This is a genomic window from Polaromonas sp. P3_B4, assembly GCF_056402835.1.
The window spans coordinates 2,988,344-3,102,299 of record NZ_JBFUGQ010000001.1 but is presented as its reverse complement, the minus strand read 5'-3'; the positions used below and the strand labels follow the sequence as shown (position 1 = coordinate 3,102,299).

General features: G+C 60.9%; 104 protein-coding genes and 1 pseudogene (2 of these 105 cut by a window edge). 43 read left to right on the top strand and 62 right to left on the bottom strand.

All coding sequences use genetic code 11. The features are described from left to right. Positions 1-905: the 3' portion of an ABC transporter substrate-binding protein gene (locus tag AC1DVV_RS14740; RefSeq protein ID WP_477701664.1), read on the top strand. 226 nt of this gene lie to the left of the window's left edge; only the last 905 of its 1,131 coding nucleotides appear in the window; its start codon lies beyond the left edge, outside the window; the stop codon is at positions 903-905. Between the two features lie 126 nt (positions 906-1,031). Here the strand turns inward: AC1DVV_RS14740 and argE are convergent, their stop codons facing one another. Continuing rightward, complete coding sequence (argE, locus tag AC1DVV_RS14735; protein ID WP_477701663.1) at positions 1,032-2,186, bottom strand: acetylornithine deacetylase; 1,155 nt, start codon at positions 2,184-2,186, stop codon at positions 1,032-1,034. A 162-nt stretch (positions 2,187-2,348) separates the two neighbouring features. Between argE and AC1DVV_RS14730 the strand changes: the two genes are divergently transcribed. The 4 genes from AC1DVV_RS14730 (at position 2,349) to AC1DVV_RS14715 (ending at position 6,461) form a co-directional block, all read left to right on the top strand. Then, the gene (locus tag AC1DVV_RS14730; RefSeq protein WP_477701662.1) at positions 2,349-3,227 is read left to right on the top strand and encodes a decaprenyl-phosphate phosphoribosyltransferase; all 879 of its coding nucleotides are present in this window, start codon (positions 2,349-2,351) and stop codon (positions 3,225-3,227) included. Further along, positions 3,224-4,174 carry a lysylphosphatidylglycerol synthase transmembrane domain-containing protein gene (locus AC1DVV_RS14725; RefSeq protein ID WP_457281252.1) on the top strand — a complete coding sequence of 317 codons (951 nt, stop codon included), beginning with the start codon at positions 3,224-3,226 and terminating at the stop codon, positions 4,172-4,174. Before AC1DVV_RS14730 ends, AC1DVV_RS14725 begins: the two co-directional genes overlap by 4 nt. Before the next feature lie 74 nt (positions 4,175-4,248). Continuing rightward, a complete protein-coding gene (locus AC1DVV_RS14720; RefSeq protein WP_477701661.1) occupies positions 4,249-5,787 on the top strand; it encodes an ArnT family glycosyltransferase in 1,539 nt (512 codons plus the stop codon). Then, entirely contained in the window at positions 5,721-6,461 is a 741-nt protein-coding gene (locus AC1DVV_RS14715) for an HAD-IB family hydrolase (RefSeq protein WP_477701660.1), read from the top strand. Before AC1DVV_RS14720 ends, AC1DVV_RS14715 begins: the two co-directional genes overlap by 67 nt. A 359-nt stretch (positions 6,462-6,820) precedes the next feature. On the opposite strand, the gene AC1DVV_RS14710 is transcribed toward AC1DVV_RS14715, so the two are convergent. From AC1DVV_RS14710 to AC1DVV_RS14695, 4 genes are all read right to left on the bottom strand, one after another. Further along, positions 6,821-7,594 carry a tetratricopeptide repeat protein gene (locus AC1DVV_RS14710; RefSeq protein WP_477701659.1) on the bottom strand — a complete coding sequence of 258 codons (774 nt, stop codon included), beginning with the start codon at positions 7,592-7,594 and terminating at the stop codon, positions 6,821-6,823. A 59-nt stretch (positions 7,595-7,653) separates the two neighbouring features. Then, complete coding sequence (locus AC1DVV_RS14705; RefSeq protein ID WP_477666536.1) at positions 7,654-8,313, bottom strand: TetR/AcrR family transcriptional regulator; 660 nt, start codon at positions 8,311-8,313, stop codon at positions 7,654-7,656. A 133-nt stretch (positions 8,314-8,446) separates the two neighbouring features. Then, positions 8,447-9,718, bottom strand: coding sequence for a patatin-like phospholipase family protein (locus AC1DVV_RS14700; RefSeq protein ID WP_477701658.1), 1,272 nt, complete (start codon positions 9,716-9,718; stop codon positions 8,447-8,449). A gap of 238 nt (positions 9,719-9,956) precedes the next feature. Continuing rightward, on the bottom strand, positions 9,957-10,460 hold the full coding sequence (locus AC1DVV_RS14695) for a phasin family protein (RefSeq protein ID WP_431098472.1): 504 nt from the start codon (positions 10,458-10,460) through the stop codon (positions 9,957-9,959). A gap of 249 nt (positions 10,461-10,709) precedes the next feature. Here AC1DVV_RS14695 and AC1DVV_RS14690 point away from each other — a divergent pair, with 249 nt between their 5' ends. The 4 genes from AC1DVV_RS14690 to rfbC all read left to right on the top strand — a co-directional run bounded on the left by AC1DVV_RS14690 (position 10,710) and on the right by rfbC (position 15,295). Further along, positions 10,710-12,695, top strand: a complete 1,986-nt coding sequence (locus AC1DVV_RS14690; protein ID WP_477701657.1) for an SDR family oxidoreductase — start codon at positions 10,710-10,712, stop codon at positions 12,693-12,695. A 131-nt stretch (positions 12,696-12,826) separates the two neighbouring features. After that, on the top strand, positions 12,827-13,855 hold the full coding sequence (gene rfbB / locus AC1DVV_RS14685; RefSeq protein ID WP_477701656.1) for a dTDP-glucose 4,6-dehydratase: 1,029 nt from the start codon (positions 12,827-12,829) through the stop codon (positions 13,853-13,855). A gap of 4 nt (positions 13,856-13,859) precedes the next feature. Continuing rightward, complete coding sequence (gene rfbD, locus AC1DVV_RS14680) at positions 13,860-14,750, top strand: dTDP-4-dehydrorhamnose reductase (protein ID WP_477668535.1); 891 nt, start codon at positions 13,860-13,862, stop codon at positions 14,748-14,750. Next, the gene (rfbC, locus tag AC1DVV_RS14675; protein WP_477701655.1) at positions 14,747-15,295 is read left to right on the top strand and encodes a dTDP-4-dehydrorhamnose 3,5-epimerase; all 549 of its coding nucleotides are present in this window, start codon (positions 14,747-14,749) and stop codon (positions 15,293-15,295) included. The genes rfbD and rfbC overlap by 4 nt, the downstream gene beginning before the upstream one ends. Positions 15,296-15,307: 12 nt before the next feature. Here rfbC and wecB read toward each other — a convergent pair whose 3' ends face one another. The 40 genes and pseudogenes from wecB to AC1DVV_RS14475 all read right to left on the bottom strand — a co-directional run bounded on the left by wecB (position 15,308) and on the right by AC1DVV_RS14475 (position 57,765). Then, on the bottom strand, positions 15,308-16,435 hold the full coding sequence (wecB, locus tag AC1DVV_RS14670; RefSeq protein WP_477668533.1) for a non-hydrolyzing UDP-N-acetylglucosamine 2-epimerase: 1,128 nt from the start codon (positions 16,433-16,435) through the stop codon (positions 15,308-15,310). Beyond that, positions 16,428-17,441 (bottom strand): polysaccharide biosynthesis protein, encoded by a 1,014-nt coding sequence (locus tag AC1DVV_RS14665; protein ID WP_477701654.1) that lies wholly within the window; start codon positions 17,439-17,441, stop codon positions 16,428-16,430. The genes wecB and AC1DVV_RS14665 overlap by 8 nt, the downstream gene beginning before the upstream one ends. 9 nt (positions 17,442-17,450) lie before the next feature. Continuing rightward, a complete protein-coding gene (locus AC1DVV_RS14660; protein ID WP_477701653.1) occupies positions 17,451-18,308 on the bottom strand; it encodes a dTDP-4-dehydrorhamnose reductase family protein in 858 nt (285 codons plus the stop codon). Between the two features lie 9 nt (positions 18,309-18,317). Continuing rightward, on the bottom strand, positions 18,318-19,541 hold the full coding sequence (locus AC1DVV_RS14655; protein WP_477707209.1) for a glycosyltransferase family 4 protein: 1,224 nt from the start codon (positions 19,539-19,541) through the stop codon (positions 18,318-18,320). Beyond that, positions 19,529-20,605, bottom strand: coding sequence for a glycosyltransferase (locus AC1DVV_RS14650; protein ID WP_477701651.1), 1,077 nt, complete (start codon positions 20,603-20,605; stop codon positions 19,529-19,531). Before AC1DVV_RS14650 ends, AC1DVV_RS14655 begins: the two co-directional genes overlap by 13 nt. Beyond that, a complete protein-coding gene (locus AC1DVV_RS14645) occupies positions 20,595-22,301 on the bottom strand; it encodes a hypothetical protein (RefSeq protein ID WP_477701650.1) in 1,707 nt (568 codons plus the stop codon). The genes AC1DVV_RS14650 and AC1DVV_RS14645 overlap by 11 nt, the downstream gene beginning before the upstream one ends. A gap of 69 nt (positions 22,302-22,370) precedes the next feature. Next, entirely contained in the window at positions 22,371-23,765 is a 1,395-nt protein-coding gene (locus AC1DVV_RS14640; RefSeq protein ID WP_477707208.1) for a hypothetical protein, read from the bottom strand. A 48-nt stretch (positions 23,766-23,813) separates the two neighbouring features. Continuing rightward, positions 23,814-24,851, bottom strand: a complete 1,038-nt coding sequence (locus tag AC1DVV_RS14635; RefSeq protein WP_477666546.1) for a glycosyltransferase family 10 domain-containing protein — start codon at positions 24,849-24,851, stop codon at positions 23,814-23,816. After that, positions 24,848-25,879, bottom strand: coding sequence for a glycosyltransferase family 2 protein (locus AC1DVV_RS14630; RefSeq protein ID WP_477707207.1), 1,032 nt, complete (start codon positions 25,877-25,879; stop codon positions 24,848-24,850). The genes AC1DVV_RS14635 and AC1DVV_RS14630 overlap by 4 nt, the downstream gene beginning before the upstream one ends. Further along, positions 25,872-26,870 carry a CgeB family protein gene (locus AC1DVV_RS14625; protein ID WP_477702848.1) on the bottom strand — a complete coding sequence of 333 codons (999 nt, stop codon included), beginning with the start codon at positions 26,868-26,870 and terminating at the stop codon, positions 25,872-25,874. The genes AC1DVV_RS14630 and AC1DVV_RS14625 overlap by 8 nt, the downstream gene beginning before the upstream one ends. Beyond that, on the bottom strand, positions 26,867-28,294 hold the full coding sequence (locus AC1DVV_RS14620; protein WP_477666549.1) for a lipopolysaccharide biosynthesis protein: 1,428 nt from the start codon (positions 28,292-28,294) through the stop codon (positions 26,867-26,869). Before AC1DVV_RS14620 ends, AC1DVV_RS14625 begins: the two co-directional genes overlap by 4 nt. Before the next feature lie 83 nt (positions 28,295-28,377). Then, entirely contained in the window at positions 28,378-29,532 is a 1,155-nt protein-coding gene (locus AC1DVV_RS14615) for a polysialyltransferase family glycosyltransferase (protein WP_477707206.1), read from the bottom strand. A 364-nt stretch (positions 29,533-29,896) separates the two neighbouring features. Then, complete coding sequence (locus tag AC1DVV_RS14610) at positions 29,897-31,846, bottom strand: B12-binding domain-containing radical SAM protein (RefSeq protein WP_477666551.1); 1,950 nt, start codon at positions 31,844-31,846, stop codon at positions 29,897-29,899. 117 nt (positions 31,847-31,963) lie between these two features. Then, the gene (locus AC1DVV_RS14605) at positions 31,964-33,046 is read right to left on the bottom strand and encodes a hypothetical protein (RefSeq protein ID WP_477666552.1); all 1,083 of its coding nucleotides are present in this window, start codon (positions 33,044-33,046) and stop codon (positions 31,964-31,966) included. A 75-nt stretch (positions 33,047-33,121) separates the two neighbouring features. Further along, the gene (locus AC1DVV_RS14600; protein WP_477666553.1) at positions 33,122-33,961 is read right to left on the bottom strand and encodes an SDR family oxidoreductase; all 840 of its coding nucleotides are present in this window, start codon (positions 33,959-33,961) and stop codon (positions 33,122-33,124) included. Positions 33,962-33,982: 21 nt separating this feature from the next. After that, entirely contained in the window at positions 33,983-34,738 is a 756-nt protein-coding gene (locus tag AC1DVV_RS14595) for an SDR family NAD(P)-dependent oxidoreductase (RefSeq protein ID WP_477666554.1), read from the bottom strand. Further along, positions 34,728-35,573 (bottom strand): sugar phosphate isomerase/epimerase family protein, encoded by an 846-nt coding sequence (locus tag AC1DVV_RS14590; RefSeq protein ID WP_477702158.1) that lies wholly within the window; start codon positions 35,571-35,573, stop codon positions 34,728-34,730. The genes AC1DVV_RS14595 and AC1DVV_RS14590 overlap by 11 nt, the downstream gene beginning before the upstream one ends. Position 35,574: 1 nt before the next feature. Beyond that, entirely contained in the window at positions 35,575-36,276 is a 702-nt protein-coding gene (locus AC1DVV_RS14585) for a class I SAM-dependent methyltransferase (RefSeq protein ID WP_477666556.1), read from the bottom strand. After that, positions 36,273-36,710 carry a VOC family protein gene (locus AC1DVV_RS14580; protein ID WP_477666557.1) on the bottom strand — a complete coding sequence of 146 codons (438 nt, stop codon included), beginning with the start codon at positions 36,708-36,710 and terminating at the stop codon, positions 36,273-36,275. Before AC1DVV_RS14580 ends, AC1DVV_RS14585 begins: the two co-directional genes overlap by 4 nt. Next, complete coding sequence (locus tag AC1DVV_RS14575; RefSeq protein WP_477702156.1) at positions 36,707-38,083, bottom strand: aspartate aminotransferase family protein; 1,377 nt, start codon at positions 38,081-38,083, stop codon at positions 36,707-36,709. Before AC1DVV_RS14575 ends, AC1DVV_RS14580 begins: the two co-directional genes overlap by 4 nt. A gap of 8 nt (positions 38,084-38,091) precedes the next feature. Then, positions 38,092-38,817, bottom strand: coding sequence for an acylneuraminate cytidylyltransferase family protein (locus tag AC1DVV_RS14570; protein WP_477702155.1), 726 nt, complete (start codon positions 38,815-38,817; stop codon positions 38,092-38,094). Continuing rightward, entirely contained in the window at positions 38,814-39,407 is a 594-nt protein-coding gene (locus tag AC1DVV_RS14565; protein ID WP_477666560.1) for a D-sedoheptulose-7-phosphate isomerase, read from the bottom strand. The genes AC1DVV_RS14570 and AC1DVV_RS14565 overlap by 4 nt, the downstream gene beginning before the upstream one ends. Continuing rightward, on the bottom strand, positions 39,404-41,296 hold the full coding sequence (locus tag AC1DVV_RS14560) for an N-acetylneuraminate synthase family protein (RefSeq protein ID WP_477666561.1): 1,893 nt from the start codon (positions 41,294-41,296) through the stop codon (positions 39,404-39,406). Before AC1DVV_RS14560 ends, AC1DVV_RS14565 begins: the two co-directional genes overlap by 4 nt. Continuing rightward, complete coding sequence (locus tag AC1DVV_RS14555) at positions 41,293-42,681, bottom strand: GHMP family kinase ATP-binding protein (protein WP_477666562.1); 1,389 nt, start codon at positions 42,679-42,681, stop codon at positions 41,293-41,295. The genes AC1DVV_RS14560 and AC1DVV_RS14555 overlap by 4 nt, the downstream gene beginning before the upstream one ends. Then, positions 42,678-43,394, bottom strand: coding sequence for a sugar phosphate nucleotidyltransferase (locus AC1DVV_RS14550; RefSeq protein ID WP_477666563.1), 717 nt, complete (start codon positions 43,392-43,394; stop codon positions 42,678-42,680). The genes AC1DVV_RS14555 and AC1DVV_RS14550 overlap by 4 nt, the downstream gene beginning before the upstream one ends. After that, positions 43,391-43,966, bottom strand: coding sequence for a D-glycero-alpha-D-manno-heptose-1,7-bisphosphate 7-phosphatase (locus AC1DVV_RS14545; RefSeq protein ID WP_477666564.1), 576 nt, complete (start codon positions 43,964-43,966; stop codon positions 43,391-43,393). Before AC1DVV_RS14545 ends, AC1DVV_RS14550 begins: the two co-directional genes overlap by 4 nt. Positions 43,967-43,997: 31 nt before the next feature. After that, positions 43,998-44,930, bottom strand: coding sequence for a class I SAM-dependent methyltransferase (locus tag AC1DVV_RS14540; protein ID WP_477666565.1), 933 nt, complete (start codon positions 44,928-44,930; stop codon positions 43,998-44,000). Positions 44,931-44,932: 2 nt separating this feature from the next. Beyond that, a complete protein-coding gene (locus AC1DVV_RS14535; RefSeq protein ID WP_477702161.1) occupies positions 44,933-45,844 on the bottom strand; it encodes an ATP-binding cassette domain-containing protein in 912 nt (303 codons plus the stop codon). Positions 45,845-45,934: 90 nt separating this feature from the next. Beyond that, positions 45,935-46,684: pseudogene (locus AC1DVV_RS14530) on the bottom strand (ABC transporter transmembrane domain-containing protein); the annotation flags it as partial. A gap of 106 nt (positions 46,685-46,790) precedes the next feature. Next, positions 46,791-47,744 (bottom strand): transketolase family protein, encoded by a 954-nt coding sequence (locus tag AC1DVV_RS14525; protein WP_477666566.1) that lies wholly within the window; start codon positions 47,742-47,744, stop codon positions 46,791-46,793. Then, positions 47,741-48,547, bottom strand: a complete 807-nt coding sequence (locus AC1DVV_RS14520) for a transketolase (protein WP_477666567.1) — start codon at positions 48,545-48,547, stop codon at positions 47,741-47,743. The genes AC1DVV_RS14525 and AC1DVV_RS14520 overlap by 4 nt, the downstream gene beginning before the upstream one ends. Then, entirely contained in the window at positions 48,544-49,590 is a 1,047-nt protein-coding gene (locus AC1DVV_RS14515; protein ID WP_477702152.1) for an NAD-dependent epimerase/dehydratase family protein, read from the bottom strand. The genes AC1DVV_RS14520 and AC1DVV_RS14515 overlap by 4 nt, the downstream gene beginning before the upstream one ends. 8 nt (positions 49,591-49,598) lie before the next feature. Then, positions 49,599-50,921 (bottom strand): lipopolysaccharide biosynthesis protein RfbH, encoded by a 1,323-nt coding sequence (rfbH, locus tag AC1DVV_RS14510; RefSeq protein WP_477702151.1) that lies wholly within the window; start codon positions 50,919-50,921, stop codon positions 49,599-49,601. Positions 50,922-50,936: 15 nt separating this feature from the next. Further along, positions 50,937-52,025, bottom strand: coding sequence for a CDP-glucose 4,6-dehydratase (rfbG, locus tag AC1DVV_RS14505; RefSeq protein WP_477702150.1), 1,089 nt, complete (start codon positions 52,023-52,025; stop codon positions 50,937-50,939). Beyond that, a complete protein-coding gene (gene rfbF / locus AC1DVV_RS14500; protein WP_477702149.1) occupies positions 52,022-52,795 on the bottom strand; it encodes a glucose-1-phosphate cytidylyltransferase in 774 nt (257 codons plus the stop codon). The genes rfbG and rfbF overlap by 4 nt, the downstream gene beginning before the upstream one ends. Before the next feature lie 3 nt (positions 52,796-52,798). Beyond that, positions 52,799-53,965: a DegT/DnrJ/EryC1/StrS family aminotransferase gene (locus AC1DVV_RS14495; RefSeq protein WP_477666572.1), complete on the bottom strand. Its 1,167-nt coding sequence runs from the start codon at positions 53,963-53,965 to the stop codon at positions 52,799-52,801. Then, on the bottom strand, positions 53,962-54,894 hold the full coding sequence (locus AC1DVV_RS14490; RefSeq protein ID WP_477702148.1) for a GDP-L-fucose synthase family protein: 933 nt from the start codon (positions 54,892-54,894) through the stop codon (positions 53,962-53,964). The genes AC1DVV_RS14495 and AC1DVV_RS14490 overlap by 4 nt, the downstream gene beginning before the upstream one ends. Before the next feature lie 2 nt (positions 54,895-54,896). Further along, positions 54,897-55,982 carry a GDP-mannose 4,6-dehydratase gene (gmd, locus tag AC1DVV_RS14485; RefSeq protein WP_457281199.1) on the bottom strand — a complete coding sequence of 362 codons (1,086 nt, stop codon included), beginning with the start codon at positions 55,980-55,982 and terminating at the stop codon, positions 54,897-54,899. A gap of 3 nt (positions 55,983-55,985) precedes the next feature. Then, positions 55,986-57,410 (bottom strand): mannose-1-phosphate guanylyltransferase/mannose-6-phosphate isomerase, encoded by a 1,425-nt coding sequence (locus AC1DVV_RS14480; protein ID WP_477707205.1) that lies wholly within the window; start codon positions 57,408-57,410, stop codon positions 55,986-55,988. Then, the gene (locus AC1DVV_RS14475; protein ID WP_457281197.1) at positions 57,403-57,765 is read right to left on the bottom strand and encodes a MarR family EPS-associated transcriptional regulator; all 363 of its coding nucleotides are present in this window, start codon (positions 57,763-57,765) and stop codon (positions 57,403-57,405) included. Before AC1DVV_RS14475 ends, AC1DVV_RS14480 begins: the two co-directional genes overlap by 8 nt. A 180-nt stretch (positions 57,766-57,945) precedes the next feature. Between AC1DVV_RS14475 and AC1DVV_RS14470 the strand changes: the two genes are divergently transcribed. From AC1DVV_RS14470 to slmA, 5 genes are all read left to right on the top strand, one after another. After that, positions 57,946-59,049, top strand: coding sequence for an MraY family glycosyltransferase (locus tag AC1DVV_RS14470; RefSeq protein ID WP_477668488.1), 1,104 nt, complete (start codon positions 57,946-57,948; stop codon positions 59,047-59,049). A gap of 107 nt (positions 59,050-59,156) precedes the next feature. Then, on the top strand, positions 59,157-60,068 hold the full coding sequence (argB, locus tag AC1DVV_RS14465) for an acetylglutamate kinase (protein ID WP_477689627.1): 912 nt from the start codon (positions 59,157-59,159) through the stop codon (positions 60,066-60,068). 290 nt (positions 60,069-60,358) lie between these two features. Beyond that, positions 60,359-61,063 (top strand): response regulator, encoded by a 705-nt coding sequence (locus AC1DVV_RS14460; RefSeq protein WP_457281194.1) that lies wholly within the window; start codon positions 60,359-60,361, stop codon positions 61,061-61,063. Positions 61,064-61,170: 107 nt separating this feature from the next. Further along, complete coding sequence (locus AC1DVV_RS14455; protein WP_457281646.1) at positions 61,171-62,628, top strand: sensor histidine kinase; 1,458 nt, start codon at positions 61,171-61,173, stop codon at positions 62,626-62,628. Between the two features lie 162 nt (positions 62,629-62,790). Beyond that, positions 62,791-63,435: a nucleoid occlusion factor SlmA gene (gene slmA, locus AC1DVV_RS14450; RefSeq protein WP_477666576.1), complete on the top strand. Its 645-nt coding sequence runs from the start codon at positions 62,791-62,793 to the stop codon at positions 63,433-63,435. A 231-nt stretch (positions 63,436-63,666) separates the two neighbouring features. Here slmA and manD read toward each other — a convergent pair whose 3' ends face one another. From manD to AC1DVV_RS14400, 10 genes are all read right to left on the bottom strand, one after another. Further along, positions 63,667-64,878 carry a D-mannonate dehydratase ManD gene (manD, locus tag AC1DVV_RS14445; protein WP_457281192.1) on the bottom strand — a complete coding sequence of 404 codons (1,212 nt, stop codon included), beginning with the start codon at positions 64,876-64,878 and terminating at the stop codon, positions 63,667-63,669. A gap of 5 nt (positions 64,879-64,883) precedes the next feature. After that, positions 64,884-66,284, bottom strand: a complete 1,401-nt coding sequence (locus AC1DVV_RS14440) for a mannitol dehydrogenase family protein (protein WP_457281191.1) — start codon at positions 66,282-66,284, stop codon at positions 64,884-64,886. 7 nt (positions 66,285-66,291) lie between these two features. Next, positions 66,292-67,038, bottom strand: coding sequence for an SDR family NAD(P)-dependent oxidoreductase (locus tag AC1DVV_RS14435; RefSeq protein WP_457281190.1), 747 nt, complete (start codon positions 67,036-67,038; stop codon positions 66,292-66,294). An 88-nt stretch (positions 67,039-67,126) separates the two neighbouring features. After that, positions 67,127-68,188 (bottom strand): malate/lactate/ureidoglycolate dehydrogenase, encoded by a 1,062-nt coding sequence (locus AC1DVV_RS14430; protein ID WP_457281189.1) that lies wholly within the window; start codon positions 68,186-68,188, stop codon positions 67,127-67,129. Positions 68,189-68,199: 11 nt separating this feature from the next. After that, on the bottom strand, positions 68,200-69,726 hold the full coding sequence (locus tag AC1DVV_RS14425; RefSeq protein ID WP_477666579.1) for a UxaA family hydrolase: 1,527 nt from the start codon (positions 69,724-69,726) through the stop codon (positions 68,200-68,202). 116 nt (positions 69,727-69,842) lie between these two features. Continuing rightward, the gene (locus AC1DVV_RS14420) at positions 69,843-71,237 is read right to left on the bottom strand and encodes a TRAP transporter large permease (RefSeq protein ID WP_457281187.1); all 1,395 of its coding nucleotides are present in this window, start codon (positions 71,235-71,237) and stop codon (positions 69,843-69,845) included. Continuing rightward, positions 71,238-71,813 carry a TRAP transporter small permease gene (locus AC1DVV_RS14415; RefSeq protein WP_477666580.1) on the bottom strand — a complete coding sequence of 192 codons (576 nt, stop codon included), beginning with the start codon at positions 71,811-71,813 and terminating at the stop codon, positions 71,238-71,240. 78 nt (positions 71,814-71,891) lie between these two features. Further along, positions 71,892-72,890, bottom strand: a complete 999-nt coding sequence (locus AC1DVV_RS14410; RefSeq protein ID WP_477666581.1) for a sialic acid TRAP transporter substrate-binding protein SiaP — start codon at positions 72,888-72,890, stop codon at positions 71,892-71,894. 139 nt (positions 72,891-73,029) lie between these two features. Then, positions 73,030-73,995 (bottom strand): Bug family tripartite tricarboxylate transporter substrate binding protein, encoded by a 966-nt coding sequence (locus tag AC1DVV_RS14405; RefSeq protein WP_477702146.1) that lies wholly within the window; start codon positions 73,993-73,995, stop codon positions 73,030-73,032. Between the two features lie 73 nt (positions 73,996-74,068). After that, positions 74,069-74,818 carry a FadR/GntR family transcriptional regulator gene (locus AC1DVV_RS14400; RefSeq protein WP_457281183.1) on the bottom strand — a complete coding sequence of 250 codons (750 nt, stop codon included), beginning with the start codon at positions 74,816-74,818 and terminating at the stop codon, positions 74,069-74,071. 122 nt (positions 74,819-74,940) lie between these two features. On the opposite strand from AC1DVV_RS14400, the gene AC1DVV_RS14395 reads away from it, so the two are divergent. The 14 genes from AC1DVV_RS14395 to AC1DVV_RS14330 all read left to right on the top strand — a co-directional run bounded on the left by AC1DVV_RS14395 (position 74,941) and on the right by AC1DVV_RS14330 (position 89,206). Beyond that, on the top strand, positions 74,941-75,675 hold the full coding sequence (locus tag AC1DVV_RS14395) for an SDR family oxidoreductase (protein ID WP_477702145.1): 735 nt from the start codon (positions 74,941-74,943) through the stop codon (positions 75,673-75,675). Then, positions 75,672-76,418: an SDR family NAD(P)-dependent oxidoreductase gene (locus tag AC1DVV_RS14390; protein WP_477689631.1), complete on the top strand. Its 747-nt coding sequence runs from the start codon at positions 75,672-75,674 to the stop codon at positions 76,416-76,418. Before AC1DVV_RS14395 ends, AC1DVV_RS14390 begins: the two co-directional genes overlap by 4 nt. Before the next feature lie 31 nt (positions 76,419-76,449). Further along, the gene (locus tag AC1DVV_RS14385; protein ID WP_457281180.1) at positions 76,450-77,298 is read left to right on the top strand and encodes a fumarylacetoacetate hydrolase family protein; all 849 of its coding nucleotides are present in this window, start codon (positions 76,450-76,452) and stop codon (positions 77,296-77,298) included. Positions 77,299-77,558: 260 nt separating this feature from the next. Next, positions 77,559-78,278: a TetR/AcrR family transcriptional regulator gene (locus tag AC1DVV_RS14380; RefSeq protein ID WP_457281179.1), complete on the top strand. Its 720-nt coding sequence runs from the start codon at positions 77,559-77,561 to the stop codon at positions 78,276-78,278. Between the two features lie 16 nt (positions 78,279-78,294). Further along, a complete protein-coding gene (locus AC1DVV_RS14375; protein ID WP_457281178.1) occupies positions 78,295-80,091 on the top strand; it encodes an acyl-CoA dehydrogenase C-terminal domain-containing protein in 1,797 nt (598 codons plus the stop codon). A 29-nt stretch (positions 80,092-80,120) separates the two neighbouring features. Beyond that, positions 80,121-80,555: a DUF2147 domain-containing protein gene (locus AC1DVV_RS14370; protein ID WP_477648940.1), complete on the top strand. Its 435-nt coding sequence runs from the start codon at positions 80,121-80,123 to the stop codon at positions 80,553-80,555. A gap of 24 nt (positions 80,556-80,579) precedes the next feature. After that, on the top strand, positions 80,580-81,464 hold the full coding sequence (locus AC1DVV_RS14365; protein WP_457281176.1) for an alpha/beta hydrolase family protein: 885 nt from the start codon (positions 80,580-80,582) through the stop codon (positions 81,462-81,464). 2 nt (positions 81,465-81,466) lie between these two features. After that, on the top strand, positions 81,467-83,881 hold the full coding sequence (locus tag AC1DVV_RS14360; RefSeq protein ID WP_477702144.1) for a 3-hydroxyacyl-CoA dehydrogenase/enoyl-CoA hydratase family protein: 2,415 nt from the start codon (positions 81,467-81,469) through the stop codon (positions 83,879-83,881). Beyond that, positions 83,881-84,405 carry a DUF4442 domain-containing protein gene (locus AC1DVV_RS14355; RefSeq protein WP_477702143.1) on the top strand — a complete coding sequence of 175 codons (525 nt, stop codon included), beginning with the start codon at positions 83,881-83,883 and terminating at the stop codon, positions 84,403-84,405. Before AC1DVV_RS14360 ends, AC1DVV_RS14355 begins: the two co-directional genes overlap by 1 nt. A gap of 23 nt (positions 84,406-84,428) precedes the next feature. Beyond that, positions 84,429-85,628 carry an acetyl-CoA C-acyltransferase gene (locus AC1DVV_RS14350; protein WP_457281174.1) on the top strand — a complete coding sequence of 400 codons (1,200 nt, stop codon included), beginning with the start codon at positions 84,429-84,431 and terminating at the stop codon, positions 85,626-85,628. A 90-nt stretch (positions 85,629-85,718) separates the two neighbouring features. Next, positions 85,719-86,576: an alpha/beta hydrolase family protein gene (locus tag AC1DVV_RS14345; protein ID WP_477702142.1), complete on the top strand. Its 858-nt coding sequence runs from the start codon at positions 85,719-85,721 to the stop codon at positions 86,574-86,576. A gap of 43 nt (positions 86,577-86,619) precedes the next feature. Further along, positions 86,620-87,498 carry an alpha/beta hydrolase family protein gene (locus tag AC1DVV_RS14340; RefSeq protein WP_477689636.1) on the top strand — a complete coding sequence of 293 codons (879 nt, stop codon included), beginning with the start codon at positions 86,620-86,622 and terminating at the stop codon, positions 87,496-87,498. A 28-nt stretch (positions 87,499-87,526) separates the two neighbouring features. Beyond that, the gene (locus tag AC1DVV_RS14335; protein WP_477702141.1) at positions 87,527-88,351 is read left to right on the top strand and encodes an acyl-CoA thioesterase; all 825 of its coding nucleotides are present in this window, start codon (positions 87,527-87,529) and stop codon (positions 88,349-88,351) included. Positions 88,352-88,408: 57 nt separating this feature from the next. Further along, a complete protein-coding gene (locus tag AC1DVV_RS14330) occupies positions 88,409-89,206 on the top strand; it encodes an enoyl-CoA hydratase (RefSeq protein WP_477666589.1) in 798 nt (265 codons plus the stop codon). Positions 89,207-89,255: 49 nt separating this feature from the next. Here AC1DVV_RS14330 and amaB read toward each other — a convergent pair whose 3' ends face one another. Genes amaB through AC1DVV_RS14315 form a run of 3 tightly spaced genes read right to left on the bottom strand, consistent with a single transcriptional unit; the run spans position 89,256 to position 93,033 of the window. Beyond that, a complete protein-coding gene (gene amaB / locus AC1DVV_RS14325; RefSeq protein WP_477702140.1) occupies positions 89,256-90,767 on the bottom strand; it encodes an L-piperidine-6-carboxylate dehydrogenase in 1,512 nt (503 codons plus the stop codon). Next, complete coding sequence (locus AC1DVV_RS14320; protein WP_477702139.1) at positions 90,764-92,008, bottom strand: aminotransferase-like domain-containing protein; 1,245 nt, start codon at positions 92,006-92,008, stop codon at positions 90,764-90,766. Before AC1DVV_RS14320 ends, amaB begins: the two co-directional genes overlap by 4 nt. After that, positions 92,005-93,033, bottom strand: coding sequence for a 2-oxoadipate dioxygenase/decarboxylase family protein (locus AC1DVV_RS14315; RefSeq protein WP_477702138.1), 1,029 nt, complete (start codon positions 93,031-93,033; stop codon positions 92,005-92,007). The genes AC1DVV_RS14320 and AC1DVV_RS14315 overlap by 4 nt, the downstream gene beginning before the upstream one ends. An 81-nt stretch (positions 93,034-93,114) precedes the next feature. Between AC1DVV_RS14315 and AC1DVV_RS14310 the strand changes: the two genes are divergently transcribed. Continuing rightward, positions 93,115-94,029, top strand: a complete 915-nt coding sequence (locus AC1DVV_RS14310) for a LysR family transcriptional regulator (RefSeq protein ID WP_457281166.1) — start codon at positions 93,115-93,117, stop codon at positions 94,027-94,029. An 11-nt stretch (positions 94,030-94,040) separates the two neighbouring features. Here the strand turns inward: AC1DVV_RS14310 and AC1DVV_RS14305 are convergent, their stop codons facing one another. After that, positions 94,041-94,319: a hypothetical protein gene (locus AC1DVV_RS14305; RefSeq protein WP_457281165.1), complete on the bottom strand. Its 279-nt coding sequence runs from the start codon at positions 94,317-94,319 to the stop codon at positions 94,041-94,043. Positions 94,320-94,369: 50 nt separating this feature from the next. Beyond that, positions 94,370-95,191 (bottom strand): IclR family transcriptional regulator, encoded by an 822-nt coding sequence (locus tag AC1DVV_RS14300; protein WP_477666592.1) that lies wholly within the window; start codon positions 95,189-95,191, stop codon positions 94,370-94,372. A 208-nt stretch (positions 95,192-95,399) separates the two neighbouring features. Here AC1DVV_RS14300 and AC1DVV_RS14295 point away from each other — a divergent pair, with 208 nt between their 5' ends. The 7 genes from AC1DVV_RS14295 (at position 95,400) to AC1DVV_RS14265 (ending at position 102,262) form a co-directional block, all read left to right on the top strand. Then, a complete protein-coding gene (locus AC1DVV_RS14295; RefSeq protein ID WP_477666593.1) occupies positions 95,400-96,470 on the top strand; it encodes an ABC transporter ATP-binding protein in 1,071 nt (356 codons plus the stop codon). A gap of 23 nt (positions 96,471-96,493) precedes the next feature. Next, entirely contained in the window at positions 96,494-97,357 is an 864-nt protein-coding gene (locus AC1DVV_RS14290; protein WP_457281644.1) for an ABC transporter permease, read from the top strand. Between the two features lie 114 nt (positions 97,358-97,471). Continuing rightward, positions 97,472-98,266 (top strand): ABC transporter permease, encoded by a 795-nt coding sequence (locus AC1DVV_RS14285; RefSeq protein ID WP_477695862.1) that lies wholly within the window; start codon positions 97,472-97,474, stop codon positions 98,264-98,266. Beyond that, positions 98,263-98,595 carry a (2Fe-2S)-binding protein gene (locus AC1DVV_RS14280; protein ID WP_477702136.1) on the top strand — a complete coding sequence of 111 codons (333 nt, stop codon included), beginning with the start codon at positions 98,263-98,265 and terminating at the stop codon, positions 98,593-98,595. Before AC1DVV_RS14285 ends, AC1DVV_RS14280 begins: the two co-directional genes overlap by 4 nt. After that, positions 98,592-99,974 carry an FAD/NAD(P)-dependent oxidoreductase gene (locus tag AC1DVV_RS14275; protein WP_477689645.1) on the top strand — a complete coding sequence of 461 codons (1,383 nt, stop codon included), beginning with the start codon at positions 98,592-98,594 and terminating at the stop codon, positions 99,972-99,974. The genes AC1DVV_RS14280 and AC1DVV_RS14275 overlap by 4 nt, the downstream gene beginning before the upstream one ends. Beyond that, positions 99,974-101,128 carry an NAD(P)/FAD-dependent oxidoreductase gene (locus AC1DVV_RS14270; RefSeq protein ID WP_477702135.1) on the top strand — a complete coding sequence of 385 codons (1,155 nt, stop codon included), beginning with the start codon at positions 99,974-99,976 and terminating at the stop codon, positions 101,126-101,128. The genes AC1DVV_RS14275 and AC1DVV_RS14270 overlap by 1 nt, the downstream gene beginning before the upstream one ends. 66 nt (positions 101,129-101,194) lie before the next feature. Continuing rightward, positions 101,195-102,262 (top strand): ABC transporter substrate-binding protein, encoded by a 1,068-nt coding sequence (locus AC1DVV_RS14265; RefSeq protein ID WP_457281158.1) that lies wholly within the window; start codon positions 101,195-101,197, stop codon positions 102,260-102,262. A 134-nt stretch (positions 102,263-102,396) separates the two neighbouring features. Here the strand turns inward: AC1DVV_RS14265 and AC1DVV_RS14260 are convergent, their stop codons facing one another. Next, positions 102,397-104,643 (bottom strand): heavy metal translocating P-type ATPase, encoded by a 2,247-nt coding sequence (locus AC1DVV_RS14260; RefSeq protein ID WP_477702134.1) that lies wholly within the window; start codon positions 104,641-104,643, stop codon positions 102,397-102,399. A gap of 92 nt (positions 104,644-104,735) precedes the next feature. Here AC1DVV_RS14260 and cadR point away from each other — a divergent pair, with 92 nt between their 5' ends. From cadR to AC1DVV_RS14225, 7 genes are all read left to right on the top strand, one after another. Continuing rightward, positions 104,736-105,269, top strand: coding sequence for a Cd(II)/Pb(II)-responsive transcriptional regulator (gene cadR / locus AC1DVV_RS14255; protein WP_477689647.1), 534 nt, complete (start codon positions 104,736-104,738; stop codon positions 105,267-105,269). A gap of 72 nt (positions 105,270-105,341) precedes the next feature. Continuing rightward, a complete protein-coding gene (locus tag AC1DVV_RS14250) occupies positions 105,342-106,070 on the top strand; it encodes a TetR/AcrR family transcriptional regulator (protein ID WP_477689648.1) in 729 nt (242 codons plus the stop codon). Next, positions 106,067-106,951 carry an SDR family oxidoreductase gene (locus AC1DVV_RS14245; RefSeq protein WP_477689649.1) on the top strand — a complete coding sequence of 295 codons (885 nt, stop codon included), beginning with the start codon at positions 106,067-106,069 and terminating at the stop codon, positions 106,949-106,951. Before AC1DVV_RS14250 ends, AC1DVV_RS14245 begins: the two co-directional genes overlap by 4 nt. After that, positions 106,948-108,606: an acyl-CoA carboxylase subunit beta gene (locus AC1DVV_RS14240; RefSeq protein WP_477689650.1), complete on the top strand. Its 1,659-nt coding sequence runs from the start codon at positions 106,948-106,950 to the stop codon at positions 108,604-108,606. Before AC1DVV_RS14245 ends, AC1DVV_RS14240 begins: the two co-directional genes overlap by 4 nt. A 31-nt stretch (positions 108,607-108,637) precedes the next feature. Then, complete coding sequence (locus AC1DVV_RS14235; RefSeq protein ID WP_477689651.1) at positions 108,638-109,816, top strand: acyl-CoA dehydrogenase family protein; 1,179 nt, start codon at positions 108,638-108,640, stop codon at positions 109,814-109,816. A 48-nt stretch (positions 109,817-109,864) separates the two neighbouring features. Then, positions 109,865-111,895 (top strand): acetyl/propionyl/methylcrotonyl-CoA carboxylase subunit alpha, encoded by a 2,031-nt coding sequence (locus AC1DVV_RS14230; RefSeq protein ID WP_477702160.1) that lies wholly within the window; start codon positions 109,865-109,867, stop codon positions 111,893-111,895. Between the two features lie 46 nt (positions 111,896-111,941). Next, positions 111,942-112,433 carry a thioesterase family protein gene (locus AC1DVV_RS14225; protein WP_477666604.1) on the top strand — a complete coding sequence of 164 codons (492 nt, stop codon included), beginning with the start codon at positions 111,942-111,944 and terminating at the stop codon, positions 112,431-112,433. 661 nt (positions 112,434-113,094) lie between these two features. On the opposite strand, the gene otsA is transcribed toward AC1DVV_RS14225, so the two are convergent. Then, a protein-coding gene (gene otsA / locus AC1DVV_RS14220; RefSeq protein WP_457281149.1) for an alpha,alpha-trehalose-phosphate synthase (UDP-forming) crosses the window boundary here: on the bottom strand, positions 113,095-113,956 show its 3' portion. It continues 521 nt past the right edge of the window; only the last 862 of its 1,383 coding nucleotides appear in the window; the start codon falls outside the window, past its right edge; it ends in the stop codon at positions 113,095-113,097.

Sequence of the window (113,956 nt, the reverse complement as noted above, 5' to 3'; positions counted from 1 at the left end):
TGGATGACGGCTATGAACCCGCCCGCTGCGCCGAAAACACCCGCAAGCTGATCGAGGATGAGGTGTTTGCGCTGTTCGGCTACATCGGCACCCCCACCAGCATCGCTGCCCTGCCGCTGGCCATCAAGGACAAGGTTCCGTTCATCGCGCCGTTCACCGGTGCCATGGCTTTGCGTGAACCTTTCAACAAAAATGTCTTCCACGTGCGCGCGTCCTACAACGACGAAACCGGCCTTATCGTCAAACAGCTGACCGCCCTGGGACTGAAGAAAATCGCCGTGTTCTACCAGAACGATGCCTACGGCAAGGCCGGGCTGGACGGCGTCACGCTGGCCCTGGGTGCACAGAACCTGAAGCCCGTGGCGCAGGCGACTGTTGAACGCAATACGGTGGACGTGGCCAAGGCCGTCACCACGCTGGTGGCCGCGGGCCCCGATGCGGTGGTGCAGATCGGTGCTTACAAGGCCTGCGCAGCTTTCATCCGCGAAGCCCGCAAGGCCGGCTATGGCGGCACGTTCTACAACGTGTCGTTTGTCGGTACGCAGGCGCTGGCCGACGAGCTGGGCAAGGAAGGCGCAGGCGTGGTGGTGTCGCAGGTCATGCCTTCGCCCTACAACGGAGCGCGGCCGATTGTGCGCGAGTTCACCGAAGCAGTGAAGGCGGCCGGCAAGGACGCCAAGGTTAATTTCTCCAGCATGGAAGGCTATGTGGCCGCCAGGATTCTGGTGGACGGTCTCAAGCGCGGCGGCCCCAAGATGAGCCGTGATTCGCTGATTTCCGGCCTGGAAGCCATCGGTACCCAGTCGCTCGGCGGGTTTTCCGTGACGTTCTCGCCGACCGACCATGTGGCGTCCCACTTCGTGGAGCTGTCGATGCTGACGGGCGACGGCCGGATCAGGACCTGAAGTACTGACTCCCCCCCGAAGCGGCCTGCGGCCGCCTCCCCCTCAAGGGGGCGCCACTAGTGGCCCGGCAAAGCCGGTTCCACGGTGGCCCGCGCGAAAACCCGCCCACTAGCGAAGTCCGTTCGATCAGGCAATTTGCCGCGTAGCGACCAACCCGCGCATGAAATCCTCGCAGCGCGCGAGCTGTTCCAGGCTCACAAACTCGTCGGGCTGGTGCGCCTGGTTGATGCTGCCGGGCCCGCACACTACCGTGGGAATGCCGGCGTTTTTGAATAGGCCTGCTTCGGTGCCGAAAGCGACCAGCGTGGTCTCTCGTGTGCCGGCCAGGCGCTGCGCCAGTTGGGTCACCGCATCGCCGGCGGAGCCGAGAAAGGCCGGTACTTCACAAATCGTCTCAAAGCTGAAACCGGCGTCGGGCGCTATCTTTTTCATAGCTGGTTGCGCAAGTTCCGCATAGGCTACAAGCTCTTTTTGCATTAAAACTGCATCCGCCGTGGGCAGGTTGCGGAATTCGTAGCGGAACTCCGCGTCGCGCGGCACCACGTTGTCGGCAATGCCGCCGTGGAACTGGCCGACGCTGGCGGTGCTGAAGGGCACATCGAAGCCTTCATAGCGCGGCTCGTTCGCTTCAAAGCCGTCGGCCATGTCGCGCAGTTTGCCGACCACGCGCGCGGCCATCTCGATGGCGTTGACGGATTGCGGCGTGAGCGAGGAGTGCGCCTCCTTGCCGCGCACGCAGCATTTGTAGCGGTACACGCCCTTGTGCGCGGTGGCCGGCACCATGCTGGTCGGTTCGCCAATGATGCAGGCCAGCGGTGCGATGCCCGCGTCTTTCATGTCGGCGATCAGCTCCCGCACGCCCAGGCAGCCGACTTCCTCGTCGTAGCTCAGCGCCAGGTGCACCGCAAACGGCGCCTGGCTGTTCAAAAAATCTCCGGCGTGGGTCAGCGCCAGGCCGATAAATCCCTTCATGTCGCAGCTGCCGCGGCCGTACAGCCTGCCATCGTTCACCGTGCCCGACAGCGGGTCCAGCGTCCAGTCCTGGCCGTCCCAAGGCACCGTGTCAGTGTGGCCCGAAAGGATGATGCCGGCCGGTTTGCCTTCGCCCAGCGTGGCAAACAGGTTGGCCTTGGTTTTGTCGGCATTGGTGGTGATGCGGCTGGCAACGCCGAGCTTTTGCAGCTCGTCGCGCACGAAATGAATCAGCGCCAGGTTGCTGTTGTCGCTGACCGTGTTCATGCGGACCAGGGTCTGGACCAGTTGCAGGGCGCGGGGGGACACGGGAGGAAGCGAAGGGGATGGGATCAAGGTGGGGCCCGGGAAGATGGAGGAGGAAGGCGCGGAATCCATCGCCTATTTTGGCCGCATTCCCGGATATCTGGCGCCGGTCCTGTCAGGTATGCTTCAACGTCGCTTTCCTCCGGGGCGTTTTCGCCCATCCTGATGTCTTCCTTGTCCCCTTCTTCGTCCTCTTCCCCGCTTGCGCTGATACGGCTCATGCGGCCGCACCAGTGGCTCAAAAACGCCTTTGTGTTTGCCGGCCTGGTGTTCAGCCAGAACTGGCAGGACACCGCGCTGGACCTGCGCGTCTTCTACGCCTTTGCCGCGTTCTGCTGCCTCTCCAGCATGGTCTACATCATCAACGACTGGCACGACCGGGCCAGCGACGCCCTGCACCCCACCAAGCGCCACCGGCCGCTGGCCAGCGGCGCGGTGGCTGTGCCGGTGGCGCTGGTGCTGGCGGTCCTGTTGCTGATGGCGGGCCTGCTGCTGGCCGCGGGCAACCGCACGCTGCTGGTGCTGCTGGGCCTGTACACGGTGCTGAACCTGGCGTATTCGTGGCGGCTCAAGCAGGTGCCGGTGGTCGATGTGTCCATCATTGCCTCGGGCTTCATGCTGCGCCTGCTTGCCGGCACCGTGGCGGTGGGGATTCCGCCTTCGCGCTGGCTGCTGCTCACCGGCATTTTTGTGGCCCTGTTCCTCGGTTTTTCCAAACGCAAGGCCGAAACTTTTCATGAAGAAGCCAGCCAGCGCGCCGTGCTGGCGCACTACCCGGCGGCCCTGCTCGACACCTTCATGGCCGCGACCATGACAGCCACGCTCACCACCTACAGCCTGTTTGCCACCAGCCCCGAGGCGCAGCTGCAGCATGGCGAGCGCCTGCTCTACACCGTGCCGGTGGTCATTTTCGGCATGCTGCGCTACACCTACCAGGTGCACCGCGGCCGCGGCGAAGACGTGGCGCGTGACATGCTGCGGGACCCGTGGATCCTGGCGGCCGGCGCGATCTGGCTGGCCATCTTCCTGAGCCGCCGCCTGTGATTCCCGAGGGCGCTCCGCCGCCCGCGCGCGGTACCTTGCCGTTCAAGCAGCTGTTGCTGGTGCTCGGCGTGGTAGCCACGGCTTATGCGGCCGTGCTGCTGATCTGGGGTGACAGCCCCAGGGCCTCGCTCGCGTTGCTGTGGTCGTGGACGGGCGCCCAGGCAGCAGGCCTTTGCCTGCTCAACTATTTGCTGCGAGGCCTCCGTTGGCGGCTCTGGATGGCCCACTTCGGGCGCCATTTCGGCTGGCTGCAGGGGCTGAGGCTCTACCTGGCCGGTTATGCCTTCACGCCCACGCCGGGCAATGTGGGTGAAGCGGTGCGCGGCCTGATGCTGGCCCAGCGCCCGCTAGGCACCGCGCAAAGCCTGGCCATCTTCGGCGCCGAGCGGCTGGCCGATTTGCTGTGCCTGTTGCTGCTGTGTTTGCCCGCCGTGTGGTGGGGCCTGAACCATGGCGCGATGCCGGCATCACCCGCCTGGCTGGCCGGGCTGCTGGCTGCCGCAGCCCTGCTGCTGGCGTTGGTGCTGGGCCTGCTGTTCAAGCACCGCGCACGGCTGTTCCTGCGCTTTGCCTGGCTGCAGGAGGCCTGGTTGTGCCTGGCGGTGCGCCCGCTGCTCTGGTTTGGCCTGACGTTCGCGGCCTGGGCCGCGCAGGGTGTCGCGGTCTGGCTGGTATGCCGCGAGATGAATGCCCCCCTCGGCCTGCTGACAGCCACCGGGTTTTACGCGACCGCCATGGTGGCCGGGGCGTTGTCTGCCCTGCCGGCGGGCCTGGGCGGCACCGAAGCCGTGCTGACCGGCCTGCTGGTGGCACAGGGCGCCACACCGGCTGCAGCCCTTTCCATCACGGTGCTGGTGCGGCTGTTGACCCTGTGGCTGGCCGTCGCCATTGGCGTGGTGGCCTTGCTTTATAGTGCGGCCATCCGCAAGGAAATCAGTTTTCGCTAGCCCCTGCGGGCCTTCTTTCCTGGCCTTCCCCGCACCATGCAAAGCCGCCAGACCTACCCGTTCCCCTAGTTTTCATGCCCCAGAACCAAGACACCGCCGCTTTCCCCGTTTCGCTGAGCCGCTGGCTGCTGGCCGCCGGCCTTCTGTCACTGCTGCTGCGGTTCTGGATCGCCGTCACCTTTCCGGTCACCGGTGACGAGGCCTTTTTCTATTGGTGGGGGGTGTACCCCGCGTGGGGGTATTCAGACCACCCGCCCATGGTGGGCTGGCTGATTGCGCTGATGCGCGCCACGCTGGGCGACAGCCTCTGGTCGATACGCCTGCCCATCGTGCTGCTGCCGCTGGCTCTGGGCGGGGCGCTTTGGTGGGCCCTCAAGCCGGCGGGCAAGGTGCGCGCTGCCTGGGCCGTGCTGTTTTTCTGGCTGGCGCCGCTGAACTGGCTTAACGTCCTGATCACCACCGACACACCGCTGATTTTCTGGTCGGCACTGTCGGTGGCCGCGCTGATGCGCGCCGAGCGACGGGCGCAGCTGGACCGCGCCGCTTACGGCCTCTACGCCCTGTCGGGCCTTTTCCTGGGCTGTGCCTTTCTGTCGAAGTATTTCTCGGTGGTGCTTGGCTTCACCTACTTCGTTTACTTCGTGTTGTACCGGCGTGAGCGGCTCGCGGGTTTTGCGCTGCTGGTGCTGTGTGCCTTGCCCGGCCCGGCGATCAACATCACCTACAACATGTCGCACGGCTGGTCGAACATCATGTTCAACGTCTACAACCGCAATGAAGATGCGGTGTTCGAATGGCGCAAGCCGCTGACTTACATCGGCATGATGGTCTACCTGATCACGCCCGTGGCGGTATGGATGGCTGTGCGCTACCGTGATGCGCTGATGGCCGCTGCCCGGAACCAGCGCCTGCTGGCCTGCCTGGTGGTGGTGCCGCTGCTGTTTTTTGCGCTGCTGTCAGGCAAGAAGGTGATTGGCCTGCATTGGGTGCTGTCGTTTTACCCTTTTGGCTTCGCCTTTTTGGCGTTTGCCTTGCCGGCTGACAGGCTCAAGGCCTGCGCCAAGGGGCTGGCCGTGTTTGCCGGCCTGCATGTGCTGGCGGTGGCCGGGCTGTACATGACGTCGCTGGATACCTGGAAAACGACCAAGCTTTATCCGCAGATCATCCGCAGCTACAAGACCGCCGAAATGCTGCAGCAGGTCACCGTGCCCGGCGTGGTGCTGATGGGCGAGGCCTATACGCCCGCGTCGATTTTCGGTTTCGAACGCCGCGAATACATGCCGGTGTTCGGCGTCGGCAAGTTCCATGCGCGCCAGGACGACATGCTGGTCGACTTTTCGCTCTACCAGGGCAAGACGGTGCGTGTCATCGTTGCCGACAAGCCGAAGCTGGAAGAGTTTGCGCCTTACTTCGAGTCGGTGCGTGTGCTCAGCTTCAAGCAGGACGGCGTGCCCTTTTACGCGGTTGAAGGCATGGGCTTTAAATACCAGGCCTACCGCGAAGGTGTGCTGGGCACGATTTTCAAGCGCTACTTCAACATCCCTTCGTGGCTGCCGATGACGGGCTGCCCGTTCTGCGTGCGCTACTGCGGGCAGGTGCGATGCACGAGGTGATCGCTGCCGGGGCCGGTCCCGTCGTCGCGGCCTTTGACTTCGACGGCACGCTGACCCGGCGCGACACCTTCATGCCTTTCCTGGCGCGCGGCCTGGGCTGGCCGCGGTTCCTGGTGGCCGTGTTGCGCTGCCTTCCCTGGTTGGCCGGCTATGCGCTGCGCCTGGTGCCCAACCACGTCGCCAAAGGCAAGCTGATGCAGGCCACGCTGGCCGGCCGCAGCCTGGCCGAGATGGAGAGCTGGACGGCCCGCTGGCTGGCCCACGATTTTCCCGGCCAGCTGCGCGAGGACGCCATGGCGCGCCTGGCCTGGCACCGCGAGGCCGGGCATTGCTGCGTCATGGTCAGCGCGTCGCCCGACATCTACCTGCCCGTGGTGGCACGGCAGCTGGGGTTTGACGCGCTGCTCTGCACGGAAATGGAAGTGGTGGACGAGGGTGAGGACGGGCATCTCACCGGCCGCCTCACTGGTCGCATGAGCACCCCCAACTGCCATGGCGAGCAGAAGGTGCTGCGACTGCAGGCCTGGGCGCTGGCGCGCTATGGGGAAACAGCGCTGGACGGCGTCACCCTGTATGCCTACGGCGATACCTCCGGCGACAAGCCCATGCTGCGGCTGGCCCGGCATGCGTGGTACCGGGGCAAGCCTTGGGTGGATGCGGCGCGGCCGGTGTGAGGGCTTGAGCCGGTCTGGCCCGGCGCATGACGCTGGGCAGGTTCAGGACTGGCCGGATGGCGCTGCTGACGCTATGATTTTGATAGCTCCTCGCGCTCGTCCTTTATGCCTTGCAGCCCTTTTTGGCACTCCAAAACAGCTCAAAATCCTGCCCCGAGAGACTGAAAATCACCAAAACGGACTCCAAAGTGCCTGCTGGAGGCCGTTTTAGCCTGTTTTTGAGCATAAATTCGGCCTTTAGACCAATACTGACGGGCGCAAGCAGCTATCAAAACAGTAGCAAAAACGGGCAGGGCCCGTGCGCCTTGGGACGCGCGGGCCCTGCCGGGAATGTTGCGGTGAGGCTTTCCGCTGCCGGCTCAGTCTTCGAGTTCGGCCTTGGCCATCTCCACGTCCAGCCGTTCGGTGGCGTCCAGCGGTTTGCTGGCCGCGGCCTGTTCGTACAGCTTGGTGGCTTCCTTCATTTTTTTGTCGCCTTCCAGCATGACCAGGCCGTTGGCGTATTCGATCATGCCAATGGCCGAGCCCGGGTGCAGCTTGAGCGCGTCCTTGTAGAGCGCCAGGCCGATGTCTTTTTTGGCGCCATAGGTCATGCCGCCGATCAGCGAGCCCACCTTGTCGATCACCTCGGCATGGAAGGCCGCCAGTGCGATGTGCGCGTCTGCGTGCTTGGGTGACAGCTTGATGGCCTGCTCCAGCGAATTCTTCACCTTGGTCCCGAGGCCTTGGGCCAGCGCCTTGGCCACGCTGATGCCCTGGCTGTAGCGGCCCAGCGCATAGGCCTGCCAGTACCAGGCGTTGGCGTTCTTTGGGTCGGATTTTTGCTGGGCTTCGGCGCGTGCGGCCACTTCCATGAACATGTCCAGCTTGGCCTTTTCCTTGGTTTCAAGGTAGGTGGCGTACATGCTGGTGGCCTTGTTGGCCACGGTGATGCCGTCGCCGCCGGCCTTGGTGCCGGCTTCAGCCGCTTTCTGGAAGTCGCCGTTATGAAACAGCACCCAGGTCTGCAATACATCGGCATCCTTGGGCAGGGGCTCACAGTCGCCCTGGTGCAGTCGGGCCCAGCTCTTCTTCAGGCTGGCAGCATCAAATGTGTAGTCGCCGGCGTGGGGAAAGGCAGTCCATTTGGCCATGTGTGTTGTCTCCTTGGTAAAAATTGTTGGTGTTATGAATGACGGCAGTTTGACGGAATTCAAGCCGGGTTGCTGTAAGCCCCGACCAGCGCCTGCAGATGCGCGCGCTGGCCTTGCTCAAGATAGGGAATCAGCAGGTTGAGCACGTGGTGCGCACCGCGCAGCAGGGCGGCCTGTGCGTTGGCAGGTTCCAGCGCGTTGCGTGGGTCGCGCACGTACTCAAAGCTCAGCCAGTAAGTGAGCACCACCACCATGCTGGTGGCCGTGGCCTCGACCTCGCGCGAATCAATCGTCACGGCGCCTGAGCGGCTCATCCCGTCCAGCAGGGCTTTCACGGCGCGGGTCTTGTTTTTGAGCACCCACTGGAAGTGGGTTTCGAGGCGGCGGTTCTTGCTCAGCAGGTCATTGAGGTCGCGGTACAAAAAGCGGTACTGCCAGATCAGCTCGAACAGCGTGTGCATGAAAAACCAGGCGTCTTCCACGTCGCGAACGCCGTCGCTGGCATTGAGCAGCTCGCTCAGGGATTTTTCGTAGCGGTCAAACAGCGAGTTGATGAGCTCGTCTTTGGCGGGGTAGTGGTAGTACAGGTTGCCTGGGCTGATGCTGAGCTCGGCGGAGATCAGCGTGGTCGACACATTGGGCTCGCCAAAGCGGTTGAACAGGTCCAGGGTGACCTCCAGGATCCGCTCTGCTGTACGGCGCGGCGCTTTTTTCGCCATAAGTTGTCTACCTCGTGTTGTTCTTTACTCTAACCCAGCGTTTCCCCGGGCGACACTAGGGAAGTCCATCAATCCGCACGGCGGTTTGCAACAGGGTGAACGGCATGGCATGCACCTTTGGCAAACCTTTGGGTTAAGCGCCGGCTGACGCGGGCAGCTTGCGTGCAGCGGGCCGCAGCGCGTGGCTCAAATCTTCCATCACATCTTCGAGCGAGGCAATGGCGCGGCCCACACGGGTGGCGGCAGGCCTTTCAGCCACCAGGTGGCGCCTGGGGTCTTCCAGAACGTCCAGGTTCAGCGACACGCCGTGCCGCGCCAGCGTGGCAGACAGCGTGGTCTTGCGTGAGCGCAGCATCTGCCGGGTGTTCTGGTAGGCGTGCTCGGCCAGCTCGCGGCGCTGCCGGTAACTGAAGGTATTGGCCAGGAACATCTCGGTGTCGCGGGTGTCGGGTTCCATCAGCACGATGTCGGTGCCGGGATAGGCATGCGCGTAGTGCTTCATGCCGAGCTCCAGCCGCGAGTGGATCATCGAGCGGAAGGTCTGGCTCATCACGGCGGGCAGGCCGCCGCTCACTATGCGCGGGATGGCCTGCTTTTCAGCCGGCAGGCCGCGGCGCATGACGCGCTGGTTCATGGCCAGTGCGGGTGCGCGGGTGGCGTTGAAGGGCACCAGCGGGTTCAGGCAGAACATCAGGTCAACGCCGTCGTCCAGTGCCACGCCGGCGTGCATGGTCTTTTTCAGCGCGCCGTCCACGTAGTAGTGGCTGTCGATCTCCACCGGCGGAAACAGGCCCGGCAGGGCCGAGCTGGCCTGCACGGCTTTGGAAATGGGCACGTGATCCCAGCCGGGGCGGCCGAAGGGCGCGGCGTCCCCGCTGTCAAGATTCGTCGCGACCAGTGTCAGCCGTGTGCGGAGCTGGCGAAAGTCGTTGGTGCGGCCGGGTTTGGAAAACAATGCGGTCAGGCGCGTGTCGATTTCGTCATTGGAGAAAACGCCGGTGGGCAAGGCCGGGCCCAGCGCCTCCAGCGCATTGACCAGTGACTTGCGCCCGAAGGTGGCGCGCCAGGCCGCCGACGCCAGCAGGCCGGGCAGCATGATGCCGCGCCGCAAAAATTCGCCATACGCCGGCACCATCAGCCAGGCCGGGTCAAACACCTCGGACGCCTGGTCGCCGTTTTCAATGAAGGCGGCACACAGTTCGCGCGGCGTCATGCCGTTGGCAAGGCCCGCCGCGATAAAACCGCCGGCTGACACGCCGACATAGTGGTCCAGTTCGGTGAATGAAAGCCCCTGCAGGGATTCGTCGAGCGCGCACAGCGCACCGATTTCGTAGATGGCGCCCAACGGGCCGCCGCCAGAGAGTGCCAAAGCAATGCGCGGCCGGGCGGCGGACCGTTTCGTCATCTTTGCCGGGTCGGCTGGCTGCGTAGCAGCTAGATGACCACCGCCCGACAACGCAAGGGCGATGCGCGGTTTTGCAGGGCGTTTATTTTTTGCGGGCTTCGCTTGGGTCATGGCTGGAAAGTGTAGACGGCGGCCCTGGAACTATTTGCTGCTTTGCAGCAAAGTCAGGGCGCTGGGTGATTGCGCGCAGGCGTAAAAAAAGGGACGGTGTGTCCCTTTTTTCCAGAGTACCCTGTGCTCAGGCTGATTTGCGTGCCGCAGGGCGTTTGGCCGCGGGACGGGCCGCCTTTTTCGCCGCGGGTTTTGCCGCTGCGGTTTTGGCTGCTGGCTTGCCGCCCATTTTTTGTACATTGCGGTTGAGCTCGTCAATGCGTGCGATCAGGGCGTCCACGTCTTTGGCCGAAGGCACGCCGAGTTTGTTCAGGGCCTTGGCCACGCGGTCTTCAAAGATATTTTCCAGCTTGTCCCACTGGTGGCCGGCCTTGGACTGGATGTCGGTGGCCATGCTGGCCATCTTGTTGGTGGCTTCAGAAATTTTGCCTTCAGCCACGGCCTGGGTCTTGCGCTGGATGGACAGGCCTTCCTTGACCAGGGTCTCAAACACTTTGCCGCCTTCTTCCTGCGCCTTCGAGAATGCGCCCAGGCCCGCCAGCCAGATTTGCTGGGCGGATTCCTTGACGGCACCGGACAGCTGTGGACCGGACTTCTTGTCAGCGCTCATTTTTTGCAGTTTCTTGACCATGGTTTACTCCAGACAGTTTGTGGTTATGGAACTTCGCGGGCAGTATGCCGCACGCATGGGGAAAATATAAGCCCTCCTCGCGGCGGCGTTTAGGTGCGGCGTTCTAGAACCGTGAACAGGTTCTAGGCATGCGGCTCTATGGAAAAGCACGTGCAGTCAGGCTGAGCGCGGGTTTCTGCTGAATAGAGAGTCCTGCCGTTTAAGCAAGAATCACTTTTTGACTTGGCCGTTCAGCGGAGGAAACACAAAATGCATTATTTCGTTACAGGGGCCACAGGCTTCATTGGCAAGCGCCTGGTAAAAAAACTTCTGGAACGAAAAGGAACGACCGTTCATTTCCTGATCCGCAAGGAAAGCGCCGGCAAAGTGGCGGCGCTGCGCGAGTACTGGGGCGTGCCTGCTGCCCGTGCGGTGGCCGTGCACGGCGACCTGACCAGCAAAAAGCTCGGTGTCAGCAGTGAAGACATCAAGAAACTCAAGGGCGAGATCGGGCATTTTTACCACCTCGCTGCGGTGTATGACCTGAGCGCCGACGAGGAAAGCCAGGTGGCCGTCAACATTGACGGCACCCGCAATACGGTGGAATTTGCCAAGGCGATTGACGCCGGCCACTTTCACCATGTGAGCTCCATCGCAGCTGCCGGCCTCTATGAAGGCGTGTTCCGCGAGGACATGTTCGAGGAAGCTGAAAACTACGAACACCCGTATTTCATGACCAAGCACGAGAGCGAAAAAATCGTGCGCAAGGAATGCAAGGTGCCCTGGACGGTGTTTCGCCCTGCCATGGTGGTCGGCGACAGCACCACCGGCGAAATGGACAAGATCGACGGGCCGTACTACTTCTTCAAGCTGATCCAGCGCATGCGGCAACTGCTGCCGCCCTGGATGCCGGCGGTGGGGCTGGAAGGCGGGCGGGTCAATATCGTTCCGGTCGATTTTGTTGTCGATGCGCTGGACCACCTCAGCCACAAAACCGGCATTGCCAAAAAATGCTTTCACCTGGTGGACCCGGTGGGTTACCGCGTCGGTGATGTGCTGGACATCTTCAGCCGCGCGGCCCATGCGCCGAAGATGAACCTGTTCGTGAATGCCGCCCTGCTGGGCTTTATCCCGCGCGGCGTCAAAAAGAGCCTGATGGCGCTTGCGCCGGTGCGCCGCGTACGCAATGCGGTGCTTGCCGACCTGGGTCTGCCGGAAGACATGCTGACGTTTGTCAACTACCCGACCCGCTTTGACTGCCGCGACACCATGGCTGCGCTCAAGGGTTCGAACATCGAATGCCCCAACCTGAAAGACTACGCCTGGCGCCTCTGGGATTACTGGGAACGCCACCTGGATCCAGACCTGCATATCGACCGGTCGCTGCGCGGCACGGTCAACGGCAAGGTGGTGCTGGTCACCGGTGGTTCGTCAGGCATCGGCCTGGCGGCGGCGCACAAGTTTGCCGATGCGGGTGCCATCACCATCATCTGCGGGCGCGACCAGGACAAGCTCGACGAAGCCTGCAAGGAAGCCAAGGCCAAGGGCTATAACTTCGTGGCTTACCCGGCCGACATCGCCGACATGGCGGATTGCGACCGTTTCATCAAGGAACTGATCGCCAACCATGGCGGCGTGGACTTCCTGATCAACAACGCGGGCCGCTCCATCCGCCGCGCCATTGAGGCCAGCTACGACCGTTTTCACGATTACGAGCGCACCATGCAGCTCAACTACTTTGGCTGCCTGCGCGTGACCATGGGGCTGTTGCCCGGCATGGCGGCCAAGCGCAAGGGCCATGTGGTCAATATCAGCTCCATCGGTGTGCTGACCAATGCGCCGCGCTTTTCGGCCTATGTAGCCTCCAAGGCCGCGCTGGACGCCTGGACGCGCTGCGCATCCAGTGAATTTGCCGACGTCGGCATCAGCTTTACCACCATCAACATGCCGCTGGTGCGCACGCCCATGATCGCGCCGACCAACCTGTACAACAACGTGCCCACGCTCTCCCCTGAAGAGGCCGCCGACATGATTGCGCAGGCCTGCATCTTCAAGCCGGTACGCGTGGCCACCCGCCTGGGCATCACCGGCCAGCTCATGCATGCGCTGGTGCCACGCATCGCCCAGATCGCCATGAACACCAGCTTCCGTATGTTCCCCGACTCATCGGCTGCCAAGGGCGACAAGAGCGCCAAACCGACGCTGTCGGCCGAAGCGGTGGCGATGCAGCAGATGATGCGCGGGATTCATTTCTGAGCATGTTTCAGGCTTGAAGCCAAACGGGCCTGGTTTTCCAGGCCCGTTTTTCGTTGGGCGGCGGCCACGGCTGGGGGATAATTCGTTTCCAGGCGCCGTTGCCGCACGTGCGCCGTCAACAAAGGCTATCCATGATTCTGGTCACTGGCGGAGCCGGTTTTATCGGAGCCAACTTCATTCTGGACTGGCTCGCGTTGCACGATGAGCCGATCCTCAATATCGACAAGCTCACCTACGCGGGCAACCGCGACAACCTTCGTGGGCTTGAGGGTGACAGCCGCCATGTCTTTGCGCACGGCGATATCGCCGACAGCCGGTGGGTGGCCAGCCTGCTTGCGTTGCACCGGCCGCGCGCCATCATCAACTTCGCGGCGGAGTCGCATGTCGACCGCTCCATCGACGCGGCCGAAGAGTTTGTGCAGACCAATATCGTAGGCACTTTCCGCCTGCTGGAGGCCGCGCGCGCCTACTGGTCGGGGCTGGAAGGATCAAGCGGCACGAACTTTCGGTTTTTGCAGGTGTCGACGGATGAAGTCTATGGCTCGCTGACGTCGGCGGCGGCGGCTTTCCGCGAAGTTGACCGCTATGAACCCAACAGCCCTTATGCCGCAAGCAAGGCGGCCGCCGACCACCTGGTGCGTGCCAGCCATCGCACCTATGGCCTGCCGGTGCTTACCACCAACTGCGCCAACAACTATGGGCCCTACCAGTTTCCGGAAAAACTGATCCCCCACATGATTGTTGCAGCGCTCGAAGGGCGGTCCTTGCCGGTCTACGGTGATGGCCTGCAGGTGCGCGACTGGCTGTATGTCAAGGACCATTGCAAGGCGATCCGCATGGTGCTGGAGGCCGGCCGGCCCGGTGAGACCTACAACATCGGTTGCCAGGGAGAAAAAACCAATCTGGATGTCGTGCGCACGATTTGCCGCCTGCTCGATGAATTGCGGCCGGTGCCGGCCGGCTATGCCGGCTTGATCACCCATGTAGCCGATCGCCGCGGCCATGATGCCCGTTACGCCATCGATTCGAGCAAGATCCGCCATGAGCTGGGCTGGCATGCTGACCAGAGCTTCGAAGCCGGCCTGCGCCACACCGTGCGCTGGTACCTGGACAACCCAGGTTGGCTGCAAGCGGTGCGTGAGCGCGGCCATACCGGGTGAGTCCATGCTGAAGATCCTGCTGTTCGGCAAGAGCGGGCAATTGGGCGCGGAGCTCTTGCGCAGCCTGGCCGCGTTGGGCGAGGTGATTGCACCTGATCGGAGCCAGCCTGGCGGCGACCTTGCCGACAGCGTTGGTATCCGGAACGCCGTACTCGGAGCCAGGCCCGATATCGTCGTCAATGCGGCGGCTTTCACTGACGTTGATGCGGCCGAGGGCCAGCCTGATATGGTCAACGCGATCAATGCCGATGCACCGGCCGTGCTGGCCCGGTCGTGTGAAGAGACCGGCGCCTGGTTTGTTCACTATTCGAGCGACTATGTCTTTGATGGCAGCGGAGGAACGCGGCCGTGGACCGAGGACGACACCGCCTTGCCGCTGAACGCCTATGGCCTTGGCAAGCTGCTCGGCGACCAGTTGGTCGCGAAAAATTGCGCACGACACCTGATCTTCCGCACAAGCTGGCTTTATGCGGCGCATGGTGAAAACTTTGCAAAGAAAATCCTGCACAAGTTGCGCAGGGACGGCCGGCTGGCGGTGGTTAACGACCAGTTCGGTGCGCCCACCGCAGCGGCCTGGCTGGCCGACCTGACTGTGTTGGCGTTGACGCGCGTTCTCGCGGATGAGCAATTGGCCGGGCTTTATCACGCGGCTGCCGCCGGTGAAACTTCCTGGCATGGCTATGCGTGTTTTGTCGTTGAGCAGGCACAAAAGACCGGCCTGTTGCCCAGTGTGCCCATAGATGCAGTCCAGCCCGTGGCGTCAACTGCCTACGTGCAGGCAGCCCGCCGTCCATTGAACTCACGACTTGATACTTCGAAGCTGCGGCGGACTTTCGGGGTCGACATTCCCGATTGGCAAACCGGTGTCGCCAAAATGGTTGAGGAGCTCTCATGAAAGTCACCCCGACGGCCCTGCCCGAAGTGCTGCTGATTCAGCCTGAAGTTCATGCCGACGCGCGGGGCCTGTTTCTCGAAAGCTTCAACAGGCGCGATTTTGAGCGGGCAACCGGGCTTGACGGCGGTTTTGTACAGGACAATCATTCGCGCTCGGTTCGCCATGTGCTGCGCGGCCTGCATTACCAGCTCAGGCAACCCCAAGGCAAGCTCGTGAGGGTGGTCAGCGGCAGCATCTGGGATGTGGCGGTCGATGTCCGGCGCTCCTCGCCGAATTTCATGCGTTCGGTCGCGTTCGAGTTGTCGGCCCAGGAGCATCGGCAGCTTTGGGTGCCGCCGGGCTTTGCGCACGGCTTTTTGGTGCTTAGCGAATTTGCCGACGTGCTGTACAAGACCACCGACTACTACGCCGCCGAACATGAACGCTGCATCCGTTGGGACGACCCGGATCTGGCGATTGCCTGGCCCCTGGCTGGCACTGTACCTCTGCTTTCAGCCAGGGATTGTGACGGCGCGACGATGGCGCAAGCCGAGCTGCCGCCATAGCCGCCGCGCGTATTATTTCTTCGACCAGACGACCCGGTTGATGTAGTCGATGTAGCTCGTCACGACACGCACAATTTGCGTCGAGACGAACGGATTTTCGTAGTCGGCAATGGGCAGCACCGGGCGCCGGTTGCGGTCATATTGCGACGTCACGATCTCGATGGCGTCTATCACGCGGTCCTTCTTGAGGCCGCTCATGATGAGGGTGCCGACGTCCATGCCTTCGGGGCGCTCGTGGGCATTGCGCAGGGTGATGGAGCAGAGGTTGAGCAGCGAAGTCTCCTCCGTGATGGTGCCGCTGTCGGACAGCACGCATTTGGCTTCGACCTGCAGTTTCATGTAGTCGAAAAACCCGAGCGGCTTGCCGAACACGATGCGCTTGTCCAGGCCTTCGTAACCAGCCTCCTCCAGCCGTTTTCGCGTGCGTGGATGGGTGGAAACGATCACCGGGAAGCCATACTTTTTGACAAGCTCGGTCAAGGTCTCGAGCAGGTCCTTCAGCGCGTCGGGCGAGTCAACGTTTTCCTCGCGATGCGCGCTGACCAGGAAAAATTCATTGGGCTTGAGGGACAGGCGCGAAATGATGTCGGACTTGTCGATTTGCGGGCGGTAGTGGTCGACGACCTCACGCATGTGCGAGCCGGTCTTGATGATGGTTTCGGGCCGCACGCCTTCGGCGATGAGGTAGCGCCGTGCATGTTCCGTCAGGACCATGTTGATGTCCGACAGGTGGTCGAGCACCTTCCGGTTGAGTTCTTCGGGAACGCGCTGATCGAAGCAGCGGTTGCCTGCCTCCATGTGGAACACCGGGATTTTCCGCCGTTTGGCCGCGATCACTGCCAGGCATGAGTTGGTGTCGCCGTAGAGCAGGACGGCGTCGGGCTTCTCGGCCTGGAACACCTCATCGGCCTTCATGATGATCTGGCCGATGGTCTGGGCCGCGTTTTCACCGACCGCATTGAGAAAGTGGTCGGGCTTGCGAATCTGCAGGTCTTCGAAAAAAATCTGGTTCAGTTCGTAGTCGAAATTCTGGCCCGTGTGCACAAGAATGTGCTGGGTGTGCTTGTCGAGCGCCGCAATCACGCGGCTCATCTTGATCAATTCGGGCCGGGTCCCGACTACCGTCATCACTTTAAACACGAAGTGCCTCCTCAATAAAATCCAGTTTTCCCAAAAGCGCCTTGACCTGGGCGACATTGAGCCGCTCGGTGTTGTGCGATGTGTAGTCGTCCAGTTGCGAGATCCGTTCCTCACCGTCGCTGAAATACTTGGCGTAATTGAGATCGCGGTTGTCTGCGGGAATGCGGTAGTACGCGCCCATGTCGTCGATCCGGGCCATTTCCTCGCGCGACACCAGCGTTTCGTAGAGCTTTTCGCCATGGCGCGTGCCAATGATCTTGGTGGGTTGGTCGTTGCCGCCAAAAATGTCCTTGAGCGCTTGCGCAAGGTCGGCGACGGTCGAGGCCGGCGCCTTCTGCACAAAAATGTCGCCCTGCTGGCCGTGCTCGAACGCGTGCAGCACCAGGTCGACCGAATCGTCGAGTGACATCAGGAAGCGGGTCATGCTGGCGTCGGTCACGGTCAGCGGCGCGCCGCTCTTGAGCTGCGAGACGAACAACGGGATCACCGAGCCGCGCGACGCCATCACGTTGCCATAACGCGTGGCGCAAAGCACGGTCTCGCCATCGTTTTGCATGCGTGCCTTGGCGACCATGAGTTTTTCCATCATTGCCTTGGACACACCCATGGCATTGATCGGATAGACCGCCTTGTCGGTGCTCAGGACGACGACGCGCTTGACGCTATGGGCGATCGCTGCGTTCATGACGTTCTCCGCGCCCAGTACATTGGTACGCACCGCCTCCATCGGATAGAACTCGCAGGACGGGACCTGCTTGAGTGCTGCCGCGTGAAACACGTAGTCAACACCCTTCATCGCCTGGTGAATGCTGTCGTAGTCGCGGATGTCACCGATGTAAAACTTGAGCTTGTCATTGTTCAGCGCGATCCGCATCTCTTCCTGCTTTTTTTCGTCGCGGCTGAAAATGCGGATTTCGCGCACTTCGGTTGAGAGGAAGCGTTTGAGGACGGCGTTGCCGAACGAGCCGGTGCCGCCGGTGATCATCAGTATTTTGTTGTCAAACATGGCTGATTCTTACAGTTTCGAGGAATGCATGATGTCGATAAGCTCGGGCCAGGCCGGTGCGGTGTAGCCTGTCGCTTCGCGGAAACGGCTGGAATCGAGCGATCGGTCCATCGTAAACGTATTGTCCATCTGAATATCAATGGCCTTGCCGTAGGCTGCGGCGATCAGCTTGAGCAGGTCGTATTTGCCGATCGGGGAGGCGCCAACGTGGTACAGGCCGGTCAGCTCGGGCCGTGGAATCACGATGTCGCGGACGATTTCGGCGAACACGACATTCGGCAGACCCGAAAAGATGGCCTTGTTGAAGCCTTTGCAGGAACCTTGTTGTGCAAGGAACCATTCCAGCAACCCGTAAGCGCTTTGCAATTCGTGGCCTATTGTCGAGGTGCGCAAAGTGATTGCGCCCTGGCCCAGCACCTCACCGAGGAGCTTGGACTTGCCATAGACATCTTTTGCATCGGCAGCGTCAGCTTCGATGTAGTGTCCCTTGGCGCCCGAGAAGACGCAGTCGGTGCTGATATGGATCAAACGTGCCGACGCCGCCAGGCACAGCCCGGCGAGCTGGTGTGGCAGCAACGCATTGATGGGAATCGCGAGCAACGGATCATCAGCTTCGGTATGGTGCTTGGTCAGGCCGATACAGTTGATCACCACGTCAGGCCGGGCGTGGGCAAATGCGCGGATGACGCTGTCGCGGTCGTTGATGTCGACAAAGGTCAGCATGCGCTCGGTGATGGCGGGCTCAAAAAAGCGCAGCGCCGCGGCATTTCGCATGCTGCCGAAGACCTGCCAATCCTTTTTCTGGCTCAAGACGCGGATCATGGCGCTGCCGATCATGCCGCTGGCGCCCAATACAAGAACTCTCATCGAAAAACCTCAAGAAGATTCCGCAAGTGCGCGGAAATGGTCCATGAGCTGACGTGTCAGCATGTCGTGGTCAAAATGCGCTTTGAAATACCGTTGGCCGTTGGCGCCAAGAGCGGCGCGTTCCGGTGCACCCATCTCAGCCAGCCGAATCACCGCGGCGGCCAGGGCCGGCGCATTCTCGGCCGGAACCGAAAGGCCAGCCCCAGCTTCCTGGATGACGCGGGCACCTTCCCCGTTCAAACAGGCAATTATCGGTCGTCCAGCGGCCATATAGGCCTGGATCTTGTTGGGAATGGTCGCCGCGAAAATCGGTTGATCGGCTAGGGTTACGAGTAGCGCTGAGGCCTTTTGCATGAGGCCGGGCATCAATTCGACCGGGAAACGGCCGGGCAGGTGCAGGTTGGTGAGCCCGCGCGCCGCAGCTTCTTCGGCCATCCAGGCCTGGCGGCTGCCCTGGCCGACGACCACAAACTGGACATCCGGACGCTCGCGGAGCAGGGTAGCGGCCTCGACAATGGCCTCGACGGCCTGGCCGGCGCCGATATTGCCGGCGAATACGACGCAAAACGCGCCGCTGTCCATAACCGGTATCGGAGGCGCAGGTGCGTCGCCGGGTGCGGCAAATAGCGGGTCAACCGAATTCGGGTAGTAGGCGATGGGTGTGTCGCCGGCCAGTTCGCGAACCTTGGGCACAAATGCCTGCGATTGCACCAGAAGCAGGTCGGTGCGTGCGTAGATACTTTTGACCACGGACCCCACCAACGCCAGTGCATGCGGATTACGCACATAACCCGTGGCCTCCAGGCTTTCCGGCCAGAGATCCTGGACCCAGACGGCAACCTTGCGGCTTTTCAGCCAACCGAGGAACAACGCCGGGATCGCCTGGAGGATTGGCGAAGTACCGTAGGCAAAAATGACGTCGTAGCGTTTGCCCCGCAGCTGCCACGCACCGAAAAGTGTGCCTGAGGCGACAAACGACAGATAGTTGAAGACCAGGTTCAACGCGCCTTTTTTCCGGCGCGGCGCCAGGGGCACCCTGTATATCGAGAGGCCGGCCCATGATTCACGCTGGCAGCCCCAAGCCCGGTAGCCGGGAAAAACCGAGCCTTCGGGATAGTTGGGCTTGCCGGTCAATACGTCGACCTCGAAGCCTTTTTCAACGAGCGTTTTCGCGACATCGTTGATGCGAAAGCTTTCTGGCCAGAAATACTGGCTGACGATCAGGATACGCAATTGGGTCGCTCTTCGGGGAAAACATGGGCGAGGAATTCGCCGGCGTTCATGAGCGGAAGGGGCTGCTCGCTTTGGCCGAGAAAGCGCTTCACTGCCCTGGCAATGGAGACTGGTGAATGGGGGTCGAACACCTGTTCGGGGTCGACCACGTCGCGTACGTAGTCGAGTTCAGATGCCAGGATTGCCAGGCCCGCCTGGCGCGCTTCGATCAGTGGCAGGCCGAACGACTCGAACAGTGAAGGATAAACCAGTACCTTCGCCTGGGCGTAGAGGCGCAGGATTTCGTCGTGTGGCCTCGCGCCGAGGTTTTCAACATTCAGACCGTAACGGGCCTTCTTTTCATCGATCCATGCGCAGAGTTCAGGGTGGGCCTTCGCGTCGACGGTCAGCCAAAGCGAAGGATGCATACCGTCGTTCGCCAACAAGCTCCAGGCTTCCATGAGCCGCTTGTGATTTTTGTGAGGCTCACCTGAAGCTACATAGATGAAGCCGCATGCGCTATCGCATGCCTTCGGGGTGCTGTTTCTCTCATAGCCGGCGCTGGTGCTCACAAAGGGCAGTACCGAAACCGGTTTGTCCTTTGCCAGACCCGAGGCATTCAGCAGGTCGCGCATTGAAGGAGTTTGCACGACGAAGGCTTGCGCGTTTTGGGCCTTTTGGGCGAACCATGCCCTTTCGATCAACAGCCGCAGGCGTGTCCTGAGAGGGAAGCTGGCGAGCGTCACCGGGTCGACGAGATAACGGTTCTGCACGAACACAACGGTGCGCCCTTTCAGCTTGAAGAGCGGCGGCAAATTGCCGAAGCACAGCACGAGGTCAGCCGCCCCCACGGATTTGGAAAGCAACCATTCAGCCCAGAAACGACGCCACACGGTAGGCGCAACAGTAATGACTTTCAGATGCGGAAGATGAGTCTTCGGCACTGGCATGCGGCTATCGAGCAACGCAGTTGTGTCACGACCAGCCGGCAGAGCCTCAAGCAGCGCGCGCAGCAACGACTGCCCTCCGCCGGAGTGCACATTGGTGGCGTGGACAAAAAGGGTTGTTGCCGTTTTAGTTGTCACGTGGTGGCGGGGCTTTTGCCAGTTTCAACTTGTACAGAGCGAACGCAAAACCTCGCGTATGGACCGTCCATACCAGCAGGATACCGCAGCCGAGAACCAAAAAATAAGGAATGCTTTGCCTTGGGGCTACACCAAATTGAACAACATTGCTCGCTAGCACGACCCCATATAGCGAACAGAGAACCGGGTTTCGGGTCAGGATCCGTATCAATGATTCGAAAAGCAGAACCAGGAGAGTAAAAACAGCCATTCCAAGCGTGACAATCCAAAGCGAATTGCTGTAGTAGAGAAAAGCTGGTCCGCCCGGCAGGCTTGCGAATCTAAATTTTGTGCCATCGGATTTGAGGTACACCGATTTTGCGATGCTCTGGTAGGTATCTGGCTTGCCGATCGCGGGCTGTTCTGAGATGGAGTGCGACAGCAGCGTGAAGTTTTTTTGGGGGTAAGCCTGGACGGCCATCAACCCCTCCAGACCTATCCATCTGTCAACGCTTAGCTGCAAAAGGCGCGCCGAAAAACCGTCGGTCAGCTGAAAACCAAACTCATTAAGCAGCAGCCGCGATTGAGCAGAGTCCGAGCCAAAGGCCTCCGCCCATTTCTTCTTTTCGGCGGCCATGATTGCTTCCAGCTTTATTCTTTCAACATTCAGTTTTCGCATCAATTCAATGATGGGGGGGCGTTCTTCTGGTGCCGCAGTTTTCAGTTTGATTTCGAGATTGCTGAGCTGACCACCAACAATTTCCCAGCGATAGTAGGCTTCGTGATAAGCGGTGCTTCTATACAAACCGGTTTGATAGAAATAATTCCGAAATGTGGTGACGGCCGATATCGAAATCACCAGAAAAACGCAAAAGGAAATGACAAGTGTGACTGTTTTCAGGCGTGACCAGTTCGTTAACTTATGCCGGAACTGATGCACAACCAGAAGTTGTGGAACGGCGTGAAAGATATAGGCTGCCCGGCTCAGGATCGATGTGCTCGAGAGAAATGCCTCAACCAATATGGCGTAAGCCCCCAGAGTCGGGCTCCTCCCGAGCGTGATGTCCCACCAGACGAAGAGGGCGACGGCTGTGGCTAAACCGATGTTGAGCAGCCAGGCTACAACTGAGTTCAGCGGCCACATTAGAGAATCTTTTGGTGCAAGACCAATTCGATGGATTCCGTATACCAGATTGACAACCAACACGCCTGCCATTGCAAGCGCCAGCCCGAGCCATAGCCATTTCCGATTTGGTTCGTACCATGAAGGCACAATGAGTTTTCTTTCCTCGTGCATGGGGCTGGCACGTCTTGCCAGGGCTGCATAGGCCATGCCACCCGCAATGACACCCAAGCTGGCCACGCTTGCCACCAGCAGTACTTCGTCCCAAGCTGCTGGCGCACCCTCGAACAATCCGATGGGTTCAATATACGGGTAGTTAAAAATAGTATGAATCGTCTGTTTGAGCCAGAGCCCGAGCCACAAGAATGCCGTGAGGAACAAATAGCCGTAGCTGTGTTTCTGACGGAGTCCGGTGATCAGCATGACGCCGGTCGCGATCGAAAAAAACAGGTAGAACTCTTTCGCGCCGGCGTAGCCATACAGTCCCAACGCAAAAAAAATGAGCCAGATGCCGACACCAGCTATCAGGATGCTCCTGGTCCAGAGGTTCTTCTCCGCCGGCATATCAATGGTTTTCAGGAGTCGTAAAATCATGTCTATCGGGATTTGAGGTGTGTGAAGTTGGAGGACCGCGGTTCAGTTTTTCCGCGATGAGTGTCGACTTCACAGGGTGCGCGAACCGGCATCGGCACTAGGTATCGTTGGCTGCAAAAAATGAAACCATATTGCATAGAGCCACATATGCCAGAAACTGAGATCAGGCTGAATGCGCTGAGCCCCCATTATGAGAACTGCACCGATGCTTAATGACACGACCACCTTCACGCGCCCATCGAAGGATTTGTCATCGACCTTGGCGACGGTTCGCAGGGCGAGCCAGCCCATTGTCGCAAAAAGGCCGAGGTAAAAAATTCCCCCGGCTACGCCAGATTCGAGTGCAGCTACCGCATAACCAACAGCGATTGAATTCTGCACTGTCTTCATCCCCAAGGCGGTACCCGTCCCCATCGGATGTGCTTCTAGGTAACTGATAACGGTGCGTATTCCTTCAAAGCGCTCATTGAAAGAGAGCTTTTTTCCATTGGCTGTGGTACTGAGAGCGTAAGTCGTACGGTTGACGCACGTCGCGTAGTCCGAGGATGTTCGTTCCATGCAGCCTTGCACGACAGCTGCCGCAGAGGCATTTCCGGTGTTTTCGAGATAGTGTCTGGCGCACGCATTTGCCAACACATACATCAGGCCAATGGCGCAAATGGCACCCGACAGAAAAACCAGCAATTTGCAGTCTCCAACAGGTCTTCCGAAGGCTCGCAATAATAGAAGTAACCCCAATACCAATAACAGGAAAAGTCCGGCACCTAACGACATGCTGAACATGAGCCCTAGGACGATGGCCGCAGACTTGGCATACGCTTCTTCGGCGATCAGAAACCAGAACAGTGCCGGTAGCAAAGCGAACGCATAAGTTCCTGGCTCTTCGCTTAGGCCTTGAATGCGAAAAATTGGGGTGGGCGGGCATATTGGCGTATCTGTAACGTAAAACGCCCCAAAGAAAACGTCGCCCATTCTCCCGCCAAGATCCACGACAGCGATGGGACCAAAACCCATAACAATCGCGGCTACAGCCGCCAATGCCAAAACAACCGTCACCGCCATCACGTTCGCATATATGCGCATGGTGGTGAAAATGAATCTCTTGTTAATGTAGAGAATTAGGAACAAGAAGAATAGGAATTTTGTGAACAAAATACCCCACTGCAACAAACTGGTTCTTGAAGATGAACTGACGGAGGCGATCAGTAGCATCAACAGATAGCCAATCCAGCACGCAATCATGATTTTGTGCGGTCTTGTTAAGGTCGGTTTATTCCTGCGCAAGGTAATCGTCGTCACCGTACCAATCACGAAAAAGCAAATGGCGAAACCGGTCTGGAACAACGACAAGTTGAATTGCTTCACCATGATTGGAAAAAGCGACCATGAGAGTACCGTAATGAAAACCAGCAGGAAATGTGGATTTCGCTCCCGTGTGTGTCGCAGCCAGGAATTTCTGATCATTTTTGGTTTGTTCCTGGCTTGGCCTGGAGATTATTGAAGCGGAGCCGCTTATGTCAGGTACGGCACTATCGTGAGCAAAGAGTCCTGATACATACGACCTTTGTCGCTCCGGATAAAACTTCGGCCATGCTCACGCATGCGTTGGATTTTCTCGCCCGACATAGCGCTGATCGAGCGGAAAACCTCCTTCCATGACGGGTAGTCTCGGCAGTCTATATAAGCGTCCTTGGGAATCAGGTGTTCTATATCGGACGCACCCAGGTAGAGTGGAATCGTGCCCGCATAAAAACAGTCGAAGATCTTTTCAGTCACATAGCCCTGCATGACCATGTTCTCCAGACAGAGGCAGAAGTTGTATTGGCTTAAAACCTCGTACTTGGATTCGCAGGCGCCTTGATAGATGGACAGCAATTGTCGGCGTCTGCTAATGAAAGGCCACCAGAACGAGGTTCGAGCTTTAAGTTTTTTCCAGCCTCGCCCGTACAAATCGACAGCACCCAGAGACGCGAGTTCAACCATGGCCTCGATGCGTTTGCTGTAGAGCTCGTTGGGGACGTTGCGAGGGACGTGATTCCCGTTGATGACCACGATGCGGTTCTGTCGGTCAATGCGCGACCACCATTGCTCGATCACATCCTGTCGCGGCTGCGGCCAGTAGAGTTTTCGCAGCTTTGTGGTGTCTACGCCCTCAAGCGAATAGCCGTCGCCGACGGTATTATGGACATAGACCTCTTTGAAGGCCGCAGTCAATTCTGGCAAAGCCAGGTAAAGCCTCGGTTCCACCACTGGCGGCTCGAAAATCACAAAGGCTTGCAGCCGTATGTCCGGGCGTTGAGCCAGTGATCTGAAATTCTCCATTACGCCGAGAGAGTAATAGTCAAAGGTGCCGCCCTCGGGACCTGGAAGCAGATCGGCGGTGTGTACTGGCATACCGGCAAGGCGGCAGTTTTCGCGCACCTGCGCGTAAGGCACCAGCGAGTCGTCGCGATTCAGTACCGGGTCGGAAAGGTCGAACAACTTGTTGCCATAGTAGGCTGGCGACGGTGGGTCGATATAAATCGCGGTAGGGCGATGGCTCGGGCTCATCTATTGGTCATTTTCTTGAAGCGACTCAGTACTGCCTTTGCCCATCCGCGGAGGCGAAGGAACAGCATGAGCCTGAGAAAGGCGCTGAGCGTAAAAACGGCAAACCCGCGGCGTGTCTGCACGGCCGCCTGGATTGCGGGCAATGAAAAAACGGTGGGACACAACTCGGCAGCGCGCCCGGGCTCGTTCTTGATGAGCGCATTGATGGCACGCATGACGCGGTCGCGCCTCTCCAGACGTTCATAGTTCTCCCTGTCTCGTTGTGTGAGCATTACTTGAACATCGTCCATGTCCAGATAGTGGTCCATCACGCTGAAGAAGGCCGCCCGTTCGGTGTCGAGCCGGACACTGGCCGATCCCTGGTTGCCGCTGATGCGGTAGCGCATGCCGGGGAGCGAAAGAATTCCGACGGCACGTCCCTTTGCCATCCTGAACCATACATCAAGGTCCGCACTTGAGCCAAAACGATCACCGCGCCAGGCCTTGATGTCGTGCTGGTAAATGTGGGTCAATGCCATCACGCTTGGACAGATCAGGAAATTGGAGTGTTCCAGAACGGCCTTGAATATGGTCTGAAAATCGTGCAAAGGTCCAAGCGCTGCGAGTGCGGCAGGTTGACGTATTTTGCCTATTTCACGGCCGGTCTCGTCGATCAACAGGGCTTCGGTGAATACGGCAGCAGCTTGAGGATGAGCCTCCAGGAATTTCACTTGCGCGGCGACCGTATCGGGCTCGTAGATGTCGTCTGCATGGTAGATCGCCGTGTATTTTCCTGTGGCCAGTTCGATGCAGCGGTTGAAGTTGCCCTCGCCGCCCAGATTTACCGGGTTGCGATGCAGGACAAGGCGAGGGTCATTGAAGCTCTCGACGATGCCTATCGTGTTGTCAGAGGACTGGTTGTCGACGACCTGCACGACAAGCTTGGTATATGTTTGCCCCAATACCGAACGCAGGGTTGCTGCGATGGTCTTTTCGGCGTTGTAGGCAGGTATGCAAATGCAGACCAGCGGATGCACTGTGTCAGCCATGCATCAGGCCCATGCGGTCGAAGACATGCCGAAAGCGGCTTGCGAAGGTGTGATCCTTCAAAGTTCGCTGATAACCAGCTTCGGCAATTTTCTGCCGCCGCGGTTCGTTGTCGAGGTAGAGGGCAACTTTCTGCCGCAGATCATCAGGGTCGAGATAGATGGCGATCTCGTCGCCGATCTGGTATTGCTTTTCAAGCCCTTCCACGTAATAGGACAACTGGAACGCACCGCAACCATTGATCTCGAAATGCCGCGCTTTTATCTGCTCGACATTTTTTTTGGAGCGTACCCTGTTCAGCGCCGCGCGCGGCGATGACAACAAATACCGTGCATCCCATGATGCGGAGTTTGACATGTTGAGATTCACGCGCGTTTCATTGAATATCGTTACCATTTCTTCGTGCGAGACGATGCCTTCAGGCCAGCGATAGCCTGCGGTCTTGACCTTGAAACCATCTTTGCGCAGAAGCCCCACCAGCCAATCGCGGTAGGGGTGCCATGCGCCAACAAAAGATACGTCGTATTTCTTTTCGGTATTGGTCCGGCGATAGATGTGCTCGTTGCAACCGAACGGAAAATGAATGGCGTTGGGTAGACCTAATGCCCGGTATTTTTCGACTCCATAGACGTCCGGTGTCGTGAAAAAATCAAACTGCGGCGCCCAATAGAGTGAAAATTCCATGCGCCAGGTGTCGTCGTGAAAGAAGCACAGCGTGCGCGTGTGCTGCTTCATGGCCCTGATCGCCTCGGGCTCGAACTGATCGGTATAGAGCGAAAACATTGCGAGATCGTATTTCGATGCCGTCACAACCTCGAGCAGCTTGCGGTTCATGGCAGGCTTGCCCAGGTGCTGGATCTCGGTCATGTAGTCAAACAGCTCGACCTCGTGTCCGAGCGCTAACAGGCTCTGGTAGAAGTTGTAGTACTCGTACGAATGACCCCGCGTCGGGTCTCCATAGTCATACGACATGCAAACGAGGAGAACTTTCATGAAACTTTGTCGTGCCTTGGCAAATAGGGATAAAGCAGCCAGTAGAACATCGGCAGGAAGGCCAGCCCAGTGACAACGATAAGTACTCCCGCCGCGATGATGCCCGGGCTGTTCATGGCCCACCGGCCGGCCGTCGCAATCAACATCAGGCTAGCGCCCATGGCAGTGCCTTTGAGCAGCATACGTAATGGCAGGTGCATGTCGAGCGCGACGATCATCAGGTAATGCATGGCGATCAACATGCCGACGCCGGCCAGCGAGCGGGCCAGGCCGACGCCATGCGCACCCATGCTGGGTGCCAGGAACTTGATCAGCACGATGCAGATGACCGCACCGAGCAGGTTCGGCAGCAGCAGCAGACGGGTCTTCATCTTTGCGTGAGCCGACATGCTATAGACGCCGGCAACAACCCGTGCCCCTTCTGCCAGCACGCCCCAGATCACGAACTGCGATGCCGATTGGTATGCCGGGCCCACCATGAACCGCGTTAACTCTGGCGCCAGGCTGATCAACAAAAAGGTCACAAGCATCAACGAGGGCAGGATCGCCCCAGCGTATTTATTCCAGGCTGCCGATTGCTCTTCGATCGTGCTGGTACTCACCCGCTTGTAGAAACGCGGCTGGAAGTAGGTTGTCAGCACCGATTCGAACGCCGCCATCAGCCCCGCGCTGATACCGTAGCCCGCGACAAACAGGCCGAGCGCAGCCAGACCCAGTGAGTCGGCGACAAAAAAGCGGTAGCCTTGCGTCTGCAGCCAATTGAAGCCGACGGAGATTGCAACCGGCCAGGCGAAATCGAACAGCAGCTTGAGGTGCGAGCGCGACAGTTTGTCTGCGGACCGCTCCGGCCCGAGCTTATCGAAGAACAACTTGACGCCGATCACCGCGAAAACCGTTTGGCCGATCAGCAAACCGAGCAGCCAGTATTCAGCAGTCGGTGAGAAGTATTCGACCAGCGCATAGGCGCTCGCCAAGCCCATGCCGATCGTTGCCAGCGTGAGGACGATAAAACGCCCGCGCAACTCCAGCAGGTTCAGCGAAGGAATCGCCGTCTGGTTGATCGTGTTGAACAACAGCGAGCCGCATACCAGCACCAGCAACCATGTGGTGTTGAACTGAAAGCCGAAGGCGTGGATACGGTTAAGCACTGCAAGCGTCAGCGCGGCGATGACACAGACACCGAGTAAATAGACCCAATGGAGCTTGAGATAGTGTTTGGCCCGCCCAAGCTCATCCCATGCATGGAAGCGGCGGTTGATGAACATGCCGATCGGATTGACGAGAAACAGCGCAAAAAAAGCCGTCGCCGCCGTGATCAGTGAAAGCCTGCCCATCTCGCTTGGCGGCAAATAGGTTGTGGCCACTCGCATCACCAGCAGCAACAGGATGAACTGGGCCGCGCGGCCGAAAATGATAGTCAGCAAGTGGCGGTCCTGCTTATCTGGTTGGTTGTGATGTGTGGCGGTACAAACTGGGTTGCGCGCCCAAAAGTAATAAGGAACAAGCTTCAAGCTCCTTTGTCGTTTGGCGATTCGTTGAGAAATCGGCTTACCTGATCGGAAAGGCTCTGGTCATAAGTAAGATCCTGCAAGGTAATGTTGGATGAGTAATGCGGGCCGAGCTCGCCCAGATTCTTGATGAAGTTGTAGTTCAGATTTTTAAGTAGAAACTCGTAAACACCAAACTGCTTGGTACGGGGCATCAAGTGATACAGAAATATGGGTTGGCAGCCCCGCAGCAGTGCTTCGAACAAAGCCGTACTCATGGTCCCGGCGACCTGTTTCGGGCGATATGCTTTTAAGGTTTCAAGCACCGACATTGATTGCGCCACGATGCCGATTTTGTCACTTCGGAGGGACATGTAAAAATCGAAATTTTCGTTCTTCGCGATCCAGTCGGACGGATGAATTTTTATATATACCTTCGAGAAACGGGTAGCCAATACCTCGATGGCTCTTTTCGAAAGATTTCGCTCCTCGCTTTCGAGCCCGAAGCACGCAAAGTTCACCGCAAAAAAAACGATGACATTCGATTCCGACATGTCATTGGCGCGGACGCCATCTGGCGTGATTTGATAGCCGACGATCGGAATGTTTCTGTCGATCGGGAGTCTCATGCCGGAGAACACATGGTCTATGTACCGGTCGTTGATGCGCACGTGCATGCCTTCCTGGCCGGCGCATGCGTGAGCGGGTATGCCCATCGTTCGAAAGATGAGATTGAACACCGGCATCACAAAAAAGTTGCGAAATCTTTCGTGATTCTTGTGAAAAGGACTGTTATTGAAATAGAAGCCAATGCCCTCATCAAAAAGAAGAGTGCGCCCTCCTGCCTTCTTCATTTTTTGCGCAAACAGGGCATTGTTGAGTTGATATTCTGTGATCAGGATCAAGGTGTCTGCCGGCTTGAATGTGAAGCGCTTGGACAGTGATCTTTGATGCAAAAATGTTCGGATGTACGAGCGCACGCTTTTATATCCGCCTCCGCTGCATAAGGGGTGAGAGCTGAGTTCTTCGATCTGGAGGCCTGATTGAGGTATCAGCGTATTTCTCTTCGCAACATGCGACAGGAATACAACGTCGGAGCGGTCAAACCCGCACTGACTGACGATCGAAAGTGCGAGCTGTCCGTGGTAATCGTTATCGACCGATATGTAGATCATGTGTTGATCTATGTTACTAATCCGTAGCCCGCCGTGGAGGGGGTGGAGTTATAGGTATGTTGAAGGGGTCTTACTGAAGCCAGCCAGCGCTGGCGGCCGACCACGACCCGACCAACTGCCGCCGCTGGCTTGATCTCTGCACTTCGGCATTACTACACCCCTGCCCGAGCTCTTCCGTTTGAGCTTGGCTTTCATGACGTTCTGTCCATACCTCACGGCAACTTCGATTTCCCGCTGCAGTTCGGCCAATGTATTCATTATCTGTTCACGCTACTTGTAGTAATAAAAAATGCCTAGTCATGGACTGCGGCGTGTACAGGGACGATCCCGCGAAAAACACAAAGAAACGGCGAATAACTCGAGCCTAGACGGCCAGTTCCGCGTCTTCTGTCACTGCATGGTGTTGGTAGGTGAGGCGACCTCGCTTGCGTCCATACCAGACAATGTTCCGCGAAAACAGTTCCAGATTGCCTGCGAAGTTATAAGGCCTCTTGATCAGGTAGCTGACATTCCTTTCGACCAAATCCTTGGTTAATCCATTGCGGTGAGTGGAAACGAAGTCAGGTATGTCGTATTCAAAGATCATTTCCGTATCGTCAACATCATGCGGGTTCGCAATGATGATCTTCTGATAATTCAGCAGGGCTTTGATGATGTCGACATTGACCGGTATATCTTTTTGAGCCAAAAGTGCCCGTGTGAACTGGTACAGCTCGGCATATACCTCGTCCTTGTGCTTCGAGAGCCGTAAGAACGATGCCTCCTCGGCTGGCCAGGACACATCGGAGTCTTCCGGCAAGTACTGACCATACTCGCGTCCATCGAGAACACCGTCCAGAACGCCATTCAAAATCGTGATCTCTCGTCCAATATGGCTTGCTGGGTTCGCATACGCATACTGCAGCAATCCCGAGTAGATGTCGTGATAACTCACCTTGGCGTAGTTGCGCAGGAAGATGGCCGCGCTCTGGAACAGTCCGAGCATGTGAAAGCATTGGACAATCCATGCGAAGTGATGCATCGCGCGCCAATCACCCTTGTCCATGGTGTCCGTCTCGACGATGATGCGGTCATATTCCACGATCGCATTGGAATCATCTTTCTTGGAGTGCGCGGTAAAAATCGGAATCGCGACCGTCTTTATCCGGAACATCTCCTGGTAGACCTTGCCGCCCATTTCCGCATTGGGCATGATCGAGCAGTTGTATATGTATATCTGGCTGTGCTGGCCATTGTCCAGCAAGGTGCAGATGCCTTTTGCAAACGAGTCGCGAGACTCTCCCGGTAGTCCCAGGATCAACTCGGTGAATGTCGTTATTCCAGCCTCGTTATATTTGGACTGAAGTTGTTTGAACACCTCAAGCTTGATGTTGTCGCGTTTAATCGACTTGAGCGCGCCTTCGTCCAGACTCTGCATACTGATCGATACGGCTTTGAGCATTTCGCCGGCATGCAGGATTTTGCCCACGCCGAAGATTGCTTCGGTGCTGTTTTTCGTAAAGCACACCGCAAAATCCTTCGGATAGCCGGTGTTTTTCTTGGATGCGACCAGCGCGGTAGCTATGTCGATATCCCGCTTGCGAATGCCGAAATTCGCATCGCAGCCCAGAATGTAGCCAATCTTGTTTTTCGAAAACCATTCAATTTCTTGGGCAATCCGGTCGCCCGGAAATTCATTTACTTTTGACGCGATTGATGAGCCCCAATCGCAAAAAGTGCATTGAAAAGGGCATCCGCGATTGGTCTCCCATGGTGCCATCCATTCCACTTCCGGGTTATTCACCACCAGTGAATCAAATTCGCCCTCGAGATAGGGCGACGGAAGCTCCGAATAATCCTTCAGGCGTGGCGGCTTTTTGTTGGTGATGACTTCGCCATTTTTTCGGTCGTTGAAGGAAATACCAGGAATCTCCCGGAAACCTTCGTTGCTCAGGTACTTAGTCAGTATTTCATCGAAGATCATTTCACCTTCTCCGTGGACCGCTATGTCTATAAAGCCATATTGGTCGAAGAAATCGGGGCTGGAGTCCGGCACGTGAGGGCCGCCAAATATGATCAGGGCATCAGGATTGACTTCTCGAATGCGCTGGGCGACTCTGACACTCAATTCCCAGTTCCAGGTATACGCAGATACACCGAACACATCGACAAACCCGATCGCTTCCACAATCTCTTCCACTGCAGCGCGTTTGTAGATGAAAGGATTGAACTTGAAAGCCTCTTTCAGCTTCCGGTTCTTTTTAACGTAAGCAGCGAGGACTCCAATACTGTAAGGAAGGTAATACTGATTCCCGTAATTGTTATTGAGCTGCATGAGCTGAATGATTGGGGTCGTATTCGTCATAATGTTTGACATTCAATTCAATATTGTTAAGCCACTCGATCGCGAGTTCGATTGACTGTATTCCGATTTATATCGTCACGCCTGCCGCTACACTTGTATGAGTCCGAGGGCGACCAGTTGGGGCTGGGTGGCTTCCTTGCCAGAATTTTCGTTGATTCCCGGGTGGATTGCAAAGTTATGGATCGCGGCTGCCGCATCGGACCAGCGCTCGGCCTTCACATGATGCCGGATATCCAGGTCCTTAAGCCCCGCCTGCTGCCTGGCTTTCATGAGGCTGAGCGGGCTTTTGAAGAGACTTTCGAACACTTCGTCGTCGTATTGCACCATCCTTAGATCCACTGTCGCCAGACCCATATAGTTTCCGGCCTCTGTGGTCATGATCGTGCAGGAGGAATTTGCGCATAGCGCGAATTCCTCCGCAATGCTCATGTTATGGTTCAATTCTTCGTAGTTCGCATCGGTGATGTCCAATGGCAACGCCGGCGTCCCAATGTTGATGACCTTGCAGTCGAATTTCAGCAGTTCAATGATCAATGGCCGCAGAATTGATTTTTTTGAATTGTGAACGACAGCCTTGTTCTGGAAATTCCTTGTTCTCAGGACGACAACAGGTTTTTCCTTTGCTTGCGGGGTGACATTCCTGGTTCTGCAGTAATCACCAGACGAAATCATGTCCTGTATATATTCAAGATTGGTAATGAACCATTTCGTCAGGTTTGGTTCCACCGCTTGACCTGTGGATAGATCGAAATAATCCGACATCCGGACGTATTTCTGGATTCCTAATTTTTCCCTGCATTTTTTCAGCAGCTTGCCTTCCAGCCCGCTTTTGATATAAAAAACATTCTGCCGGGGTGTTCGCCGGAAAAGGTGATAGCTCATGGCGCGGGTGAGCTCGAACCGGTAGAAAATTTTATGCAGTCTTTCCAGAACGGAGTACCACTTGAGTTCTATTCTGGAAGGGTGATATTCGGAAATGACCGAGTATTTTTGTATATTCGTTGCGCTGAAGGTTACGGTCGTGTCGGCATGGAAATACAGCCCGGCAAATATGTCGGGAACCAGCACCGCTATTTTTTCATTGCCGCCCATCACTTTTTTATAGCGCCAGATCTGGGCGTTTCTAATGACGGCCTCATTGACCTCTTCAAATCCAAAACTTACCAACATATAACAGGCATCCCTCGAGTATTCAGAAAAAGCTGGCGATTGGCCAAAATATTGGTGTTGCTGCGCACGTGGGAATTACCACGCCGACCTGCCACCATCCATGACGATGTTTTGTCCATTCATATAAGCGGAAGCATCGGAACAAAGGAACTGGATGGCTGCCCGATATTCATCTCTGCCAGCCATGCGGCCGATGGGGATAAGCGAAGTCAGGCGCGTAACAAATTCGTCGCCTTGGCCAGTGTAGACCCCTCCGGGGGATAGGGCGTTGGCACGCACGCCTTGTTCTGGCCAGTAAGTGGCCAGGTAACGGGTCATTCCCACCAAACCGGCTTTGATAACCGAATAGGTAATGGGTTTGACGGGTTGCAGCTCGGGAGGTAGTCCGTCTTTTCGGTACAGGCGCTGGTCGGGTGAAAATACCGAGAGATCCGACGCGATGTTCAGAATCACGCCGCCTTTGCCGTCGGCGGCCATGGCCGCACCGAACGTCTGGCTGCAGAGAAACGCGCCTGTGAGGCCGACCGCGATCTGCAGGTTCCATTGTTCGATCGGGAAATTCTCAAGGCGCGAACTCTCGACGATGCCGGAACCGTCAGTGACTTTCGGGTCGATCGCCGCGTTGTTAATCAGAATATCCACGCGTCGCCCCTTCACCGCGAGCTGCGCGGATAACGCTGCGACCGCCTCTGGGTTCGAAACATCGAGGATCGCGGTGTGGATGCGGCTTTCATCCGAGGAGCGGGCCAGGAGTTCTTTGGCTGAAGCGAGTGCGCCGTCACCGATGTCGGTAAGCACCACGGCCGCGCCACTTTCGAGCAACGCTGCTGCGTGCTCCCGACCGAGCAGGCCTGCGGCACCCGTGATCAGCGCGGTTTTTCCCGTGAGATCGAACTTTTTAAATGCGGTAGTCATGGGTATTCCTTCGAGTTTCCGCTATGCGCGGACCTGGCCGCCGTCGAGTGTCCAGACTGCACCGGTTGCAAAACCCGAGCGTGGTGAGGCGAGATAAGCCGCCAGTTGACCGATGTCCTGCGGCGTACCGAGGCGCGCCAGTGCGACGTTGGCGGCCAGCATTGACTGCACGGCATTTGCGTCGGCTGCCAGCTTCCTGTCCCACACTGAGCCGTCAAACAGAATGTTGCCGGGTGCTATGGCATTGATGCGTACACCCTGGGCGCCGAGTGGTCGGGCGATGCCGCGCACGTAGGCGTGCAGTGCGGCTTTGGCGGCCGAATAGGTAACTGGTGCGCCCGGGATGACCTCGAGCCCACAGATCGACGAGATGCAGATCACCGCGCCGCGCGAAGCGGCGAGCGCGGTACGCGCCGCCTCGACCGTATGGGTGACGCTCCAGAGGTTTAGCGCGAACACGCGTTGCCATTCCTCGGGAGTCTCCAGACCCGGTGCCACCGAACGGCCGCTACCGACATTGCAAACCAGAATGTCGAGCCTGCCGAGCGCCCGAGTCGCTTCGTCGACAACCTGTCGTGCCTGGCCTGCGTCGGAGACATCCCCCGCGACAGCCGCCGCGGATTTCAGGGCCATAGATGCCACTTTCAAGGCATCGGCGTCACGTCCGTTTATCGCGACCCTGCAGCCCTCGGCTTGCAGCGCCTCGGCAATGGCCCGGCCGATCCCGCGTGAGGAGCCGGTGACCAAGGCTGTTTTGCCGGCAAGTTCAAGCTCCATGGCGTGCTATCCAGTTGACAACCATGTCGCGGTAGCGGCAAAGCGCGCCCGCATGGTCGCCGTCATGCGCCCGGGCAGTTTGCAGGATGTAATTGCCTTTGTAGTCAACTTTTGCGAGTGCTGAAAAAACAGTTTCGAAATCAGCGCTGCCTGTGCCAAGTGGCACCGTGGTACCGCCGAGCACGCGGTCTTTGATATGCACGTTGACGATGCGATGGCCGTAGGCCGCGATTTCGTCGGCAGGCCGCATTCCGAGCCCAGCGCTGTTGCCGATGTCGTAGTTCACCCCGAAAAGTGCGGGATCCAGCCGTTCGATAAAACGCGCGAGTTCGGACGGTCCAAAATCCGACTCAAAGACGACCTGAACGCCCAGCTCGGCCAGCAGCGGGGCGTGAGCCTGCAGCACGGAGACCAGATGGTCTTCCTGTGCGCGTGTCGCCAGGCTGCCGTTGTCGACCAATGGCAGGACCATCATGACGATGCCGACTGCGGAACAAGCCTTGGTCACGGCCCGAAAATCCTCTTGCAACTGCTCGGCTTGCGCCGTATCGGCCTTCCAGAACGGACTCTGCATGAAGCAGTCACCGGTCAGCGAACCGATGCGCACGCCATACCGCGCGCGCAGCGCCGTGATCTCCGAGCGGCCAACCTCGGTCAGCAACGGGTTGCTGTAGAGCAGGTCCTGATCGAGCGTCCACTCCATGAGGCCGAAGTCATGCTGGCGTGCCGATGCGAATTCGGCTTGCCAGCAATCCCAGGGGAAGGCCTGAATGCGACCGTCTACGAGCGGCGAAAGCCGCCCCTGCATGAATCCCAGACGTGTGTTTGTAGGCATATCAACCGGCCGTCGTTTCAAGAGGTTTGGTGGCGCTGGAGAGCAGCATGATTTCTTTGGAGAATCTGACCCATTTGCTGTGCTTTCTCAAAAAACCCGGCACCAGCAGTCGGGTGAGCTCGGCGAAGGGCAACAGCCAGGAGCCCTGGCCCCAGAGAACCGGCAGTTGCCGGAAACGCTCAACCTCGATGTTTTCGAAGCCATGAATCAACTGGATGTCGCGCAGCGAGGATTGCATGAACGGCGTGCGATGCGTGTAGTCCTCGAAATAAATCCGGTAGTTGAACTCCCAGTCCGGACACAGCGTGATCACGGTACCACCCGGTTTGAGCACCCGATAAATTTCCTGAACCAGACGTTCGGGGTAGTAAAAATGCTCGATCACTGATTTGGAATAGATTACGTCGAAGAAATTGTCTTCATAGGGTAGTGATTCCTTTTCCAGATCGGCGGTCCGCAGGTCGGCATCAGGGCAGTATTTTTCGGCGGAGCGCGAGCGATCCACGCCGTGGCCCAGAACGCCGCAGTCGATGAAGCCACCGAGAAACTCACCGCGACCACAACCTATATCAAGCAGTTTCTGGCCGGGCCTGATCCGATAGCGGTCAAATAGATAGCGCGCCAGACGGGCGGGATAGTTGGTGAGGGGGCGGTCGATTTCGTTGTAGACGACATCCACGTAGTCGCGTTGGATTCTAGTCATGTTCTCAGCACTTCCACAAGTTCCAGAAGCACTCCGTCGGGGGCCTCGCAATAGATGACTTTCACTGCCCCATCGGGAGAGCGCTGTGGCGCGGCCTTGAAACGCACCCCCGCGGCGGCGAGCTTTTCATGGGCTTCGTCCATGTTGGAAACGGTCAGCGCGACATGCGTGAAACCTGTCGAGTACGGCGTTCCCGTCCAGCGAGGCTTGTCGGGATGCGAATGAAAGTACAGCAACTCGATCATGCCTCCGTCGGGTGCGGTGAGCTTCGAGGTCGTCACCCGCACATCGGTGAGGCCCATCATCGCGTCGATGTGCGGCCCGGACTCGTCCATCTGCCGTGCCACGGTGAACCCCAGCAGGTCCCGCCAGAAGCGCAGCGCCGCATCGAGGTCGGCGACGACCAGGCCGGTATGGCGAATCTGCGTGATCATTTGGTCGCGATCTCGGCGATAGCCTCGCCGAGCACATCCACACCTTCGAGCAGGGCCTCGTCGGTGATCGTCAGTGGAGGGCCGATCTTGATCGATTCGCGCCCGGTATGCACGACCAGCAATCCCTTCTGCATGCAGAGTTCGGCGACCTGGCTCGTGAACGGGCCGTCGGCCGCACCGGTCTTGGGGTGCTTGAACAGTACCGCCGCGATCAGACCTCGACCCAGCAGGTGTGAGATGCGGTCGGGAAAACGCGCCTGCAGTTTGTGCAGTGCGGCGAACAGCAGCTCGCCTTTGCGCGCGGTCTCGGCGACAAGATTGCGATCTTCCATCTCCTCGATGACGGCGAGGCCAGCGGCGCAGACCAGGGGATTGGCCGAGTGCGTGCTGCTCATGTTGCCGACATCGGGCAGGTCCATGATCGCGGCGCGGCCGATCACGCCGGACAGCGGTACGCCTCCGCCCATGCCCTTGCCGCAGCAGATCAGGTCGGGTGTCACGCCGTAGTGCTGGAAGCCGAAGGCCTTGCCGGTGCGGCCAAAGCCGGCCTGCATTTCGTCAAAGGTCAGCAGGATGCCGTGCTTGCGGCAGACGCGCTCGATGGCCTGCACATATTCAGGCGGGTAGAACACTGCGCCCCATCCCTGGAAGGTTTCGAGCATGAAGCCGCAAACGTCTTGCGCAATGTCGATACCGGCCTTCTCGAGCCTGGCCAGGCTTTCGTCCAGAAATGCTTCTGGCGTGCGCCCGGCCAGGGCCCATGGATAGGGGAACGGGATGTGATGAATGTCGGCGTCCTGGTAGCCTATCCATTCGCGCTGGGCCAGATTACTGCTGAGCATTTGTGCGCCCATCGTGCGGCCGTGCCAGTTGCCTTCGATGCAGATCACGCCGCGGCGGCGTTTGCCTTCCTTCTGGCCGTTCATGCGCATAAGTTTGAGCGCGCCTTCGGTCGCTTCGGTACCGGCAGAAAGCAGGAAAGCTTTTTCGAACGGTGCACCGGCGAACGCGACCAGTTTTTCGAGGTAACGTGCGCGGTTCTCGTTCGCATAGGCATAACAACCATAGAGCGGGCGGTCCAGCGTTTCTTTCATGGCGGCGGTCACGCGCGGATTTGAATGTCCGACGTTCGCGACAAAAATGGTCGAGGTGAAGTCGATCCACCGATTCCCGGCGGCGTCGTAAATACTGTAGTCCTCGGCCCGGTCCCAGACCAGCGGCAACTGCCCGTGCATGGAACGCGATTCGCAGGCCTCAAGCCGTTCGAGCACTTCGCGCGTGCCCGGCGTCGGGATCGCGGTCTGGATCAGGCGGTTGGCGGTCGAGACCGGTGGAACGGATTGGGGCAGGCGGGAAAAGGAATGTGCGGCCATGATTGTCTTCAGTTGAAAAGTTTTTGTGACACACCCGGCATCCGGGTGATCTGGAATTCCAGGTGTTCGAAATCGTCAAGCGTGTCGACCTCGACCACCGGTGGCGTGACGAAGGGCAGCACATGGTTGCCGTGCATCAGACCCGACTTTCGGATGAACGCGCTCGACAGCACATCGACATAGCCATTGGCCTGGTAGGTGTTCGGAAATTGCTGGCGCGCGTTGTTCGCCGCGTCGAGCTCGGTATTGTCCGCGCCAAGACGCTTGAGCTGGCCCCCCTCCGCCACCTCAAAGGTTTTGTAGGCGGACTCGGACATCTCGTGTACTGATCGCAGGGCGGTTGCTTGCGGTGCTGCGATGAAAGCCTTTACCGCATCGTCGATCAACTGCGGGTCGCGCAGCGGCGTAGTTGGCCTGATATGCACGATGTATTCGGGCTCGCCGCTTTCAGCGGCCAACCAGTCGAGCGCGTGGACAATGAAGTCGTAGTCGGTCGAACGGTCGCCCGAGATCGCTTCGGGGCGGAGGAACGGCGCTTCGGCGCCGAGTTCCCGCGACAATGCCGCGTATTCGGCCGAATCGGTCGAAACGATGACGCGGTCGATGGTCGTCGACCGCAGGCAGGCGGCGATCGACCAGGCCAGCAGCGCGTGGCCGCCAAGGGGTTTTATATTTTTGTGGGGGACTCCCTTGGAGCCCGCTCGCGCCGGAATCAGCGCCACGATTTTTGTCATTTCTTTTCGGCTCCCTTTGGAAAATACCAGGCCTCGACCAGACCGCACAGAATATGCCCGACCAGAATGTGGCACTCCTGGATGCGCGCGGTTTCACTCGACGGAATACGCAGGCATTCGCAAGCTTCATTGAGCTTGCCACCGCTCGCGCCGGTCCAGGCGAATGTGCTCACACCGCGCCCGCGGGCGGCCTTGACGGCCATCAGGATATTGGCACTGTTGCCGCTGGTCGAGATCGCGATGAAGACGTCCTCCGGTTTCGCCAGTGCCTCTAGCTCGCGCGCAAACACGAACTCATAGCCGTAGTCGTTGCCGATCGCGCTGATCGCCGAATTATTGGCCGCAAGTACCACCGACGCGAGCGGCGCGCGGTCGAACAGGAAACGCGAAGTGAACTCCGCTGACAGATGCTGTGCATCGGCAAAGCTGCCGCCGTTGCCTGCAAAAATGATCTTGCCGCCGGCCTTCAGCGAGGCCAGGCAAGCCTGCGCGAGTTTCTCGATCTGCTGCAGCAACGCGCCGTCAGCCAGCAGCGCTTGCTTGACCGCGATGGACGCTTCGACCTGTGTTTTGATCTGCTCTAGGCTCACAGGGTACCTTCCAGCTTTTCGAGCGCGATCCAGAAACCCTCGCCGCCGTTCTTGTGGCCCTGCCAGATCTCGGGGATGAACGAAGCGGTCGGGCAGCCTTTTTTCAGGATTCTGCCGAGTCGCGTGAAGTCGATGTCGCCTTCGCCGATCTGCAGGCCCTCGCCGTTAAGACCCTGGGCGTCGCCGAGATGCAGGTGCGCCGAGATCGGCGCGATCTTTTCGGCGAAGTCATAGAAGTCGATGCCGAAATGGTTGCAGGTCAGGCGCGTGTGCGAGATGTCGAAACACATGCGCAAGTTCAGGCGTTGGCACCAGTCGACGATTTCCTCGATGCGGACGAAGATGTTCTGGAAGCGCTGACCGCCGAAATGCCAGGGGAACGGCGCCATGGTCTGCGGGATCAGTTCGACGCCTTCCATGTCGAGTTCGCCGAGGCTTTTTGCGAAGCGTTCGTAATAGGCCGTGATGACGTCGGGCGGCAGCGGCGCGTCCATCGTGAAGCCGCCGATATTCGCGACGATCGGCGGTCGGATGGTCTTCGGAAAGAAGCGTTTGAGGCCGCGCGTGATATCGATGACGCGCTGGGTTTCAGCGATCGACTGGCGGCGGTAGTCTTCGTCGGGCGAGGCCAGATCCATGAGCCGGCTGTTGGCGAACAGCTCGGGCGCATGGACCACAAAATCACAGGAATAGGTGCCACTCAGGAAATCGTCCAGCTTGAGCTCCATGTCCGAATACGACAGGTGAAATTCGAACAGATCGGGTTTGATGCGCGAGTTGTATTCACCGAAGTCGTGATAGCGGACGGGTACTCCCCAGGGACGCTTGAAGCGGTAGGGCCGCGGCTCGATCCGTTCGTCCTTGAGGTCCGACGGATAGAAGAAGTCCTCTGCCGCCATGTCGTGCTGCAAGGTGCGGCCCAGCAGTTTTTCGTAGTGCTGCGGCGACAGGCCCTGGCCAGGGCTGCGCACCTGCACATCCTCAGGCCGGACGATCGAGCCCTTCTTGAGGGCTTTCGCGGCGACCAGGCTTTTTCCGAGGTTCTCACGGTTGATCATCTCGCCTTGCGAGATGCGGCGCTCACGGCCGTCACCAAGCGCCTGCTCGATCTCGCGGATACCCTCGATCAGGCGCTTGAACTCCGCATGCTCGAGGCTGGCCGCGTGGTCGGGGCCTTCCATGCCGCGGTCCAGCGTGAAGTGGCGTTCGATCACGCAGGCGCCGAGGCCGGTCGCGGCCAGGGTGACGGCGATACCTCGCTCATGGCCTGAATAACCAACCAGCGGATGGATCAGTTTGAGTTTTTCCATCCAGCGCAGGTGGATGTCATGCAGCGGCGCCGGATAGGTACTGTTGCAGTGCAGCAGCACAAACGAAGCGTTGCGCTTGTTGAGGAAGTCGACGGTAACCTGAACTTCCTCGCGCAGGCTCATGCCGGTAGACAGGATCAGCGGTTTGCCGGTTGCGCAGAGCTTCTCGAGCAGCGGCAGGTTGGTCAGATCGGCCGAGGCGACCTTGTAGGCCGGCACGTGCAACTGCTCGAGCACGTCGACGCTGTGTTGATCCCATGGCGTGCAGAGGTAGAGAATGCCCTTGCTCCCGCAATAGGCTGCGAGTTCGCGGTGCTGTTCAATTGAGAGTTCGAAGCGGCGCAGCAGGTCGAGCACGTATTCGGTGCCGAGGTCCTCGCCGTCCTTGCGCAGGGTGCGCTGGCGATAGACCTCGTCGAGTTTGCGCAATTGGAACTTGGCGCAGTCCGCGCCCATCTCGACGGCCAGGTCGACCATCTGCTTGGCACGCTCAAAGCTGCCGTTGTGGTTGTTCCCGATCTCGGCGATCACAAATGCCCTGCCGGCTCCGACCTCAAAATTGGCGATGCTGATGCTCATGTTTTTTCCGGGTGGGGTTGATTCTTGCCTTCGCGCGCGGACCAGGCGCGCAGCCCTTCCTGCTCGAAGCGGAATGGGCGCACATTCAGGCCCAGGCTTTCGAGTTTTCCAATGAGCTCGTGTTTACGGAACGGTGTGACATAAAAAAGAAAGAACCCGCCGCCGCCGGCGCCAAGCAGCTTGCCGCCAAGCGCCCCGTGCGCGCGCGCATCCTCATAGATATGGTCGAGCCGGTCGTTCGATATCTTGCTGCTGAATTGGCGCTTGAGCAGCCACGACTCATGCAATGCCTGGCCGAACTGAAGCAGCCTGCCGCGTAGTAGATGATTACGAATGCGGTAGGTGAGCTCGACATTGGTCTGCACTTTCTGCCTGATGTCATCCTGCTGCATCTGTTGGCGCTGGTCCTGATGGATGTCGCCGGAGTCGTGTGGTGAACCGGTATCGCAAAGTACCAGGCTTTCCTCGAGTTCGAGCTGGACATCGGCCGGTATCCGCAGCGGGTGAACGATGTTCTGGTCCATCCGGAATTCCATGAAATTGAAGCCGCCGAACACCGTCGCATACTGGTCCTGCCAACCGCCCGCAATACCCAGATAGAGCCGCTCGGCCTGAAATGCAAGTTCCGCGACCTCGTGCGAGTCCCAGCGGTCCTGGCGGAATTGATTGAAGCAGCCGAGCACGGCCGCGGAAACAACAGCAGAACCACCGAGACCCGAATTCATCGGAAAATCGGAGTGCAGATACAACTCGAAGCCGAAGTCCGGATGAACAGTCTTGAGCAGTGCCTGAATCAACCCGAAGTTACCTTTTTGATCCAACGCCCCTTGAAGGTTTTCGGCTTCAAGCGAGGCACCCAGATCCCGCGAGTGAATCCGTATCCGTGCGTCGCTGCGCTTGCGAAGTGTTGCGTGGCTGTACAGGGAAATGGTCGTGTTGATGACAGCGCCCCCTTCGCCCGCAAAGAAATGGGTGAGATCTGAACCGCCGCCGCCAAAACTGATGCGTACCGGGGAGCGGGCTCTTGCGTAGACGGGTTCTTCTCGTTGAGCGGGAAGGTAATCCCTGCTGACTATACCGACCAGCTTGCCGGCCTGATCAAGCAAAGGGATAACCTGAATCCGATTATCCAGTTGCTTCAGCAAAAGCTCACGCGGGGTGGAGCTATCGGCCCACACGAAGCTGGGGTTGGCGCAGGAAGAAATCCGATCGTCCAGCGATGCGCCGTCGAGTAGCTTGCGCCTGATATCACCGTCCGTCGCCAGACCGGTGGTTCGCCCTTCGACGTTCATTATCAGGACGATCCCGTGGTGGTTCGCCTCGATCTGTACAAGCGCCTCGCGCAGAGACGCCGATTCGGCAATCAGAAATACATCAAGGCTCACAAAGTACCTGCTTTCCGAGACTCAATCCATCGGCAAAACCGGAAGTAGTCAGCTGGAATACCGATGTCGATAAATTCAGTGCATAGTGGCACCGCCGTGAGTTCACCTGCCCTGGCCAGGCTCGGAAAGATTTCGTCCTCAATCGAGAAAGGCCGGCCGTCCCAGTCCCGAAAAGATCTGGCGTCAAGTCGGTACATGCCAGCATTGATCCAGCCCGGGCCGACGCTGTTCTTTTTTTCGGTAAACGTACTTATTTTATGACCTGCCATCTCCACGCGGCCATATCTCTCGGTATTGTCGACATGCACGACGGCAATTGCCGGCACTTCGGCATCGCCAAGCCGGTTCAGGCTCTGGCCCAACCATGTATCCGCGTTGGCCACAAGGAACGATTGCTTCAGGCCGAGTTCCCGGACGGCGTAGGCAATCGCGCCGCCGGTGCCAAGTGGCACAGCTTCGGTCAACGTATCAAGCTCACAGTGGCGAAGGCTTTCAGAAGCCCTTTTTTCGTTGAGGAATTGCTCGATCAGTGGCGCCTGATGATGCAGCAGGAACGTCATTCGGACAATTCCCTGCGCCGCCCACTGGTCGATCAAGTAGGCGAGATAGGGCTGGCCGGCCACCGGTGCGAGGGGTTTGGGCAGTTCGGGGACAGCGGTGCGCAGGCGAGTGCCAAATCCGCCGGCCAGTACCAGAAGGTGGTCAGGCCTCATGCCCCAGCTCCCATCGTCAAGAGCAGTTGGGCGGTGGCCTGCGCGAAATCCTGGCAGACCGCAAATTTGTCCGCTAGTCCGGCCTGGGTGAGTTCGTGATCCAGGTCGTGGACGCCCGTGTTTACGCCCACGCCTTGACAGCCGATGTTGGAGGCAGTCTGTAAGTCGGTCAGGTTGTCGCCAACATAGCACATGTCGACCGGCGCGAGGCCATATCGGGCCAGCAATTCATAGCCAAATCGCGGCGAGGGTTTCCGATAGACGATCACTTGCTCCGGTGATTCAGGAGAGATGCAAATTTCCTCGAAAATCTTCGTGTCGAAACCGAGCTTCCGAATGAGCTCCTCGTTGCAGCGCATGGCCGCCTCGATCGAAAAGTAGCCGCGTCCCACCCCGGACTGGTTGGTATGCAGGAATAATTTATGTCCCGCCTGCTTGAGTTGCGACAACCCCTCGCGGACTCCCGGGAGAAGTTCGACCTGGGCTGGGTCGCAGAGATAGGGAACATGATGAATCAGTGTTCCATCGCGATCAAACACGATCAGTTTTGACGCTTGACGAGGAGTTGACATGGGCGATCGGCCAGATGTACTTGGTAGTTGTTCAGGTACTGGCAATGGCGACAAGTGAGTCGTTGGCGTCGAGTCGCGAAAGCGCATCGGCATAGGCCCGCTTCAATGACGGCGTTTCCAGAATAGAAAGATTTGATTTGTGACCACCGGGGCGTTGATGTCTCAGCCAGTGGAGATGATTGGCAATGCCAAAACGTTGCACACCCTCGATAACAATCGACTTGAAACCGGCATCTTCGAGAAACGATTTCAATGATTCCCTAGTGTGCAGGATGAGATGCTGCGACCACAAGGTGAATTCGAGGAAATTGGGACAGGATAGCCCCTCGATCAGGAAATCCTTCGCATGGGGAACTTCAATGACGATCCGGCCAGCTCCATCTTTTTTAAGTACAGCGTGAAGATCGCGCAACACCGATGATGGGTTGGGAAGATGTTCGAAAGAGTGAAACAGGAATGCCGTATCGCATTCGCCTTCCATCTGATTCAGGTTATTGATGCAGGGAATGCCGCTGGACTTGAGGGTGTTCAGATAGTCGAGCTGTAGCTCTATGCCGCAGACTCGGCTCGCCAGTGTCCTTGAAGCGTTCAGGAAGGATCCGGCGCCACATCCGAAATCGCAAATAACTTTTCCGGTGACAAACTGCTTATAGCTTTCCAGCCTGCGGGTTGTATCCACATCATCTTCAAATTCCGGTTGAAGAGTCGCCGTCGGATCTGCAACGGAATTTTTCCGATACTCGCCGCTTTCGTATGTGTCGCTTCCCACATAGTGGCCGTCGATGAACACCACGCCGCTGACAGCGTCCTTGTAGACATTGATGTTTTTGACGTCGCGTGTATCGGTCGCGATCAGTCGCCGAGTGGTGTCGCTGGTCAGCCCCAGGCGAACCAACGCCTGATAAATCGATTCGTCGGGATGACGTGTGGAGAGAGGAGACGTTTTTCCAGGGGCTTGTTTCATGTTTAGTGCTCTTTCCTCGAAGCCTCTTTGTCGACCGTCTCGCTGGAGTAGTGCTGCAATTTTCGTCGAAAACTCGGGCTGTCGGCCAGCAGCTGGTCGTACGTGCCTTCTGCTATCAGCCGGCCGTTCTCGAGTTCGAAAATATGATCGCAATCCCGGACCGTCGACAGCCGATGCGTGACCACCACAACTGTCAAATTCTTGTCGAGCGACAGAATCGCCTGCATGACCTGATTCTCGGTATCCGAGTCAAGGGCGCTTGTGGCCTCGTCCATTACCAGGACCGATGCCCGTTTGTAAAGCGCCCGCGCAATTCCGATTCTCTGTCTCTGCCCGCCGGACATGAACGCCCCCCGCTCACCGATGGATTGCAGGTAGCTTGCCGGTCGGCTTTCGATAAAGTCGCGGATCTGGGCCCGTTCGGCGGCGTCTCGCACGCGCTCCATGTCTATTTCCGAAAGTGACATTCCGAACGCAATGTTTTCAGCAAAAGTCGAGTCGGTCAGGTAGATGTTTTGCGGTATGTGCGCAATGTTTCTTTGCCAGCGTTGATAGCCTTCCTCATTGAGTGGCGCTCCGTCAATGGTCATGGTGCCTTCATCCGGCGTGATCAACCCCATCAGGATATCGAGCAGGGTACTTTTTCCGCTGCCGGTGGAACCGACGACACCGATGCGCTGGCCGCGCCGAATGGTCAGCGAAACATTTTGCAGGACGTCGGCTTCGCCGCTTGAGTAGCGGAAGCCGACATTGTTGAGTTGAATCGAACGGTTGAAATCCGATGCGGAAAATCTGTTCCCTGCTGCATAGCCGGGCGTCTCTTGATCGAGCAGTTTTAGTATGGCGACGAGAGACGCCTGGCTGCCGTAGATGTTTGCCCAGGAGCTATAAATCTGCTGCAGCGCTGGCAGCATGCGCTGGGCTCCAAGCGCCAGTGCGCCCAGCGTGGGGAGCGCCGCCGCGAGACCCCCGTTGTTCTGGCTGAGCTTGTAGGCAAGGACGGCTATCAGCGTCATGCCCAAGGCCTCTACCGCATAGCGCGGGCTCGCGCTAAAAAAAAGATTGTTGCCCTGAGCTTTCCGGAGCGGCTTTTCCGCCTTCGCATAGATGTCGCAAAAAAAGGCTTGTGTGCCGTCCAGCAAAACCTCCCGGATGCTGCCCAAACCTTCCTGCAGTGCTTTGATGATTTGCGTCTGCTCGAGCGCAATACGCCGACTGTCCCGGCGCAGGCGGCGACGCGATGCGTAAATCACGAGGCCATAACTCAGGCTGAAACCAAGTGCGGCGACCGACGCGACCACCGGGTCTATCAGAAGCAGTGTGGTTAGTATCGCGGCCAGAAGCACGACCGAACTCAGCAACGTGGGGATGGCCTGAAGTATCCCGAACGCTACATCGTTGACTTTGTGCGTGACGCCGCTAATGACTTCACTGGTGTTTCTGGATATGTGAGTGTGGTACGGCTGATAAAGGGTTCTTCTGTATAAGTCGATGCTCAGGTCGGATGCGCTCGCATAGGCGATCCTAGTGCCGATCCAGAGCAGGAAAATTCGCAGCGCGCCCGCGGCCAGCGCGGCCGCAACAAATAGCACGGTCAAGGGCAGCACAAGCCCGGCGGGTGTGTCCGCGATCCCCGCGGGAGCAATCCAGGCGAGGATGCGATATTGAGTCACTTGTGCCGGATTGATCAGAACGGCAAGAAACGGCAACACGGCGCCGAGACTTATGACCTCGGCGAAAGTGCTGATGAGCATGACAAAAAGCAGAATGACAAAATGTCCTTTTCTGCGTTTGCTCATATGCCGCCACAGCAAGGTGAGCAGCTTCAGGATTCCCGGGTTTGGCGCCATACGATGCTAATCAGGTGCCACGGTCTTGGCGTAAGGTTGTCGACATGCCAATACCTGCGAGAAACTCCCCGACACGCCCAGCGATCGACGCCGGATCGATTTTGTGCTCCTGGAGCAGGTAGTCCCAGCTGCCGCAGAATGCCGAGAAGCGGTCTTCTATGCCTATGCGACAGAGCGGTCGCGGCCGCGACGAGGCCGCGAGCTCTTCGGCAATGCAGGCGCCGAGGCCACCCATAATCGAGTGTTCTTCGAGCGTCACGACCGCGTCGACGCGGTCGGCGAGCTGGTGCAATTGCTTGCGGTCTATCGGTTTAATCGACGGCACGCTCCAGATCTCGGCGGCCAAGCCCCGGGCGACCAGATCCATTGCGGACTTGACCATCGAACCGGTCGCTAGCAATGCGACGCGGCCCTGGCTTTCACCGACGCGCAACATCTCGCCGACACCGTGCAGCATCAGTGGTGTCGCGTGCACGTCGCCACGATCACTTTTGCCGACGCGCAGATACACCGGCGATTCCAGCCGCAGCGCGAGTTGCAGGGTCGCAGTCATCTCGAAGCGATCAGCCGGCGACAGCACTGTCAGCCCCGGTACCGCGCGCGTGCAGGCGATGTCTTCGGTGCACTGGTGGCTGCTGCCGAGATGGCTGTAAACGAGCCCGGCGCCATCACCTATCAGGATCACAGGCAGGTTTTCGTAGCAGACGTCGATCTTGATCTGCTCAAGCACACGCATCGGTACAAATGCCGCGAGGCCATAAACGATGGGCTTGAAGCCGGCTTTGGCCAGACCCGCTGCCACGCCCACCATATTTTGCTCAGCGATGCCGCAGTTGATGTATTGGTTCGGCCTGGCCTTGCGGAAAGCGTCGAACAGTGCATAGCCGTGGTCGCCTGTGAGAAGCAATACCTTTGGGTCGGCCAGCGCTGCAGCGACCAGCGCGTCGGAGAATGCGTTTCTCATGCTGTGCCTCCGAGCTCGGCTATCGCGGCCGCGTGGGTCTCAGCGGTCAGCCTTGTGTAGTGCCAGATGTTGTTGTGCTCCATGAACGAGACGCCCCTGCCCTTGATGCTGGTCGCGACTATTGCTTTCGGCTTTCCGTTGCGGCTGGCGCGCGCGTCACGGTAGGCCGCATCGATAGCGGCTTCGTCATGGCCGTCAATGGTGACTGCGTCGAAACCGAAGGCGCGGAATTTTTCCTCGATGTTGCCCAGTGCAATGACTTCGTCGGTCGGTCCCATGGCCTGGAAGCCGTTTTTGTCGACGATCACGACGAGGTTGTCGAGCTTGAAATGCGTCGCGAACAGCGCAGCTTCCCAGATCGCGCCTTCGTTGAGCTCACCATCTCCGACCAGTGCATAACAGGTCTGGTTTGTCTGGTTGAGCTTTGCACCCATGGCGAGGCCTGTTGCTACCGAAAGCCCGTGCCCCAAAGAGCCGGCCGTTGCTTCGACGCCGGGAATATGTGCGTCGGCCAATCCCTTGAGTCGACTGCCATCCTTGAAGTATTGATTGATGTCGTTGTCGTCAAGCCAGCCGATTTCGTGCAGGCAGGCGTACTGCGCCATGACGCCATGGCCTTTGCTGAGCACCATGTAGTCCCGATCGGGCGACTCGGGATTCGCAGGATCGAACCTCAGATGACTCCGGTAAAGCACGGCGAGCAGTTCGACAATCGAAAATGCGCAGCCGATATGCACGGTCGCGCCCGAATAGGCCATATCAAGGACAGTTTTGCGGATGCGGGTGGCGTTGAATTTGTTCATGATGTGATCGATGAACGACTCCAGTTGAATGTTTTGCGCAGCGCCGCGTCAAGCCCCGTGATTTCCGCAAGACCGAGTTCTTCCCGCGCCTTGCGCGTGTCGGGCAGGTAGCGTGGCGCCGGTTCGGCGGCAGGCGGTGCTTCGATCTTCACTTCAAGCCCAGCCCCCGAGGCTCGAACGATATGCTGCGCGAGCTCGGCGATACTTACCGCACTTTCCGAGCCCACGTTATAGGCTTGGCCCGGCTTGCCGGTGCCGAGAATGCGTAATAGCCAGACGCAGAGGTCCGCCATGTACAAAAATGATCGCAGAGGCCGGCCGTCACCCCTGACTTCAATGGGCCGTCCAGCGAGCGCGTCGCGGATGAAATTCCCGGCTGCGAATGGCCCGTTCAGCGGCAGGCCTGGGCCGATCAGCGCATAAATGCGTGCGATGCAGGCACCAAGCCCGAGCTGCGCGGCATAGGTGCATGCGAGCCATTCGGCCGCGCGTTTTCCGTTGCCGTACGCGGCATCCGGTTGCAGCAGATCGGGCGCGCATGCATAGGTCTCTGGCATTCGTTCGATTGAAGCAGGTTGGGCACCATAAATCGCGCCGCTGGACGTCAACAAAAAGCGCGATGCACCGCTTGCATCGGCGAGGTCGAGCGCGCGCCGCGTTCCCTGCATGATCGAATCAAATACCGCCAGCGGGTCGGCCGCCCGGTGCGGATCTCCGACGTCAGCGGCTGCGTGAACCATCAGGTCAAGCTTGCCGGCCGGCACGGTGAAGTCGAGCATGTTCCCCGCGACCAGCCGGGTGTCGCGGCGGTTGAACATGTGCGGTGACTCTTTCTGTGCACGTTCGGGATCGCGGCTCAGCACAATGAGTTCAAGACGGCTGCCGAGCGTGTCGTTCGCCCGCTGCAGCGACTGCAGCAGCCAGCTGCCGATGAAACCGGTGCCACCTGTCATGAACAGCCTGGCCCCGCCAAAGCGTGACCAGAACTCCGGTGTCAGAGACAACACCAGATCCAGATCATTGGCAGGGAAGGCAGCTTGCATGATGGTTTTTAGAAATTCACACCGAGATATGTCTCAATCTTGCGTGCGGCGAATTCAAGCATCGCCGGCGTCAGCGAGGGCTGTACGCCGATCCAGAAGGTGTTGTTCATCACGTTGTCGGTGTTGGTCAGATCACCACTGATGCGGTAGTTGCAGCCGCTCATGTAGGGCTGGCGCGTCAGGTTGCCGGCGAACAGCAGCCGCGTGCCAACCTTGTTCTGGTCGAGGTAGGTCAGCAGATCGAGCCGGGTGACCGGGCAATTTTCTTTCAGCGTGATCGGGAAGCCAAACCATGACGGATCAGAGTGCTCAGTCGGCTCGGGCAGGTTGACGAATTCCTCACAGGCCTTCAGGCGTTCCTTGAGAAACGCGAAGTTGTCCTTGCGCGCCTGGATGAACTGCGGAGCCTTGTCGAGTTGCGCCACGCCGCAGGCAGCCTGCATATCGGTGATCTTGAGGTTGTAGCCGAGATGGCTGTAGGTGTATTTATGGTCGTAGCCTTCGGGCAGGTCACCGAGCTTCCAGCAGAAACGTTTGCCGCAGGTATTGTCTTTACCGGGCGGGCAATAGCAGTCGCGGCCCCAGTCGCGGAAGCTTTCGGCGATGACTTTGAGTTCGTCATTGTTGGTGAAGACCGCGCCGCCTTCGCCCATTGTGATGTGGTGGGCCGGGTAAAAACTCAACGTGGCAATGTCGCCAAAGGTGCCGACCATCTGGCCGCGGTAGGTGGTACCGAGTGCATCGCAGCAATCTTCAACGAGCCACAGGTTGTGCTTTTTGCAAAGTGCGGTCACGGCGTCAAGATTGAATGCGTTGCCGAGCGAATGTGCCAGCATGATCGCTTTGGTCTTGGGGCCAATCGCCGCTTCAATCTTGCCCGCATCAATGTTGTGTGTGAGGCGGTCGACATCAACGAAAACCGGGATCGCACCGAACTGGATGATCGGATTAACGGTAGTCGGAAAACCCGCGGCCACGCCAATGACTTCATCGCCACGCTTGATCGCGCGCTCGCCGAGTTTCGGCGAGGTTAATGTGCTGAATGCGACGAGGTTCGCCGACGAACCCGAGTTGACTGTGATGAGGTGCTTGACGCCGATAAATGCGGCGAGCTTCTTCTCAAATTCGGCGTTGAAGCGTCCGGTCGTTAGCCAGCCGTCGAGAGACGCCTCAACCATGTTCTTGAGTTCAGCGGCATCGAGTAATTTGCCGGACGGCGGCACCACGCTCACACCGGGCAGAAAAGGCTCGGGGGCCAGTGCGACTGCAGCGTACTGTTCTACCAGCGCGGAGATTTGCTCGCGAAGAGCTTGGGTTTTGGAGTTTTGCATGATGGGGTTCGTAATTCAGTCAGGTGTCCTGGCCAGCGCCTGTTGCTGATAGGTGTCGATTTGCGCCTGGGTGACCTTACGCAGGTCCGCCCCCGCGAGTTTTTGCTGGTTCCAGTCGACGATCAGTCCGAGTGCACCGTTAAGGTCAACTGACGGGTGCCAGCCCAGTTTGTGGGCAGCTTTGGAGATATCCAGCTTGAGATAGCTGGCTTCGTGGGGATGATCGGCACCGTCGATTTGCCAGGTAGCTTCTCCCGCCCATTGATGGGCGAGCTGGCGGACTATCCATTCGACAGGGCGCGCGTCTTCGCTGGTCGGGCCGAAGTTCCAGGCTTCAGAAAATGCCGGTCCGTCATCGAAAAGTTTTTCTGCCAGCGTCAAATAACCGCGCAGGGGCTCCAGCACATGTTGCCAGGGGCGGATCGCATGTGGATTGCGAATTATCACAGGCTGCCCCTTCTCAAATGCCGCAAGTATGTCGGGAATCAGCCGGTCTTTTGCCCAGTCACCACCGCCAATGACGTTCCCGGCGCGAGCTGTGGCCAGCGCAACACCGTGCTGGGCATAAGCTGCGGGGTTGAAGAAAGATGCGCGATAGGCTGCGGTGACAAGTTCGGCGCAGCCTTTGCTATTGCTGTACGGGTCGTGACCGCCCATCGGCTCGTTTTCACGATAGGCCCAGACCCACTCCTGGTTTTCGTAGCACTTGTCGGTCGTGACGTTGACGACGGCCTTGACGCCTGACGTCTGACGCACCGCCTCGAGCAGGTTCACGGTACCCATGACGTTGACCGCATAGGTCTCGACGGGTTCGGCGTACGAGTGGCGCACCAGCGACTGGGCTGCCATATGGATCACGACCTCCGGACCCGCTCGGCGCATGGCCTCGCGCAGCGCGGTGAGGTCGCGCACGTCACCGTGCAACGATGTCATGCCGTCGGCAACGCGAGCCGCATCAAACAGGCTTGGCTCGGTCGGCGGCGCCAGTGAATAGCCAGTGACTTCGGCGCCCAGGCGCTGTAGCCACAAGGACAGCCAGCTCCCCTTGAAGCCGGTATGACCGGTCAGAAAGACACGCTTGCCGCGCCAGAATTCGGGCGTCATTTCCACACCTTCCAGGGAGCCTTGCCTGAGGCCCAGAGTTCCTCAAGGTAATTCTTGTCTCGAAGAGTGTCCATTGGCTGCCAGAAGCCGCCATGCTGGAACGCTGCGAGTTGCCCTTCGTCAGCAAGCGACTCGAGCGGCTGCCGCTCCCAGGTGCAATTGTCGCCGTCGAGGTAGTCGAGAACGGCTGGCGACAGCACAAAAAAGCCGCCGTTAATCATGCCACCGTCGCCCTTGGGCTTTTCCTTGAAGCTGCGCACCTTGTCGCCCTCGAAGTCAAGCGCGCCGAACCGTCCTGGCGGCAAGGTTGCGGTCAGGGTCGCCTTGACGCCTTGCGCCTTATGAAACGCGAGCAGCGCGGTAATGTCGACATCGCCGACACCGTCGCCGTAGGTGAAGCAGAAGGCTTCTTCGTCCTTGACATACGATGCGACCCGGCCGAGCCGACCACCGGTCATGGTGTCTTCACCAGTGTCGATCAGGGTAACGCGCCAGGGTTCGGCGCTGCGCTGATGCACTTCCATGCTGTTCTTGCTCATGTCAAATGTCACGTCGGACATGTGCAGGAAGTAATTCGCGAAGTACTCCTTGATCATGTACCCCTTGTACCCGCAGCAGATCACGAAATCATTCACGCCGTGGGCAGAATAGATCTTCATGATGTGCCAGAGGATGGGTTTGCCGCCGATCTCGATCATGGGTTTCGGTCGGGACGAAGTTTCCTCGGAAATACGGGTGCCCAAACCGCCGGCAAGAATGACAGCTTTCATGGTTCAAATGCCTTTTAGTTGCCTGACCGCGTCTTCGATCGAGTAGTGATGGTTACCGACAAATAGACCGTTATCGTCGATATGCTCGGCGTTCTTCAGCTCACCGAAGACTTCCGAGTCGAAATATTTGACGACTTCATTCTTGGCAAAATTGCCGGCAACGATAGGTCGTACTTCGAACCCAAGGCCATTGAGTTTGGCGACCAGTGCCTCGCGCGTGAGGTTCACACCAGGCCGGATAACAAGGCTGAAACCGAACCAGCTGCTATTGCCAATCTCCTTCTGGATCAGCACTGTAGGATGATCGCGCATGACCGATTGCAGCAGCGCTGCGTTTTTTCGCCGTTCGGCGACCAGCATAGGCAACTTCTTGACCTGTTCGATGCCGAGTGCGCCTGACATTTCGAGCGGCCGTACGTTGTAGCCGGGCAGGACGAAGCGAAACGACTCTTTGAACGGATCGTCGCTTTTTTCGCCGCAGACATGGTTGAACTTCGGGAGGTTGCGGGTCCAGCCGTGCGCGCGCAGCGACAGCAAAATGTGGTGCAACTCCTCGTCATCGGTGCTGATCAGGCCACCTTCCATCGTCGAGATGTGATGTGAAAAGAATGAGCTGTAACTGCCCATCAGGCCGAAAGTGCCGGCTTGCTTGCCTTCGAAGGTTGCGCCGAGCGACTCGCAGTTGTCCTCGATCAGCGTGATCTTCTTGTCGCCGATGATGGATTTGATGCGCGCGAAGTTGTTCGGGTTGCCGAGCAGGTTGACGGCCATGATCAGGCGGGTGTTACCGGTGACGGCTTTTTCCAGTGCATCGAGGTCGTAGTTCAAGGTTTCGAGATCGATATCGACGAATTTGATCTTCAGGCCGTACTGGTATAGCGGGTAATAGGTTGTGCTCCAGGATACGGCGGGCACGATCACTTCGTCGCCCGGTTTGAGAGCAATCGCGTCATTCTTGGAATAGAAAAGCGCCGCGACCATTAACAGGTTGGCCGACGAACCGGAATTCACCATCACGCAATGCTTGACACCGAGGTAGCTTGCGAATTGTTTTTCGAATTCGAACACCTTGGGTCCCATGGTGAACATGCCCGAGGTGATGACCTCTTGCAGTGCAGCGTATTCAGCCTGGTCCCAGGTGGCGGTGGCGAGAGGGTATTTGTGGCTCATGCTTGGCTATCCTGCAAATAAAATTGATAAGTTTTTTCAATGCCTTGATTCAACAACGTCGACGCTCGCCAACCCCAGGCGCGCTGCCTCTCAATGTCGACAAGTTTTTGTTTCATGCCGACCGGCTTGCTTGTGTCATGTACAAACTCGCCGCTCCAGCCAACGACTTCGGCGGCAGCACGGTAGTAGTCGTTGATGCTGTGGTCGTGGCCGAGGCCGACATTGAGCAGCCCCGGTAGCTTGTCGAAATCGGACAGCGCATGCAGCACGGCGTCGGCCAGATCACCTGCATACATGAACTCGCGGCGTGCCGTGCCGTCACCCCATATCTCGACGCTCGGCAGGCCGCCGGCCTTGGCCTGATGGACCTTGTGGATGATCGCAGGGATCAGGTGGGAGTGCTTCGGGTCGAATTTGTCGTGCCGGCCGTACAGGTTGCACGGAATCAGCGTCTTGTACTGGTTGACCGGTGTTTCGCGGGCGATGTATTCGCACAGCCGGGTTGCGAAGATCTTGGCGATCGCATAGCCCTCGTTGGTCGGCTCAAGTTCGCCGCGCAGAATCAATTCCTCGCCGAGCGGGTTCTGCGCTTCGCGTGGGTACATGCAGGAGCTCGCGAGGTTCAGCAGCCTGGTAACACCGGCCTCGCGCGCTGCCATGATCACGTTGCGACCGAGGTCTACGTTTACTACGAGAAAATCGACTGGGTGCGCGATGTTCGCCTGAATGCCGCCGACCAGTCCGGCGCAGTGAATTACAGCATCGGGCCGGACATCTGCGACGAAGCGGCGCGTCGCCTCGAAGTCGGCCAGGTTCAGTTCCCGGCTGCCAGGCGCGACAAAATCCCAGTTGCCCGCGAGCGGGTGCTCGAGGATATTGCGGCCGACCATGCCGCTGCCGCCGGTCAGGAAAACACGGGGTTTGGCCACGTTTAGCCCTGGTTGCGCAGGGCCTTGTGGCCGTGCGCCTTGACCTGCAAATCGAACTCGGCCTGTGTCATGTCGACTTTGGCCATTTCGGCGACCAGTTCTGCGAAGCTGATTTTCGGAACCCAGCCGAGTTTTTCGCGTGCCTTGGTCGCATCACCGAGCAGCGTTTCAACCTCGGTCGGACGGAAGTAACGCGGATCGACCGACACGATGCATTTGCCGGTGGCAGCGTCATAGCCCTTCTCGTTCTCGTCGTGGCCTTCCCAGCGGATCTGCATGCCGTATTCCCGGGCAGTCGCCTCGACGAAATCACGCACGCTGTATTGCACACCGGTGGCAATCACGAAGTCTTCGGGTTTGTCCTGCTGAAGCATGAGCCATTGCATTTCGACATAGTCCTTGGCGTGGCCCCAGTCCCGTTTGGCATCCATGTTGCCCAGATAGAGGCAGTCCTGGATGCCCAGCTTGATGCGGGCGAGTGCGCGCGTGATCTTGCGCGTCACAAAGGTTTCGCCGCGGACCGGGCTTTCGTGGTTGAACAGGATGCCGTTGCAGGCATAGATGCCGTAGGCTTCCCGGTAGTTGATTGTGATCCAGTAGGCGTAGAGCTTGGCGACCGCGTAAGGGCTGCGGGGGTAGAACGGTGTAGTTTCTTTTTGCGGGATTTCCTGCACCAAGCCATAGAGTTCGGAAGTCGAAGCCTGGTAGAAGCGTGTGGTCTTCTCAAGTCCGAGAATGCGCATTGCTTCAAGGACGCGCAAGGCGCCCAGGCCGTCGCTGTTGGCTGTGTACTCCGGCTCTTCAAAACTCACGGCGACATGGCTTTGCGCCGCGAGGTTGTAGATTTCGTCCGGCTGGGTTTGCTGGATGATGCGGGTCAGGCTCGACGAGTCGGTCATGTCGCCGTGGTGCAGCACAAAGCGCTGGTTGGCTTCGTGCGGGTCCTGGAACAAGTGGTCGATGCGATCCGTATTGAAGAGCGACGTGCGGCGTTTGATGCCGTGCACGATATAGCCCTTGTTCAGCAGAAACTCCGCCAGGTAGGAACCGTCCTGGCCGGTGATGCCGGTGATGAGTGCTGTTTTCATTGTTTATGCCCTGCCATAGTTGTCGGTAAATCGCACGATATCGTCCTCGCCCAGATAGCTGCCGGACTGGACTTCGATCATTTCCAGATCGGTTTTTCCTGGATTTTCCAGGCGGTGAGTTTCGCCGATCGGAATGTAAGTGGACTGGTTTTCAGTGAGGAGAAAGGTGGCCTCGCCTTTGGTGACCAGCGCGGTGCCGGAAACCACGATCCAGTGTTCGGCCCGATGATGGTGTTTTTGCAGGCTCAACGACGCGCCGGGCTTGACCATGATGCGCTTGACCTGGAATCGGGCGCCGCGGTCAATGCTGTCATACCAGCCCCAGGGCCTCGCTACCTTGCGGTGCAGACTCGCTTCCGGGCTTTGGCGCGTTTCGAGCTGGGAAACCACACCCTTGACCTGCTCCACGTGGCTGCTCGCGGCGACAAGCAACGCGTCGGGCGTATCAATCACCAGAAGGTCCTCGGTGCCGAGCGTCACCACGGTGCGATGCGGCGCGTGAATATAGGTGCGTTTGCTGTGCAGCGCCATGCCGTTGCCGTCGATGCGGTTGCCGTCGTCGTCCGGCGCCGTGAGCCCGGCGACGGCATTCCAGCTGCCGACGTCACTCCACGCACCCGCAAATGGCACGACAGCGACGGCATCGTGGCGCTCGAGCACGGCGTAGTCGATACTTTCGGCGCGCACGGCACCGAATGCCGCTGCGTCGGGCCGCACGAACTGCTGGTCCTCTCCGACCGCTGACACAGCCAGCCGGCAGCCTTGCAGAATGTCGGGCGCGTGTTGTTCCAGGGCCGCGATCAGTGTGTCGGCGCGCGTCAGGAAGATACCGGCGTTCCAGAGCGTGTCACCCTGCAATATCAGTGCCTGGGCTTTTTCTGCGTCGGGTTTTTCAATAAAACGCGCGACTTTGGCGCTACCGTCGCCGCGTGCCGCGCCTTGCTGGATATAACCGTAGGCAGTTGCCGGAAAAGCCGGCACCACGCCAAAAGTCACGATCTCACCGCTCAGCGCCGCCGCCAGGCCCTGGCCCACCATGGCTGAAAAGGCCACAACATCGGGAATATGGTGATCCGAAGGGCAAAACAGCAGGACTTGACCGGGTTTGGCGAGCAGCGCCGCGAGCGCCATCGCAGGCGCCGTGTTGCGCCCGGTGGGCTCCAGCACAATCCGGCCCTTGACGCGTGCTGCCTGCATGGCTTCGCTGACGAGGAATCGGTGTTCTTCCGAGGCGACGCAGATCACATCGGGCGTGGTTGCGCTGTCTCCGTTGACGTGTGCCACCCGCTCCAGGGTCAGCTGCAGCAGGCTTTTACCGCCGATCAGCGGGACGAACTGTTTCGGGAAGCTTTTCCGCGACAGCGGCCAAAGCCGTGTGCCTGCGCCGCCGCAGAGGATGACAGGCGTGATGGTGACGGTTTCAGTCATGGTTGTGATCAGTGCTGGTTTTTGCCTGGGTGACTTCGACTTTGAGGTTTTCGATTTCAACCTTGAGGTTTTCGTACTCCGCCAACTTGCGTTCGAGAAAGCGCAAGGTCAGGCCGGCCTTCTCGGAAATGCCGTTCGGCGTCAACAGATAGGCGTAAGCCAGCTTTTTTTCGCTGCGGCTGAAGCTTTGCATCTTGATGAAGCCCTTGTCGAGCAGCGCTTTCAGGCAATAGTTGGTTTTGCCCAGGCTAACGCCCAGCGCATTGGCGAGATCGCGCTGGTTCATATGAGGATTGGCCTCCAGCAGGCGCAGTACCCGCAGGTGGTTTTCTTCCTGAAGTGAAGAATTCAGCAAATGGATGATTCAGCTGTTCAATGAGTGAACAGGATATTACCACTGCTGCCGCATGGGTAGAACACCGGCGTGAGGGATTATTTACACCGTTGCGGCAGGTCCTGGCAGGACTGTGAGGAAACTGCAAGGAGGCGGGCCGGGGTATGCGCTGATAATTGCGGCAAATAAAGCGGGGGCCCCATGGTATTTCTGGTTTGTCTGAGTTTCACGGTGTCGCTAATCGCCTCCATGCTGGTTATCCGCATGGCGCGTGAGCATGCCAGCCGATACGACGTGAGCAAACCGCAGCGGTTCCATGCGGGAAACATACCGCGCGTCGGCGGCATCGGGATACTGCTGGGCTTATTGGCTGGCTTGCTTGCCGGCGTGATAGCTGAAACAACCGCCAGCCGGGTAAATGTGCCCATGAGCTGGCATACCGCCTTGCAATTGGTGGTGGTCCTGCTGCCAGCCGTGCTGGGCGGCGTTTATGAAGATCTGACGCAGCGGCTGACGGTGCGTTACCGCCTGTTGCTGACGGGGCTGTCCGCAGCGCTGGCGTGCAGCCTGTTCGGGCTGGCGTTACCGCGGCTCGGCGTGCCCGGGATCGACATGCTGCTGCTGTCATTTCCCTGGGTCGGCGTTGCCTTGGCTTTTTTCGCGTTCTGCGGCTTGCCGCACGCGTTCAATATCATTGATGGCTACAACGGCCTGGCGGGTACCGTCGCGTCGCTCATCTGCCTGGCAATCGCCTATGTCGCGCTTCAGCTTGGTGACCGTCAGCTGGCTGCCATCGTTGTATGCCTGGCAGGTGCGACCATGGGTTTTCTCATGTGGAATTACCCCCGTGGCCTGATTTTTGCGGGGGATGGGGGTGCCTATCTCTGGGGTGTTGTGATCGCGCTCGCCTGCATACTGCTGGTGCAGCGCCACCAGATGGTTTCGCCGTGGTTTCCGATGCTGTTGATCATTTATCCGGTCTGGGAGACTGTTTTTTCGATCTACCGAAAGCTGGCGCGCGGCGGATCGCCCGGGGTGGCTGATGCGCTGCATTTCCATCAGCTGATCTACCGCCGCCTGGTGCGTGGTGTGTTCCACGATGACGAGTCGCGGCGCATGTTGATGCGCAACAACCGGACGTCACCTTATCTCTGGAGCTTTACCTTGCTGACGGTGGTGCCGGCAGTGCTGTTCTGGCGTGAGACCTCGATCCTCATGATGTTTTGCGCGCTGTTTGTGTTGACGTATGTCGGTTTTTATATCGCGATCATCCGTTTCAAGGTTCCGCGCTGGCTGCGTCGCTGAGGCCGGCACGCTGGCCGCAGTGATGCGGCACAATTCGGGCAATATTTCCCGGCAATACCTGCTCCCTGTGTTCCTGTTCCCTGTTTCATCCTGACAAGGCCCCGCGAATGACCACCAATACCGCCAACGACCCAGACCTCTCCCATGTAGGCCCGCGCGACAAGGCCGAGATCCTGGCCCAGGCGCTGCCTTACATCCGCAAGTTTCACGGCAAGACCCTGGTCATCAAATATGGCGGCAATGCCATGACGGACCCGGCCCTGCAGGCTGATTTTGCGGAGGACGTGGTTCTGCTCAAGCTGGTCGGCATGAATCCGGTGGTGGTGCACGGCGGGGGCCCGCAAATCGAGGCGGCGCTGAACCGCCTGGGCAAAAAGGGGCATTTCATCCAGGGTATGCGCGTCACCGACGAAGAGACCATGGAAGTCGTGGAGTGGGTGCTGGCCGGCCAGGTGCAGCAGGACATCGTCGGCCTGATCAACCAGGCCGGTGGCAAGGCCGTGGGCCTGACGGGCCGCGATGGCGGATTGATCCGTGCGCAAAAGCTCAAGATGGTCGACAAGGATGACCCGACGAAGGAGCACGACATCGGCTTTGTGGGTGACATCGTCAGCATTGACCCGAGCGTGGTCAAGGCGCTGCAGGACGATGCCTTCATTCCGGTGATCAGCCCGATCGGGTTTGGCGAGGAAAACGAGAGCTACAACATCAATGCCGACGTGGTGGCGGGCAAGCTGGCCACTGTGCTGAAGGCCGAGAAACTGGTGCTGCTCACCAACACCCCCGGCGTGCTGAACAAGGCCGGGGAGCTGCTGACTGACCTGAGCGCCCGCGAAATCGACGAGCTGTTTGCCGACGGAACGATTTCCGGCGGCATGCTGCCCAAAATCGAAGGCGCGCTGGACGCGGCCAAAAGCGGCGTGAATTCTGTCCACATCATCGACGGCCGGGTGCCGCATGCCATGCTGCTGGAAATCCTGACCGACCAGGCCTACGGGACCATGATCCGCTCGCACTGATCCAGGCGTTCCTGGCGGCCCAAGGCTGTCCGGATGGGCGGCGCCCTTATTTTGATGAAATTGGTCGCCAGGGTATAAGGGGTGTGCGCAAGATGCTATAAAAAATATAGCAAATATGGGCATTTCCTTTGCCGTCAGGGTGGCGACAGTGCCGGTCTGGCAGACTGGCAGCCGATACCGGGCCAAAAACAAGACCAAAAACCAAATCAGGCAGCGGCACCGGTTTTTTCCTGAATTGACACTCCTCAGGCGGGGTCAATTGGCATTGGCGACGAAACGGACAATTCGTTATGCGACTCCTGTTGGTTGAAGACGACGTGATGGTGGCCAGCGGCATCAAGCTGGGGCTCAGTGACGCCGGCTACGCCGTCGACTGGGTCGGCAGTGCCGAACGCGCGGAGGAAGTGTTGCAGGGTGAGACCTTCGATGCGGCGATCATCGACATCGGGCTGCCGCGCATTGACGGGCTGGAACTGACGCGCCGCCTGCGCCGCGGCGGAATGGCCATGCCGGTGCTCATCCTGACGGCCCGCGACGCGCTGCAGGACCGTGTCCAGGGGCTGGACCTGGGGGCGGATGACTACATGGTCAAGCCGTTTGAGCTGCCCGAGTTGCTGGCGCGCCTGCGCGCACTGCTGCGCCGCTCCCAGGCCGCCACCAGCGCCACACTGAGTTTTGGAGCGCTGGAACTGGACACGGCCAACCGCGAGGCGCGCGCCAACGGCCAGCTGATAGAGCTCGGACCGCGCGAATGGACGGTGATGGAGTATTTGCTGATCCACGCGCCCAAGCCGGCCAGCAAAGACAAGCTGCTGCAGGCCATGACGGGGTGGGACAAGGAAATCACGCCCAATGCCATTGAGGTGTACATCTCGCGTTTGCGCGGCAAGCTGGAGCCGCACGGCATAGCCGTACGCTCCATTCGCGGCTTTGGCTACCGGCTGGAGCTGGTGGAAGTTTCCCCGGGGATGCCGTCCAGCGCTGGCGCTGAATAGGCAGCGCAGGCATGAACCCTTTCGGCCAGTCCTGGGCCGTCCGCCTGAAAAACCGCCTGCGTACGCTGGCTGCGCGCACGGGCGGCAACGCGTTCGTGCCTGCCGCCATGAAGTCCGGCCTGCAGCGCCGGCTGCTCCTGCTGCTGCTTTTCCCGCTGGGGACTTTTGCGCTGGTGAGTATTTATTTTGACTACCAGACGGCCGGCGATGTCGCCCTGCAAAAAGATCAGCAGCTGCTCCGGCTGATTCCCCTGCTGGCCGATTCGGTTGTGGCGCCGGGCGCCACCCCGGAAAGTGCGCCGGTGCTGCTGATGGCCCCCGCCGTGGATGATTTCCTCAAGGGCCGGCCTGGCTTTGCCGGCTTTCGCCTCGCCGATGCCGAAGGCGACTTTCTGGCCGGTGAGCCCTGGATTCCCGAGTTGCTGCCGGCCACGCACGAGCCGGAATTCCACAGCATCGAATACAACGGCGTGACCTACCGGATTGCCGCGCAGCGCATGAAGACTGCGGTGGGTGAGCTGATCGTCCAGCTGGCGGATGGATCGGATCCGCGCCAGCAATGGGTACGCTCCGTGCTGTTCAAGGTGCTGCTGCCCAATCTGATCCTGGTTGTGGCGGCTGGTTTTGCCGTCAACTGGGCCGTCACGCGGGCACTCAAGCCGTTGATTGAGCTCAAGGACGCGGTGGAGCGCCGCAACCCGCGCGACTTGAGTGCCATCGACCCGATGGCTACGCCGGCCGAGGTGCAGCCGCTGGTGAGTGCCTTGAACCGCCTTTTTGGCCTGGTGAACGACCAGGCGGAGGGGCAGCGGCGGTTTGTGGCTGATGCCGCGCACCAACTGCGCACGCCTCTGGCCGGGCTGCAGGCCCAGGTCGAGGCCTGGGCGCAAGCGGCCAAGGTGGCCCAGGCAGCAGGCTCGGACGGGGCGGTGACCTTGTCGGCCGAAAAAATCATCAAGCTGCGCAATGCCACACGCCGGACGTCGCAGCTGGCCAACCAGCTGCTGGCGCTCTCGCGCGCCGACGCGTCAGCCGCCGGCGCCCAGCCCATGCAACGGGTAGACCTGAAAGACCTCTGCGAATCCATCCTGCCCCTGCATCTGGATGCCGCCATGCGCAAGGGCATTGACCTGGGGCTGGAAACCCAGCCTGCACAGGTCAGTGGTTACGAGTGGCTGCTGCGCGAGCTGCTGGGTAATCTGGTGGACAACGCCGTCAAATACACACCGCCCGGCGGCACGGTCACGATCCGCTGTGGCCCGACGGCTGGCTTCGAAGCGCCGGACACGCCAAAACAGCCGGGTCCTGGTGGCGCTGCCGCCGAACACCGGCGCTGGGGCGTCTTCCTGGAAGTCGAAGACGACGGCCCCGGCATAGCCCCGGACGAGCGCAGCATGGCGCTGCAGCGCTTTTACCGGGTGCAGGGGACGGCGGGCGAGGGCAATGGCCTGGGCCTGGCCATTGCCAGCGAAATCGCGCGGGTTCACCATTCGCAGCTGGAGCTGGACCACACCGGGACTGGCCCAGCCGGACCGTACGGATTACGGGTTCGATTGAGTTTGTAGCTCGCCCACCACAGTAAGCGCTTGCTGTTACGGAACAGAACGTTGCGCCTTCGCCTCATGGGCGAAAACCCGGGCACGGTGAGAGACGAACTGTCACTTGGCTGTGCGAGAATCAATTGCAACGATTCCCGGTTTTTTGAAACATTTCCTACTTCATCGCCTATGTCCGACTTAGCGTCTGAATCCGAACTGAGCCCGCACGCCACGCCAGCCGAGCCTGCGGTGCGCAAGCGCCCCAAACCGGGTGAGCGCCGGGTCCAGATTCTGCAGGCGCTGGCCACCATGCTGGAGCAGCCGGGCGCCGAGCGCATCACCACATCGGCCCTGGCAGCCAAGCTGGATGTGAGCGAAGCCGCCCTTTACCGCCATTTCGCCAGCAAGGCGCAGATGTTCGAGGGCCTGATCGAATTCATCGAGCAAAGCGTCTTCACACTGATCAATCAGATTGGTGAACGTGAACCCGACCATTCAGCCCGCACCCGCAAGCTGGTGGTCATGATCCTGCAGTTTGCCGAAAAGAACCCCGGCATGACGCGCGTCATGGTCGGCGATGCGCTGGTATTTGAAAACGACCGCCTGCAAGAGCGCATGAACCAGTTCTTCGACAAGCTCGAGTCCAGCCTCAAGCAAAGCCTGCGCGACGCTGCGGCCGCCAGCGGCGCGGCGACCCCCACGGTGGACGCCCAGGTGCGCGCCTCGGTCATCGTTGCCTTCATGGTCGGCCGCTTGCAGCGTTTTGCCCGCTCAGGCTTCAAGCGCCTGCCGTCCGAGCACCTCGAAGCCAGCCTCGCGACTATATTGGGCTAACCCCTATCGGACGCGCACTTCGTGTCGCGCCTTTTCCCCTTTCAGGGGACGGGCGCCTTGGCGCCGGCAAAGCCGGACCCCGGCCCCCACTGGAAAAGAACAGTCCTTAGCTGGCCTCCCCGGGGGCATGTCAGTTGGGGCCGCGGAACGGGCTTTGCCCGGCCGCAGGCGCCGTCCCCTGCAAGGGGAGGGGGCGCTACACGAAGTGAGCGCCAGCAGGGGTGAGCCAGTTCACCAATTCCAGAGGGTGCCGTCGTGCTGCAACCGGTTCACCGGCAGGTAGGCGCGCTGGTACGGGTATTTCGCGGCGAGCTTCTCGTCGATTTCCACGCCATGGCCCGGCGTTTCGCCGCAGTGCATAAAGCCTTTGTCAAAACGATAGCTGTGCGGAAACACCTCATCGGTCTGCTCGGTGTGGCGCATGTATTCCTGCACGCCGAAATTGGGCACCCATGTATCGAAGTGCAGCGCTGCGCCCATGCAGACCGGTGACAAATCGGTCGCGCCGTGGCAGCCCGTGCGTACCTGGTACATCGCCGCAAAGTCGGCAATGCGCCGCAGGTGGGTGATGCCGCCGGCATGCACCACCGTCGCGCGGATGTAGTCGATCAGCTGGTTCTGAATCAGGTCCTTGCAGTCCCAGATGGTGTTGAAAATCTCGCCCACGGCCAGCGGTGTGGTCGTGTGCTGGCGGATCAGGCGAAAAGCCTCCTGGTTTTCGGCCGGCGTCGCGTCTTCGATCCAGAACAGGTGATAGGGCTCCAGTGATTTTCCCAGCCGGCCCGCCTCGATCGGCGTCAGGCGGTGATGCACGTCGTGCAGCAAATGAATGTCCGGCCCGACGGCGGTACGCACTGCGTCGAACAACTTCGGGGTGTGCAGCAGGTATTTTTCGCTGCTCCAGTCGTGTTCGCTGGGCAGGTCAGCGTCAGCCGGTTCGTAAAACAGCGTGCCCTTGCCGACGCCATAAACCTTGTCCAGGCCCGGCACGCCGCTCTGCGCGCGTATGGCCTGATAGCCCATCTCCTTGTAGCGCAACACCTCTTCCACGGTCTGCGCAATGTCTTTCCCATTGGCATGCCCATAGACCATCACACCGGTGCGGCTCTTTCCGCCCAGCAGCTGGTACAGCGGCATGTTGGCGGCCTTGGCCTTGATGTCCCAGAGGGCGGTGTCGACTGCGGCGATCGCGCTCATGGTGACCGGGCCGCGCCGCCAGTAAGCGCCCTTGTACAGGTACTGCCAGATGTCCTCGATCTGGTGTGCATCGCGTCCGATCAGGCAGGGGATGACATGCTCGGTCAGGTAGCTCACGACAGACAGCTCGCGCCCGTTGAGCGTTGCGTCGCCGATGCCGGTCAGGCCTTCGTCGGTTTCTATTTTCAGGGTAACGAAATTGCGGCCGGGGCTGCAGACGATGACGCGGGCGTTGGTGATTTTCATGGTGTTCAGATGGGGTGGGAGTGAAGTTGGTCCAGGGCGGCCAGCATGCCGCGCTGGTTGATCTGGGCCAGCCAGTGGGTCATGCGGGCCAGCCAGCGCGCTTGCTGCGGCAGGGCCTCACCCCAGATGGCCGGCAGCGTACCCAGGGCTTGCACTGTCGCTGCAGCGTCACCGGAACGGTCAAGCGCGAGAGCTTTCAGCGTTTCGGCCATCGGGTCGTTTATGGCGTAGGGCTGCCCCTGCTCGTCGATGCCGCGCAGATAACGCATCCAGGCCGCTGCCGCAAAGGCCAGCCGTTCCACGGGCTGGTTCGCACGCAGGGCATCAATCACCGAAGGTACCCAGCGATATGGAATTTTCTGCGAGCTGTCAGTGGCGATCTGGTGCACCCTGTGCTGCAACTCGGGGTTGGCAAAACGTGCCAGCAGCGCGTCGCGGTAGGCGGGCCAGTCCGGGCGGTTGAGCTGCGGGCCGATCTCCTGCGTCATCAGGCCGTGGATGAAGCGATGCACCGCCGGCTGGGCGATGCAGTCGCTGACGACGGGCCAGCCCGCTACCGCGCCCATGCAGGCCATGGCCGTGTGGCTGCCGTTGAGCATGCGCAATTTGGCTTCTTCAAACGGCGCCACGTCGTCCACCACCGTGACGCCAGCGGCCGCCAGCACTGCGCCATCCGCAGGATCGGCAAAGCGGCGTTCAATCACCCATTCCCAGAATGCTTCGGTGCCCAGTGCAGCCTGGTCGGTCACGCCGAGCGCCTGCCCGGCAGCCGCCAGGCGCTCGCCGGTTGCGGCCGGCACGATGCGGTCCACCATGCTGTTCGGGAAGGCGCAGGCGGTGCCGATCCATTGCGCCAGCGCCGGATTTTCCTTTTGTGCGGCATCGATGCACAAAGCCTGCAACTTGCGGCCGTTGTGTGCCAGGTTGTCGCAGGAAGCCAGCGTCAACCCGGGCAGGCCCGCCGCATGGCGCGCCGCCAGGCCCTGCATCAGCAGTCGGGCCAGTTCCGGGGCGTAGCCTTTTTCAGTGACCGTCAGCGTGACCCAGCGCGTGGATGGCGCGGCCAGTGCCTGCACCACCTGCGCCAGCTCGCGGGCGGCCACGCAGGTTTGCCAGATGGCGCCACCGACCTGCCACTGCACACCGGTGCTGCTGGCAACCTGCACGGCATACAGGCCATCTTGCGCGGCCATGGCGTCGGCCAGCTCAGTGCTGCGCATGGCGACACCCAGCACACCCCAGCGCGCGTCACCGCGCTGCAGCAGGGTATCGAATACCAGTGCCTGGTGCGCACGGTGGAAGGCGCCCAGGCCCAGGTGCACCACGCCCACAGTACCGCGGCGTGAGTAAGTGGGGACGCCGATGCCGCGCGTGGCGATTTCCGGCAAAGCGCGGGTGTTCAGCATCGCGCGCTCAGTCAAACTGCAGGCCGCCATTGAGGTCCAGCACCTCGCCGGTGATGAAGCCGCTCATCGGGTGGGCCAGGAACAGCACGCAGTGAGCGAACTCTTCGAGCTCGCAGAAACGGCCCACCGGTATCTTCTGGCGCAGCTCGGCTTGCCGCTCGGCACTGACCTGCTCGGTCAGCATCTGGGTCTTCACGAAGGTCGGGGCCAGCGCGTTGCAGGTCACACCAAACGCGGCATATTCGCGGGCAAAGCTGAAGGTCAGCGAGATCACGCCGCCCTTGCTGGCCGCATAGGCTGGCAGCGGCGACAGCCCCCCGGTTTTGGCACCGTAGGACGATACGTTCACGATGCGGCCGAAACCACGCGCCTTCATGCCTGGCGCCACGCGCTGGCTGACGTAGAAGACACCGTCGAGGTTGATGCGCAGGGTCTTGTGCCAGAGCTCCGGCGTGGTCTGTTCGCAGTTGGCGTATTGCAGGAAGCCGGCGTTGTTGACGCAGACGTCGATGCGGCCAAAATGCGTTTCAATGGCGTCGCAAGCGGCGTGCACCTGGGCCTGCTCGCTCACGTCCATGGTGAAGCAGGCCAAACGGTCACCATACGCGGCAAGCTCGGCGGCCACACGTTCGGTGCCGAGGTCGGTGGCCGCCACTTTGTAGCCGGCGGCCAGCAGGGCACGCACCGTGGCCAGGCCCATGCCGGCGTTGGCGCCAGTGACAAGCGCAACCTGGTCTTGAATCGGTGGAGTCATGGCTTTTTCGGTGAAATTGAGGATCATTTTGGCCGCTAGACCTTATAGGGACTGCGCGAGCAGCTACTGATTTGATAGCGTTCGGTGCTCAGCCCGGCACACTTACACCGACCTTCTGGCCGGCTGCGACGATTTCGCGCCAGGTTTCGCCGTCCATTTCAATGCCGCCCTGTTCGCGTTCAAGCCGCGCACGGCGTTCCGGTTCACCGGCAATCTGCACAGCGTCCACACCGTCGGCCGGCGGGCTTTTGCGCAGCCACTCGACGAATGCCAGCGCTTCCATTTCGAGGGCCGACTGGGTGCCCAGCTTGCCCGGGTCAATCAGGATCGTGAGCATGCTGTTGTAGACCGCACGCACGCTCACTGTGGGGTGGTGCCAGGTGCCGCCGCCGGTGAGCGCGCCGCCCAGCAGCTCGCATGCCACCGCCAGGCCGTAGCCCTTGTGCTCGCCGAATGGCATGAGCGCGCCAAAAAAACCGTTCGGCTGCGGCACCACCACCACGCCGGGGTTGGTGGTGGGCTGGCCGTGTTCGTCGATCAGCAGGCCCGGCTGGACGGATTTGCCCTGGTTGTGCGCCACGCGCATTTTTCCCTGGGCCACGCGGCTGGTGGCGAAGTCCAGCACAAAGGGCGGGCTGTCCTTGAGTGGTATGCCTATGCAGCAGGGGTTGGTGCCGTAGCGGCCATCCGCGCCGCCCCAGGGTGCCACCACGGGCCGCGTCATGACGTTGACGAAGTGCAGCGACACCAGTCCCTGGGCCACGGCCATCTCGGCGAAATGGCCGATGCGCCCCAGATGGTGCGACTCGGCCAGCGCCATGATGCAGCTGCCATGGGTTTTGGCACGTGCCATGCCGAGCGCCATCGCCTGCTCGCCGATCGCCTGACCGTAACCGCGCTGGCCGTTCAGGCTGAGCAGCGAGCCGGTATCGAGCAGGGTTTTGACCTGGGCGTTGGGCGTCAGGCCACCTTCGAGCACCGCATCGACGTAGCGCGGAAGCATGCCGATGCCGTGCGAGTCATGGCCGCTCAGGTTGGCCATCACCAGGTTGGCGGCGATTTTTTCCGCTTCAGCGGCCGTGCTGCCGGCTGCTATAAAAATAGTAGCTGCTTGCGCCCGTAGATATTGGGCTTGAAGCACTTTTTGCATGTGAAAAGCCTTTACATCACCGCGCCGACTTGCCAGGGCACAAATTCGTTTTGTCCGTAGCCGTGCTTTTCGCTCTTGCTCGGTTCACCCGATGCGGTGGCCAGCACCATCTCGAAAATGCGCTGTCCCATCTCCTGCACCGTCACGCCGCTGTCGATGATCTCGCCGCAATTGATGTCCATGTCCTCTTCCTGCCGCTGCCACAGTGCCGAATTGGTGGCGAGCTTGAGCGAAGGCGAGGGCGCGCAGCCGTAAGCCGAACCGCGGCCGGTGGTAAAGCAGATGATGTTGGCGCCGCCGGCCACCTGGCCCGTGGCGCTGACCGGGTCGTAGCCCGGCGTGTCCATGTAGACGAAGCCGTGGTCCTTCACGGGTTCGGCGTATTCATAGACAGCCTCCAGGTTGGAGGTGCCGCCCTTGGCCACCGCACCCAGCGACTTTTCCAGGATGGTCGTGAGGCCGCCGGCCTTGTTGCCGGGCGACGGGTTGTTGTTCATTTCGCCTTCGTTGATCTGGGTGTAGTGCTCCCACCACTTGATGCGCGAGATCAGCTTTTCGGCGATGTCGGGGCGCACGGCGCGCCGCGTGAGCAAATGCTCGGCGCCGTAAATCTCGGGGGTTTCGCTGAGGATGGCGGTGCCGCCATGGGCCACCAGCAAGTCCACCGCCGCGCCCAGCGCCGGGTTGGCGCTGATGCCCGAGTAACCGTCGGAGCCGCCGCACTGCAGGCCGATGGTGATGTGCGCGGCGCTGCAGGGTTCGCGCTTGACGGCATTGGCCTGCGGCAGCATCTCCTTGATCATGGCGATGCCCTTGGCCACCGTCTTGGCCGTGCCACCCGTGTCCTGGATGCTGAAGACGCGCAGGGTTTCACCTTCGCGCAGGCTGCCGTGGGCCAGCCAGGCATTGATCTGGTTGGACTCGCAGCCCAGGCCCACCACCAACACGCCCGCGAAGTTGGGGTGCGTGGCGTAGCCGGTCAGCGTACGCTGCAGGATCTGCAGGCCCAGGCCGTCGCTGTCCATGCCGCAGCCGGTGCCATGCGTCAACGCCACCACGCCGTCGACGTTGGGAAAATCTTTCAGCGCTGCAGGGTTGTTCTGCCGCGAGAAATGGTCGGAAATCGCCCGCGCGGCGGTGGCCGAGCAGTTGACGCTCGAGAGAATCCCGATGTAGTTGCGCGTGGCCACGCGTCCGTCAGGCCGCTTGATACCCATGAAAGTCGCCTCGCGCCTGGCCGGTGCCGGTTTCACATCGGCGCCGAATGCGTAGTCGCGCGTAAAGTCGCCCTTGTCGGGGCCCATGTTGAGGTTGTGCGTATGCACGTGCTCGCCGGGCGCGATGGGTTTGCTGGCAAAACCGATGATCTGGTTGTAGCGCCGCACGGGCTCGCCCACGGCCAGCGCGCGCGTGGCGATCTTGTGGCCGGCCGGGATCAGGCCGCGTACGGTGATGTTTTCGACCTCGGTGCCGCCCACCAGCTGGGCTCGGGCAATCAGGACATCATCGGCGGGGTGAAGGCGAATAAACGGGGTCATGGTCTGAGTTTCTGTGCTTTTATCGGGGGGCCATCGCGGAACCGGCTTCGCCGGGCCGCAGGTAGCCCCCCTCGAGGGGGAGGCGCCGAAGGCGTCTCAGGGTGATTGTTTCACTTTCAATAAAACATCTTCGGCAACCAGAGTACCAATTTGGGGAAATAGGTGATGATGATCAGGCTGCCCAGCAGCGGGAACAGCCAGGGCAGGATGGCGATGGTGGTCCGTTCCACGGAAAGTTTGGCCACGCGGGCCAGCACAAACAACACCATGCCCATGGGCGGATGCAGCAGGCCGATCATCAAATTGAGCACCATCACCAGCCCGAAGTGGATCGGGTCCACGCCCAGCTGCGTGGCAATCGGCACCAGGATAGGCACCAGAATCGTGATGGCAGCGGTCGGCTCCAGGAAGCAGCCCACAAACAGCATCAGCAAATTGGCCAGCAGCAGGAAGACCCAGGCCTCCTTGGTGAAGTCCAGCACCCATTTGGCAATGTCGGTGGTCACGCCGGTGGCGGTGAGCATCCAGCCGAAGATCGATGCCGCGGCCACAATGAACAGCACGGTGGAGGTGGTCTCGACCGTATCAAGGCAGACCTTCACAAAGCTCTTGAAGGTCAGCGTGCGGTACCAGGCAAACCCGAGGATCAGCGCCCAGACGCAGGCGGCAATCGCGCCTTCCGTGGGGGTGAAGATGCCGGTGGTCATGCCGCCTATCAGCAGCACGGGCGTCATGATGGGCAACACGGCCTGGAAATTGAAGGCTTTGTCGGCCGCAAACAGCGCTACCAGTGCGACGGCCACAGTGATCTGCGGCGGAAAGTTCAGTTTGCCGATCAGCAGCCACAGCAGCAGCGGCCAGCCGATGACCACGGCGGTTTCCACCAGCGCCTTGTTCAGGCGGCTCCACGCGAAGGGGACATCGGCGCCCCAGTTGTTCTTGTGCGCGAAATAGGCCACTGTCAGCATCATCAGGATGGCCATCAGCAGGCCCGGGAGGATGCCCGCCAGAAACAGCGCACCGACGCTGACATTGGCCATCATGCCGTAGATCACAAAGGGCAGGCTGGGCGGAATGATGGGGCCCAGCGTGGCCGAGGCCGCCGTCACGCCCACGGCAAACTCGGTGCTGTAGCCGTGGTCCTTCATGGCCTTGATCTCGATGGTGCCGAGGCCGGCGGCATCGGCAATGGCGGTGCCGCTCATGCCGGCAAACACCACCGAGCCGACGACGTTGACGTGGCCCAGTCCGCCCTTCATCCAGCCGACCAGCGCCAGCGCGTAGTTGTAGATGCGGTTGGTGATGCCGGCGTTGTTCATCAGGTTGCCGGCCAGGATGAAGAACGGCACGGCCAGCAGCGGAAAACTGTCGATGCCGCTGACCATGCGGTGAACCACCACAAAGGGCGGCGAGCTGTTGGTGAACAGGATGTAGACCAGCGACGCCCCGGCCATGGCCATGGCCACCGGCAGGCCGCCGCTCATCAGGAAGAGAAAAATAACCTTCAACATTCAGCGGTCCTCCATCGTGGATTCAGGGCGTTCCAGCACGCTGTAGCCGCGCTGCAGGTGAATGCGCATGACCCAGACCGAGCGCACGGCCATGGCCGCAAACCCCACCAGGCAGACGCCGTACACCAGGTTCATCGGCAGGTCGATGATGGTCATCTTGTAGTTGCCCATCTTGTCCATCATTTGCCAGGTCAGCACGACCATGGCGCCCAGGAAGGCGATGCGCAGCACGTCGGTCAACAGGGCCATGCCCCGGGCCAGCCACGCGGGCATGAAGCGATAGAAGAAGTCGACCTGGATGTGGTTGTTCTTGGCCACGCCAATGGCGGCGCCGACGAAGACGGTGGCGATCAGCAGGTAGCGTGCGATTTCTTCCGTCCAGGCGGCGGAATCGTTCATTACATAACGCGTGAAGAACTGGTAGAAAACCGTCAGGCCCAACGCCCAGAAGAAAAACAGCGCCGCCCAGGCTTCAACGGGCGTGCCGGACAGGTCAACTGCTTCATCCGTGGCGTGGAACTCGCCGTCGTCGCCCATGACCTTGGGCAAGGCGTCAATGTCGGGAATGGAAGTCATGATGGTGGGGTAGTGGGTAATGAGGCCCTTCCCTCCGATGGAGGAAAGGGCGGGAAGCCTTGGCCGGATGGGCAAGACTTACTTGATGGCCTGGATGCGGTCCCAATCCTTCTTGTCGTAGCCCATTGACGCCATGTCCACGGCCTTGACGATGTGATCGCGGAACTCGTCCTTGTTGACCGTGATCAGGTTGATGCCTTTTTTCTTGAACTCGTCCACCAGCTCGCCTTCCCGCTTCTGGATGTCGGCCGTGGCTTTGGCGGCCGCTTCCTGCATCACATCCGTGAAGACTTTCTTGTCGGCATCGCTGAGCTTGGTCCAGACGTGAGGGCCGATCTGCGTGACCAGCGAATCGAGGATGTGGCCGGTCAGGATGATGTTCTTCTGGACCTCATAGAACTTCTTGGCTTCGATGGTGGGCAGCGGGTTCTCCTGTGCATCGACCGTGCCGTTTTGCAGCGCCAGGTAAACCTCGGCAAAAGCGATCGGCGTCGGGTTGGCGCCGCAGGCGCGAGGCAGGGCCATGTAGGCCGGCACGTCGGGCACCCGCATTTTCAGGCCCTTCATCTCTTCGCAGGTCTTGAAGGGTTTGTTGCTGGTGGAGTGGCGCGCGCCGTAGTAGGTGACCGCGACAGTTTGCACGCCGGTCTTCTGTTTGTAGCCTTCGGTCAGTTCCTTGAAGACATCGCTCTTCGCGTATTTCAGCAGGTGCTCCGGGTCGCGGAAGGTGTAGGGGTAGTAGGCCACGCCGATACGCGGAAAGCTCCGGGCCGCAAACGATGCGCCCGAGATGATGATGTCGACGGTGCCCAGCTGCAGGCCCTGGTTGATGTCGCTTTCCTTGCCCAGCGTGGAAGCCGGGAACACCTGAATCTCGTAGCGGCCGCTGGTGCGCTTCTTGATTTCGTCAGCCGCCCAGACCGACCACTTGTGGTAGGCCTCGGAAGTCTCGTAGACGTGCGCCCATTTCAGCTTGGTCTGCGCCGATGCGATGCCGGAAAATCCCATAGTGCCCGCCAGTAAAGCGCAGGCAGCTATTGTTTTGATAGCGAATCTCTTTTTGTTGAATGCGTTCATGTTGTCTCCTCGAAGGGTGGTTGCTGGCAGAAAGGAAATCGACGATGCGCGCCAGCGCGCACCGTCGTGAAGCCTGGGGTCTAAGAGCCTGTTCAATGTCTAAACGAGGCCTCGTTTAGACATTGAACAGGCTCATTGCTCAGTTCTTCAGGTTGAGCTTGGTCACGAGTTGTTTGAAGTTGTCGTTGTCGCGCACCATTTGCGCCTTGAAGGCAGGGCCGTCGGCATAGGCGTAGCCAAGGTTCAGTTTGTCCATCACTTCGCGCATGATGGGCTCTTCGGCCGCCTTTTTGCTGAAGGTCCGAATGGTTTCCACGACTTCAGGCGGTGTGCCTTTGGCCACGCCCAGGCCGCGCCAGGTGCCGATGGACAGGTCGATGTTGCGTTCCTTGAGGGTGGGCACGCTCTCAAAACCCTTGACGCGCTGGTCGGCCATCACACCCAAAATCTTCAGCTTGCCGGCCGCCACATGCACGGCAACCTCAGCCGGGCTCACGCCTACTGCGTCCACATGACCGCCCAGCAGGGCCAGCACGGCGGGGCCTGCGCCCTGGTAGGGGATGTGGTTGAACTTCGCGCCGGTTTTTTCTTCCAGCGAAGCGGCGGCCAGGTGCCAGATCGAGCCGTTGCCGGCGTTGCCGACCTTCACGTCGCTGCCGGTCTTTTTGGCGGCGGCGAGGAACTCTTCAATCGTGTTGTAGGGCGAGTCCGCTTTCACGGTGATGGCAGCCGGGTCGGCATTCAGGCGGGCAATCGGGATGAAGTCGTCCTGCGTGATCTTGGTGATGCCCATGTGCGGCAGGATGGTCACCTCCACAAACAGCATGGCAATCTTGTAGCCGTCGGGCCTGGCATTGACCACGTCGGCCAGGCCGATGGCGCCGCTGGCGCCGGGTTTGTTGTAGACCACCAGCGATTGCGTGGTGTATTTTTTGGCGGCTTCGGCATAGGCGCGCGCCAGCGAGTCGGTGCCGCCGCCAGGCTGGAAGGCCACCATCACTTCAATAGGCTTGTTCGGGTAGGCCTGCGCCCAGGCGTTGCCGCAGAGGCTGGTGAGCGCCATAAGGGCTGTTGCCAGCAATTTGCGCGGTGTCAGAAACTTCATGCTTGTCTCGCTTTCGCTTTTTGTTGGAAGGGAAATCCGGGGTGAGGTGAGCGCTGAAAGAAATCGTGACGGGTCATTTCTTTTGTACCTCCTGGCTTTTGGTCCGACTCCAGCTCACGCTGAAACGCTTGTGCGACTGGTCCATGTGCGCATGCATGGCCGCACGCGCGGCATCGGCGTCTCGGTTGCGCACCGCATCAAAAATGGCCTGGTGCTCGGCAATCGCCGAGCGCCACGATTCAACGGTTTCAAAATGCCCGCCCAACCGCTCGAACAACGGGCCGCGACGCGAGTCCCAGAAGCGCTGTATGGTTTCAATCAGCACTACGTTGCCGCAGGACTCGACAACGGCGGTATGAAAAGCGCGGTCGCCTTCCAGCGGCAGCACGCCGCGGTCGGCGTCAAACTGCATGCTGGCGATGGCCTTGTCCATCGCGTCTATGTGTTTGCGCTTGGCCTGGGTGGCGGCCATGGCGGCGACTTCGCCTTCCACCACGCGGCGGGCGCGTATCAATTCCAGGGGTCCCCATTCGTCCGGCGATATCTGCTCGGCCCGGCCACTTCCATTACCGTCGTGGCTGGCGGGCTTGCTTCGGTCCAGAACATAGACACCCGAGCCGGTGCGTACTTCGACCCAGCCTTCAACCTCCATCGCGATCAGAGCTTCGCGCACCGAGGGCCGGCTCACGCCCAGCTGTCGCGCCAGGTCGCGCTCGGCGGGCAGCCGTGCGCCCACGGCCCATTCGCCGGCCGAGATCAGCGTGCGCAGCTGCTCGGCGATCTGGCGGTAAAGGCGCTGCGGTTCGACGGTTTGCAAGGGCATGGAGGGAAAAGGGTGAAAGGTGGGGCTTTAAGGGTTAGCCAGAATTGGACAAGTGGTAAGACCAATTGATAATCCCATGAAACCCCCGGGACAACATCCGGCAAAACCCTGTAGGAGTGAAGATGAGACTTGAAGGAAAAAAAGCGCTGGTGACCGCAGCCGGCCAGGGAATCGGCCATGCCACAGCGCTGGCGCTGGCGGCCGAAGGCGCGCAGGTCTGGGCCACCGACCTGAAACCCGAGCTGCTGGAAGGCTACAAAGGGGCGGCCAACATCACGGCGCTGCCCCTGGACGTGCTGGACAAGGCGGCGATCCAGAAACTGGTAGGCGGTCTGCCGCCCATGGACATTCTTTTTAACTGCGCCGGTTTTGTCCACGGGGGCACAGCCCTGCAGGCCACCGATGCCGATCTTGAGTTCGCCTTCAACCTCAACGTGCGCGCCCAGTTCTGGATGATCCAGGCCGTGCTGCCCGGCATGCAGGCCAAAAAGGGCGGCAGCATTGTCAACATGGCCAGCGTCTGCAGCAGCATCAAAGGCCTGCCCAACCGATTTGTGTATGGCACCACCAAGGCGGCAGTGATTGGCCTCACCAAAAGCGTCGCGGCCGACTTTGTGGGTGACGGCGTGCGTTGCAATGCGATTTGCCCTGGTACGGTAGACACGCCTTCGCTACAGGACCGTATCAATGCCAACGAAGATCCCGTGGCGGCCCGCAAGGCCTTCATCGCACGCCAGCCGCTCGGGCGCTTGGCGCAGGCGCATGAGATTGCCCCGCTGGTGGTCTTTCTGGCCAGCGACGAGGCTGCTTTTGTGACCGGCCAGGCCTACAACGTGGACGGTGGCATCACCATATGAACCAGCTGGACCTGAAGGGGCGCCATGCGGTCATCACCGGTGGTGCGGTCGGCTTGGGTTTTGCGGTGGCTCAGCGCGTGCTGGCGTCGGGCGGCACGGTGACGCTTTGGGACATCAACCCCGAGGCACTGGCCACGGCCAGGGGCGCGCTGGGCGCCGGGGTGCATACGGTAGCCGTCGATGTGGCCAGCCATGCCAGCGTGGTGGAGGCGGTCAAACAAACTGTGGCCCACAACCTTGCTATTGACGCGCTTGTCAACTCGGCCGGCATCACCGGTCCCAACGTCAAGCTGTGGGACTACCCACCCGAGCAATGGATGCAGGTGCAGCAGGTCAACCTCAACGGCCTGTTCTTCTGCTGCCGTGAACTCGTGCCGCACATGCGTGCACGCAACTATGGCCGCATCGTCAATGTTGCCTCGGTGGCCGGCAAAGACGGCAACCCGAATGCCAGCGCCTACAGCGCGAGCAAGGCCGCGGTGATCGCCCTGACAAAATCCCTGGGCAAGGAACTCGCCGATACAGGTGTGCGCGTCAACTGCATCACACCGGCCGCGGTGAAAACGCCGATTTTTGAGCAAATGACGCCCGAGTTCATACAGTTCATGCTTTCTAAAATCCCCATGGGCCGCTTCGGCACGCCCGATGAGGTAGCCGCCATGGTCGGCTGGCTGTGCACCGAAGATTGCTCGTTCTCAACCGGCGCCGTTTTCGATCTCTCGGGCGGCCGTTCCACTTATTAATCTTTCATCCGATTTATCAAAAGGAAAAACCATGAAACTCGTTCGCTATGGCAACCCCGGCAAGGAAAAGCCCGGCCTTATTGATGCCAACGGCAAGCTGCGCGATCTGAGCGCTGTCATCAAGGACATCGGCCCGGATCAGCTTGGCGATGCTGCGATTGCCAAACTGCGCAAGCTCAAAGCCGACAAGCTGCCGCTGGTCAAAGGCTCGCCGCGTTATGGCAGCCCCGTCACCGGCGTGCCCAAGTTCATCGCCATTGGCCTGAACTACGCCGACCATGCCGCCGAATCCGGTTTGCCGATCCCGGCCGAGCCGGTCGTCTTCATGAAGGCCACCAGCTGCATCCAGGGCCCGAACGACCCCATCATGCTGCCCAAAGGCTCGGTCAAGACCGACTGGGAGGTCGAGCTCGGCGTGATCATCGGCAAGACGGCCCGCTACGTGTCGCAAAAGGAAGCGCTGGACTACGTGGCCGGCTACTGCACCATCAACGACGTGAGCGAGCGCGAATTCCAGATTGAGCGCGGCGGCACCTGGGACAAGGGCAAAGGTTGCGACACCTTCGGCCCGCTCGGCCCCTGGCTGGTCACGCGCGACGAAGTACCCAACCCGCAAAAGCTGGGCCTGTGGCTCGAGGTGAACGGCAAGCGCGTGCAAAAGGGCAACACCAAGACCATGATCTTCAGCGTCGCCAAAATCGTCAGCTACGTCAGCCAGTTCATGACGCTGGAGCCCGGCGACGTCATCACCACCGGCACACCGCCCGGCGTGGGCCTGGGCATGAAGCCGCCTGTGTACCTGAAGAAGGGCGACAAAATCTCCCTGGGAATCGAAGGCTTGGGCGAGCAGCACCAGACTGTCGTTCCCTACAAGAAGTAGCCCCCACGCTCTCTAGCCGCGTATCCAGGGTGGGGTATTCCACCAGTGGGTGCCGAGGGTCCGGCTTCGCCGGCCCCAGGCGCCGCCCCCTGGAGGGGGGAACAAGCCACACGCAGTGAGCTTGGACGGGGGTGAGCCAACATCCGAGGGTTTACCCGTGTTGGTCCTAGGCCGAATGCCCTAGAAAAGCCTATGGCCTTTGCATGGTCATCAAAGTGTTGCAAAATAGAACGACCGTTCGTTTTATTTTGTAGCACCTCATGGCCATCACAGAACTTCCCGCTAAAGCCTCCCGCGCCCCGGCAACGGGCAGCGCCGTGGCCAAAAGCCAGCAAAAAGGCCAGCAGACCAAGGCCGCCATTGTGGATGCGGCCCTGGGCTTGGCCACGCAGATCGGGCTGGAAGGCCTGAGCATAGGCGCGCTGGCCGAGGTCATGCGCATGAGCAAGTCGGGCGTGTTCGCCCATTTCGGCTCGCGCGAAGAGCTGCAGATCTCCGTTATCCGCGAATACCACGTGCGCTTTGAAGAAGAGGTCTTCTTCCCGGCGCTGCAGCAGCCGCGCGGCCTGCCTCGTCTGGCGGCGCTGTTTCATAACTGGATGAAACGCACCTCGCTTGAAATCGACTCGGGCTGCCTTTACATCAGCGGCGCCGTCGAATTTGACGACAGGCCCGGCCCGGTGCGCGATGCGCTGGCGGGTTCGGTACGAACCTGGCTGGCCGCCATGTACCGCGCCGTGGTGCAGGCCAAAGAGGCCGGTCACCTGCATGCTGACGCTGATGAGCACCAGATGGCGTTTGAAATCCACGGCCTGATCCTGGCGCTGCATTACGAAGCCCGCTTCCTTAAGACGCCGGGTTCCATGGATCGCGCCAATACCGGCTTTGCCAACATTCTGGCGCGCTATGGCAGCGACGCCCCCCTTTCCACCTTGCCGAAGAAAGCTTCCGGCAAGGCATCCCCTTCCAAACCAGTTTAAGCAAAAGGAATCCACCATGCCTCAGTACAGCCCGCCCCTGCGCGACATGCAATTCGTCATGCACGAAGTGCTCAAGGTCACCGATGAATTCAAGGCCATCCCAAAGCATGCGGACGTCGATGTCGAGACCATCAACGCTGTACTCGAGGAGGCCGGAAAGTTTGCCGCTGAAGTGACTTTTCCGCTGAACATCAGCGGCGACGAAGAGGGTTGCAAGCTCGACAAAACGACACACGAAGTCACGCCGCCCAAAGGCTTCAAGGAAGCTTACGCGCAGTACGTCGAAGGTGGCTGGGCCGCGCTCAGCTGCGACCCGGAATATGGCGGCCAGGGCCTGCCTTTTGTGCTGAACCAGTGCCTCTATGAAATGCTGAACTCGGCCAACCAAGCCTGGACCATGTACCCGGGCCTGTCGCACGGCGCTTACGAAGCCCTGCATGCCCACGGCACCGACGAACAGAAAAAGCTCTACCTGCCCAAGCTCACCAGCGGCGAATGGACCGGCACCATGTGCCTGACCGAGCCGCACTGCGGCACCGACCTGGGCCTGTTGCGCACCAAGGCCGAACCGCAACCCGACGGCACCTACCGCCTGACCGGCAACAAGATCTTCATCAGCGCCGGTGAACACGACATGGCCGCCAACATCGTGCACCTGGTGCTGGCCCGCCTCCCTGATGCGCCCCAGGGCAGCAAGGGCATCAGCCTGTTCGCGGTGCCCAAGTTCAACATCGGCAAAGACGGCGCCATCGGCTCGCGCAACGGCATTTACTGTGGCGGCCTGGAGCACAAGATGGGCATCCACGGCAACGCCACCGCGCAGATGGTGCTCGAAGACGCTGTCGGCACCATGGTGGGCGCGCCCAACAAGGGCCTGGCCGCGATGTTCGTGATGATGAATGCCGCACGCCTGGGCGTGGGCAACCAGTCGCTGGGCCTGACCGAAGTAGCCTTTCAAAATGCGCTGGCCTACGCCAAGGACCGTATCCAGATGCGTTCACTGTCCGGCGTCAAAGCCAAAGACAAACCGGCCGACCCCATCATCGTGCACCCCGACGTGCGCAAGATGCTGTTGACGGCCAAGGCCTATGCCGAAGGCGGCCGGGCGCTGGCGATCTATTGCACGCTGCTGCTCGACAAAGAGCTGCACCACCCTGATGAAAAGGTGCGCAAGGACTCCGGCGAAATCGTTGCCCTGCTCACGCCCATCGTCAAAGCCTTTTTGACCGACAACGGCCACATTTCCACCAACGCCTGCATGCAGGTTTTCGGCGGCCACGGCTTCATCAAAGAGTGGGGCATGGAACAGTTTGTGCGCGACAACCGCATCAACATGATTTACGAAGGCACAAACACCGTCCAGTCGCTGGACCTGCTGGGCCGCAAGGTGCTGGGCAACAACGGCGCGACGCTGAAGAAATTCGGCAAGGTGATTGGTGCGCTCATTGCCGAAGAAGGCGTCAACGAGAAGATGGCCGAGTTCATCAACCCGCTGGCTTACCTGGCCGACCAGATGACCAAGTTCACCACCGAGCTGGGCTTCAAGGGCTTCCAGAACCCCGACGAAGTGGGCGCCGCCGCAGTGGACTACCTGCGCGTGGCCGGCCACCTGGTGTTTGGCTACTTCTGGGCATTGATGGCGCAAACCGCGCTGCGTGAAATTGCTGCCGGCAACACCGACAAGTTCTATGTCGCCAAACTGCAAACCGCACGCTTTTACTTCGCCAAGCTGTTCCCCGAAACCGCAACGCTGATGCGCACCGCACGCTCGGGCAGCAAGGCGTTGATGGAAACCGACGAAGCGCTGGCCTGAGTCTTTTGAACAAATCAACGGGAGACACCATGAAACGCAAACTGCTGATGATTGTTTTGGGCTTGATGGCTATCCCGGCGCTGGCCCAGAACACGCCGGTCGGCCTCTGGCGCGGCTTTGACGAAAAAACCGGCGACCCCAAAGTCGAGGTGCGTATTGTCGACACAGGTGGCGTGTTGAGCGGAAAAGTCGAAAAGCGCCTGTCCCCGGGCGTCAAACCCGACGACATCTGCACCGAATGCACGGATGACCGCAAGGACAAGCCTCGGCTGGGCCTTGAGATCATTCGGGGCGCCAAGAAGTCACCCGATGGCGACGTTTGGGAAGGCGGCAAGATACTCGACCCCGAGAACGGCAAAAGCTATTCCCTCAAGATGACACCCGTTGAGGGTGGCAAGAAGATGGAAGTCCGCGGTTCAATCGGGCCTTTTGGCCGCACCCAAACCTGGGTGCGTGTGCAATGAGCATGCTGAAAGTGAGGACTCGCCATGGGTGAAGCCATTTCCCGTTTGCGGTCACTGCCTTTCGGCGCCGGTGGCAGCACTGTGCCGGCCGCGCGCCGCTGGTATGGCCACCATCTTCTCAAAAAGCCGTTTTTCGGCCGCTTCATGAAACCCTGGCGTTGGCCGGCGGACGTGCCGCAAGAAGGCTGGGAACGGGTGCAGATAGCCAGCCGAAGCACCAGCCAGCTTGAGGCCATCGTGGCGCGTACACCGCTGGCACCGCGCGGTGTGGTGGTGTGCGCCCATCCCATGGGTTTTGCCTGCAAGGGTTTTTGGCTGCGCCACGGCCATGCCCAGGCGCTACTCGATGCGGGCTTTCATGTGGTGGCTTTCGACTTCAACGGTTTCGGTGAAAGCCCGTCGACCAACTTCGATTACCCCGGTGACGTGATATCGGTGGGCTCCTGGGCGCGTGGCGCTTTTGCCGGGCTGCCGGTGCATGCGCTGACGGCGTCTTTCGGCGCGATCAACACGCTGAGTGCGATTGACGAAGCGGATTTTCCTTACGACAAGGTGGTGGCTGAAGCTTGCGCGCCCTCGCTGCCCGATTTCTGGAAAGCTTATCCTTTTGCCCATGCCGTGCTCAACATCAGCCGGCGCATTAACCCGCAAGGCGAGTTGCGCCTGCGGCCCGTACACCACCTTGCCAACATGCGCGACGTGGACGTGCTGCTGATCCACAGCCAGGGCGACCGCTGGACGCCGGTGCATTTCGGCGATGCCTTGCAGCAGGCTGCTTCACGTCCTGAACGCATCCAGCGCCTGATCCTTGAACGCGCCGACCACACCCACGGCATGCGCGACGAGCCACAGCGCTACTGGAGCGCCGTGCTTGAATTTTTCAACCAGATTCCCTCAACCAGGTCTTAACCATGTCCCGATTCCAAGTCAAAAAAGTCGCCGTCCTCGGCGCCGGTGTCATGGGCGCGCAGATCGCCGCCCATCTGGTCAACGTCAAGGTGCCTGTGGTGCTGTTCGACCTTGCGGCCAAGGACGGCCCGAAGAACGGCATCGTCATCAAGGCGGTCGAAGGCCTCAAGAAGCTCAAGCCAGCGCCGCTGGGTGTGCCCGAAGACGCGGCGCTGATCCAGCAGGCCAACTACGAAGAGAACATGGAGCTGCTCAGGGAGTGCGACCTCATCATCGAGGCGATTGCCGAGCGCATGGACTGGAAGACCGACCTGTACCACAAGATCGCGCCCTTCATTGCTGAAGGCGCCATTGTGGCCAGCAATACCTCGGGCCTGTCCATCACCAAGCTCAGCGAGGCGCTGCCCGAATCCATCAAGCCGCGCTTTTGCGGCATTCACTTCTTCAACCCGCCGCGCTACATGACGCTGGTGGAGCTGATCAACACGCCGACCACCGAACCCAAGGTGCTGGACGACCTGGAGGCCTTTGTCACCAGCGCGCTGGGCAAGGGCGTGATCCGTGCCCATGACACACCCAACTTCATCGCCAACCGCGTCGGCATCGCCAGCATGCTGGCCACCATCAAGGAGGCCGACACCTTCAAGCTCAGCTACGACGTGGTCGACGACCTGACCGGCAAGAAGCTGGGCCGCGCGAGCTCGGGCACCTTCCGCACCGCCGACGTGGTGGGCCTGGACACCATGGCCCACGTCATCAAGACGCTGCAAGACAACCTGGGCCCCGGCAAGGTAGAAGACCCGTTTTCCGATGTCTATGGCACGCCGCCCGTGTTGGCCAAGCTGCTCGAATCCAAAAGCCTGGGCCAGAAGACCGGCGCCGGCTTCTATAAAAAGCAAGGCCGCGACATCCTGCGCCTGGACCCGGAGAGCATGGAATACGTGCCCGCCGGCGCCAAGGCCAATGAAGTCGTCGGTCGCATGCTGAAGAAGCCCGCGGGCGAACGCCTCAAGCTCTTGCGCGAAGCCGAAGGCGCTGAAGCGCGTTTTCTCTGGGCCATCCTGCGCGACCAGTTTCACTATGCTGCGGTGCACCTGGAAAGCATCGCCGAAACCGCACGCGACATCGACTTCGCCATGCGCTGGGGCTTTGGCGCCAAGCAAGGCCCCTTCGAGTTGTGGCAGCAAGCCGGCTGGAAGCAGGTCGCTACCTGGATCCAGGAAGACATTGATGCAGGCAAGGCGCTGTCCAAGGCGCCGCTGCCCGAGTGGGTGTTCAAGGGCCCGGTGGCCGACGCCGGTGGCGTGCACACGGCCGAAGGCTCGTGGAGCGCCTCGGCCAAAAAATTCATCCCTCGCCGCAAGCTGCCGGTCTATGAGCGCCAGTTCTTCCCCGAAGACGTGCTCGGTGCCAAGGCACCTGCTTTTGAGACGGCAGGCACCACGCTGCATGAAGACGACGCGATCCGCCTCTGGACGCTGGACGGTGCGGATGGCGACGTGCTGATCGCCAGCATCAAGACCAAGATGCACGCCATCAGCCCCGACGTGGCTGAAGGTCTGGCGATGGGTGTGGACCTGGCCGAGAAAAGCTACAAGGGCATGGTCATCTGGTCGAATGACGAGATGTTCTCTGCCGGCGCCGACCTGCAAGCCATGCTGCCCGCCTTCATGATGGGCGGCGCCAAGGCGATTGAAGGGGCCGAGGCCGAACTGCAGAACGTGATGCTCAAGCTGCGCTACGCGGCGGTTCCCGTGGTGTCGGCGATTCGCGGCCTGGCGCTGGGCGGCGGTTGCGAAATGGCAGTGTATTCGGCCAAACGTGTCGCCGCGATGGAAAGCTATATCGGCCTCGTCGAAGTCGGCGTGGGCCTGGTGCCCGGCGCCGGTGGCCTGGCCTACATCGCCCGCCGTGCCGCGGAAAACGCCGGCACCTCGACCAACAAGGACATCCTGCCTTTCCTCACCGAAGGCTTCACGGCCGCCGCGATGGCCAAGGTGGGCACCAGTGCCATCGAAAGCCGCAAGATCGGTTACCTGCTCGACAGCGACGTGATCGTGCCGAACAAGGACGAGCTGCTGTTCGTCGCGCTGAATGAAGCGCGCGCGCTGTTCAACTCCGGCTACCGCGCACCGCACAGGCGCCAGTTCCCGGTGGTGGGCCGCAGCGGCCTGGCCACCATCAAGGGCCAGCTGGTCAATATGCGCGACGGCGGCTTCATCAGCGCGCACGACTTCCATATTGCGAGCCTGATCGCGAATGTGGTCTGCGGCGGGGACGTCGATGCCGGCACGCTGGTGACGGAAGAGTATTTGATGACCCTGGAGCGCAAAGCTTTCTGCTCTCTTCTTGAGCATCCAAAAACCCAGGAGCGAATCATGGGAATGATGAGCACTGGCAAACCTGTTCGTAACTGATGACCGGCCAAACCGCCATGAGCGACCACAAGCCCAACCGCCTGGCACGGCAACTGCAGCGGCTCGAGGAAGTGCCGGCCTTTGCGCGCGGCTGGTTTCGCAGCGTGGTGCTGCGCCGCGCTGTGCCTTTTACCGGAACCGCCGGTCTGGACTTCCTCGAGATGGGCACAGGCCGGGTCGAGATCGGCATCAGGAATGAGAAGAAGGTACAGAACCACATTGGCGGCGTGCACGCCTCTGCGATGAACCTGCTGGCGGAAACCGCCACCGGCATGGTGGTCGGCATGAATGTGCGCGACGACTGCATCCCGCTGGCCAAGGAACTGAAGATGGCCTTCAAAAAGCGCGCCACCGGCGCCTTGCGCGCCGTGGCCACGCTGAGCGATGAACAGCGCGCCGCCATGCAGGCCAGCGACAAGGGTGAAGTCACTGTGCCGGTCACCGTGACCGATGAAGCCGGCGTCAACCCGGTTGAATGTGAATTTGTCTGGGCCTGGATTCCCTCCGGCCCGCGGAAAAGTTAACCGAGAAATTGAAGGAAACCATCATGGCCAAACAAGTCCAGGAAGCCTATATCGTCGCCGCCACCCGCACGCCCATCGGGCGCTCGGGCCGCGGCTATTTCCGCAATATGCGGCCCGACGACCTGCTGGTCAAGGCGCTGCAGGCCGCGCTGGCGCAAGTGCCTTCGCTCGATCCGAAGGCAATTGAAGACATCATCTGCGGCTGCGCGATCCCCGAAGGCCCGCAAGGCCTGAACGTGGCGCGCATAGGCGCGGTGCTGGCCGGCCTGCCCACCAGCGTGGGCGGCATCACCGTCAACCGCTTTTGCGCCTCCGGCCTCTCGGCGATCCAGATGGCGGCCGACCGCATCCGCGTGGGCGAGGCCGACGTGATGATCGCCGCCGGCACCGAGAGTATGAGCATGGTGCCCATGTCCGGCAATTCTCCTTCGCTGTCACCCAATATGTTCATGAACGACGAGAACGTCGGCATCGCCTACGGCATGGGCCTGACGGCCGAAAAGGTGGCGCAGCAATGGAAAGTTTCGCGCGAGGCGCAGGACCAGTTCGCGCTCGAGTCGCACCTCAAGGCCATCAAGGCGCAGCAGGCCGGCGAGTTCAGCAACGAGATCACGCCGGTTGAAGTGACCGACCGCACGGCCAACCTGGAAACCGGTGAAGTCATCAGCAAGACCCGCACCGTGAGCCTTGACGAAGGCCCGCGCCCCGACACCTCGCTCGAAGGCCTGGCCAAACTCAAGACGGTGTTTGCCGCGCGCGGCTCGGTCACGGCCGGGAACAGCTCGCAGACGTCCGACGGCGCGGGTGCGCTGGTGCTGGCCAGCGAAAAAGCGGTCAAGGACTTCGGCTTGAAGCCGCTGGCCCGCTTTGTCAGCTATGCCGCCAAGGGCGTGCCGCCCGAGATCATGGGCATAGGCCCGATCGAAGCCATTCCTGCTGCCTTGCGCTACGCCGGCCTCAAGCAGGAAGACATCGACTGGTTTGAACTGAACGAAGCGTTTGCCGCGCAGTCGCTGGCGGTGATCAACACACTCAAGCTCGATGCCAGCAAGGTCAACCGCATGGGCGGCGCCATCGCGCTGGGCCATCCCCTGGGCGCGACCGGTGCGATCCGCGCCGCGACCGTGATCCATGCGCTGCATCGCCATCAGCTCAAGTACGGCATGGTGACCATGTGCGTAGGTATGGGTCAGGGCGCTGCGGGTATTTTCGAACGCGTGTAAGGCCGTCGGCGGCGGCCCCGCTGTCGCGCTTGCGGCAGCGGTTATGGCAGCCGCGGGGCAGACTGGGCTTTTCCTGACTGGAGACAGAAGATGGAGCGAATCACGGTTCTGACCCAGGACTCCTGGGCGCTGGCAGCGACGGTATTTGCAGCAGACCCCGCGGACGGTCTGGCCCGCGGCGGCGTACTGCTGGCCGGTGCCATGGCCACACCGCAGCAGCACTATGAGCCTTTTGCCCGCTGGCTGGCCGCGCAAGGCTTTACCGTGCTGACGCTCGACTACCGCGGCACTTTTGCCTCCGGCGGTGAGCGCGTGGCGTCCACCGATGCCACCTTCGACACCTGGGGCCAGCAGGATGTGAGCGCCGCTGCCCGGTTCTTGCGGCAACGTGTGCCGGACCTCCCGCTTTACTACTTGGGGCACAGCCTGGGCGGGCAATTGTTTGCCAGCTCCGAAACCACTCACCTCTTTCAGCGTGCCGTCCTGGTTGCCAGCGGCAGCGGTTACTGGCCGCGCCTGCGCAACGCCGTGCCGCGTTGGGGCCTGTTTGCCGCCACCCAGATCTGGGCGCCCTTGCTGGTACCGTTGTTCGGTTATTTCCCGGGCAGAAAACTGCGCAAGGTTGGCAACATTCCCGCAGGTGTGATGCGGCAATGGACGCGCTGGTGCCGCCATCCGGACTACCTGGCGCGTGATGCCCATCAGCGTGAACGTTTTGAACGCGTAGAGACGCCCATCACCTACTTCAACTCAAGCGACGACGAGGTTTTTTCACAGTGGTCGTCAGACCGGTTTGTGGCCTTGTTCGGTGCGCGACGTGAACCGGTGCAATGCATGACCCTTGAGCCGGAAAATCTGGGTGTCAGGCATATAGGCCACTTCGGCTACTTTCGCGACAAGCTGCGTGCCAGCTTCTGGCCCCAGCTGGTTCAACACCTTCACGCCTGATGCGCGTGCCCGAGTTCAGTTCATCCATTTACAGGAGCATGTGATGCAGATGCAGATCCTCAGTTCAGGGACGGCGCAACTGTCCACTCGCGTTTATGCGCCTTCTTCGCCTGCGCGTGCCAGCGTGGTCATCGGTGGCGCCATGGGGGTGCGGCAAGACTATTACGCACCGTTTGCGCAGTGGCTTTCTGCCCAGGGCTTTTGCGTCATGACTTTTGACTACCGGGGTTCGGGCGAGTCCTTGCCCAACACCGCCAGCGGCAGCCTGCGTGGTTTCAAGGCCGACCTGCTCGACTGGGCCGCCGACTATGAGGCTGTGGTGGATGCCGCCAAGGCAGCCTTGCCGGATGCACCGCTTTACCTGCTGGGTCACAGCCTGGGCGCGCAGCTGCCGGGTTTCCTGAAGAATCAGGACAAGATCGATGGCCTGGTCAGCATCGCGGCAGGAAGCGGGTACTGGCGCGACAACGCACCGCAGCTCAGGCGCCTGATTTTGTACTTCTGGTATGTGCTGGTGCCTTTGGCCACGCGTCTTTGTGGTTATTTCCCCGGGCGCAGGTTAAAGAAAGTTGGCGACCTGCCAGCCGGCGTGATGCTGCAGTGGCGCAAGTGGTGCCTGGATCCGCACTACAGCGTGGGGGCCGAGGGAGAAAGCGCGCGGCTCAGTTATGGGCGGGTCAGTTTTCCGGTGACCGCGCTGTCCATGACCGACGACGAGCTGATGACTTGGCGCGGCACGCAAAACCTCATCAACCTGTACAGCAATGCACCGCGCAGCTTTGAACGCATCGCGCCGGCAGATCTCAAGGTCAGGCGCATCGGGCATTTTGGCTTCTTCCGGGAACAGTTCAACCAGACCTTGTGGCCCCGTGCCCAGCAGATCATCGACGGCATGACCGGTGCCGCCAAAGTCCCGGTTTGAACCGGAAAGCTCCATCACACCTGCCGACATGACAAGCACGCATTCTTTTGACGACGCGCTCAGGCTGGAAGCCGCCGGCAGCGACAGGCCCCACACCTGGCTGGGTCACAGCAGCCCCGCATACTGGAATATGGTGGGGCCCTTCGGCGGAACCACAGCGGCCACAGCCTTGCGTGCCATCCTGTTGCACCCGGCCCTGCTGGGCGAGCCGGTGGCGTTGACGGTGAACTACGCGGCGGCCATGTCCGAAGGTCCATTCACTGTCACGGCCAGGCCGGCCCGCACCAACCGCGCCACCCAGCACTGGGTGGTGGAGCTTTCGCAGGACGGCGATGCCGGAGGCGCTGTGATGACCGCCACAGCCGTTACGGCTGCGCGCCGCGAGACCTGGAGTGCCAACGACACACCCATGCCCGCGGTCACGCTTGCCGACGCTTCAGGCAGGCTGCGGTTTTCGACCTCCGCATGGACGAATCGCTACGACATGCGGCCGGTGCGCGGCGCGATTCCGCAGGTTTGGGACGGCAGCGGCACGGGCAGCCTCACGCAGCTGTGGGTGCGCGACGATCCACCGCGGCCGCTCGACTTCCCGGCGCTGGCGGCCATGTCCGACGTGTTCTATCCGCGGGTCTGGCTGCGCCGTGCCACACGTGTACCCGCCGGTACGGTGTCGATCACCACGTACTTCCACGCCGACGGCCGGCAACTGGCTGAATGCGGTGAAGGCTATTTGCTGGGGCAAGCCAGGGCCCAGGCCTTTCGCAACGGTTTTTTTGACCAGACCGCGCAGCTGTGGAGCGAAGCGGGAGTACTGCTGGCTACCAGTACGCAGGTTGTTTATTACAAAGAATAGGCCCGCGGGGGCAGCATGCATGGCTGGCCCCTACACTTGCGTCTTAACGGAAAACACATGAACACTCCCACCCCTATTTCCACCGGCAGCATTCCCGAAATCCTGAGCCACGTCGACGCGGGCGTGATGACCATCACGCTCAACCGTGTGGACAAAAAAAATTCCATCACCTCCGCCATGTATGGCGCCATGGCCGACGCACTGGAGTCGGCCCACCACGATGCAGCCGTGCGTGTGGTGGTGATCCAGGGACATGAAACCATCTTTTCCGCCGGTAACGATATCGGCGATTTCCTGAACAAGCCGCCTTCAACGCCCGATTCGCCGGTCTTCCGTTTCCTGCGCGGCATCAGCAGCTTTCCCAAACCGCTGATAGCCGCTGTGTGCGGCCCCGCGGTCGGCATAGGCACCACGCTGCTGCTGCACTGCGATCTGGTCTACGCCGGAGACAACGCTGCGTTTTCCATGCCCTTCGTCAACCTGGGCCTGTGCCCTGAAGCCGCGTCGAGCTTTCTGGTGCCGCAGCTCATGGGTTACCCACGTGCCGCCGAGGCACTGCTGCTGGGCGAACCTTTCATGGCCGAGACCGCACTGGAGATCGGCCTGATCAACCGCATCGTGCCGCCCGCCGAAGCCAATGCACTGGCTCAGCGGCAGGCGCAAAAGCTGGTCGCCAAACCGCTCAGCGCGCTGATGGAAACCAAGCGCCTCATGAAAAAAGGCAACGCCACCCTCGTGGCAGAGCGTATGGCCGAAGAAGGCGTGAGTTTCGGCCGCATGCTGGGTGAGCCCGCGGCGCGCGAAGCCTTCTCTGCCTTCATGGAGAAGCGCAAGCCGGATTTCAGCGCCGTCTGAGTTTCTCGCTCCTTCCCCCGCTGGGGGAAAGAGAGGGGACTCGCGACTTTTAGATATCGAACCGGATCCCTTGTGCCAAAGGCAGGCTGCTGCCGTAGTTGACCGTGTTGGTCGCGCGGCGCATATAGGCCTTCCACGAATCGGAGCCCGACTCGCGTCCACCGCCGGTTTCTTTCTCACCACCAAAGGCACCACCGATTTCCGCACCGCTGGTGCCGATATTGACGTTGGCAATGCCGCAGTCGGAACCGCGCGCTGAGGTGAACTGTTCGGCTTCCCGCAAGTCCTGCGTGAAGACGGCCGACGACAGGCCGTGCGCCACGGCGTTGTTCAGTGCGATGGCTTCGTCAAAATTGTCGTAGGGAACCACATACAAAATCGGCGCGAAGGTCTCGTGCAGCATGGGGCCGGCCTGCTCCTTCAGTTCCACGATGGCGGGGCGCACATAGTGGGCTGATCCGTCGCCCGGTTGGCGCTCGCCGAAATGCACCGTGGCGCCCAGCTTCTTCGCTTCGCCCAGGGCCAACTGCATGACGTCAAATGCGCGGCCATCGATCAAGGGGCCGACCAGCGTGCCGTCTTTGAGCGGGTTGCCGATGGGAAGGCGTTCAAAGACGGCCACCAGGCGGTTGACCAGCTCCGGGTAGATCGAGCGGTGAACGATCAGGCGGCGCAGGCTTGTGCAGCGTTGGCCCGCAGTTCCCGCCGCCGCGAACGCCGCGCCGCGCACCACCAGCTCCAGATTTGCCGACGGGCAGACGATGGCCGCGTTGTTGCCGCCCAGCTCCAGCAGCGAGCGTTTGAAAAGGCCGGCGCAGGCAATCGCCACGTTCTTGCCCATGGCGGTGGAGCCGGTGGCGCTCACCAACTTCACATGCGGGTGCTTGACCAGCACCTCGCCGGTGGCGCGCTCGCCGATCAGCAGCTCGCTCAGTCCTTCGGTGGCCAGGCCGAGGTCTTTCGCCGTTTGCAGCAGCAGGCCGTTGAGGGCGATGGCCGACAGCGGTGTTTTCTCTGACGGCTTCCAGGCCAGCGTGTTGCCGCATACCAGCGCGAGCGCGGCGTTCCAGGCAAACACCGCCATCGGGAAGTTGAAGGCCGAGATGATGCCGACCACGCCCACGGGGTGCCAGGTTTCCAGCAGCTTGTGGTCGGGCCGCTCGCTGGCAATCGTGAGGCCGTAGAGCTGGCGCGAAAGGCCCACGGCGAACTCGCAGATGTCGATGACTTCCTGCACCTCGCCCAGGCCTTCCTGCAAAATCTTGCCGGTCTCCAGCGAGATCAGCCGGCCCAGCTCTGCCTTGTGGCGGCGCACGGTTTCGCCAAAAGCGCGCACCAGTTCACCGCGTTTGGGTGCGGGCACATTGCGCCAGGCTATGAAACGCTGGTGTGCGCCGTTCAGTGCGCTGTCGACTTCGTTGGCGCTGTGGATGGCTACGCGCGCCAGGAGGCTGCCATCGATGGGAGTGACCACTTCGATGGCCGCGGACGCCTTGCTGCCGAGGTCGGCGTTGACGCCCAGGGTTTTAAAGAGGGATGAAACGTCGCTGGAGTGACTCATGCGGAAGTCCTTTCGTGGGTTGTCCTGAAATCGGAAGCGGTGTGGGTGGCGAGGCTTTGCAGCCCGCGGCCCAGGCGCTCGGCGCCTTGCTGCAGCGCGGCCTGTGATGGGTTGGCAAAACTCAAACGCAACCAGGGTTGTGCGGCGTTGCTGATGCTGAAGGCGGCGCCTGGTACTACCAGCACTCGATGCCGAAGCCCGAAGTCCACCCAATCTTTTGTCGGCAACAGGGGCAAGTCCCTGCGCAGTCGTGCCCAGACAAACATGCCGCCTTGCGGCGCATCGAATTCGAGCCACCCGCCGGCATGCGCGCGCAAGGCGTTGGCCAGCGTGGCGCCTTTGGCCGCGTAGGCTGTGCGCAGCGAGGCCAGGTGCGACGCGAGGCGGTAGGAGCCCAGCATGGTCGCCAGCGTGAGTTGCTCCAGCGAACCGCTGTGCACGTCGGCCGCCTGCTTGGCCAGTACCACCGCGCGCAGAATGTCCGCCGGTGCGAGCAGCACACCCAGGCGAAGGGCAGGGGCCACCACTTTGGAGTAGCTGGTCATGTAGGCGACCTGCGCGGACGAGCCGGCCTGCTGGTTGAGTTGTGCGAGCGGAGGTGGCGGCGCCTCGCCAAACCACAACTCACCATACGGGTCGTCTTCCATCAAGGTCACGCCGTATTGCGCGGCCAGTTCGAGCAGGCGCACGCGCCGCGCCAGCGGCATCACGGCGCCGGTCGGGTTGGCAAAGTTGGGCACCACATACAGCACGCGCGGGCGTTCGGCCTGCAGAATGGATTCGAGCCGGTCGATATCCATGCCCTGTGCGTCGGTTGGGACTTCAATCAGCCGCGCGCCCGCAAAACGAAAAGCCTGCAGTGCCGCAGGATAGTTAAACGACTCGACCGCGATGCCTTCGCCCGGTTCGATGAGTACGCGGGCCAGCAAATCGATGGCCTGCTGCGAACCGGTGGTAATGAGCAACTCGCTCGCCTTGGCCGCCAGTCCGCGGTGTGTGAGCAGGGCCGCGCTGGCTTCACGCAGCTCGGGCAGGCCTTCGGTAGCGCCGTACTGCAGGTTGCGGCCTTGCAGTTTGCCGGTCACGTCCTGCAGCGATTCACGCAGCCAGTCGGCAGGCAGCAGGGCCGGATCGGGATGCCCGCCAGCCAGCGAAATCATGCCCTCCTGGCCGGCCAGTGCCAGCATGGCGCGTATCGGTGAGCCGCTGGCCTGCGCGTACAGCGCACGCACAGCGCTCATGCGCGTGCAGCCGTCATGCCGAAAATGCCGGTGGCGTTGCCGGCGTCAAAGGCCAGGTCCAGCCGCGGCGCCTGCACGGGGTCGTTTGCGGCGATGGGTATCAGTGCATCACGTGTGATGAATTCATAGAAGGATCCCGGCACGTCGCGCGTGACGCGGCCCTGCGCGGTGATGAACTCGCGCTGCACCGTGGCCGCACGGAAGGCCGTCTGCCGCACACGCCCGCTGGCCGACACCTCGACCTTGTCCTTGATGGGCCGGCCCAGCGCGCGCTGGCGTTCGGCCACCGCGTCCACGTCACTCACACGGTCGGTGGCATGGTTGAAGGCATTGCCTTCGGTGGCAATCCACGCCATCTCGGCGGATTCGGCCAGCAGCAATTCATAGTCGTCCATGCCAAACACGCCGTGCTGGCGGTCAAAGCATTGCAGCAGCTGTGGCAGCAAGCGCAGTGCCTGTGCCAGGGGCAGCATGCCATCGCGTGTGAGCTGCTCCAGGTCGGCCACGTCCTGCGGGCCCAGTGGATCGCGCGAGGTCGACAGCACGCGTGTCACGGCCGACTGGAAGGGCGTGGAGAACTGCTCGGGGTGCAGTTCAGACACAAAAAACTGCGCGATGTCTTCAGGAAAATCGCGGTGGCTGTAGGCGCGTCCGGTCATCTTCAGGCGCGGCAGCGGGTAGGTGCCCTGCAGTTCAAAACCCAGCGGGCGCAGCACGCGGGTGAAGGCCGCTTCGCCCGCGGGCAGGGCGCCGCTGGCCCAGCGCACGGTACGCAGCGCGCCGTGGTCAAACACCACCTGGCGCTTTTGCGCCACCACGTCGCTGGCGATATAGTCCTGCCCGGCCGGCACACGCTGCACCAGGCCGTGAAACAGCGCCATGTTCAGCGCCTGGGCCAACTCGGCCCGGGTGACGATGCCCGAAGCGGCTTGCTGTAGCGACGGGTGAACGTACATCTGTTCATGGATATTTTTGACGGCTTCGGCTGGCAGGCAGCAGGCGAGGAGCTTCTGAAGATGGGTCATATCAGTCGTGTAATTGGCAGGTGAAAGCCGGATTTTCGGCAGTTTCAGCGCCACGCACAAAGGATGTATTTCGATGGAGCCATGAGATATATTCATGCGATGCGCCGAAAAATCCCATCCACCCAGGCCCTGCTGGCCTTTGAAGCGGCGGCCCATCGCGGCAGCTTTACGCTGGCGGCGCAAGACCTCTCGGTGAGCCAGAGCGCGGTCAGCCACCAGATTCTGGGCCTCGAGCAGGATCTGGACGTGAGCCTTTTCCTGCGCCTGCCTCGCCAGCTGGAACTGACGGACGCCGGCCGCTCGTTGCTGGCGCGTGTCAGCCCCGCGCTGGATTCACTCGAGGCCGCCATGCTGGACCTGGTGTCCTCCAAAGGCGAGGGCGGCACGCTGGAGCTGGGCGTGGTGCCCACCTTTGCCACCAAGTGGCTGATCCCGCGCATGCCGTCTTTTTTGAAAGCGCACCCGCATGTGACGCTGAACCTGGCCACGCGCCTGCAGCCTTTTGATTTTTCACTGACGGGGCTGGACGCTGCCATCCATTACGGCCGGCCCGACTGGCCCGGTACCGAGTCTGAATACCTGATGGGTGAAGACAGCGTGGTGGTGTGCAGCCCGGCGCTCATGAAAAAGCGGCAACTGCGCCGCCCCGCCGATGTTCTGAAGTTCACCCTCATCCACCAGAGCACGCGCCCGCATGCCTGGCGCGACTGGTTCCAGCTGGCCGGCATTGACGACGCGCAAGGCGCAGGCACGGGCCCCAAATACGAACTCTTTTCCATGATCGCGCAGGCAGTGAAGGCCGGGCTGGGGCTGGCGGTGCTGCCGCGCTTTCTGGTGGCCGACGACATCGCCGACGGCACGCTGGCTGTGCCCTTTGATCTTTCGCTGAGCTCTGACTTTGCCTACTACCTGGTCTGGCCTTCACAGAAAACCAGTTGGCGGCCGTTGGTGCAGCTGCGCGGCTGGTTGCGCGAGCAGGCGATTTCTTTGCCTTGATCCCGCGTGCCTCAGTCGACGCTTTTTCCTGAGTTCCATAGCTGTACAAGGCCCAGAGCCAGCATGAGCGTCCCCAGTGCCATCCAGATGCCGATAATTCCGCGCGGCCCCATCACTTCGAAGGCCCAGATCTTTGTCCAGGCCCACTTGCCGGTAAAGGGCGGAACGGAAGGCGTGAGCCATTCCATCCAGGCCAGGCAAAACGAAATCGCTGCGATTCCCAGTTTTGCAATGGCGCGCTCTTTGACCGAAAAGCCCGCGCGTTGCTTCTTGGCGAGTTCGTTGTCCATGGGGCTCCTTCTTTTAAGCCTGGCAGAAAAATTGTCGTTGTGTGAGTGTCTCAGGTGCTGTCCGCTGGAGCCAGGCTCTGCGCCGGCCGCCGCAGCGTGCTGTCAAACGGATTGATTTGCGCGCTGATGGCCGTGGCTTCGCGCTTGAGCAGCTCCACCACCGTGGGCAGGCGATCGGGGCTCAGGCGTGACGAGATCGTGCCCACGCTGAGCGCGGCGACGGCGCGGCCTTCGCGGTCCAGCACCGGCACACCGACGCCGGCCATGCCGTCGAGCAGGTTGGTGTTGCGCCCGGCGTAGCCAAGCTCGCGCACGCGCTCAATCTCGGTGCGCAGATACACCTCGTCGTACACACCGAACTCGCGCACACGCGGCAGGTTGTAGCGGATCACTTCTTCACGCTCTGTCTCGGGCAAGAAAGCCAGGATGGCCAGACCGCCCTGGCCCATGCCCAGCGCCACGCGACCGCCGATGTCGCCAGTGAAAGAGCGGATGGGAAACGGGCCTTCGCTGCGGTCCAGGCAGACGGCGTCAAAGCCGCTGCGCACCAGCAAAAAGATGGTGTCACCCAGGCTGGCGCACAGCCGCAGCATTGAAGGCCGGCACAGGCTGCGCAGGTCCATGGTGTTACCTGCCTGCGCGGCCAGTGCAAAAAAATCAATGCTCAGGCGATACAGCTTTGAGCCTGTTTCCTGCTCCACCACACGCTCGGCCACCAGGCTTTGCAGGATGCGGTGCGTGGTGGCTTGCGTGAGGCCTGTGGCCTTGGCGACGTGCGTGATGCGCCCACCCTTGGCCTGCGTGGCCGCCAGTGCCCGGATGATGGAAAAGGCGCGCTGCACGCTGCTGGAGCTATTGTCTTCATCTTTCATGGCGTCTCCTTTGGCGGAATCAGTATGGCGTTAAGTGTATATAAATTCCATTTAACGGAATAAATCAAATAAAGATATCTCTATACGGAATAACCTATTGACGATTTTTTATAGGATGCCATAGCATGAAGTCATCAGGGTGTCATCGTTTTGCACGTCGTTTGTCTGTGCGGCGCTGGTCATTCCCTTTGTTGCAGAGGTGCTCCCCATGTCTTTTTTGACCCTGGCGAATGTGAACAAGTCTTACGGCGCTACCCGCGCCGTGGCCGACATGAACCTGTCGGTGGAAAAGGGCGAATTCGTCTCGCTGCTCGGTCCTTCGGGCTGCGGCAAGACCACCACCTTGCAGATGATTGCGGGCTTTTGTGAGGTGACGTCGGGTCAGGTCACGCTGGACGGCCGCGACATCACCCACGCCAAACCCAATTCGCGCGGCCTGGGCATCGTGTTCCAGAGCTATGCGCTCTTCCCCCACATGAGCGTGTATGACAACGTCAGTTTCGGCCTGGAGATGCGCCGTGTGCCCAAAGAAGAACGTGCCGAGCGCGTGAAAGCCGCGCTGGCTCTGGTGCATCTTGAGGCGCACGCCACACGCTACCCGCGTGAGCTGTCGGGCGGCCAGCGCCAGCGCGTGGCCCTGGCGCGTGCGTTGGTCATTTCGCCGCCGGTGCTGCTGCTGGATGAGCCGCTGTCCAATCTCGACGCCAAGTTGCGTGAAGAGATGCAGTTTGAGCTGCGGCAGATCCAGCGCAAGGTCGGCACCACCACCGTGATGGTCACGCACGACCAGACCGAGGCGATGTCTATCAGCGACCGCGTGGTGGTGATGGAAGCCGGCCGCGTGACGCAGATCGACGAGCCGTACCGCCTGTATGAACACCCGCAGACACGCTTTATCTCCAGTTTTGTCGGCAAGGCCAATTTGCTGGAAGGCCGTGTGATGGCCACCGGCCCTTGGGCCACCGTGCATGTGGGCAGCAACGTGCCGCTGGAGCTTCAGGCCCCTGGCGTGTCAGAGGGCGACGCCGTGGTGCTGAGTCTGCGTCCCGAAAAAATCCGCCTGGTGCCTGAAGCCCAGGGCCGTATAGGCGGCACGGTGCATGAACGTTTTTTCCTCGGCAGCCAATGGCTCTACCAGGTGTCGACCGCCGCTGGCAAGCTCGCAGTGGTCAGCCCCAATGACGGCACGGCGCCCGCCGAAGAAGGCGCCAACGTGGGCCTGGACTGGGCCGCCCAGCAGGTGCGCCTGCTGCCCGGCGCACAAGGGGTGCCGGCGTGAACAGTACGGCCGTGGCTGCACCGATGACATCGGCCCGGGCCAGTGCATCGCGCACGCCCTGGCTGCTGTCAGCGCCGGCCTTCACGCTGTTTGCCTGCCTGTTGCTGGTGCCGCTGGCGCTCACGGCAGTGCTGTCCTTCCAGGTGTTTGACCACGCCACCGGCGTGAAGAACAGTTTCACCCTGGCGCATTACGCCGCCGTGCTGACAGACGACTACTACCACGGCATCTTCTGGCGCACGCTGTGGATTTCGGCGCTCACCACGCTGATCTGCATCGTTGTCGGCGCGCCCGAAGCGTATGTGCTCAGCCGCATGCGCAGCCCCTGGCGCTCGATTTTGCTGCTGGTGGTGCTGGCGCCGCTGCTGGTGTCGGTGGTGGTGCGGGCGTTTGGGTGGAGCATGCTGCTCGGCCCCGAAGGCGTGGTCAACCAGGCCATGCGCGCCGTGGGCCTGCCGTCGATGCGCATTCTCTACACCGAAGCCGCCGTGGTCATCGCGCTGGTGCATGTGATGCTGCCTTTCATGGTGATCCCGGTATGGACATCGTTGCAGAAGCTGGACCCGGGTGTGGAAGACGCGGCGCTGTCGCTGCAGGCCTCGCACTTCACCACCTTGCGCCGCATCATCTTTCCGCAGGTGCTGCCGGGCATCCTGTCGGGCAGCCTGATCGTGTTCGGCCTGAGCGCCAGCGCCTTCGCCATCCCGGGCCTGCTGGGCGGGCGGCGTTTGAAGATGGTGGCGACGGTGGTGTATGACGAATACCTGCACGAGCTCAACTGGCCGCTGGGCGCGGCGATCGCGCTCACTCTGCTTCTGGCCAACCTGGCCATCATGCTGAGCTACAACCGCGTCCTTGAGCGCTCTTATAAAAAGTCTTTGGGGTAATTTCATGCCTACTTCAGCCCGATACGTCGTTGCCCCGCCTTGCCGTGCTACAGCACTGTCTGCGGCGGTGCGCCTAGTCTCGAACTGAATTAGACATGGAATAGAAAGTCAAGCATGTCCAAAAACGGTCCCCTCGCGCTGCTCTTCAACGCGCTCGTCATCACCTTCATGCTGGCGCCGCTGGTCATTGTGTGCGTGGTGGCCTTCACGCCCGGCAACACGCTGGCCATTCCGACCACGGAGTTTTCATTGCGCTGGTTCCGCGCGGTGTTTGCGCACTCCGATTTTGTGCAGTCCTTCAAGAACAGCCTCTGGCTGGCGTCGATATCTGCGACGCTGGCTACGCTGCTGGCTGTACCGGCCGGGCTGGCGATTGCCCGCCATACCTTCCCAGGCCGTGATTTTCTCAATGGCCTGTTTCTTTCGCCGCTGATCATTCCACATCTGGTGTTGGGTGTGGCCTTGCTGCGCACCTTCTCGCTGATCGGCGCGACCGGCAGCTTTTTCTGGCTGGCGCTGGCGCACGTGGTCATCATCACGCCCTATGTGCTGCGGCTGGTGCTGGCTTCGGTTGAAGGCAGCGACCGCAGCGCTGAGCAGGCGGCCCTCTCGCTGGGTGCGAGCCAGGCGACGGTGTTTGTTCGCGTGACGCTGCCGATGATCCTGCCTGGCGTTACCGGCGGCTGGCTGCTCGCTTTTATCAACAGCTTTGATGAGGTGACCATGTCGATCTTTGTCACTGCGCCCTCCACCGTGACCTTGCCGGTGCGGATGTACATGTATGCGACCGAGTCGATAGACCCCTTGATGGCGGCCGTCTCGGCCCTCATGGTGGCGCTCACGGCTGTGGCCATGCTGGTGCTGGACCGCATCTACGGCCTCGACAAGATCCTGGTCGGACACAAATGAAATCAACCATTGAAATTGCCGGGGTGAGCCACAAGCCTGCAGCCCTGCTTCACCGCCTGGCCGAAGGCAACCGCAAACCGGTGAACTTTGTGCTCAATGGGCAAGCCCTGAAGGCCCTGGCCGGCGACACCGTGCTGACGGCGGTGCTGACGCACGGCGCGCAGTTGCGCTTCAGCGAATTCAGCGGTGAGCCGCGCGCCGGCTTTTGCCTGATGGGCGCCTGCCAGGACTGCTGGGTCGCGACCGAATCGGGCCGGCGCCTGCGTGCCTGCAGCACCTTCATCGAAGAAGGCATGCGGCTGGTGACTGGCGCGGAGGGACCGGTATGAGCACGCAGGCGGTGATTGTGGGCGCCGGCCCGGCAGGCGTGCGCGCTGCCGAGGCGCTGGTGGCGCACGGCCTGCGTCCCGTGGTGGTGGACGAAGCGCCGCGCTGGGGCGGGCAGATCTACCGCCAGCCGCCCGCGGGTTTCTCGCGGCCCAAAGAGGCTCTTTATGGTTTTGAAGCCGGGCGCGCCGACGCGGTACATGAGGCCATGGCCGGCATCCTGGACAAGGTCGATTACCGCCCCGACACCCTGGTCTGGAGCGCTGAAGGCGGCAAGCTCGACTTGCTTCATCACGGGCTGATGAGCACGCTGCGCTACAGCCACCTCATTGTTGCCACCGGCGCGGCGGACCGTGTCCTGCCTTTTCCAGGCTGGACTTTGCCCGGCGTCTACACGCTGGGCGCCGCGCAGGTGGCCCTGAAATTCCAGGGCTGCGCGATTGGTTCGCGCGTGGTGTTTGCCGGCACGGGGCCGCTGCTGTATTTGATTGCTTACCAGTATGCCAGGGCCGGCGCCAAAGTTGCGGCGGTACTTGATACGGCCAGTTTTGCAGGCAAGGCTGCCGCCGTGCCCGCCATGCTGCGCCAGCCGGCGCTGTTGGCCAAGGGCCTTTATTACCTGGGCTGGTTGCGCATGCATGGCATCGCGGTGCACCAGGGCGTGGAGCTGGTACGCGCCACAGGCGACGAATGCGTGCAGGCTATGCACTGGCGCAAGGCCGGCCGAACGCACGAGATCGCCTGCGACGGCGTGGGTTTTGGCTACGCGCTGCGGCCCGAGACGCAACTGGCCGATTTGCTGGGCTGCCGTTTTCGCTATGACAGCCTGCAGCGCGGCGCATTGCCCGAGCGCGACGCCATGGGCCGCTCCAGCGTGGCAGGTGTTTACCTGGCCGGCGATGGTGCCGGCATCATGGGCGCTGATGCCGCGGAATGGGCTGGCGAGCGTGCCGCGCTGGCGCTGCTCGCGGACACCGGACACAGGATCGATGTGGCACGCGCGGCCTCGCTCGAAAACCAGCTTTCGCGTACGGCGGCCTTCCGGGAAGGACTGGAGCGGGCCTTTCCATTTCCCGCTGGTTGGGCTGCAGCCGCCCCTGATGAACTGGTGGTCTGCCGCTGTGAAGAAATCACCGCGGGCGAGTTGCGCCAGTGCGTGGCCGACACTGGCGCGCGCGAGATGAACCGCCTCAAGGCGCTGACGCGGGTGGGCATGGGGCGCTGCCAGGGGCGTACCTGCGGCGTGGCGGCGGCGGAAATCCTTGCGCAGGCCTGCGCTGTACAGCCAGATGGTGTCGGCCGGCTGCGCGGGCAGTCGCCCATCAAGCCGCTGCCATTTTCGGCCATGGCCGTCCAGGCGATGAAGCAGGAGGGCGTGTAATGGAATGCGTCACGGCCGACGTTGCGATTGTGGGCGGCGGCATCATGGGCTCGTCGGCGGCCCTGTTCCTGCGCCGCATGGCTTTGTCGGTCGTGCTGCTCGAGCGTGATCTGTGCGGTTCGCGCTCCAGCGGTGTCAACTACGGCGGCGTGCGCCGCCAGGGCCGGCCGATCAGCCAGCTGCCGCTTTCGCAGCGCGCGCAGGGCTTGTGGGCGCAATTGCCCGAACTGATCGGCATCGACGGCGAATACCTCCCTTCGGGTCACCTCAAGATCGCGCGCAGCGAAGCCGACATGGTCTCGCTCGAAAGCTACCGCGAGCGCACGTTGGGCTTCGGCATGGATTTGCAGATGCTCTCCATGCGTGCCTTGCGCGAACGCTGCCCGTGGCTGGGAAGAGCTGCCATAGGTGCGTCGCTGTGCCCCGGTGACGGACAGGCCAACCCGCGTCTCGTGTCGCCGGCCTTTGCACTGGCCGCGCGCAAGCTCGGCGCCGACGTGCGCGAACAGACCCGCGTGGATGAAGTGGCGCGCGACGGAGCGGTGTTTGTACTGCGTTCGGGCGATGCGCTGGAGGTTCGCGCCAAGCACCTGCTCAATTGCGCGGGCGCATGGGCAGGCGCCCTCGCGGCGCAGTTCGGTGAGCCGGTGCCCATGGAGGCCGGTCATCCCGAGATGGTGGTGACCGAGCCTCTACCCGCATTCATGAACCTCAGCCTCGGCGTGGAGGGCGGCGGCGTCTATGCCCGCCAGGTAGCGCGCGGCAACTGCGTCATCGGTGGCGGCCGGGGTTACGCGCTGGACGACCAGCGTGCCCGCGCACAGCGCAGCGGCCTGGCCGGCCTGATGCAGCAAACCGTCGAGCTGCTGCCGGCGCTGAAACACGCGCACATCATCCGCACCTGGAGCGGCACCGAAGGTTACCTGCCCGACCGCCAGCCGGTCATAGGACCGAGCGCCACCACACCGGGCCTGATTCATGCATTCGGATTCGCTGGCGGCGGCTTCCAGCTGGGGCCGGGTGTGGGCGCGGTGCTGGCTGAGCTGGTGCAAAGCGGCGAGAGTGCCACGCCTATCGACGCTTTTTCGATTGAACGCTTTTCCGCAAACCCGCGTGCGACAACCGCCGGGCTTGTTTCTTCCACCGTTGTCTAGTCCTCTTCTCCATAGTCCTCCTCGATTTCACTGCCTTCACTTCACCAACGCCACCAGGAGCTTTCCATGAACATCTCCCTACGATTCCTGACCGCCCGCGCTACAGCGGTGTCGCTTGCCGTTGCAGCCGCCGGCCTGGCCGGCGGAAACGCCATGGCCCAGACCAAGACGCTGTACATCGGCATGAACGGCGGCACCATGGAAAAAACCTACACCGAGAACGTCTTCGGTGCATTCGAGAAGGCCAACAACGTCAAGGTCGTGGTCGTGCCCGGCACTTCCTCGGATATCCTGGCCAAGGCGCAGGCCAACAAGGACAACCCGCAGATGCACGTGATGTTCCTGGACGACGGCATCATGTACCGCGCCATCGGCATGGGCCTGTGCGAGAAGATGCAGGCCACCCCTGCGCTGAATGACCTGTTTCCCACGGCACGCTTCAAGGGCGATATGGCCGCCGGCGTCAACATCGGCATGACCGGCATTGCCTACAACAAGAAGATGTTCACCGAAAAAGGCTGGGCTCCGCCCACCTCGTGGATGGACATGGCCAACCCGAAGTACAAGGGCAAGGTGGTGTTCCAGTCGCTGTCGTCGTCGACCTTCGGCCTGCACGGCTTCCTGCTGTTCAACCGCATCCAGGGCGGCAACGACAAGAACGTGGAGCCCGGCTTCAAGGCCTGGCCCACGACCATAGGACCCAATGTGCTCGAGTACATCCCGAGCTCGGCCAAGCTGGCTGAAATGGTGCAGACCGGCGAGGCCGCGATGTTCCCCCTCACGCCCACCGCCGTCGGCGTGCTCAAGGAAAAAGGCCTGCCGGTGGAATATGTGCAGCCCAAGGAAGGCTCGGCCGTGCTGACGGTCGGTGAATGCGTGATTGCGAAGAACAGTGAACCCGCGCTGGCCCACAAGCTTGCCCAGTACCTGCTGTCGCCTGAGGCGCAGGCTGCGGCGCTGGAGTTTGGCGACCAGATCCCGTCCAACCCCAAAACCAAGGCCAGTGGCAAGGCTGCCGCGCTTGTGACCCAGATGAACACCTACATGAAGACGGCGACTACGGTGGATTGGGATGCCATCAACGAGAACCGCCCAGCCTGGAATGCGCGCTGGAACAAGACAGTCGAGCGCTGATCATCCATTGCCAGCGCCTTTCGCAGGCGCATGCAAAAACCCGAAGCAGGCTTCCTGAGTCACTTCGGGTTTTGTACTTTTAGGTCCTCGGGTCAATAGGGATGTGCGCGAGAAGCTACTAAATCTATAGCAATTTAATTGTGCCGGCCGCGCAGCAAACGCAAGCCATTGCCCACCACCAGCAGGCTGGCGCCCATGTCGGCAAACACCGCCATCCACATCGTCGCCGTGCCGAAAACGGCCAGGAGCAGGAAGATGCCTTTGATGCCCAGTGCCAGGCTGATGTTCTGCCACAGGATGGCGTGCGTGCGTTTTGACAGCCGCACCGTTTCGGCCACCCGCTCCAGGTTGTCGTTCATGATCACCACGTCGGCCGCTTCCATGGCTGTGTCGGCGCCGGCGCCGCCCATGGCGAAGCCGATGTCGGCCTGCGCCAGCGCCGGTGCGTCGTTGATGCCATCGCCCGTCATGCCGGTGGCGCCGTAGTGCCGCTGCATTTCGCGAATGGCGTCGAGCTTGGCCTCGGGCAGCAGGTCGCCGCGGGCGTCGTCGATGCCGGCCTGGCTTGCGATGGCGCGCGCCGTGGCGGCGTTGTCACCGGTCAGCATCACGGGCGTGACGCCCAGCGCCTTCAGGTCGGCAATCGCCTGCCGGGACGTTGGCTTGATGGTGTCGGCCACTGCGAACAGGGCCAGCACGCGCGTGCCGTCGGCCAGCAGTGTCACCGTGCGGCCTTGCTGTTCATGCCGGGCGAGTTCAGTTTCCAGCTCCACGCCGCACAAGCCCAGCTCATGGATAAGGCGGTGATTGCCCAACACGAGGCGCTGGCCCTGGGCCGTTCCCTCAACGCCCCGGCCCGGCAGGGCCTTGAAGGCTTGCACGTCGGCGGCTTCGGTGTTCAGGCCCGCTGCAATCGCTTTGGAAACCGGATGATCAGATCGTGAGGCCATGCCGGCGGCCAGCTGTGCGGCCACCGCTGCGTCTGCATTGCCCCAGGTACGCCAATCCACCAACTGGGGCTTGCCCTCCGTGATGGTGCCGGTCTTGTCGAGCGCAATGGCTTTGAGCAGGCGCGCCTGCTCGAGGTAGGTGCCGCCCTTGATCAGGATGCCCCGGCGCGCGGCGGCCGAGAGCCCGCTCACCACCGTGACGGGCGTGGAAATCACCAGGGCGCAGGGGCAGGCGATTACCAGCAGCACCAGCGCCTTGTAGATCGACTCCTGCCAGCTCAGGCCCGCCAGCAGCGGCATCAACACGGCGACCGCAACGGCGATGGCGAACACGGCCGGCGTGTAGACGGCGGCAAAGCGGTCGACAAAACGTTGCGTGGGCGCACGGCTGCCCTGGGCTTGCTCGACAGCGTGGATGATGCGTGCCAGCGTGGTGTTGCCGGCCGCCGCCGTGACGCGGATCTCGATCTCACCGGTTTCGTTGACGGTGCCCGCAAAGACGCTGTCGCCGGGCTCCTTGTCGACCGGAATGCTTTCGCCGGTGATGGGCGCCTGGTTGACCGCGCTGCTGCCCTGGGTCACCAGGCCGTCCAGCGGTATGCGCTCGCCGGGGCGTATGCGCACCAGGGCCTGCAGCGGCACGGCGGCCACCGGCGTGTTGGCCCACGCGCCGTCTTCGCCCTGCATCAAGGCCTGTTCTGGCGCCATGTCCAGCAGGCCCTTGATGGCATTGCGCGCGCGGTCCACGGCTTTGGCTTCGATCAGCTCGGCAATGGCATAGAGCGCCATCACCATCGCGGCTTCCGGCCACTGCCCGATCAGGAAAGCGCCGGTGACGGCGACCGACATCAGCGCGTTGATGTTGAGCCTGCCGCGCAGCAGGGCGGCCATGCCCTTTTTATAGGTGTCCAGGCCGGCCAGGCCAATAGCCAGCGCCGCCACCGCCATGCCGGCGATTTTCCAGGCCAGCAGCTCGGGCGCGAAAAATGACACAGCCTCGGCGCCCACGGCCAGCAGCAGCGCCGCGGCCAGGCGGGTGGCGCCGCTGCCAAAGCCGCCGTCATGGCTGTGGTCGTGCGCATGCCCCTCATGGTCATGGCCGCCTGTATGCGTGCTGGCACCCTGGGCAGGCTGAGGGTCAAACCCGGCCTTGCGGATCGCGTCCAGGGCAGTCGCACAGGCTTCTTCGCTGGCGTCTATTCGCAGCGTGCGTGCGCCCAGCTGGAAGCCCAGCGACCGGATACCGGCGATCGGCTCCAGCGCGCGCCGGATGTCAGACTCTTCGGCGCTGCAGTCCATGGTGGCGATGCGGAAAATCCGCCCCGCGGCACCCGTGGCATTGGATACAGGTGCGTGTGTGGCGTGGGCGCCGCCACAGCAGTCGCCGGTAGGGGCATCGAGGCCGGAAACAAGGTTTTTTTCAGATTTCATGGCCTAATTGGAAACCCTGTAGCGGCCTTAGAGTCAAGCTGGCTGCTGAAGTGACCCTACAGCGATGTTGGGACGATGTTCAAGGAGTCGCCATGAAAATCGGAGAACTGGCCAAAACCGCGCAGACCCAGACGGAAACCATTCGTTACTACGAACGTGAGGGTCTGTTGCCCGAAGCGGCGCGCACCGACGCCAATTACCGCATCTATGACGAAAGCCATGTGCAGCGCCTGGCCTTCATACGCCACTGCCGGTCGCTGGACATGACGCTGGCGGAAATTCGCGCGCTGCTGAACTTCAAGGACGCGCCGGCCGGCAGCTGCGACGACGTCAACAGCCTGCTGGACGAGCACATCAGCCACGTCGCCACACGCATCCGCGAACTCAAGGCGCTGGAAAAAGACCTCAAGATTTTGCGTGAGCAGTGCGCCAGCGGCCAGGCCGCGGGCGACTGCGGCATCCTCAGCGGCCTGGAAAAAGCTGCACTGCGGCAAAGCCAGAACCGTACCCCCGCCGGGCGCGGCCATGCGCATATCCACGGCGCGCACCCGCAGGTCGGTGTGCCCGCCAAAGAAGAGGGCCGCCAAAAGCCCGCTACCGGCAAGGCGGCTGCCGAGCGCAAGTGACGAAACGCGGCCCGGTATTTTTACAAAGCACTTGCTTGCTAAAAATACAGGGTTTTGCTAAGGTCCGTCCTTATGGACAAACCTGCCGCGCGTTCGCGACCTGCCGCACGCGCTCATACCTCTTCGAAAACCGCAACCGACAGTGCTGAAAAGCGTCCGCGCGGCCGGCCGCGCAAAACCCTGGACGAACGCGACGACGGCAACCGGCGGGTCGAACTCGTCAATGCGGCCGCCAGGTTGTTCCGGAAAAAAGGCTTTGACGCCACCAGCACGCGCGACATCGCGGCGGCCGTCGGCATGCACAGCGGCTCGCCCTTCTATCACTTCAAAAGCAAGGGCGCGCTGCTCCATGCCGTGATGGAAGAGGGCATGCGCTCGGCGATTCAACGCCAGGCTGCGGCCCTGCAGGCGGCGGGGCTCTCTACCGCTGAGGCGCCAGCGCTGCTGCGCGTGCTGATCCGCAACCACTTTGACGTGCTGCTGGGCCCCGGCAGCGACTTCATCCCTGTGATGCTTTACGAGTCGCGTTCCATCACAGCCCGGCAGCGCAACCTGCTGGCAAAGCTGCAGGGCGACTACGAAGCCGTGTGGGAGCCGGTGCTGGAGGCGCTAGCCACCGCAGGGCAACTCAAGGGGCCGGTGAAGCTGTCGCGCCTTTTGATTTTTGGCGCACTCAACTGGTCGGTGCAGTGGTTTGACGCCAAGAAAGATGCATCGCTGGATGATCTGGCGGATGCGGCCATGGCGCTGTTCATTGGCGAAAAGACTCCGAAATCCCCGGCAAGAAAGGTCCGCGCATGAGCTACCAATCCGTGTTCCAGCCCGGCCTTTTTTCCGGCCAGGTCATTGTTGTCACCGGCGGCGGCTCCGGCATTGGCCGCTGTATCGCGCATGAACTCGCCGCGCTGGGCGCGCATGTGGTGCTGATAGGCAGGAATATCGAGAAACTCCACAGCGTGGCCGGCGAAATCGTGGCGCAGGGCGGTCGCGTGAGTTTTCACCCCTGCGACATCCGCCAGGAAGAGGCCGTCAAGACCACCATCACCGCCATCGTGGTGGCGCAGGGCCGTATCGATGGGCTCGTCAACAACGCGGGTGGCCAGTACATCACGCCGCTGGAATCCATCAGCGCCAAGGGCTGGGAGGCTGTGATCAACACCAACCTGACAGGCGGATTTTTGATGGCGCGGGAATGCTATTTGCAGGCAATGCAAGGCAAAGGGGGCAGCATCGTCAACATCGTGGCCGACATGTGGGGTTCCATGCCCAGCATGGGCCACAGCGGCGCGGCGCGCGCCGGCATGGTGAGCTTCACCGAAACCGCGGCGGCCGAATGGGCCCATAGCGGCGTGCGGGTGAACGCGGTGGCACCCGGCTACATCGCCTCCAGCGGCATGGACCACTACCCGCCCGAGGCCGGCCCCATGCTGCGCGAGATGCGCCACACGGTGCCACTGGGCCGCTTCGGCACCGAAAGCGAAACCTCGGCGGCCGTCGTCTTCCTGCTCAGCAAGGCCGCCAACTTCGTCAGTGGCAGCACCTTGCGCGTCGACGGCGCCAGGCCCCAGATGCGCATGGGCTGGCCCATGCGGCGGCCCGATGCTGAAGCGCTGCAGCGTGAGGCGATCACGCCCTTCGACGGCTTTCACCTGGCAGAAACCCCCAAGGTCTTCCAGTCATGACGCTGTTCCAGTCTGCGTGGAATGCGCAATCGCCACAAGCCTCGCAGTGGCGTGAGGCGATGCTGTCGCGCATCGCCGCACTGCGCGCACTGGAAGAGCGCAGCGCCGCCGCCTCCGCCAAATCACGGCCCGCCTTTGAAAAGCGCGGCCAGTTGCTGCCGCGTGAGCGTGTGGCTTTGCTGCTGGATGCGGGGGCGCCCTGGCTGGGCCTGTGTTCCCTCGCGGGTTACCTGCAGGACAACAAGGACGCGGCCCAGTCGGTGCCGGGCGGCGGCGTGGTGGCCGGCATCGGCTTTGTGAGCGGTGTGCGCTGCATGGTGGTGGCCAGTGACTCGGGCATAGAAGCCGGCGCCGTCCAGGCCATGGGGCTGGAAAAGATCCTGCGCGTGCAGGAGATCGCGCTGCAAAACAAGCTGCCCTTTATCCACCTGGTGGAAAGCGCGGGCGCCAACCTCATGCGCTACCGGGTCGAAGGCTTTGTGCACGGCGGTAGCCTCTTTCGCAACCTGGCGCGCCTGTCGGCGGCGGGCATTCCCGTGATCACCGTGCAGCACGGTTCGGGCACGGCGGGGGGCGCCTACATGCCGGGCCTGAGCGACGTGGTCATCATGGTGCGCAAGCGTTCCCGCGCTTTCCTTGCCGGCCCGCCGCTGCTGATGGCCGCCACCGGCGAGGTGGCGACCGAAGAAGAACTGGGTGGCGCTGAAATGCACACCGGCGTGTCAGGCCTGGGCGAACAACTGGCCGACGACGATCGCCACGCGCTGGGACTGGCCAGAGAAGTTGTGGCCCGGACTTCATGGTCAAATCGGGCTGAAACCAAAGCAGAACGAGCGCAAGCAGCTACCAATTTAATAGCAAACAAGGATTCCCCTTGCGAACCTGTTTACCCGCCTGACGAGCTGCTGGGCCTGCTCCCCAGCGACCTGCGCCAGCCGCTGGACATGCACGAGGTAATCGCCCGGCTGGTGGACGGTTCCGATTTTCTGCCTTTCAAAGCGCTCTACGGTGCGGCCACGGTGTGCGTGCAGGCATCGATTGACGGCCGTGCCGTCGGCATCATCAGCAACAACGGCCCGATTGATGTGGCCGGCGCCAACAAGGCCACGCACTTCATCCAGCTGATGTGCCAGCTGGGCCACCCCATCGTCTATTTGCAAAACACCACCGGCTATATGGTGGGCAAGGAGAGCGAGCAGGCCGGCATGATCAAGCACGGCTCCAAGATGATCCAGGCGGTGACCAATGCCACGGTGCCGCAAATCACCATCCAGTGCGGCGCTTCATTTGGCGCGGGCAACTACGGCATGTGCGGCCGCGGCTACGCGCCGCGCTTTCTCTTCACCTGGCCCGGTGCCAAAACGGCGGTGATGGGCGGCGAACAGGCCGCGCGCACCATGCAGATCGTGGGTGAGGCGGCCCTGGCACGCAAGGGCCTTGTACCGGACCCGGCCCAGTCGCAAGCCCAGTACGACAAGATCGTCGCCATGTTCGAGGCGCAGGCCGATGTGTTCTGCACCTCGGGCCTGATGCTGGACGACGGTGTCATCGACCCGCGCGACACACGCGCGGTGCTGGCGCAGTGCCTGGCAATGTGCGCCGAGGCCGATGCGCGGCAGCTCAGGCCCATGCAGTTTGGCGTGGCGCGCATGTAGCACTTCAGTCAAAAAAGAACCGGAGACAAAAATGCAGTACACCCACGAACACCTCGAAATCCAGAAAACTCTCAAGCGTTTCATTGATGCCGAGATCAACCCGCACGTCGATGAATGGGAAGCCGCCGAAATATTCCCGGCGCATGAAGTGTTCAAGAAGCTCGGCAACCTGGGCATGCTGGGCCTGACCAAATCTGAGGAATACGGTGGCTCGGGCCTGGACTACTCCTACGCCATGGCCATGGCCGAAGCGTTGGGCCATATCGATTGCGGCGGCGTCCCCATGTCCATCGGCGTGCAGACCGACATGTGCACGCCGGCCCTGGCGCGCTTCGGCAGCGACGAGCTCAAGCGTGAATTCCTCGCTCCAGCGATTGCCGGCGATGCCGTGGGCTGCGTCGGTGTGAGCGAGCCAGGTGCCGGCAGCGACGTTGCCTCCATCAAAAGCCAAGCCCGCAAGGATGGCGGCGACTACATCATCAGCGGCCAGAAGATGTGGATCACCAACAGCCTGCAGGCCGACTGGATGTGCATGCTGGTCAACACCGGTGAGGGCCCTGTGCACAAAAACAAGAGCCTGGTCATGGTGCCCATGCGCGACAAGGGCAAGCTGCGTAAAGGCATTGAAGCGGCCAAGAAGATCAAAAAAATCGGCATGAACTCATCCGACACCGGCCTGATCTACTTTGACGAAGTGCGTGTGCCGCAGCGTTACCTGATCGGCAGCGAAGGCTCGGGCTTTGTCTACCAGATGATGCAGTTCCAGGAAGAGCGCCTGTGGTGTGCGGCCAGTTGCATCCAGTCGCTGTCCAACTGCATTGAATGGACGGTCGAGTGGGCGCACGAGCGCAAGCTTTTCGGCGCCACGCTGGCTGACCAGCAATGGGTGCAGTTTAAGCTCGCCGAGATAAAGACCGAAGTCGAGAGCCTGCGCGCCATGACGTATCGCGCCTGCGAGCTCTATGTGCAGGGCCAGGATGTGACCGAGCTGGCCTCCATGGCCAAGCTCAAGGCCGGGCGGCTCAACCGCCTGGTGCCCGACACCTGCCTGCAGTTCTGGGGCGGCATGGGCTACACCTGGGAGAACAAGGTAGCGCGCATGTTCCGCGACGGTCGCCTGGCCTCCATAGGCGGCGGGGCCGACGAAGTCATGATGGGGATCATCGCCAAAATGATGGGCGTGGCCAAGCCCGGCAAGAAGGGTGGCTGAGTTCATGGCCATGCCTGGCGTACGGAGCGGGGCGCCTGCATGAAGAGCATCCGCCGCCTGCTGGTGACCAATCGTGGGGAGATTGCCCGCCGCATCATGCGCACCGCGAGAACCATGGGCATGCAGACGGTGGCGGTGTATTCAGACGCCGATACCGGTGCGCTGCATGTGCAGGAGGCGGATATCGCCCATGCGCTGGGAGGTGTCAGTTCCGCCGACTCCTATCTGCGCATCGACAAACTGGTTGCTGCGGCCGAGGCCAGCGGCGCCGATGCGGTGCATCCGGGTTACGGCTTCCTCAGCGAGAACGCCGCCTTTGCCGACGCGGTGATTGCGGCGGGGCTGACCTGGGTGGGGCCGCCGCCGGCTGCGATCCGGCAGCTTGGCAGCAAGTCGGCTGCCAAGCAACTCGCCGCGGCGCAAGGCGTACCCTGCCTGCCGGGCTACCAGGGTCATGACCAGTCCGACGCGCGCTTTGAAGCCGAAGCCGCGCGCATCGGTTACCCGCTGATGGTCAAGGCCGTGGCGGGCGGCGGCGGGCGCGGCATGCGGCTGGTGCGGGATGCCGCACACCTTTCGGCCGCGCTGCAAAGCGCCCGCTCTGAAGCGCTCTCGGCCTTTGGCAGCGGGGAGCTGCTGATGGAGCGGGCTTTGTTGAATCCGCGCCATGTCGAGGTGCAGGTGTTTGCCGACGCCCACGGCCATTGCATTCATCTGGGCGAGCGCGACTGCTCGGTGCAACGCCGTCACCAGAAGATCATTGAAGAAACGCCCAGCCCCGCGTTGGATGCGGCGCTGCGTGCGCGGATGTGTGGCGCGGCCGTCAAGCTGGCGCAAGCGGCGGGTTATGTAGGTGCGGGGACGGTGGAGTTTCTGGTTGATGGGCCTGACTTGAGCGCCGCCGGGCCACGGCCTGCAAGGCCTCGTGCAGCACACGAAGTGGCAAGCGTGGGGGCTAGTTTCTTTCTGATGGAAATGAATACGCGCCTGCAAGTGGAGCACCCAGTCACCGAAGCCGTCACAGGCCTTGATCTCGTCGAATGGCAGCTGCGCGTAGCGCAAGGCGAGCCGCTGCCTCTTGCACAGGATCAGGTGGTGTTTAGCGGTCATGCGATTGAGGTGCGCCTGTGTACCGAAGACGAGAATTTCACGCCGCACACAGGCACGGTCCGGCGCTTTCGCGAACCCGGCGAAGCTCGCTTTGACCACGCGCTGTTTGAAGGCCAGGTGGTGTCACCGCACTACGACTCCATGCTGGGCAAGCTGGTGGTGCATGCCGCGACACGTGAGCAAGCCATAGACCGGCTGGTGGCGGTGCTGGGCCGTACAGAAGTGCTGGGCCTGCCCACCAACCGGCAGTTTTTGTCGGCTTGTCTTGCTCATCCGGTGTTCCGCGCCGGGCATGCGCTGATTCCTTTTCTGGCGGAGCAGGGCGATACGATACGCGGAGCGCTACAAAAAGAGGAGCTGCTTGCGCTTGTGCCGTATGGTCTGGCGGCCATTTTCTATCAAAGTATTGATTCAAACAGTGCCGCAAACAGCCTGCCGTGCCCGTTTCCCAGGCCGGTCCGGCTGCGCCACCGTGGGCAGCTGCTGGATCTGCGCATACGTGAGCTGGGCGGGGGCGCGCTGGAAATTGAAACGGGCGGCGAGGTGTTGCAGGCGGTGATCACACAGGGACCCGATGGCGCTCTGACGGTAGGCACAGGCCAGACCGGGCAGCGCATATCGGCGGTTCGCCTGAAGGAGTCTGCCGGGCAACCCGGCGCACGCTGGCATGTGCAGACGGGCTCTGTGGACCTGTTTCTGGAAGATGCCACGTTGGAACCGGCGGCATCCGGCGGTGTTGCAGCCGCGCGGGAGTTGCGGGCGCCCTTCAACGGCAAGGTGATTGCTGTCCATGCGGCGCCCGGCCAAGCCGTGAAGCGCGGTGACACGCTGCTGGTGATTGAGTCCATGAAGCTGGAGCACGCGGTCAATGCCCCGCACGATGCCGTGCTGGCGGCTGTGATGGCAGAGGTGGGTCAGCAAACAAGTACCGGGCAGGTGTTGCTGAGATTCGATGAGGCCAAGGCATGAGAACCCGGAAAATCAGGAAAGATTTCGCTGCACGACAATTGACGCCATGACCAAAACACAGCCCACCCCCACCGGCGCGATTGAGTTCGAGCCGGAATTTGTCGCCAGCCTCAAAGAGCTGTTCGAGGAAAAAATCGTTTTCAACAAACTGCTGGGGCTGAAGATCACCTCGGTGACGGCGGAGCGGGTCACCGCCCGCATCGACATGCGCAACGAGCTGATCGGCCACTACGCCCACAACCGCATCCACGGCGGCGTGATCAGCGCCGGTCTGGACGCCATGGGCGGACTCGCCGTGATGGCGGCCATAGGCGCGCGCCACATGGACGAATCGCCGATGCAGCGGCTGCACCGCTTTGCCAAGCTGGGCACCATCGATCTGCGGGTGGATTATTTGCGGCCTGGCATCAGTGAGTTTTTTGAGTTGCGGGCTGAGGTGATGCGGCTGGGGTCTCGGGTGGCGAGTACGCGGATGGAGTTTCTGGGGGTTGACGGGAAGTTGTTTTCTACTGGGGCTGGGGCTTATATCGTTTCTTAAGTTTTCTTGGCCGGCTCTTGCTCCGGCCTTAGCGCTCTTTGCTGAGGGTTGCTGGCCGGGGGTTGCCCGGCATGCAACTCACTTTTCTTTGCTTCGCCAAAGAAAAGTAAGCAAAAGAAAGGTGACCCTGGTTCCTGCGTCCCTCCGCTTCGCTACGGGCAACCTGCGGTGCTCGATCCAGCCGGGGTCAAAAACAACTCGCCTTCGGCTCAAACAAGTTTTTGCCCTGATCCGTCTGGCCCTGCGCTCCTCGGCGCATCCACAAGGGGTGGGGGAAGGAATACCAACAGCCAAAAACAAGAACCCGAATACGGAAGAAACAAGGACACGCCATGGCGTGTCCTTGTTGGTATTGGAGTTGGTATTTGTCTTTGGCATTTTGTCCCCGTTCCCGATTTGCCCTTCTGGATGCGCCGAGGAGCGCAGGTTCAGGCGGATCAGGGATCGCGATTGTTTGAGCCGAAGGCGAGTTCGAGCGAGACCCCGGCTGGACCGAGCACCGCAGGTTGCCCGCAGCGAAGCGTAGGGACGCAGGAACCAGGGTCGCCTTTTCTTTGGTGACTTTCTTTTGGCGAAGCAAAAGAAAGTTACTTGCATGCCGGGCAACCCCCGGCCAGCAACCCTCAGCAAAGAGCGCTAAGGCCAGAGCAAGAACCGGCAACTAAGCCGGTCCCTCGTAGCCGAGGGCGTTAAGAAACTCCCTGCGCCACCAATGCACATCGCGTTCCCGGATGGTCTTGAGCAGCTTCTGATGCCGCGCCTGCCGCTCCTCCAGCGGCATTTGAAGCGCACGCTGTACGGTGTCCGCAGTACCGTCGATGTCGTAGGGATTGACCAGCAACGCGTCTTCCAGTTGCTCCGCAGCCCCCGCAAAGCGGGACAGCACCAGCACCCCGGGGTCGGCCGGGTCCTGCGCGGCGATGAATTCCTTGGCCACCAGGTTCATGCCGTCGCGCAGCGGTGTGACCAGCGCCACCCGCGCCACGCGGTACAAACCCGGCAGGCGCTTGCGCGCCACGTTGCGGTGGATGTAGCGAACGGGCATCCAGTCGAGCTCACCGAAATTGCCGTTGATGGCGCCGCACAGGCTTTCCAGTTCCTGCAGCAGATCGGTGTAGGTTCCCATGTCCTCACGGCTGGGCGAGGCGATCTGGATCAGCGTGGCGCTGCGGAGATTTTCCGGGTACTTTTTCAGCAAGATTTCAAACGTCCGCAGCCGCTGCGGCAAGCCCTTGGAATAGTCGAGCCGCTCCACACCCAGCAGCAGCTTGCGGCGTGAATACTCTTCCTTCATGCGTTCGTACATGTCGCGCGCATCCTGCGCGTGCGTGAGCGCCGCGAACTCGTCCACGTCTATGCCGATGGGAAAAGCGCCCGCGCGCACAGTGCGGTGAAAGGCCCTGAAGCGGTTGTCGCCCAGCGCCACCGCGCCGGCTTCGGCCTGTACGTAGCGCGAGAAGTGCAGCAAATCGTTTTCACTCTGGAAACCGACCAGGTCGTAGGCGAACAGCGCACGCATCAGC

Bases quoted from the DNA above. Each gene is read 5' to 3' on its own strand.
- AC1DVV_RS14730 (WP_477701662.1), top strand. From the start codon at position 2,349: ATGTCTTCCTTGTCCCCTTCTTCGTCCTCTTCCCCGCTTGCGCTGATA.
- AC1DVV_RS14720 (WP_477701661.1), top strand. From the start codon at position 4,249: ATGCCCCAGAACCAAGACACCGCCGCTTTCCCCGTTTCGCTGAGCCGC.
- AC1DVV_RS14710 (WP_477701659.1), bottom strand. From the start codon at position 7,594: ATGGCCAAATGGACTGCCTTTCCCCACGCCGGCGACTACACATTTGAT.
- AC1DVV_RS14705 (WP_477666536.1), bottom strand. From the start codon at position 8,313: ATGGCGAAAAAAGCGCCGCGCCGTACAGCAGAGCGGATCCTGGAGGTC.
- AC1DVV_RS14700 (WP_477701658.1), bottom strand. From the start codon at position 9,718: ATGACGAAACGGTCCGCCGCCCGGCCGCGCATTGCTTTGGCACTCTCT.
- AC1DVV_RS14695 (WP_431098472.1), bottom strand. From the start codon at position 10,460: ATGGTCAAGAAACTGCAAAAAATGAGCGCTGACAAGAAGTCCGGTCCA.
- AC1DVV_RS14690 (WP_477701657.1), top strand. From the start codon at position 10,710: ATGCATTATTTCGTTACAGGGGCCACAGGCTTCATTGGCAAGCGCCTG.
- rfbB (WP_477701656.1), top strand. From the start codon at position 12,827: ATGATTCTGGTCACTGGCGGAGCCGGTTTTATCGGAGCCAACTTCATT.
- rfbD (WP_477668535.1), top strand. From the start codon at position 13,860: ATGCTGAAGATCCTGCTGTTCGGCAAGAGCGGGCAATTGGGCGCGGAG.
- rfbC (WP_477701655.1), top strand. From the start codon at position 14,747: ATGAAAGTCACCCCGACGGCCCTGCCCGAAGTGCTGCTGATTCAGCCT.
- AC1DVV_RS14665 (WP_477701654.1), bottom strand. From the start codon at position 17,441: ATGTTTGACAACAAAATACTGATGATCACCGGCGGCACCGGCTCGTTC.
- AC1DVV_RS14660 (WP_477701653.1), bottom strand. From the start codon at position 18,308: ATGAGAGTTCTTGTATTGGGCGCCAGCGGCATGATCGGCAGCGCCATG.
- AC1DVV_RS14645 (WP_477701650.1), bottom strand. From the start codon at position 22,301: ATGATTTTACGACTCCTGAAAACCATTGATATGCCGGCGGAGAAGAAC.
- AC1DVV_RS14640 (WP_477707208.1), bottom strand. From the start codon at position 23,765: ATGATCAGAAATTCCTGGCTGCGACACACACGGGAGCGAAATCCACAT.
- AC1DVV_RS14635 (WP_477666546.1), bottom strand. From the start codon at position 24,851: ATGAGCCCGAGCCATCGCCCTACCGCGATTTATATCGACCCACCGTCG.
- AC1DVV_RS14630 (WP_477707207.1), bottom strand. From the start codon at position 25,879: ATGGCTGACACAGTGCATCCGCTGGTCTGCATTTGCATACCTGCCTAC.
- AC1DVV_RS14625 (WP_477702848.1), bottom strand. From the start codon at position 26,870: ATGAAAGTTCTCCTCGTTTGCATGTCGTATGACTATGGAGACCCGACG.
- AC1DVV_RS14615 (WP_477707206.1), bottom strand. From the start codon at position 29,532: ATGATCTACATATCGGTCGATAACGATTACCACGGACAGCTCGCACTT.
- AC1DVV_RS14610 (WP_477666551.1), bottom strand. From the start codon at position 31,846: ATGCAGCTCAATAACAATTACGGGAATCAGTATTACCTTCCTTACAGT.
- AC1DVV_RS14605 (WP_477666552.1), bottom strand. From the start codon at position 33,046: ATGTTGGTAAGTTTTGGATTTGAAGAGGTCAATGAGGCCGTCATTAGA.
- AC1DVV_RS14600 (WP_477666553.1), bottom strand. From the start codon at position 33,961: ATGACTACCGCATTTAAAAAGTTCGATCTCACGGGAAAAACCGCGCTG.
- AC1DVV_RS14595 (WP_477666554.1), bottom strand. From the start codon at position 34,738: ATGGAGCTTGAACTTGCCGGCAAAACAGCCTTGGTCACCGGCTCCTCA.
- AC1DVV_RS14590 (WP_477702158.1), bottom strand. From the start codon at position 35,573: ATGCCTACAAACACACGTCTGGGATTCATGCAGGGGCGGCTTTCGCCG.
- AC1DVV_RS14585 (WP_477666556.1), bottom strand. From the start codon at position 36,276: ATGACTAGAATCCAACGCGACTACGTGGATGTCGTCTACAACGAAATC.
- AC1DVV_RS14580 (WP_477666557.1), bottom strand. From the start codon at position 36,710: ATGATCACGCAGATTCGCCATACCGGCCTGGTCGTCGCCGACCTCGAT.
- AC1DVV_RS14575 (WP_477702156.1), bottom strand. From the start codon at position 38,083: ATGGCCGCACATTCCTTTTCCCGCCTGCCCCAATCCGTTCCACCGGTC.
- AC1DVV_RS14570 (WP_477702155.1), bottom strand. From the start codon at position 38,817: ATGACAAAAATCGTGGCGCTGATTCCGGCGCGAGCGGGCTCCAAGGGA.
- AC1DVV_RS14560 (WP_477666561.1), bottom strand. From the start codon at position 41,296: ATGAGCATCAGCATCGCCAATTTTGAGGTCGGAGCCGGCAGGGCATTT.
- AC1DVV_RS14550 (WP_477666563.1), bottom strand. From the start codon at position 43,394: ATGAGGCCTGACCACCTTCTGGTACTGGCCGGCGGATTTGGCACTCGC.
- AC1DVV_RS14545 (WP_477666564.1), bottom strand. From the start codon at position 43,966: ATGTCAACTCCTCGTCAAGCGTCAAAACTGATCGTGTTTGATCGCGAT.
- AC1DVV_RS14540 (WP_477666565.1), bottom strand. From the start codon at position 44,930: ATGAAACAAGCCCCTGGAAAAACGTCTCCTCTCTCCACACGTCATCCC.
- AC1DVV_RS14535 (WP_477702161.1), bottom strand. From the start codon at position 45,844: ATGCTGCCAGCGCTGCAGCAGATTTATAGCTCCTGGGCAAACATCTAC.
- AC1DVV_RS14525 (WP_477666566.1), bottom strand. From the start codon at position 47,744: ATGAGAAACGCATTCTCCGACGCGCTGGTCGCTGCAGCGCTGGCCGAC.
- AC1DVV_RS14520 (WP_477666567.1), bottom strand. From the start codon at position 48,547: ATGAACAAATTCAACGCCACCCGCATCCGCAAAACTGTCCTTGATATG.
- AC1DVV_RS14515 (WP_477702152.1), bottom strand. From the start codon at position 49,590: ATGCAAGCTGCCTTCCCTGCCAATGATCTGGATCTGGTGTTGTCTCTG.
- rfbH (WP_477702151.1), bottom strand. From the start codon at position 50,921: ATGCAAAACTCCAAAACCCAAGCTCTTCGCGAGCAAATCTCCGCGCTG.
- rfbG (WP_477702150.1), bottom strand. From the start codon at position 52,025: ATGACGCCCGAATTCTGGCGCGGCAAGCGTGTCTTTCTGACCGGTCAT.
- rfbF (WP_477702149.1), bottom strand. From the start codon at position 52,795: ATGAAAGCTGTCATTCTTGCCGGCGGTTTGGGCACCCGTATTTCCGAG.
- AC1DVV_RS14495 (WP_477666572.1), bottom strand. From the start codon at position 53,965: ATGAGCCACAAATACCCTCTCGCCACCGCCACCTGGGACCAGGCTGAA.
- gmd (WP_457281199.1), bottom strand. From the start codon at position 55,982: ATGAAAACAGCACTCATCACCGGCATCACCGGCCAGGACGGTTCCTAC.
- AC1DVV_RS14480 (WP_477707205.1), bottom strand. From the start codon at position 57,410: ATGACTGAAACCGTCACCATCACGCCTGTCATCCTCTGCGGCGGCGCA.
- AC1DVV_RS14470 (WP_477668488.1), top strand. From the start codon at position 57,946: ATGGTATTTCTGGTTTGTCTGAGTTTCACGGTGTCGCTAATCGCCTCC.
- argB (WP_477689627.1), top strand. From the start codon at position 59,157: ATGACCACCAATACCGCCAACGACCCAGACCTCTCCCATGTAGGCCCG.
- AC1DVV_RS14460 (WP_457281194.1), top strand. From the start codon at position 60,359: ATGCGACTCCTGTTGGTTGAAGACGACGTGATGGTGGCCAGCGGCATC.
- AC1DVV_RS14455 (WP_457281646.1), top strand. From the start codon at position 61,171: ATGAAGTCCGGCCTGCAGCGCCGGCTGCTCCTGCTGCTGCTTTTCCCG.
- slmA (WP_477666576.1), top strand. From the start codon at position 62,791: ATGTCCGACTTAGCGTCTGAATCCGAACTGAGCCCGCACGCCACGCCA.
- manD (WP_457281192.1), bottom strand. From the start codon at position 64,878: ATGAAAATCACCAACGCCCGCGTCATCGTCTGCAGCCCCGGCCGCAAT.
- AC1DVV_RS14440 (WP_457281191.1), bottom strand. From the start codon at position 66,284: ATGCTGAACACCCGCGCTTTGCCGGAAATCGCCACGCGCGGCATCGGC.
- AC1DVV_RS14435 (WP_457281190.1), bottom strand. From the start codon at position 67,038: ATGACTCCACCGATTCAAGACCAGGTTGCGCTTGTCACTGGCGCCAAC.
- AC1DVV_RS14430 (WP_457281189.1), bottom strand. From the start codon at position 68,188: ATGCAAAAAGTGCTTCAAGCCCAATATCTACGGGCGCAAGCAGCTACT.
- AC1DVV_RS14425 (WP_477666579.1), bottom strand. From the start codon at position 69,726: ATGACCCCGTTTATTCGCCTTCACCCCGCCGATGATGTCCTGATTGCC.
- AC1DVV_RS14420 (WP_457281187.1), bottom strand. From the start codon at position 71,237: ATGTTGAAGGTTATTTTTCTCTTCCTGATGAGCGGCGGCCTGCCGGTG.
- AC1DVV_RS14415 (WP_477666580.1), bottom strand. From the start codon at position 71,813: ATGACTTCCATTCCCGACATTGACGCCTTGCCCAAGGTCATGGGCGAC.
- AC1DVV_RS14410 (WP_477666581.1), bottom strand. From the start codon at position 72,890: ATGAACGCATTCAACAAAAAGAGATTCGCTATCAAAACAATAGCTGCC.
- AC1DVV_RS14405 (WP_477702146.1), bottom strand. From the start codon at position 73,995: ATGAAGTTTCTGACACCGCGCAAATTGCTGGCAACAGCCCTTATGGCG.
- AC1DVV_RS14400 (WP_457281183.1), bottom strand. From the start codon at position 74,818: ATGCCCTTGCAAACCGTCGAACCGCAGCGCCTTTACCGCCAGATCGCC.
- AC1DVV_RS14395 (WP_477702145.1), top strand. From the start codon at position 74,941: ATGAGACTTGAAGGAAAAAAAGCGCTGGTGACCGCAGCCGGCCAGGGA.
- AC1DVV_RS14390 (WP_477689631.1), top strand. From the start codon at position 75,672: ATGAACCAGCTGGACCTGAAGGGGCGCCATGCGGTCATCACCGGTGGT.
- AC1DVV_RS14385 (WP_457281180.1), top strand. From the start codon at position 76,450: ATGAAACTCGTTCGCTATGGCAACCCCGGCAAGGAAAAGCCCGGCCTT.
- AC1DVV_RS14380 (WP_457281179.1), top strand. From the start codon at position 77,559: ATGGCCATCACAGAACTTCCCGCTAAAGCCTCCCGCGCCCCGGCAACG.
- AC1DVV_RS14375 (WP_457281178.1), top strand. From the start codon at position 78,295: ATGCCTCAGTACAGCCCGCCCCTGCGCGACATGCAATTCGTCATGCAC.
- AC1DVV_RS14370 (WP_477648940.1), top strand. From the start codon at position 80,121: ATGAAACGCAAACTGCTGATGATTGTTTTGGGCTTGATGGCTATCCCG.
- AC1DVV_RS14365 (WP_457281176.1), top strand. From the start codon at position 80,580: ATGGGTGAAGCCATTTCCCGTTTGCGGTCACTGCCTTTCGGCGCCGGT.
- AC1DVV_RS14360 (WP_477702144.1), top strand. From the start codon at position 81,467: ATGTCCCGATTCCAAGTCAAAAAAGTCGCCGTCCTCGGCGCCGGTGTC.
- AC1DVV_RS14355 (WP_477702143.1), top strand. From the start codon at position 83,881: ATGACCGGCCAAACCGCCATGAGCGACCACAAGCCCAACCGCCTGGCA.
- AC1DVV_RS14350 (WP_457281174.1), top strand. From the start codon at position 84,429: ATGGCCAAACAAGTCCAGGAAGCCTATATCGTCGCCGCCACCCGCACG.
- AC1DVV_RS14345 (WP_477702142.1), top strand. From the start codon at position 85,719: ATGGAGCGAATCACGGTTCTGACCCAGGACTCCTGGGCGCTGGCAGCG.
- AC1DVV_RS14340 (WP_477689636.1), top strand. From the start codon at position 86,620: ATGCAGATGCAGATCCTCAGTTCAGGGACGGCGCAACTGTCCACTCGC.
- AC1DVV_RS14335 (WP_477702141.1), top strand. From the start codon at position 87,527: ATGACAAGCACGCATTCTTTTGACGACGCGCTCAGGCTGGAAGCCGCC.
- AC1DVV_RS14330 (WP_477666589.1), top strand. From the start codon at position 88,409: ATGAACACTCCCACCCCTATTTCCACCGGCAGCATTCCCGAAATCCTG.
- amaB (WP_477702140.1), bottom strand. From the start codon at position 90,767: ATGAGTCACTCCAGCGACGTTTCATCCCTCTTTAAAACCCTGGGCGTC.
- AC1DVV_RS14320 (WP_477702139.1), bottom strand. From the start codon at position 92,008: ATGAGCGCTGTGCGTGCGCTGTACGCGCAGGCCAGCGGCTCACCGATA.
- AC1DVV_RS14315 (WP_477702138.1), bottom strand. From the start codon at position 93,033: ATGACCCATCTTCAGAAGCTCCTCGCCTGCTGCCTGCCAGCCGAAGCC.
- AC1DVV_RS14310 (WP_457281166.1), top strand. From the start codon at position 93,115: ATGAGATATATTCATGCGATGCGCCGAAAAATCCCATCCACCCAGGCC.
- AC1DVV_RS14305 (WP_457281165.1), bottom strand. From the start codon at position 94,319: ATGGACAACGAACTCGCCAAGAAGCAACGCGCGGGCTTTTCGGTCAAA.
- AC1DVV_RS14300 (WP_477666592.1), bottom strand. From the start codon at position 95,191: ATGAAAGATGAAGACAATAGCTCCAGCAGCGTGCAGCGCGCCTTTTCC.
- AC1DVV_RS14295 (WP_477666593.1), top strand. From the start codon at position 95,400: ATGTCTTTTTTGACCCTGGCGAATGTGAACAAGTCTTACGGCGCTACC.
- AC1DVV_RS14290 (WP_457281644.1), top strand. From the start codon at position 96,494: ATGACATCGGCCCGGGCCAGTGCATCGCGCACGCCCTGGCTGCTGTCA.
- AC1DVV_RS14285 (WP_477695862.1), top strand. From the start codon at position 97,472: ATGTCCAAAAACGGTCCCCTCGCGCTGCTCTTCAACGCGCTCGTCATC.
- AC1DVV_RS14280 (WP_477702136.1), top strand. From the start codon at position 98,263: ATGAAATCAACCATTGAAATTGCCGGGGTGAGCCACAAGCCTGCAGCC.
- AC1DVV_RS14275 (WP_477689645.1), top strand. From the start codon at position 98,592: ATGAGCACGCAGGCGGTGATTGTGGGCGCCGGCCCGGCAGGCGTGCGC.
- AC1DVV_RS14270 (WP_477702135.1), top strand. From the start codon at position 99,974: ATGGAATGCGTCACGGCCGACGTTGCGATTGTGGGCGGCGGCATCATG.
- AC1DVV_RS14265 (WP_457281158.1), top strand. From the start codon at position 101,195: ATGAACATCTCCCTACGATTCCTGACCGCCCGCGCTACAGCGGTGTCG.
- AC1DVV_RS14260 (WP_477702134.1), bottom strand. From the start codon at position 104,643: ATGAAATCTGAAAAAAACCTTGTTTCCGGCCTCGATGCCCCTACCGGC.
- cadR (WP_477689647.1), top strand. From the start codon at position 104,736: ATGAAAATCGGAGAACTGGCCAAAACCGCGCAGACCCAGACGGAAACC.
- AC1DVV_RS14250 (WP_477689648.1), top strand. From the start codon at position 105,342: ATGGACAAACCTGCCGCGCGTTCGCGACCTGCCGCACGCGCTCATACC.
- AC1DVV_RS14245 (WP_477689649.1), top strand. From the start codon at position 106,067: ATGAGCTACCAATCCGTGTTCCAGCCCGGCCTTTTTTCCGGCCAGGTC.
- AC1DVV_RS14240 (WP_477689650.1), top strand. From the start codon at position 106,948: ATGACGCTGTTCCAGTCTGCGTGGAATGCGCAATCGCCACAAGCCTCG.
- AC1DVV_RS14235 (WP_477689651.1), top strand. From the start codon at position 108,638: ATGCAGTACACCCACGAACACCTCGAAATCCAGAAAACTCTCAAGCGT.
- AC1DVV_RS14225 (WP_477666604.1), top strand. From the start codon at position 111,942: ATGACCAAAACACAGCCCACCCCCACCGGCGCGATTGAGTTCGAGCCG.